The 109,913-nt window shown below is 67.1% G+C and carries 111 protein-coding genes (2 of these 111 cut by a window edge); 59 read left to right on the forward strand and 52 right to left on the reverse strand.

Translation table 11 applies throughout. The features are described from left to right. A protein-coding gene (map, locus tag KY389_RS00265; RefSeq protein WP_219828711.1) for a type I methionyl aminopeptidase crosses the window boundary here: on the reverse strand, positions 1–176 show its start. 622 nt of this gene lie to the left of the window's left edge; 176 of the gene's 798 nt are visible here — the first part of the coding sequence; it begins with the start codon at positions 174–176; its stop codon lies beyond the left edge, outside the window. A 102-nt stretch (positions 177–278) separates the two neighbouring features. On the opposite strand from map, the gene KY389_RS00270 reads away from it, so the two are divergent. After that, positions 279–1,019, forward strand: coding sequence for a competence/damage-inducible protein A (locus KY389_RS00270; protein ID WP_219828712.1), 741 nt, complete (start codon positions 279–281; stop codon positions 1,017–1,019). Further along, positions 1,016–1,738 (forward strand): GNAT family N-acetyltransferase, encoded by a 723-nt coding sequence (locus KY389_RS00275; RefSeq protein WP_343222863.1) that lies wholly within the window; start codon positions 1,016–1,018, stop codon positions 1,736–1,738. The genes KY389_RS00270 and KY389_RS00275 overlap by 4 nt, the downstream gene beginning before the upstream one ends. On the opposite strand, the gene yghU is transcribed toward KY389_RS00275, so the two are convergent. After that, on the reverse strand, positions 1,723–2,598 hold the full coding sequence (yghU, locus tag KY389_RS00280) for a glutathione-dependent disulfide-bond oxidoreductase (RefSeq protein WP_219828713.1): 876 nt from the start codon (positions 2,596–2,598) through the stop codon (positions 1,723–1,725). The two genes, KY389_RS00275 and yghU, sit on opposite strands and share 16 nt — an antisense overlap. Before the next feature lie 85 nt (positions 2,599–2,683). On the opposite strand from yghU, the gene KY389_RS00285 reads away from it, so the two are divergent. Beyond that, a complete protein-coding gene (locus tag KY389_RS00285) occupies positions 2,684–3,781 on the forward strand; it encodes a PA0069 family radical SAM protein (RefSeq protein WP_219828714.1) in 1,098 nt (365 codons plus the stop codon). Here KY389_RS00285 and bmt read toward each other — a convergent pair. From bmt to rpsF, 4 genes are all read right to left on the reverse strand, one after another. Continuing rightward, positions 3,778–4,767 carry a betaine--homocysteine S-methyltransferase gene (bmt, locus tag KY389_RS00290; protein WP_219828858.1) on the reverse strand — a complete coding sequence of 330 codons (990 nt, stop codon included), beginning with the start codon at positions 4,765–4,767 and terminating at the stop codon, positions 3,778–3,780. The genes KY389_RS00285 and bmt overlap by 4 nt on opposite strands. Positions 4,768–4,933: 166 nt before the next feature. After that, positions 4,934–5,521 (reverse strand): 50S ribosomal protein L9, encoded by a 588-nt coding sequence (rplI, locus tag KY389_RS00295; protein WP_219828715.1) that lies wholly within the window; start codon positions 5,519–5,521, stop codon positions 4,934–4,936. Positions 5,522–5,534: 13 nt separating this feature from the next. Further along, positions 5,535–5,762, reverse strand: a complete 228-nt coding sequence (gene rpsR, locus KY389_RS00300) for a 30S ribosomal protein S18 (RefSeq protein ID WP_219828716.1) — start codon at positions 5,760–5,762, stop codon at positions 5,535–5,537. A 13-nt stretch (positions 5,763–5,775) separates the two neighbouring features. Next, positions 5,776–6,171 carry a 30S ribosomal protein S6 gene (gene rpsF / locus KY389_RS00305; RefSeq protein WP_219828717.1) on the reverse strand — a complete coding sequence of 132 codons (396 nt, stop codon included), beginning with the start codon at positions 6,169–6,171 and terminating at the stop codon, positions 5,776–5,778. 322 nt (positions 6,172–6,493) lie between these two features. Between rpsF and KY389_RS00310 the strand changes: the two genes are divergently transcribed. The 5 genes from KY389_RS00310 to KY389_RS00330 all read left to right on the forward strand — a co-directional run bounded on the left by KY389_RS00310 (position 6,494) and on the right by KY389_RS00330 (position 11,417). Then, positions 6,494–7,405, forward strand: coding sequence for an MBL fold metallo-hydrolase (locus KY389_RS00310; protein WP_219828718.1), 912 nt, complete (start codon positions 6,494–6,496; stop codon positions 7,403–7,405). Between the two features lie 62 nt (positions 7,406–7,467). Beyond that, complete coding sequence (gene speB, locus KY389_RS00315) at positions 7,468–8,427, forward strand: agmatinase (protein ID WP_219828719.1); 960 nt, start codon at positions 7,468–7,470, stop codon at positions 8,425–8,427. Between the two features lie 119 nt (positions 8,428–8,546). Then, entirely contained in the window at positions 8,547–9,599 is a 1,053-nt protein-coding gene (prfA, locus tag KY389_RS00320) for a peptide chain release factor 1 (protein ID WP_219828720.1), read from the forward strand. Then, complete coding sequence (prmC, locus tag KY389_RS00325; protein ID WP_219828721.1) at positions 9,596–10,420, forward strand: peptide chain release factor N(5)-glutamine methyltransferase; 825 nt, start codon at positions 9,596–9,598, stop codon at positions 10,418–10,420. The genes prfA and prmC overlap by 4 nt, the downstream gene beginning before the upstream one ends. Positions 10,421–10,685: 265 nt before the next feature. After that, positions 10,686–11,417 (forward strand): DUF4167 domain-containing protein, encoded by a 732-nt coding sequence (locus KY389_RS00330; RefSeq protein ID WP_219828722.1) that lies wholly within the window; start codon positions 10,686–10,688, stop codon positions 11,415–11,417. A gap of 76 nt (positions 11,418–11,493) precedes the next feature. On the opposite strand, the gene rsmA is transcribed toward KY389_RS00330, so the two are convergent. Genes rsmA through lptF form a run of 6 tightly spaced genes read right to left on the reverse strand, consistent with a single transcriptional unit; the run spans position 11,494 to position 19,188 of the window. After that, complete coding sequence (gene rsmA, locus KY389_RS00335; protein WP_219828723.1) at positions 11,494–12,348, reverse strand: 16S rRNA (adenine(1518)-N(6)/adenine(1519)-N(6))-dimethyltransferase RsmA; 855 nt, start codon at positions 12,346–12,348, stop codon at positions 11,494–11,496. Next, a complete protein-coding gene (gene pdxA / locus KY389_RS00340; protein WP_219828724.1) occupies positions 12,345–13,310 on the reverse strand; it encodes a 4-hydroxythreonine-4-phosphate dehydrogenase PdxA in 966 nt (321 codons plus the stop codon). The genes rsmA and pdxA overlap by 4 nt, the downstream gene beginning before the upstream one ends. Further along, a complete protein-coding gene (locus tag KY389_RS00345) occupies positions 13,310–14,584 on the reverse strand; it encodes a peptidylprolyl isomerase (protein ID WP_219828725.1) in 1,275 nt (424 codons plus the stop codon). The genes pdxA and KY389_RS00345 overlap by 1 nt, the downstream gene beginning before the upstream one ends. A 34-nt stretch (positions 14,585–14,618) precedes the next feature. Further along, complete coding sequence (locus KY389_RS00350) at positions 14,619–16,979, reverse strand: LPS-assembly protein LptD (RefSeq protein WP_246587861.1); 2,361 nt, start codon at positions 16,977–16,979, stop codon at positions 14,619–14,621. Then, positions 16,976–18,076: an LPS export ABC transporter permease LptG gene (gene lptG, locus KY389_RS00355; protein WP_219828726.1), complete on the reverse strand. Its 1,101-nt coding sequence runs from the start codon at positions 18,074–18,076 to the stop codon at positions 16,976–16,978. Before lptG ends, KY389_RS00350 begins: the two co-directional genes overlap by 4 nt. Beyond that, on the reverse strand, positions 18,073–19,188 hold the full coding sequence (lptF, locus tag KY389_RS00360; RefSeq protein WP_219828860.1) for an LPS export ABC transporter permease LptF: 1,116 nt from the start codon (positions 19,186–19,188) through the stop codon (positions 18,073–18,075). Before lptF ends, lptG begins: the two co-directional genes overlap by 4 nt. Positions 19,189–19,309: 121 nt before the next feature. Here lptF and KY389_RS00365 point away from each other — a divergent pair, with 121 nt between their 5' ends. Continuing rightward, positions 19,310–20,788: a leucyl aminopeptidase gene (locus KY389_RS00365; RefSeq protein ID WP_219828727.1), complete on the forward strand. Its 1,479-nt coding sequence runs from the start codon at positions 19,310–19,312 to the stop codon at positions 20,786–20,788. 229 nt (positions 20,789–21,017) lie between these two features. Further along, positions 21,018–21,467, forward strand: a complete 450-nt coding sequence (locus KY389_RS00370; RefSeq protein ID WP_219828728.1) for a DNA polymerase III subunit chi — start codon at positions 21,018–21,020, stop codon at positions 21,465–21,467. Between the two features lie 104 nt (positions 21,468–21,571). On the opposite strand, the gene urtE is transcribed toward KY389_RS00370, so the two are convergent. The 15 genes from urtE to KY389_RS00445 form a co-directional block, all read right to left on the reverse strand. Beyond that, positions 21,572–22,279, reverse strand: coding sequence for an urea ABC transporter ATP-binding subunit UrtE (gene urtE, locus KY389_RS00375; RefSeq protein WP_219828729.1), 708 nt, complete (start codon positions 22,277–22,279; stop codon positions 21,572–21,574). A gap of 1 nt (position 22,280) precedes the next feature. Further along, a complete protein-coding gene (gene urtD / locus KY389_RS00380) occupies positions 22,281–23,021 on the reverse strand; it encodes an urea ABC transporter ATP-binding protein UrtD (protein WP_219828730.1) in 741 nt (246 codons plus the stop codon). After that, positions 23,018–24,253: an urea ABC transporter permease subunit UrtC gene (urtC, locus tag KY389_RS00385; protein ID WP_219828731.1), complete on the reverse strand. Its 1,236-nt coding sequence runs from the start codon at positions 24,251–24,253 to the stop codon at positions 23,018–23,020. The genes urtD and urtC overlap by 4 nt, the downstream gene beginning before the upstream one ends. A 3-nt stretch (positions 24,254–24,256) precedes the next feature. Further along, positions 24,257–26,137, reverse strand: coding sequence for an urea ABC transporter permease subunit UrtB (gene urtB, locus KY389_RS00390; RefSeq protein ID WP_219828861.1), 1,881 nt, complete (start codon positions 26,135–26,137; stop codon positions 24,257–24,259). Between the two features lie 102 nt (positions 26,138–26,239). Beyond that, positions 26,240–27,523 carry an urea ABC transporter substrate-binding protein gene (gene urtA, locus KY389_RS00395; protein ID WP_219828732.1) on the reverse strand — a complete coding sequence of 428 codons (1,284 nt, stop codon included), beginning with the start codon at positions 27,521–27,523 and terminating at the stop codon, positions 26,240–26,242. A gap of 184 nt (positions 27,524–27,707) precedes the next feature. Next, positions 27,708–28,331 (reverse strand): urease accessory protein UreG, encoded by a 624-nt coding sequence (ureG, locus tag KY389_RS00400; protein ID WP_219828733.1) that lies wholly within the window; start codon positions 28,329–28,331, stop codon positions 27,708–27,710. Beyond that, a complete protein-coding gene (locus tag KY389_RS00405; RefSeq protein WP_246587862.1) occupies positions 28,328–29,071 on the reverse strand; it encodes an urease accessory protein UreF in 744 nt (247 codons plus the stop codon). The genes ureG and KY389_RS00405 overlap by 4 nt, the downstream gene beginning before the upstream one ends. After that, positions 28,956–29,480, reverse strand: a complete 525-nt coding sequence (locus tag KY389_RS00410) for an urease accessory protein UreE (protein ID WP_219828734.1) — start codon at positions 29,478–29,480, stop codon at positions 28,956–28,958. The genes KY389_RS00405 and KY389_RS00410 overlap by 116 nt, the downstream gene beginning before the upstream one ends. A gap of 14 nt (positions 29,481–29,494) precedes the next feature. Then, positions 29,495–31,180, reverse strand: coding sequence for an urease subunit alpha (gene ureC, locus KY389_RS00415; RefSeq protein WP_219828735.1), 1,686 nt, complete (start codon positions 31,178–31,180; stop codon positions 29,495–29,497). Further along, a complete protein-coding gene (locus tag KY389_RS00420; RefSeq protein ID WP_219828736.1) occupies positions 31,177–31,482 on the reverse strand; it encodes an urease subunit beta in 306 nt (101 codons plus the stop codon). The genes ureC and KY389_RS00420 overlap by 4 nt, the downstream gene beginning before the upstream one ends. Position 31,483: 1 nt before the next feature. Continuing rightward, positions 31,484–32,053, reverse strand: coding sequence for a HupE/UreJ family protein (locus KY389_RS00425; RefSeq protein WP_219828737.1), 570 nt, complete (start codon positions 32,051–32,053; stop codon positions 31,484–31,486). After that, the gene (locus KY389_RS00430) at positions 32,050–32,364 is read right to left on the reverse strand and encodes an urease subunit gamma (RefSeq protein WP_219828738.1); all 315 of its coding nucleotides are present in this window, start codon (positions 32,362–32,364) and stop codon (positions 32,050–32,052) included. Before KY389_RS00430 ends, KY389_RS00425 begins: the two co-directional genes overlap by 4 nt. A 3-nt stretch (positions 32,365–32,367) precedes the next feature. After that, on the reverse strand, positions 32,368–33,183 hold the full coding sequence (locus KY389_RS00435) for an urease accessory protein UreD (protein WP_219828739.1): 816 nt from the start codon (positions 33,181–33,183) through the stop codon (positions 32,368–32,370). Positions 33,184–33,346: 163 nt separating this feature from the next. Continuing rightward, a complete protein-coding gene (locus tag KY389_RS00440) occupies positions 33,347–34,111 on the reverse strand; it encodes a GNAT family N-acetyltransferase (RefSeq protein WP_219828740.1) in 765 nt (254 codons plus the stop codon). 99 nt (positions 34,112–34,210) lie between these two features. Continuing rightward, on the reverse strand, positions 34,211–35,308 hold the full coding sequence (locus tag KY389_RS00445; RefSeq protein WP_219828741.1) for an AI-2E family transporter: 1,098 nt from the start codon (positions 35,306–35,308) through the stop codon (positions 34,211–34,213). Between the two features lie 181 nt (positions 35,309–35,489). Between KY389_RS00445 and ndk the strand changes: the two genes are divergently transcribed. The 5 genes from ndk to dps all read left to right on the forward strand — a co-directional run bounded on the left by ndk (position 35,490) and on the right by dps (position 38,791). Then, a complete protein-coding gene (gene ndk, locus KY389_RS00450; RefSeq protein ID WP_219828742.1) occupies positions 35,490–35,912 on the forward strand; it encodes a nucleoside-diphosphate kinase in 423 nt (140 codons plus the stop codon). Between the two features lie 138 nt (positions 35,913–36,050). Then, the gene (gene fabD, locus KY389_RS00455) at positions 36,051–36,977 is read left to right on the forward strand and encodes an ACP S-malonyltransferase (protein WP_219828743.1); all 927 of its coding nucleotides are present in this window, start codon (positions 36,051–36,053) and stop codon (positions 36,975–36,977) included. Between the two features lie 61 nt (positions 36,978–37,038). Next, positions 37,039–37,776, forward strand: coding sequence for a 3-oxoacyl-ACP reductase FabG (fabG, locus tag KY389_RS00460; protein ID WP_219828744.1), 738 nt, complete (start codon positions 37,039–37,041; stop codon positions 37,774–37,776). A 171-nt stretch (positions 37,777–37,947) separates the two neighbouring features. After that, a complete protein-coding gene (locus KY389_RS00465) occupies positions 37,948–38,181 on the forward strand; it encodes an acyl carrier protein (protein ID WP_111299847.1) in 234 nt (77 codons plus the stop codon). A gap of 133 nt (positions 38,182–38,314) precedes the next feature. Then, positions 38,315–38,791, forward strand: a complete 477-nt coding sequence (dps, locus tag KY389_RS00470; protein ID WP_219828745.1) for a DNA starvation/stationary phase protection protein Dps — start codon at positions 38,315–38,317, stop codon at positions 38,789–38,791. 15 nt (positions 38,792–38,806) lie between these two features. Here the strand turns inward: dps and KY389_RS00475 are convergent, their stop codons facing one another. Beyond that, complete coding sequence (locus KY389_RS00475) at positions 38,807–39,625, reverse strand: sulfotransferase family protein (RefSeq protein ID WP_219828746.1); 819 nt, start codon at positions 39,623–39,625, stop codon at positions 38,807–38,809. Positions 39,626–39,785: 160 nt separating this feature from the next. Here KY389_RS00475 and KY389_RS00480 point away from each other — a divergent pair, with 160 nt between their 5' ends. Further along, positions 39,786–41,363 carry a DUF5928 domain-containing protein gene (locus tag KY389_RS00480; RefSeq protein WP_219828747.1) on the forward strand — a complete coding sequence of 526 codons (1,578 nt, stop codon included), beginning with the start codon at positions 39,786–39,788 and terminating at the stop codon, positions 41,361–41,363. A 17-nt stretch (positions 41,364–41,380) separates the two neighbouring features. After that, positions 41,381–41,761, forward strand: coding sequence for an HIT domain-containing protein (locus tag KY389_RS00485; RefSeq protein WP_219828748.1), 381 nt, complete (start codon positions 41,381–41,383; stop codon positions 41,759–41,761). Positions 41,762–41,781: 20 nt separating this feature from the next. Here the strand turns inward: KY389_RS00485 and KY389_RS00490 are convergent, their stop codons facing one another. Beyond that, the gene (locus KY389_RS00490; RefSeq protein ID WP_219828863.1) at positions 41,782–42,705 is read right to left on the reverse strand and encodes an ABC transporter ATP-binding protein; all 924 of its coding nucleotides are present in this window, start codon (positions 42,703–42,705) and stop codon (positions 41,782–41,784) included. A 148-nt stretch (positions 42,706–42,853) separates the two neighbouring features. Here KY389_RS00490 and KY389_RS00495 point away from each other — a divergent pair, with 148 nt between their 5' ends. Next, entirely contained in the window at positions 42,854–43,042 is a 189-nt protein-coding gene (locus KY389_RS00495) for a zinc-finger domain-containing protein (RefSeq protein WP_219828864.1), read from the forward strand. 61 nt (positions 43,043–43,103) lie between these two features. On the opposite strand, the gene KY389_RS00500 is transcribed toward KY389_RS00495, so the two are convergent. Continuing rightward, complete coding sequence (locus KY389_RS00500; RefSeq protein ID WP_219828749.1) at positions 43,104–43,292, reverse strand: DUF2256 domain-containing protein; 189 nt, start codon at positions 43,290–43,292, stop codon at positions 43,104–43,106. A gap of 75 nt (positions 43,293–43,367) precedes the next feature. On the opposite strand from KY389_RS00500, the gene polA reads away from it, so the two are divergent. Then, entirely contained in the window at positions 43,368–46,181 is a 2,814-nt protein-coding gene (polA, locus tag KY389_RS00505) for a DNA polymerase I (RefSeq protein ID WP_219828750.1), read from the forward strand. A 7-nt stretch (positions 46,182–46,188) separates the two neighbouring features. Here polA and hemN read toward each other — a convergent pair whose 3' ends face one another. Next, positions 46,189–47,544, reverse strand: a complete 1,356-nt coding sequence (hemN, locus tag KY389_RS00510; RefSeq protein WP_219828751.1) for an oxygen-independent coproporphyrinogen III oxidase — start codon at positions 47,542–47,544, stop codon at positions 46,189–46,191. Positions 47,545–47,599: 55 nt separating this feature from the next. Between hemN and fnrL the strand changes: the two genes are divergently transcribed. The 4 genes from fnrL to queE all read left to right on the forward strand — a co-directional run bounded on the left by fnrL (position 47,600) and on the right by queE (position 50,291). Continuing rightward, positions 47,600–48,340, forward strand: a complete 741-nt coding sequence (gene fnrL, locus KY389_RS00515) for a transcriptional regulator FnrL (RefSeq protein ID WP_219828865.1) — start codon at positions 47,600–47,602, stop codon at positions 48,338–48,340. 186 nt (positions 48,341–48,526) lie between these two features. Then, entirely contained in the window at positions 48,527–49,231 is a 705-nt protein-coding gene (gene queC, locus KY389_RS00520; protein ID WP_219828752.1) for a 7-cyano-7-deazaguanine synthase QueC, read from the forward strand. After that, positions 49,231–49,584: a 6-carboxytetrahydropterin synthase QueD gene (queD, locus tag KY389_RS00525; protein WP_219828753.1), complete on the forward strand. Its 354-nt coding sequence runs from the start codon at positions 49,231–49,233 to the stop codon at positions 49,582–49,584. Before queC ends, queD begins: the two co-directional genes overlap by 1 nt. Beyond that, positions 49,581–50,291 (forward strand): 7-carboxy-7-deazaguanine synthase QueE, encoded by a 711-nt coding sequence (gene queE, locus KY389_RS00530; protein ID WP_219828754.1) that lies wholly within the window; start codon positions 49,581–49,583, stop codon positions 50,289–50,291. The genes queD and queE overlap by 4 nt, the downstream gene beginning before the upstream one ends. A gap of 125 nt (positions 50,292–50,416) precedes the next feature. On the opposite strand, the gene KY389_RS00535 is transcribed toward queE, so the two are convergent. Next, complete coding sequence (locus tag KY389_RS00535) at positions 50,417–51,253, reverse strand: universal stress protein (protein WP_219828755.1); 837 nt, start codon at positions 51,251–51,253, stop codon at positions 50,417–50,419. Between the two features lie 202 nt (positions 51,254–51,455). On the opposite strand from KY389_RS00535, the gene ccoN reads away from it, so the two are divergent. The 4 genes from ccoN to ccoP are packed head-to-tail and all read left to right on the forward strand — an operon-like array spanning position 51,456 to position 55,033. After that, on the forward strand, positions 51,456–53,057 hold the full coding sequence (ccoN, locus tag KY389_RS00540) for a cytochrome-c oxidase, cbb3-type subunit I (protein WP_219828756.1): 1,602 nt from the start codon (positions 51,456–51,458) through the stop codon (positions 53,055–53,057). A gap of 11 nt (positions 53,058–53,068) precedes the next feature. Further along, positions 53,069–53,794 carry a cytochrome-c oxidase, cbb3-type subunit II gene (ccoO, locus tag KY389_RS00545; RefSeq protein WP_219828757.1) on the forward strand — a complete coding sequence of 242 codons (726 nt, stop codon included), beginning with the start codon at positions 53,069–53,071 and terminating at the stop codon, positions 53,792–53,794. Between the two features lie 7 nt (positions 53,795–53,801). Then, positions 53,802–53,996: a cbb3-type cytochrome c oxidase subunit 3 gene (locus KY389_RS00550; RefSeq protein WP_219828758.1), complete on the forward strand. Its 195-nt coding sequence runs from the start codon at positions 53,802–53,804 to the stop codon at positions 53,994–53,996. Continuing rightward, a complete protein-coding gene (gene ccoP / locus KY389_RS00555) occupies positions 53,996–55,033 on the forward strand; it encodes a cytochrome-c oxidase, cbb3-type subunit III (protein WP_219828759.1) in 1,038 nt (345 codons plus the stop codon). The genes KY389_RS00550 and ccoP overlap by 1 nt, the downstream gene beginning before the upstream one ends. Before the next feature lie 213 nt (positions 55,034–55,246). Here ccoP and miaB read toward each other — a convergent pair whose 3' ends face one another. Then, positions 55,247–56,578, reverse strand: coding sequence for a tRNA (N6-isopentenyl adenosine(37)-C2)-methylthiotransferase MiaB (gene miaB, locus KY389_RS00560; protein WP_219828760.1), 1,332 nt, complete (start codon positions 56,576–56,578; stop codon positions 55,247–55,249). A gap of 63 nt (positions 56,579–56,641) precedes the next feature. Here miaB and KY389_RS00565 point away from each other — a divergent pair, with 63 nt between their 5' ends. Further along, positions 56,642–56,968, forward strand: a complete 327-nt coding sequence (locus tag KY389_RS00565; RefSeq protein ID WP_219828761.1) for a TfoX/Sxy family protein — start codon at positions 56,642–56,644, stop codon at positions 56,966–56,968. Here the strand turns inward: KY389_RS00565 and KY389_RS00570 are convergent, their stop codons facing one another. Further along, positions 56,969–58,258: an alpha/beta hydrolase family protein gene (locus KY389_RS00570; RefSeq protein ID WP_343222866.1), complete on the reverse strand. Its 1,290-nt coding sequence runs from the start codon at positions 58,256–58,258 to the stop codon at positions 56,969–56,971. Positions 58,259–58,393: 135 nt separating this feature from the next. Between KY389_RS00570 and KY389_RS00575 the strand changes: the two genes are divergently transcribed. Both KY389_RS00575 and KY389_RS00580 read left to right on the forward strand, forming a co-directional pair. Next, positions 58,394–59,755, forward strand: a complete 1,362-nt coding sequence (locus tag KY389_RS00575) for an aminotransferase (RefSeq protein ID WP_219828762.1) — start codon at positions 58,394–58,396, stop codon at positions 59,753–59,755. Positions 59,756–59,819: 64 nt separating this feature from the next. Beyond that, entirely contained in the window at positions 59,820–60,071 is a 252-nt protein-coding gene (locus KY389_RS00580) for a DUF2798 domain-containing protein (RefSeq protein ID WP_219828763.1), read from the forward strand. Here the strand turns inward: KY389_RS00580 and KY389_RS00585 are convergent. Then, positions 60,047–62,179 (reverse strand): ComEC/Rec2 family competence protein, encoded by a 2,133-nt coding sequence (locus tag KY389_RS00585; protein WP_219828764.1) that lies wholly within the window; start codon positions 62,177–62,179, stop codon positions 60,047–60,049. The genes KY389_RS00580 and KY389_RS00585 overlap by 25 nt on opposite strands. Positions 62,180–62,284: 105 nt before the next feature. On the opposite strand from KY389_RS00585, the gene gltX reads away from it, so the two are divergent. From gltX to KY389_RS00600, 3 genes are all read left to right on the forward strand, one after another. Further along, the gene (gltX, locus tag KY389_RS00590) at positions 62,285–63,682 is read left to right on the forward strand and encodes a glutamate--tRNA ligase (RefSeq protein ID WP_219828765.1); all 1,398 of its coding nucleotides are present in this window, start codon (positions 62,285–62,287) and stop codon (positions 63,680–63,682) included. A 77-nt stretch (positions 63,683–63,759) separates the two neighbouring features. Next, the gene (locus tag KY389_RS00595) at positions 63,760–65,049 is read left to right on the forward strand and encodes a citrate synthase (RefSeq protein ID WP_219828766.1); all 1,290 of its coding nucleotides are present in this window, start codon (positions 63,760–63,762) and stop codon (positions 65,047–65,049) included. A 111-nt stretch (positions 65,050–65,160) separates the two neighbouring features. Further along, complete coding sequence (locus tag KY389_RS00600; protein ID WP_219828767.1) at positions 65,161–65,832, forward strand: SDR family NAD(P)-dependent oxidoreductase; 672 nt, start codon at positions 65,161–65,163, stop codon at positions 65,830–65,832. A gap of 87 nt (positions 65,833–65,919) precedes the next feature. Here the strand turns inward: KY389_RS00600 and zapE are convergent, their stop codons facing one another. After that, a complete protein-coding gene (gene zapE / locus KY389_RS00605; protein ID WP_219828768.1) occupies positions 65,920–67,032 on the reverse strand; it encodes a cell division protein ZapE in 1,113 nt (370 codons plus the stop codon). Positions 67,033–67,168: 136 nt separating this feature from the next. Here zapE and KY389_RS00610 point away from each other — a divergent pair, with 136 nt between their 5' ends. Together KY389_RS00610 and KY389_RS00615 are read left to right on the forward strand one after the other, a co-directional pair. Then, positions 67,169–67,801: a 5'-methylthioadenosine/S-adenosylhomocysteine nucleosidase gene (locus tag KY389_RS00610; RefSeq protein WP_219828769.1), complete on the forward strand. Its 633-nt coding sequence runs from the start codon at positions 67,169–67,171 to the stop codon at positions 67,799–67,801. 73 nt (positions 67,802–67,874) lie between these two features. Then, positions 67,875–69,674, forward strand: a complete 1,800-nt coding sequence (locus tag KY389_RS00615) for an ABC transporter transmembrane domain-containing protein (RefSeq protein ID WP_219828770.1) — start codon at positions 67,875–67,877, stop codon at positions 69,672–69,674. 88 nt (positions 69,675–69,762) lie between these two features. On the opposite strand, the gene KY389_RS00620 is transcribed toward KY389_RS00615, so the two are convergent. Together KY389_RS00620 and KY389_RS00625 are read right to left on the reverse strand one after the other, a co-directional pair. Then, positions 69,763–70,245 (reverse strand): CAP domain-containing protein, encoded by a 483-nt coding sequence (locus tag KY389_RS00620; RefSeq protein ID WP_219828771.1) that lies wholly within the window; start codon positions 70,243–70,245, stop codon positions 69,763–69,765. Positions 70,246–70,306: 61 nt separating this feature from the next. After that, positions 70,307–70,858, reverse strand: a complete 552-nt coding sequence (locus KY389_RS00625; protein ID WP_219828772.1) for a CAP domain-containing protein — start codon at positions 70,856–70,858, stop codon at positions 70,307–70,309. A gap of 237 nt (positions 70,859–71,095) precedes the next feature. On the opposite strand from KY389_RS00625, the gene KY389_RS00630 reads away from it, so the two are divergent. Further along, entirely contained in the window at positions 71,096–72,979 is a 1,884-nt protein-coding gene (locus KY389_RS00630) for an acyl-CoA synthetase (protein WP_219828773.1), read from the forward strand. Between the two features lie 40 nt (positions 72,980–73,019). On the opposite strand, the gene KY389_RS00635 is transcribed toward KY389_RS00630, so the two are convergent. Genes KY389_RS00635 through accD form a run of 3 tightly spaced genes read right to left on the reverse strand, consistent with a single transcriptional unit; the run spans position 73,020 to position 75,668 of the window. Next, entirely contained in the window at positions 73,020–73,385 is a 366-nt protein-coding gene (locus KY389_RS00635; RefSeq protein WP_219828774.1) for a DUF983 domain-containing protein, read from the reverse strand. 51 nt (positions 73,386–73,436) lie between these two features. After that, positions 73,437–74,705, reverse strand: a complete 1,269-nt coding sequence (locus KY389_RS00640; RefSeq protein WP_219828775.1) for a bifunctional folylpolyglutamate synthase/dihydrofolate synthase — start codon at positions 74,703–74,705, stop codon at positions 73,437–73,439. Positions 74,706–74,765: 60 nt separating this feature from the next. Further along, positions 74,766–75,668, reverse strand: a complete 903-nt coding sequence (gene accD / locus KY389_RS00645) for an acetyl-CoA carboxylase, carboxyltransferase subunit beta (RefSeq protein WP_219828776.1) — start codon at positions 75,666–75,668, stop codon at positions 74,766–74,768. 87 nt (positions 75,669–75,755) lie between these two features. Between accD and cls the strand changes: the two genes are divergently transcribed. From cls to KY389_RS00680, 7 genes are all read left to right on the forward strand, one after another. Beyond that, on the forward strand, positions 75,756–77,183 hold the full coding sequence (gene cls / locus KY389_RS00650; protein ID WP_219828777.1) for a cardiolipin synthase: 1,428 nt from the start codon (positions 75,756–75,758) through the stop codon (positions 77,181–77,183). A gap of 67 nt (positions 77,184–77,250) precedes the next feature. Continuing rightward, positions 77,251–77,559, forward strand: coding sequence for a 4a-hydroxytetrahydrobiopterin dehydratase (locus KY389_RS00655; RefSeq protein WP_219828778.1), 309 nt, complete (start codon positions 77,251–77,253; stop codon positions 77,557–77,559). Between the two features lie 135 nt (positions 77,560–77,694). Further along, positions 77,695–78,480: a DUF6478 family protein gene (locus KY389_RS00660; RefSeq protein WP_219828779.1), complete on the forward strand. Its 786-nt coding sequence runs from the start codon at positions 77,695–77,697 to the stop codon at positions 78,478–78,480. A 10-nt stretch (positions 78,481–78,490) separates the two neighbouring features. After that, positions 78,491–78,856, forward strand: coding sequence for a hypothetical protein (locus KY389_RS00665; RefSeq protein WP_219828780.1), 366 nt, complete (start codon positions 78,491–78,493; stop codon positions 78,854–78,856). A 172-nt stretch (positions 78,857–79,028) separates the two neighbouring features. Further along, positions 79,029–80,129: a carboxynorspermidine decarboxylase gene (locus tag KY389_RS00670; protein ID WP_219828867.1), complete on the forward strand. Its 1,101-nt coding sequence runs from the start codon at positions 79,029–79,031 to the stop codon at positions 80,127–80,129. A 36-nt stretch (positions 80,130–80,165) separates the two neighbouring features. Beyond that, the gene (locus KY389_RS00675; protein ID WP_219828781.1) at positions 80,166–81,392 is read left to right on the forward strand and encodes a saccharopine dehydrogenase family protein; all 1,227 of its coding nucleotides are present in this window, start codon (positions 80,166–80,168) and stop codon (positions 81,390–81,392) included. 117 nt (positions 81,393–81,509) lie between these two features. Next, a complete protein-coding gene (locus KY389_RS00680; RefSeq protein ID WP_219828782.1) occupies positions 81,510–82,727 on the forward strand; it encodes an AI-2E family transporter in 1,218 nt (405 codons plus the stop codon). 91 nt (positions 82,728–82,818) lie between these two features. Here the strand turns inward: KY389_RS00680 and KY389_RS00685 are convergent, their stop codons facing one another. Further along, a complete protein-coding gene (locus KY389_RS00685; protein ID WP_219828783.1) occupies positions 82,819–83,217 on the reverse strand; it encodes a pore-forming ESAT-6 family protein in 399 nt (132 codons plus the stop codon). A 316-nt stretch (positions 83,218–83,533) separates the two neighbouring features. Here KY389_RS00685 and KY389_RS00690 point away from each other — a divergent pair, with 316 nt between their 5' ends. After that, on the forward strand, positions 83,534–84,229 hold the full coding sequence (locus tag KY389_RS00690) for a hypothetical protein (RefSeq protein WP_219828784.1): 696 nt from the start codon (positions 83,534–83,536) through the stop codon (positions 84,227–84,229). 155 nt (positions 84,230–84,384) lie between these two features. Here the strand turns inward: KY389_RS00690 and msrA are convergent, their stop codons facing one another. From msrA to KY389_RS00705, 3 genes are all read right to left on the reverse strand, one after another. Beyond that, positions 84,385–84,897: a peptide-methionine (S)-S-oxide reductase MsrA gene (gene msrA / locus KY389_RS00695; RefSeq protein ID WP_219828785.1), complete on the reverse strand. Its 513-nt coding sequence runs from the start codon at positions 84,895–84,897 to the stop codon at positions 84,385–84,387. Continuing rightward, on the reverse strand, positions 84,890–85,339 hold the full coding sequence (msrB, locus tag KY389_RS00700; protein ID WP_219828786.1) for a peptide-methionine (R)-S-oxide reductase MsrB: 450 nt from the start codon (positions 85,337–85,339) through the stop codon (positions 84,890–84,892). Before msrB ends, msrA begins: the two co-directional genes overlap by 8 nt. A 94-nt stretch (positions 85,340–85,433) precedes the next feature. Then, positions 85,434–86,402 (reverse strand): NAD(P)H-dependent flavin oxidoreductase, encoded by a 969-nt coding sequence (locus KY389_RS00705; protein WP_219828787.1) that lies wholly within the window; start codon positions 86,400–86,402, stop codon positions 85,434–85,436. 145 nt (positions 86,403–86,547) lie between these two features. On the opposite strand from KY389_RS00705, the gene KY389_RS00710 reads away from it, so the two are divergent. After that, the gene (locus KY389_RS00710; protein WP_219828788.1) at positions 86,548–87,465 is read left to right on the forward strand and encodes an omptin family outer membrane protease; all 918 of its coding nucleotides are present in this window, start codon (positions 86,548–86,550) and stop codon (positions 87,463–87,465) included. On the opposite strand, the gene KY389_RS00715 is transcribed toward KY389_RS00710, so the two are convergent. Then, a complete protein-coding gene (locus KY389_RS00715; protein ID WP_219828789.1) occupies positions 87,443–88,378 on the reverse strand; it encodes a glycosyltransferase in 936 nt (311 codons plus the stop codon). The two genes, KY389_RS00710 and KY389_RS00715, sit on opposite strands and share 23 nt — an antisense overlap. A gap of 135 nt (positions 88,379–88,513) precedes the next feature. Between KY389_RS00715 and KY389_RS00720 the strand changes: the two genes are divergently transcribed. The 5 genes from KY389_RS00720 (at position 88,514) to truA (ending at position 92,883) form a co-directional block, all read left to right on the forward strand. Further along, entirely contained in the window at positions 88,514–88,759 is a 246-nt protein-coding gene (locus KY389_RS00720) for a DUF4170 domain-containing protein (RefSeq protein WP_219828790.1), read from the forward strand. After that, complete coding sequence (locus KY389_RS00725; protein ID WP_219828791.1) at positions 88,759–89,967, forward strand: 3-deoxy-D-manno-octulosonic acid transferase; 1,209 nt, start codon at positions 88,759–88,761, stop codon at positions 89,965–89,967. The genes KY389_RS00720 and KY389_RS00725 overlap by 1 nt, the downstream gene beginning before the upstream one ends. 10 nt (positions 89,968–89,977) lie before the next feature. Continuing rightward, entirely contained in the window at positions 89,978–90,979 is a 1,002-nt protein-coding gene (gene lpxK / locus KY389_RS00730) for a tetraacyldisaccharide 4'-kinase (RefSeq protein ID WP_219828792.1), read from the forward strand. A gap of 147 nt (positions 90,980–91,126) precedes the next feature. Further along, complete coding sequence (locus tag KY389_RS00735) at positions 91,127–92,098, forward strand: 5-bromo-4-chloroindolyl phosphate hydrolysis family protein (protein ID WP_219828793.1); 972 nt, start codon at positions 91,127–91,129, stop codon at positions 92,096–92,098. Beyond that, entirely contained in the window at positions 92,098–92,883 is a 786-nt protein-coding gene (gene truA / locus KY389_RS00740; protein ID WP_219828794.1) for a tRNA pseudouridine(38-40) synthase TruA, read from the forward strand. Before KY389_RS00735 ends, truA begins: the two co-directional genes overlap by 1 nt. Here truA and KY389_RS00745 read toward each other — a convergent pair. Continuing rightward, complete coding sequence (locus tag KY389_RS00745) at positions 92,880–93,521, reverse strand: sugar transferase (protein ID WP_219828868.1); 642 nt, start codon at positions 93,519–93,521, stop codon at positions 92,880–92,882. The two genes, truA and KY389_RS00745, sit on opposite strands and share 4 nt — an antisense overlap. 268 nt (positions 93,522–93,789) lie before the next feature. On the opposite strand from KY389_RS00745, the gene KY389_RS00750 reads away from it, so the two are divergent. The 9 genes from KY389_RS00750 to KY389_RS00790 all read left to right on the forward strand — a co-directional run bounded on the left by KY389_RS00750 (position 93,790) and on the right by KY389_RS00790 (position 101,532). Beyond that, entirely contained in the window at positions 93,790–94,245 is a 456-nt protein-coding gene (locus tag KY389_RS00750) for a universal stress protein (protein WP_219828795.1), read from the forward strand. Positions 94,246–94,310: 65 nt separating this feature from the next. Beyond that, positions 94,311–94,871: a NifU family protein gene (locus KY389_RS00755; RefSeq protein ID WP_219828796.1), complete on the forward strand. Its 561-nt coding sequence runs from the start codon at positions 94,311–94,313 to the stop codon at positions 94,869–94,871. Continuing rightward, positions 94,864–95,484, forward strand: a complete 621-nt coding sequence (gene tsaB, locus KY389_RS00760; protein ID WP_219828797.1) for a tRNA (adenosine(37)-N6)-threonylcarbamoyltransferase complex dimerization subunit type 1 TsaB — start codon at positions 94,864–94,866, stop codon at positions 95,482–95,484. The genes KY389_RS00755 and tsaB overlap by 8 nt, the downstream gene beginning before the upstream one ends. Next, entirely contained in the window at positions 95,481–95,903 is a 423-nt protein-coding gene (locus KY389_RS00765) for a GNAT family N-acetyltransferase (RefSeq protein WP_219828798.1), read from the forward strand. Before tsaB ends, KY389_RS00765 begins: the two co-directional genes overlap by 4 nt. 81 nt (positions 95,904–95,984) lie before the next feature. Beyond that, complete coding sequence (locus KY389_RS00770) at positions 95,985–96,974, forward strand: BMP family lipoprotein (protein ID WP_219828799.1); 990 nt, start codon at positions 95,985–95,987, stop codon at positions 96,972–96,974. Beyond that, positions 96,974–98,620 carry an ABC transporter ATP-binding protein gene (locus KY389_RS00775; RefSeq protein WP_246587863.1) on the forward strand — a complete coding sequence of 549 codons (1,647 nt, stop codon included), beginning with the start codon at positions 96,974–96,976 and terminating at the stop codon, positions 98,618–98,620. Before KY389_RS00770 ends, KY389_RS00775 begins: the two co-directional genes overlap by 1 nt. Further along, positions 98,620–99,723: an ABC transporter permease gene (locus KY389_RS00780; RefSeq protein ID WP_219828800.1), complete on the forward strand. Its 1,104-nt coding sequence runs from the start codon at positions 98,620–98,622 to the stop codon at positions 99,721–99,723. The genes KY389_RS00775 and KY389_RS00780 overlap by 1 nt, the downstream gene beginning before the upstream one ends. Before the next feature lie 77 nt (positions 99,724–99,800). Beyond that, entirely contained in the window at positions 99,801–100,748 is a 948-nt protein-coding gene (locus tag KY389_RS00785; RefSeq protein WP_219828870.1) for an ABC transporter permease, read from the forward strand. Continuing rightward, on the forward strand, positions 100,732–101,532 hold the full coding sequence (locus tag KY389_RS00790) for a purine-nucleoside phosphorylase (protein ID WP_219828801.1): 801 nt from the start codon (positions 100,732–100,734) through the stop codon (positions 101,530–101,532). Before KY389_RS00785 ends, KY389_RS00790 begins: the two co-directional genes overlap by 17 nt. A 121-nt stretch (positions 101,533–101,653) precedes the next feature. Here the strand turns inward: KY389_RS00790 and gltB are convergent, their stop codons facing one another. The 5 genes from gltB to KY389_RS00815 all read right to left on the reverse strand — a co-directional run. After that, a complete protein-coding gene (gltB, locus tag KY389_RS00795) occupies positions 101,654–106,192 on the reverse strand; it encodes a glutamate synthase large subunit (RefSeq protein ID WP_219828802.1) in 4,539 nt (1,512 codons plus the stop codon). After that, the gene (locus KY389_RS00800; RefSeq protein WP_219828803.1) at positions 106,189–106,893 is read right to left on the reverse strand and encodes a hypothetical protein; all 705 of its coding nucleotides are present in this window, start codon (positions 106,891–106,893) and stop codon (positions 106,189–106,191) included. The genes gltB and KY389_RS00800 overlap by 4 nt, the downstream gene beginning before the upstream one ends. A gap of 108 nt (positions 106,894–107,001) precedes the next feature. Beyond that, positions 107,002–108,486, reverse strand: a complete 1,485-nt coding sequence (locus tag KY389_RS00805) for an NAD(P)-dependent oxidoreductase (RefSeq protein ID WP_219828804.1) — start codon at positions 108,484–108,486, stop codon at positions 107,002–107,004. A gap of 151 nt (positions 108,487–108,637) precedes the next feature. Continuing rightward, a complete protein-coding gene (locus KY389_RS00810; RefSeq protein WP_219828805.1) occupies positions 108,638–109,441 on the reverse strand; it encodes an undecaprenyl-diphosphate phosphatase in 804 nt (267 codons plus the stop codon). Between the two features lie 3 nt (positions 109,442–109,444). Next, a protein-coding gene (locus KY389_RS00815; RefSeq protein ID WP_219828806.1) for a complex I NDUFA9 subunit family protein crosses the window boundary here: on the reverse strand, positions 109,445–109,913 show its end. The gene runs 521 nt beyond the window's last position; the window shows 469 of its 990 coding nt (coding positions 522–990); its start codon lies beyond the right edge, outside the window; its stop codon occupies positions 109,445–109,447.

The following is a 109,913-nucleotide window of genomic DNA, read 5'->3' on the forward strand; positions in this document are numbered from 1 at the left end:
TCCTGTATCCTGGTGCGGATGAAATCGTCCAGCGCGCCGGTCGTCACGCCCGGTTGGACCAGCGGCCCGACCTCGTCCAGGATCCGCGCCGCGACCCGGCCTGCCTTGCGCATCCCCTCGAAATCTTCGGGCAGGTGGATGCGGATACCCTCGCGGGTGATGCGGCCTTCGTCCATGGCGGTTCCTTTCGTCATCCCGCCTAGATAGACGTGATGCCGCACTTGTTCCAGCCCCGCACGGGCGCTTAGAAGAGGGAGCATCAGCGAAAAGGGCAGGTAATGCAGTCCGACAATCCCACCGCCGCGATCCTTGTCATCGGGGACGAAATCCTCTCGGGGCGCACCCGCGAAGGCAATGCGCATCATCTGGCGCAGCTTCTGTCGGCGACCGGGTTCGATCTGCGCGAGATCCGGGTGGTGCCCGACGACCATGACCGCATCGTCGCGGCGATCCGCGCGCTGGATAAAAGCCTGGGTGGCGCCTACGATCTGCTGTTCACCTCGGGCGGGATCGGGCCGACGCATGACGACATCACCGCCGATGCCGTCGCCGCCGCCCATGGCACCGGAATCGAGATCAACGACGAGGCCCGCGCCCTGCTTCAGGCCCGCTGCGACCGGATGGGCACCGTTCTGACCGAGAACCGCCTGCGGATGGCGCGCATCCCGGTCGGCGCGACGCTGATCGACAATGCTGTGTCGGCGGCGCCGGGCTTTTCCATCGGCAACACCCATGTGATGGCCGGCGTGCCCGAAGTGTTTCGCGCGATGGTGGACTGGCTTCTGCCGCGTCTGTCTGCCGGGCGGCCGGTCTGTTCGGCCACGGTCGAGGTGCGGCGCGGCGAAAGCGACGTGGCCGAAGAGCTGAAGGCCGTCGCCGCCGAATATGCCGACCTGTCGCTTGGCAGCTATCCTTTCCATGACGCGACCGGCTGGGGGACGAACCTTGTCGTGCGCGGGCTGGATCAGGCGCGCGTCGATGCCGCCATGGCCGATCTGCGCGCCCGGATCGGACTGTGACGCGCCTGCCCGACCCCGCCCTGGCCCATGCCTTCGAGGCAAGCTGGCCGCCCGCTCGGACCGAACGGGCGGGCGGCTTTCTGGTGGGGCTGGGCGAGGGTGCCGGAGGCCGCGTCAGTTCCGCCCGCGCCTTGCCGGATTGGCGGCCGGACGACATTCCCTTGGCCGAGGCGCAGCACCGCGAATGGGGCCAGCGCCCGGTGTTTCGCGCCTGGAATGCCGATCAGGCGCTGATCGCGGCACTGACCGACCGGGGCTATGGTCTGGAAAACCCGACACTGGTGCTGGAAGCGCCCGTGGCCGCGCTGACCGACCGGCCCCTGCCGCCGGTCACGGGCTTTGCGCTCTGGCCGCCGTTGGCCATTCAGCGCCGCATCTGGGAGGCGGGCAATATCAACCCCGCCCGTCAAGCCGTGATGGATCGCGTCGCCCTGCCCAAGGCCGCGCTGCTGGGGCGCCTGCATGACCGTGCGGCGGCGGCGGGCTTCGTCGCGGCTGCGGGCGATGTGGCGATGCTGCACGGGCTGGAGGTGCTGCCCGATTTCCGCCGGCAGGGCCTGGCCGGCTGGATGGTGCGGCAGGCCGCGTTCTGGGCCGCCGAACAGGGCGCCGCCCGGCTGGCCCTGGCCGTGTCCGAGGGCAATGCCGGCGCGCGCGCGCTCTATCGCGGCCTCGGCTTCACCGAGGCCGCGGGATACGGCTATTACGCCCCGGTCTGAGCGGCGCGCTTGTCTTGGGTCATGGTCTCGAAATCCGAGGCTGAATGCCGCTCGTGCAATTGCTCCGAGGGCTGACCCGAGATCTTGTTGACCATCACGCCGCGCTGCACGGCGGGACGGGCCGCGATTTCGTCCTGCCACCGCCGGACATGACCATAGCGGGCCGCATCGAGGAAAGTCGCCGCATCGCCATACAGCTTGCCGGCCACCAACTGGCCATACCATGGCCAGATCGCCATGTCGGCGATGGAATATTCGTCGCCCGCCATGAAACGGTTCGTCGCCAGGTGCTGGTCCAGGACATCAAGCTGGCGCTTCGTTTCCATCGTGTAGCGGTCAATGGCATATTCGATCCTGGTCGGGGCATAGGCATAGAAATGCCCGAACCCCCCGCCCAGGAACGGGGCCGATCCCATCTGCCAGAACAGCCAGTTCAGCGCCTCGGTCCGCGCTGCCGGGTCTTTCGGCAGAAAGGCCCCGAAGGTCTCGGCCAGATAAAGAAGGATCGCGCCCGATTCGAACACGCGCCGCGTCGGGTCGGTGCCGTGATCCATCAGCGCCGGAATCTTGCTGTTGGGATTGACGGCCACGAAGCCGCTGCCGAACTGGTCGCCATCGCCGATCCGGATCAGCCAGGCGTCGTATTCGGCGTCATGGCCCGCCTCCAGCAATTCCTCGAACAGGATCGTGACCTTCTGCCCGTTGGGCGTGGCCAGCGAATACAGCTGGAACCGGTGATCTCCGCGCGGCAGGTCGCGGTCGAAGCGCGCCCCTGCCGTGGGTCGGTTGATGCTGGCGAACTGGCCGCCGTTTTCCTTGTCCCAGGTCCAGACCTTGGGCGGGGTGTCATCGGTGCTCATCGCGTTCCCTCATTGCCTGATCTGCAAGATGTGAATGCGGCCGTCCAAGATCAACCCGCGTGGCGGGCTTGCAGATGTTCCGATAATGTTCTATCATGCGCCGATGCTGCCGCCTCGTGATCCCCATCTGCGCCTCAAGGCGCGCGGCGCCGCCTCGGCCCCGGCCGGGCGGTTCGACACTCAGACACGGCTGCGCGAATCCGACGGCTGGGACATCCCCGAGGACGAGACGCTGCTGCGGACCGAACTGGCCTTTGAACAGCCGCGCAGCATCATCACGCGCAACAATTCGCCCGACATTTCCTTTGACCGCTCGATCAACCCCTATCGGGGCTGCGAACATGGCTGCATCTATTGCTATGCGCGGCCCAGCCACGGCTATCTGGGCCTGTCGCCGGGCTTGGACTTCGAGACGAAGATCACCGCCAAGCCCGATGCCGCCCGCCTGCTGGAACGCGAACTGGCCCGGCCCGGCTACAAGCCCGCGCCGATCGCGCTTGGCACGAACACCGACCCCTATCAGCCGGTGGAATCGAAACTGGCGATCATGCCCGGCATCCTGCGGGTGCTGCGCGACTGGAACCATCCGGTGACGCTGGTGACGCGCGGGCGGACGGTCCTGCGCGATCTGGACCTCTGGGCGGAACTGGCCGCGCGCGATCTGGCGGCGGTGGGGATCAGCGTCACCACGCTGGATGCGGGGCTTGCCCGCGCGCTGGAACCCCGCGCGCCTGCGCCCGCCACGCGGCTGCAGATGATCCGCGCGCTGGCCCGCGCAGGCGTGCCCGTCCGGGTGATGGTCGCCCCGGTCATCCCCGTCCTGACCGAGCCCGAGATCGAGGCGATCCTGACCGCCGCGCGCGAGGCGGGCGCGACCACGGCCAGCATGATCCCCCTGCGCCTGCCGCACGAGGTCGCGCCCCTGTTCCGCGACTGGCTGGACCGCCACCGGCCCGGCATGGCCGCGCATGTGATGAATCGTGTGCAGGCGATGCGGGGCGGGCGCGACAATGATCCGCGCTTTGGCCACCGCTTTCGGGGAGAGGGGGCCGAGGCCGATCTGGCCCGCCAGAGATTCCGGCTGGCGCGGCGCAGGCTGGGCTATGCCGAGGGTTCGCCCGCGCTGGACTGCTCGCGCTTCGGGGCGCCGCCCCGTGCCGGGGACCAGCTGTCGCTGTTCTAGTTCCGGCGGCCGATGGTCAGACGCTCATCCTCGGACCCGGCGCTGAAGGCGCCCAGCCTTGCCGTGATCTGGTCCAGCGTCGGGCGTGGGCCCGCCGGGCGCGTCTCGAGCGCCTCGCGCATGGCGCGCAGATGAGCGGCCGTCGTGCCGCAGCACCCGCCGATCACCCGCACGCCCAGGTCGCGCGCCAGACAGGCATAATCGGCCATCAATTCGGGCGTGCCGTCGTAATGCAGATGCCCGCCCTCAAGCCGCGCGACGCCGGCATTGCCCTTGGCGATCAGCGGGCGTTCGTTGCCCGAGGCGACCAGCGCGGCCACCGTCCGCAACAGGTCTGATGCCCCCACGCCGCAATTCGCGCCATAGGCGACGGGCGGGTTCGGCAGACGCTCGACCGCGGCGGCCAGTTGTGCGGGGGTGGTGCCCATCATCGTGCGCCCCGCCGTGTCGAAGCTGAGCGCCCCGCACCACGGCATGTCCGCACGCTGCGCGGCCTCGGCGGCGGCGCGCAATTCCTCCAGCGAGGCCAGCGTCTCGACCCACAGGATGTCGGCCCCGCCCTCGCGCAGCGCCTCGGCCTGTTCGTGAAAGATCTCGACAGCGGCGGCATGGGTCAGGCTGCCCATCGGGGCCATGAAATCGCCGATCGGCCCCATGCTGCCTGCCACCACGACCGGGCGCCTGGCGCGGTCCGCGGCCTCGCGGCCCAGTTCGGCGGCCAGACGGTTCAGTTCGCCCACGCGCTCCGACAGGCCGTGCAGGCGCAGGCGCCCCCTGTTCGCGCCAAAGCTGTTGGTCAGGAACAGGTCGGAGCCCGCAGCCAGCGCATCTTCGTGCAGCGTCAGGATCGCCTCGGGTCGGGTCGCGTTCCACAATTCGGCAGGGCTGCCCGCGTCCAGACCCATGTTGAACAGCGCCGTGCCGGTCGCTCCGTCGGCCATCACCCAGTCGCGTTCCGCCAGAAGGCGGCTCAAGGCATCCGTCATCGCCAGGTTCCTTGCCGGGGCAGTCATGGCCTCGGCCTGTCCGATCATCATGTCCATGATAGGTCGCGCCGTCTTGTTTCACAATCTCAGGTGGTGACGGGCGTTCAACAAACGAAAGCCGCGCCGGTTTCCCGGCGCGGCGATTTGTCTGACCTTTTCAAAAGGATCAGTTGCGGTCTTTGCCGTCTTCGTCCGACGACGCGCCGCCGATATCGTCGAAAAGTTCGGCGATCTCGAATTCAGCCTCGGCATCGGCCTCGGCGGCCAGATCCTGGATCGACTTGCCCTGGGCCTGCAACTCGGCCTCTTCGGCGGAACGCGCGACGTTGAGGGTGATCGTCGCCTCGACCTCGGGGTGCAGCACGATGCTGACCTCATGCAGACCCAGTTCCTTGATGGGCGCACGCAGGACGACCTGCTTGCGATCCACCGTGAAGCCGGCTGCGGTCGCGGCATCGGCCACGTCGCGGGTGGTGACCGAACCGTAAAGCGCGCCCGAATCCGAGGCCGAGCGGATGACCACGAAAGTCTGCCCGTCCAGTTTCTCGGCCACGGCCTGCGCTTCGGCCTTGGTCTCGGCGTTGCGAGCCTCCAATTGCGCCTTCTGGCTCTCGAACGCCTTGATATTGGCGTCCGAGGCGCGCAGCGCCTTGCCCTGCGGCAAGAGGAAATTGCGCGCATAGCCTTGCTTGACGTTCACCACGTCGCCCATCTGGCCCAGCTTGGCCACACGTTCCAGCAGGATGACTTGCATCTCTCAGGCCTCCTTACTTCACGACATAGGGCAGCAGGGCAAGGAAGCGGGCGCGCTTGATCGCACGGGCCAGCTCGCGCTGCTTCTTGGCCGAGACGGCGGTGATGCGCGAGGGCACGATCTTGCCGCGTTCGGAAATGTAGCGCTGCAACAGGCGCGTGTCCTTGTAGTCGATCACGGGCGCGTTCTCACCCGAGAAGGGGCAGACCTTGCGGCGGCGGAAAAAGGGTTTGTTCGCCATGGTTCAGATCCTTTCAGTTCCGCTCGCGGCGCTCGCCGCGGTCAGCACGATCGCCACGGTCGCCGCGCGGACGGTCGCCACGCTCTTCGCGCTTCTGCATCTGGACCGACGGGCCTTCCTGATGCTCGTCCACGCGGACGGTCATCACGCGCATCACGTCGTCATGCAGGCGGGCCAGACGCTCCATCTCCTGCACGGCGGCCGAGGGGGCGTCCGAACGCAGGAAGGCGTAATGGCCCTTGCGGTTCTTGTTGATCTTGTAGGCCAGGGTGCGCACGCCCCAGTATTCGTGGTCCACGACCTTGCCGCCATTATCGGCGAGAATGGTCGAGAAATGTTCGATCAGCCCTTCGGCCTGCGTGTTCGACAGGTCCTGGCGGGCGATCAGCACATGCTCGTAGAGAGGCATGGCGATCCTTTCTGTATCCGGGCGCATTTCATCGACGGGCCAGACCTTCCGCATCCCGTCACGAGAGCCTGCGCCAGTTGGGTGAAACGCGGCGGAAGGATGCGGCTTTATAGAGGGACAAGCGGCAAATGCAAGGCGATTCGGGGGGCGCGGCCGGGATGCGGGTCGGGGGCGGGATGCGGACGCTGCCCCGGCCGCGCTGTCGCGGAAAGTCTGACGGAAGATGTCTGCGCCCAAGGCACGCGGTTCGGAATGCGCAGGGTGGGGGGGTTGAAGATCGCGCGCGCCAAAATATATTCCCATTTACGAATGTGAAGGAGGCATGGCCATGACGGTTCGGGAAAGTCTGTCGCGGGGGGCGGGGTCGCCCTCGGTCCTGGGGTTTCACGACAAGGCGACGGGAAGTTGCCAGTATCTTGTCTGGGACGAGGAGAGCCGCGATGCGGCCGTGATCGACCTGGTGCAGGAGTTCGATCCGCGCGGCGGCGCGGTCCGGCACCGGCATGGCGAATTCGTGCTGGACGAGATCGCCCGGCGCGGGTTGCGGCTGGCCTGGATCCTCGACACGCACCCCCATGCCGATCACCTGATGGACGGCGCCTGGCTGAAGGCGCGGACCGGCGCGCCCCATGCCATCGGCGAAAAGGTCGTCGAGATCGCCCGCCTCTGGGAAGACATCTACGGCACGCCCGGCGCCTTTGATCCGGCGCGCGATTTCGACCGGCTGTGGCGCGATGGCGAGACGTTTGCGCTTGGCGGTCTGACGGTGCGGGTGATGCTGCATTCGGGCCATACGCTCGGTTCGGTCAGCTATGTGGTCGGGGATGCGGCCTTCGTGCACGACACCTTCATGCAGCCCGATATCGGCACCAGCCGCGCCGATTTTCCGGGCGGCGATTCGGGGGCGCTTTACGACAGTCTCATGTCGATCCTGTCCCTGCCCGACGAGACGCGGATCTTCGTGGGCCATGATTACGGCGGGCCTGACCGCGAGGCGCCTGAATGGGAATCGACCGTGGCCGAGCAACGCGCGGCCAACAAACATGTCGGCGGCGGGGTGAGCCGCGAGGATTTCATCGCGCTGCGCGATGCGCGCGACGCGACGCTGCCGCTGCCCCATCGCATCCTGCAATCGCTGCAGGTGAACCTGCGCGGCGGGCGCCTGCCCGAGCCGGATGCCTCGGGCGTCAGGGCCTTTCGCTACCCGGTCGGGCGGTTCCCGTTCTTCGAGTGAGGCCCTTGCGGGCGGCGGGCAGAGGTCGCACTCTGACGCCGGACCGCTGAAGGGAGGGCGCGATGGCGCTGCAAGACGCGAAGACACAGGTGGATCAGGCCTTCACCCGGACCGACCGGCGCGGCCTGTCCTTCGAGAACGCCTTTGGCGGGGCTGTCAGCTTTCTGCGCCGCCGCTACAGCAAGGATCTGGCCGGGGCGGATGTCGCGGTGACGGGCATTCCCTTCGATCAGGCGGTCACGCACCGGCCCGGATCGCGCTTCGGGCCGAGGGCGATCCGCGAGGCCTCGACCCTGCAGGCCTTCGACGCGCCCTATGGCTGGGGCTATGATCCGTTCAGCCTGCTGGAGATCGTCGATTACGGCGACATGGCGTTCGATTATGCCGCCGTGGCAGAGGTGCCGGGGCGGATCGAGGCGCATCTGGGCGCGATCCTCGATGCGGGGGCGGCGCCGGTGACGCTTGGCGGGGATCACTTCATCACCCTGCCGATCCTGCGCGCGGTGGTGGCACGGCACGGGCCGGTGGCGCTGATCCAGTTCGACGCCCATTCCGATACCTGGGTGGATGACGACCCCGCGCGGATCGACCACGGGACGTTTCTCTACAAGGCGATCCGCGAGGGGCTGGTCGATCCCGCGGCCTCGGTCTCGGTCGGCATCCGCACGGACAATCCCGACACACTTGGGGTGACGATCCTCGATGCGGCCTCGGTTCACCGGGACGGGGTCGAGGCGACGCTGGCGCGCATCCGCGCGGTGGTGGGCGAGCGGCCCTGCTATCTGACCTTCGACATCGACGCGCTGGACCCGGCCTTCGCGCCCGGCACGGGCACACCGGTCTGGGGCGGGCTGGCCAGCTGGCAGGCGGCGGCCTTGCTGCGCGGGCTGGCGGGCATCCGGCTGATCGGCGGCGACGTGGTCGAGGTCTCGCCGCCCTATGACACGACGGGCGCCACCGCGATCGCGGGCGCCCATGTCGCGGTCGAACTGATCGCGCTTCTGGGCTGGCACCGGCGCTGATCTGCGTGCTGCGGCACGATATGGGGCAGGCCGGGGGGCTGGGGCGCCCCCCGGACCCCCCCCGCCGCATCATCTCGGCGCGGCTTGTCCTGCGGCAGGCCTGGTTGTAATCCGGTCCGATGTTGCCCGAAGACCGCCTGACCCAGATCGTCCAGCGTTTCGAGTTTCTCGAGGCGCAATTGAATGCCGGGGCCGCCGCCGACCAGATCGCGCGGATCAGCCGCGAATATTCCGAACTGAAGCCCGTGGTCGAGCAGATCGCCCTGTGGCGCGCCGGTCAGGCCAACCGTGCCGAGGCCGAGGCGATGCTGGCCGATCCCGAGATGCGGGATCTGGCCGCCGACGAGTTGCGCCGGCTGGAGGCCGAACTGCCGGCGCTTGAACAGGCGCTCCGCATCGCGCTGCTGCCCCGCGACGCGGCCGATGCGCGCCCCGCCATCCTCGAGATCCGCCCCGGCACCGGTGGGGACGAGGCGGCGCTGTTCGCGGGCGACCTGCTCGAGATGTATCGCCGCCATGCCGAGGCGCAGGGATGGGACTTTCAGATCCTGGAACTGACGCGGACGGAACTGGGCGGTGTGCGCGAGGCCGTGGTGCGGATCGCGGGCGAGGGGGTCTTTGCCCGGCTGAAATACGAATCCGGCGTGCACCGCGTCCAGCGCGTCCCGGAAACCGAATCAGGCGGGCGCATCCATACCTCGGCCGCGACCGTGGCGGTGCTGCCCGAGGCGGAAGAGGTGGATATCGACATCCCGGCCACCGATATCCGCATCGACACGATGCGCGCCTCGGGGGCGGGCGGCCAGCACGTCAACACGACCGATTCGGCGGTTCGGATCACGCATCTTCCCACTGGCATCGTCGTGACCAGCTCAGAGAAATCGCAGCACCAGAACCGCGCCAATGCCATGGCAGTCCTGCGCGCAAGGCTCTACGATGCCGAACGGATGCGCGCCGATGCCGAACGCGCCGCCGACCGCAAGAGCCAGGTCGGCAGCGGCGACCGCAGCGAACGCATCCGCACCTACAATTTTCCGCAGGGCCGCATGACCGATCACCGCATCAACCTGACGCTTTATGCACTGGACCGGATCATGGCGGGCGACCTGTCCGAGATCATCGACGCACTGGTTGCACATGATCAGGCGGCCCGTCTGGCCATGGCGCAATGAGGTTGTCGGACGCCCAGGCCGAGGGCGCGGCCCTTCTGCGCGCCGCAGGGATCGAGGGCGCCGCGCGCGACGCCGACCGCATCCTGGCCGCCGTCCTGGACATCGAACCGGGCGCCCTGCGGATGACCGAGGATCGCGCCCTGACCGCCGATCAGGCCGCCGCCTTCCGTCGCGGCATCGCCGCCCGCGCGCTGCGCCAGCCCGTCGCCCAGATCGTGGGCTACCGTGATTTCTGGGCGCATCGCTTCAAGGTCACGCGGGACACGCTTGACCCCCGCCCCGAAACCGAGGCCCTGGTCGAGGCCGCGCTGACCCTGCCCTGGCGCACGGTGCTGGATCTGGGCACCGGCACGGGCGCGATCCTCATTTCGCTTCTGGCCGCGCGGCCGGGGACGCGCGGCACCGGCACCGACCTTTCCGAGGCTGCGCTGGATGTCGCCCGCCACAATGCCCGCCGGATCGGTGTCGATGCCCGCTTCCGCCGCGCCGACTGGTTTCAGGGCATCGAGGGTGTCTTCGACCTGATCGTCTCGAACCCGCCCTATATCGCGGCCTCCGAGATGGCGGGCCTTGCCCCCGATATCCGCGACTGGGAACCCCATTCCGCCCTGACCGATGGCGGCGACGGGCTGTCGGCCTATCGCGCCATCGCCTCGGGCTGCCGGGCGCATCTTGCACCGGGCGGGCATGTCCTGGTCGAGATCGGCGCCAGCCAGGGCGCCGATGTGGCGGCGATCTTTGCGGCGGCTGGGGCACGGGTCTCGATCCGGCCCGATCTGGACGGGCGCGACCGGGTGGTTGTGGCCGAATTCCCCGCCTGACCCGCCAATTGCCGCCCATCTGCGCCATTTAGCCAAGTTTTCGCTTGTCTCGGGGCGACAGGCGTGATTAGTCGGCTGCGTGACGAGGGGGAAACCCCTCGCATCGGTCAGCCTGACAAAGCCGATACCGCAAGGGGCGCCCTGCGCGCCCATCGAGGGGCGAGGCAGGGCTGAGCGCATCGGCAAAGACGCCGATGCTGCCGTCATCCAACGCCGTGCGTCGAAGCCTCTGCCAAGACGACCCGACAACCTGACAGACAGACTGATGAGATCATCCAAATCACGTTCGCGCAGCAAGTCGAACCGCCAGCGTTCCCTTGGGAACATCGTCAACCGCGTGTTCGAAAGCTCGGGCCCCGAGGGCAAGGTGCGCGGCACGCCCCAGCAGATCATCGAGAAATACCTGACGCTGGCGCGCGACGCCCAGCTGTCCCATGACCGCGTGGCCGAGCAGAGCTTTCTGCAGCACGCCGAGCATTACACCCGCATGTTGGGCGAGGCTCAGCGCGAGATGGCCGAACGCCAGACCCAGCTGAACGGCAACGGGCAGCATGGCCATCAGGGCCATCAGGGCGGCCAGAACGGCGGTCATCAGGGCGGCCACGCCCAGCAGGGCCGCACCCAGGACGACGACCATCCGCGCGAGCATCATCCGCGCGAGCATCAGCCCCGCGACCAGGCACCCCGCGCGCCCGAGCCGCCCGCAGAACAGCGCCCCGAGCCCCTTCCCGAACCGGCCCCGGCCGAGGATGCGCCGGCCCTGCCCGATCCAGTGGGTGACGAGGTCGAGACCGGCCCGGTCGAGACACCCGAGGCCGCCGAGGCTCCGCACACCGCCGAAGCCAAGCCCCGGTCGCGCCGCAGCAGCCGCCCGCGCAGCGCCGGCGGCGAGGAAACGGCGCCGCGCAGCGCCCCGGCCCGCAGCCGGCGCAAGCCTGCCGCCGCCGCGGGCGCGCCCGTCGAAGCGCCGGCCTCCCCCGAAGGGTCCGGGGACTAAGCTCCGCCGGATGGCACGAATGGAAAGGCCGCAGCCCCGCGCTGCGGCCTTTTTCGTCGTGGCAAGGGAAAAGCCGTCAGGCCGGGCGGCGCGCTTCGGCCAGCGCGCGCGCCAGCGCGCAGAACCGGTCCAGCCCGATCTCTTCAGCGCGGGCGGTGGGCGGGATTCCGGCGGATTCCAGCAGGGCCTCGATCTGCGGATGCAACCCTTTCAGCGCCGCGCGCAGCATCTTGCGCCGCTGGTTGAAGGCCGCGCCCGTCACCTGCGACAGCACTGCCGGATCGGCGGGATGGCGCGGTTCGGGCAGGGCGGTCAGGTGCACCACGGCGGAATGGACCTTGGGGGCGGGCACGAAGGCCTCGGGGGGCAGGGACATGACGATCCGCGCCTCGGCCCGCCATTGCGCCAGCAGCGCCAGCCGCCCATAGGCCTTGTCGCCGGGCCGCGCGACGATGCGTTCGGCGACCTCCTTCTGGAACATCAGCGTCAGCGATTCCCAGAAGGGCGGCCATTGCGGCGGCGTCAGCCAGCGGATCAGCAATTCCGTCCCGACATTATAGGGCAGGTTCGCCGCGACCCGGATCGGCGGGGTCAGATGCGCCAGCGGGTCGATCTGCAGCGCATCACCATGGATCACGGTCAGGCGGCCCGGATAGCGCGCGGCGATCTCGGCCAAGGCGGGCAAGGCGCGTTCGTCCTTTTCGATGGCCAGCACATGGCGCGCGCCCTCGGCCAGCAGGCCTCGGGTCAGCCCGCCGGGGCCTGGGCCGATCTCCAGCACGTCGCAGCCCGTCAGATCGCCCGCCTGCCGCGCGATCTTGGCCGTCAGGTTCAGGTCCAGCAGAAAGTTCTGTCCCAGCTGCTTCCTGGCGCGCAGGTCATGCGTGGCGATCACCTGACGCAGCGGCGGAAGGTCGTCGATCGTGCTCATGCGCGGGCCTTTGCCATCGCCTCGGCCATCTTCAGCGCCGCGATCGTGGATGAGGGATCGGCCAGCCCCTGGCCCGCGATGCCGAAGGCCGTTCCGTGATCGGGCGAGGTGCGGATGAAGGGCAGACCAAGCGTCACGTTCACGCCGCCCGCGAAATCCAGCGTCTTGATCGGGATCAGCGCCTGGTCGTGATAGGCGCAGACGGCCGCGTCGTAATGCGCGCGTGCGGGGGCGTGAAACATCGTGTCGGCGGGCAGGGGGCCGGTCACATGCAGGCCCTCGGCCCGCAGCCGCGCGATCAGGGGCGCGATCATCTGCTGTTCTTGCCGGCCCATCCGTCCGCCTTCGCCCGCATGGGGGTTCAGCCCGGCCACCGCGATCCGGGGCGCGCGGATGCCGAAATCGCGGATCAGCCCGGCATGGGTCAGCCGGATCGCCTGTTCCAGCGCCGCTTCCGTCAGCGCGTCGGGCACATCGGCCAGAGGGATATGGATCGTCGCGGGCACAACCCGGCAAGGTGGCGTGACCGTGGTCGAGACCAGCATCATCGCCACCGGCACATCGCCCGCCAGATGGGCCAGAAATTCGGTATGTCCAGGAAAGGCAAAGCCCGCCCCTGTCTGCAGCGCTTCCTTGCTGATCGGCGCGGTGACAATCGCCGCGACCTGGCCCGCCAGCGCCAGCCGGGCCGCGCGCTCGATCACCGCGACCGTCGCCGCCGCATTGGCCGGGTCGGGCTGGCCGGGACGCGCCGGGGCGGGAAAGTCGTGGCGCAGCACCGGCAGATGGCCAGGCGGCACCGGGTCCGAGGGTTCGGTGATCTCGGCCACCGGCGCGCCCTTCGGCAGGTGTCGCGGATCGCCCAGCCAGAGCAGATCGACGCCCGAGGCCAGCGCCAGCGGCGCCAGTTCCGGGCCGATCCCCGCCGGATCGCCCGAGGTCAGCAGGATGCGACCACCCATCAGGGACGCCGGATCAGCGCATCGGCGCGCAGGTCGGCCAGAAGATTGTCCGCCGCCGCCGTGATCTTGCGGTTGAAAATCTGGTTGCGGATGTCCTCGCGCGCGGGGACGCCATCGGGGGTCGTGCCGATCCCGTCGGGCTGCTCGGCCGTCACCGGCACGTTCGGGGGCGGCAGCGGCGCCAGCGCCGGCTGGCGCGAGCACAGCATCACCAACTCTGCCGTTCCGTCGCCCAGGGGCAGTGCGGTCGCCTCGTCCGGGTCCATCGAGGCCAGCCGCGTGGCGATCAGCGCCGGGATCGCCTCGGGCGCCTGGGTCTGGCGGCGGATCTGCGGGGCGGCGGCGCCCGCCTGGGTGTAAAGGTCGTCGCAATTGCGGGTGATCTGGGCCAGCCGCGCGGCCTCGGCCTCGCTCGCCAGACGCAGGGTCATGTAGTCCAGCAACTGAGCGCGCGCGCCCGGGCGCACCGTGCCAAGCGCGTCGCGCAGGAAGAACAGCACCACCGCCCCCTCGACCGTCAGCGGCTGCGTGACCTGACCCGGTTGCAGCGCCGTGATGATCGGCAGCAGCGAGGGCGGCAATTCGTTCAGCCGCACCACGTCCAGCCGCCCGCCCTGCCGGGCCGAGGGCACGGCCGAGAATTCGCGCGCGAAGGCTGCGAATTGCGCCTCGGTCGGGTTCGAGGCGACGATGCGCTGCGCGATGGCCATGGCTTGCGCCTCTTGCCCCGGAGGCGCGGGGATGATCAGTTCCGACAGGGCCACGCGGTCGATGACCGGGGTTTCCAGGATGCGGCGCAATTCCTGTTCGACCTCGGCTTCGGAGACGCTGATCTGCGGCAACAGACGCGCGCGCACGACTTCGCGCCAGACGGTGCCCGCTTCGATGAAGTCGCGAAAGACCTGCGGCTCGATCCCGCCCTGCGCCAGTCGCTGGATCAGCTCGTCGGCGGTCAGGCCCGCGCGGCCGGCGAATTCCTCCTGTCCGGCGGCAAGTCCCTCGGGGGTGATCTCGATGCCAAGCCGGCGGGCCGCCTGAAGGCGCAGCCGGTCATCGACCAGGGCCTGCTGGGCATCGGCAGCGGTCGTGTCCGTCGCGCCCAGAAAGCGCATGAACCGTTGGCGCTGCTCGACCTCGTAGCGAGTCACGGCGCTGTCATTGACGTAGATGACCGGTTGGAACAGCCCCTGGGCCGCAGCCGGGCTTGCCACGGGCAGCGCAAGCGGAAGGCCAAGCGCCGCCGCCAGGATCATGCCGGATAGGAAATGCCGCATTCGCCGCCCTCTTTCATTCGTCTTGCCGCGCAATCTAGCGCATGCAGTTGCGCCGCGCCACCGTGCCGGGACCGCCGGGCGATTGCCCGAACCCCGCCAGCCGCACGGACAGGTCCAGACTGGTCTCGGGCCGCACCAGATCCGACGAGGTGAAGCGCCGCGTCACCCCCGTCTCGACCGCCAGACACTCGTTGCGATAGGTCACCCGCAGCGAGGCCCGCTGCGCGCGGTCGGCGGCAAAGTCATAGCGCGTTTCGGCCGTGCCCCACCAGCCATCGGCGATCTGCCAGCCGACCGTCGCGGCCAGTTCGCTGGTGTCGCTGGCGCGGCCTTCCTGGGCATCGCTGGCGATCCACAGATGTCCCGCCGACAATTGCAGGTCGGGCCGCAGCCAGCCAAGCCGCAATTCGTTGCGCGACACGGTCAGCGAATCGTCGAACAGCGCCCGGTTGGCGATGGCCAGCCCCGTGCCGCTGTCGAAATGGGCCGCCAGCAGCCAGTCGGATTGCCGCCCCGCCAGCGGTCCCGCCCGCGAGAACGTTTCCTGAGAGCGCGCCCGGAAGACGCGCCCCCCCGTCAGCCCGATCGACCAGCCCGCCGGGTCCAGCCGCGTCCAGGTTGTGCCGATATTGGCGCGCAGGCCGGTCTCGCGCGCATCCCAGCCCGGAAAGCGGTTGGCGGAAAACAGGTTGCCCTCGTCGAACTCGATCAGGCGGCTGTCCTCGTTGGGGATGTCGTCGTCGCTGCCCTGCGGCGAATAGAGAAGCTGGATTACTGGCTCGACCAGATGAGTGGCCGCGCCCGTGCCGCCCGCCAGCGGCCAGCGCAGTTCGGCGCCGATCAGCGGGTCCAGCCGCCCCACGACCGGCTCGAATCCGTCATCCTGCGCGATCCGGTAAAGATCGGCCTTCAGCGCAGTCAGCGCGGCGGCTACCACGCCGCCCGGCAGGATCGCATGGCGCCGCCAATCCACCCCGACCGAGCCGCGCGCCACGTCGCGGCCCAGGATGTTCTCGTCCGAGGGGCGGCGATGGGCGTGGACCGACCATTCCAGCAGCGCCTCGCCGCCGATCAGGTCGGGGCTCATCCGGCGCACCCAGATCGCGGTGGCGACCTGGGCGGGAGATGTCGCGTTGTCCTCGTCCTCGCGCAGCGAATGGTAATTGCCGACCCGGCCCCAGAACAGCCGGTCGCGGCGCACCCTTTCGACCGAGACGCCCGACCACAGCCGGTCGGCATTCGTCACGCCGTAATCCAGCAGATAGGCGCGGTCGGTCGCGGCCTGCAATTGTGCCGCCAGCCGGTAGCCGCGCGCCAGATCGAACAGGGCCGCGCCAAAGACATAGCCGCGCGTCTCGCCGGGGCGCAGGTCGTCGCGGCTGATCGCGCCGTTCCATTCGGTCGCGCCATTGGCGAAGGCATGGCGATAGCGCGCCTCCAGCGTGCGGGTGCGGCCAAAGGACAGATAGGGCGTCAGCGTCACATCCGCCTGATCGCCAAGCGTTTGAAAATAAGGCAATTTCAACCCGAAGCCCAGCCCCGAGGTCGTGCGGATCTGCGGGCGCAGGAAACCGCTTTGCCGCGCAACGGTCGGATCGGGCGCAGTGATCGTGAAGGGCAGCTGCGCCAGCGGGAGGCCGAAGGCGCGGAATTGCGGATGCTCGAAGGACAAACGCCGTGCTTCGGCGTCATGGGTGATGCTGCGGGCGCGGATTTCCCAGAGGGGGGCGGGATCGCCCGCGCAGATCCGGCAGGACGAGGCCGCGACCCGGCGCAGCGTGGTGATGCGCCCGCCTTGGCTGCGTTCGGCCTGGGACGCGGCCAGCTGCAATTCGCGGGCGATGACCATGCGCGCGCCGCGCAGGATGCCGTCCTGCAATTCGCCGTCGATCTGGCCCGCGTCGGCGATCAGCACGGCCTCGGCATCGGGGTCCGTGGCGCCGGGGCGCGACAGGTGGATCGGCCCTTCCAGCGTCAGATCGCCCGAGGCGCCGTCCACGATGATGCGCGAGGCGACCAGACGCGCGCCCTGATACCAGACCACCACCCCGCCCGAGGCGATCAGCGTCCGGTCCCCCCGCAGCGCGACGTGATCGGCCAGGACCGTGGCCGCGCCGCCCTGCCGCGCGCCCGCCGAGCCGGGCAGGGTGACACGCTGGTCGGGATCGACGGCTTCGGGGTTGGCGGGCGTGGGTGTGCGGTCGCCCACCGGGGCGCTGCCCAGTTCCTGCGCGGCGGGGGCAAGGGCAGCCCCTCCGCTGCGATCGGCCAGCGGCGTGCCCGTCATCACCGACATGTCGATGAAAGGCGCCTCGGGACCGGGTTGCGCCCCGGCTGAGGCCGCCCCGATCATCAGGGCCAGCGCCGAGGTCAGGATCAGGCTCTTGCGGGTCATCCGTCCTCTCGCTTCAGGATCAGGGCGACGGCCAGGGCCGCGCCCACGGCGGGCGGGGTCCAGGCGGCCATTTCCGGCGTGATCTGGCCGTTGTCGCCCAGAACCTGCGCCAGATTGCGCAGGAAGAACAGCGCAATCCCTCCGCCAAAGGCCATCAGCACCGCCGCGCCCGTATTGCGGCCGCGCACATGCTGCATCGTGAAGGCCGCCGCAATCAGGATCATCGCGGCCATCATCGCGGGCCGAGCCAGTTCCATCTGGAACCAGACCTTGTGGCGGGCGGCGGAAAAGCCCGCGCGTTCCAGCCCGTCGATGAAGGCGGGCAATTGCCAGACCGGCACAGAGTCGGGCCGCCCGAACCCCTCGCGGATGCGCTGCGCGGTCAGATCCGAGGGCAGGCGCAATTCATCCCGCACCACCATTGCGGCCTGCGGATTGGGCGCGTCCAGCGGAAAGTCGCGCGCGTCCGTCAGCACCCATTCGCCAGGCTCCAGCCGCGCCTCGCGTGCCTCGATCCGGCGGACGGGGCCGCGGCTTTCGTCAAAGATCAGGAAGCTGGCCTGATACAGCACTGCCGCATCGGGGCTGGTCCGCGCGGCGCGGATCACGACCTGCCCGCCGCCCTGCGGGAAGCCCTGACGAAGCCAGACCTCGCTTTCGCCCAGACTGACCGTCTGTTGCCCGTTCCGGTCGATCGCGGCCACCGCATCGTCGTAAAGTCCGCCCGTCACCGCGACCAGCGGGTTCACCAGCGCGACCGCCAACACCCCCACCGCCGCCGCCGTCAGCGCGGGCACGGCCACGCATCGCAGGGCGGACCGCCCGGAGGCGCGGATCGCCACCATCTCGGACGACCGGGCCAGCCCGATGAACAACGCAATTCCCGACAGGACCGTGATCAGCGGCAGGATGGAATAGAAGCTGCCCGTCACGTTCAGCGCGGCAATGCCCGCGGCCTCGGACAGGCCGATGCCCCGGCCCGAAAAGCGGCGGACCGTCTCGATCATGTCGATCAGGAACAGGATCAGCCCGAACACTGCCGCGATCAGCGTCAGAACCCGCAGATAGCGCCGCGCCAGATACCGCGCCAGGATCACGACGCGCCCCCTTTCGGCCCGCGCGCCCGCCCGGCCAGCCACAGCAGCGCGACCGACAGGAACCCGCCGACCAGCGCCGGGACGTAAAGCAGCGGCCACAGGCCTGGATTGCGGCCGACCTGCCCGGCGGCCAGATTCGACAGGAACTGCACCAGGATCAGGCCCAGGATCGCCCAGCCCACCTGCCGCCAGACCCCGAACCGCGAGAACCCGCCGATCAGCAGCGTCGCAAAGCCCAGCATCGCGGCAACCGGAGACAGCAGGGGTTGGGCGATCCGCTCATGCGCCTCGGCCCGCGCGGCGCCGGCGCTGGCGCCCGTGGCCTCCAGCAGCGCCTGATCGGGCGCCAGCAGGCGCAGCGTGCCGTAATCGCGCAGATCGCGCCCCCGTTCGGACCGGCCCCCGGTCAGCGCGCCGATATCATAGCTGAACTCGGCAAAACGCGTCACGGCCAGCCCGGGACCGTCCTCGCGCAGTGTCTGGATCATGCCGTTCAGCAGGACCAGGACCGGCCCGGTCTGGGTCCGCACGACCAGAGCCTCTTCCGAGGAATAGGTCACGGCGGCGCGCGGATTGCGCCGGTCCTCGATGAACAGGTCCAGCAGCCGCCCGTCGGCGGCCACGTCGCGGACAAACAGCGTGATCCCCCGCGCCGGATACTGGAACGCGCCGGGGCGCAGGAATTGCGCGGCCACGTTTTCGGCGATCTCGGCCTGCCGGTCGGCCAGCCGCGCCCGCGCCATGGGCACCAGCTCGTGGACCAGCACCGCCACCATCAGCGCGACCATCACGCCGAAGACCGCAACCGGCCGCGCCAGCCGCCAGGGCGACAGCCCTGCCGCCTGCATGGCGACCAGCTCGGATTCGTTCGACAGCCGGTTCGTGCCATAGGCCGTCGCCGCGAAGGCCGCGACCGGCAGGACGGTGGCGATCACGATGGGCAGGGTCAGCGCGGTGAATTCCAGCACGACCAGCGCGGTCTGCCCGTCATTCAGCAAATCGTCGAACAGCCGCACCGCCCGGTTGATCCAGTAAACCGAGACCAGGACCAGCGCGAAGAACCCGAAAAGGGTCGTCAGCAGGCCAAGCATGTATCGGTCGATCTGGCGCATCCCCGCCCTTTGCCCCCGCCCTATGCCGCGTGACATTCCGCCCTGCTTAGCCGCAAGGGCGGCTCTGGAAAAGGGCCGGGCGCGGGTCTAGGGTCATGCGCAACCAGACGTGAGGACAACGATGACACAGCCCGTCCAGATCAGCTTCACCGAAACCGCCGCCGACCGGCTTGCCACGCATGAAGGCCGCGCCGCCCTGATCCTGGGCGCCGACGGCAAGCTGCCCGGCCGCCTGCCGCGCGCGCTGCGCGAGGCGGTGACGCGGGCGCTGGGCTCCAAGGCGGGCAAGGCGCTGAAACCCGGTCAGGCGCTGGAACTGGCCTTCCCCGCGGGCCTGCGGGTCGAGACGCTGCTGCTGGTCAACCTGCCTGCCGGCGCCTCGGTCTTGGATGCGCGCCGGGCGGGCGCGGCCATCGGCGCGCGGCTGGGCGGCCAGCACATGCTGGTCATGGCGGGCGCGCATAAGCGCGCGGGCGACATCGCGCTGGGCCTTGCGCTGCGCGGATACGACTTTGACGCCTACCGCAGCAAGCGCGACGATGACGAGAACGGCGCGCCCTTGCAGCCCCGCGTGACCTTCATGGTCAAGGATCCGGAATCGCTGGCGAAATCCGCAGCCGACGCGGCGGCTCTGGCCGAGGGCGTGTTCTTCACCCGCGATCTGGTCAACGAACCGGCCAATGTCCTGACCACGACCGATTTCGCCGACCGCCTGCTGGCCATGCGCGAACTGGGCCTTGAAGTCGAGGTGATCGAGGAAAAGAAGCTGGCCAAGCTGGGTATGCGCGCGCTTCTTGCGGTGGGGCAGGGCAGCGAATCGCCCTCCAGGGTCGTGGTGATGCGCTGGAACGGCGCGGGCGATCAGGCCCCGCTGGCGCTGGTCGGCAAGGGCGTCGTCTTCGATTCGGGCGGCATCTCGATCAAGCCCGCTGCCGGGATGGAAGAAATGACGATGGATATGGGCGGCGCGGGCGTCGTGGCGGGCGTCATGCGCACGCTGGCGCTGCGCCGCGCCAAGGCCAATGTCGTGGGCCTTGTCGGCCTGGTCGAGAACATGCCCGACGGTCGCGCCCAACGCCCCGGCGACATCGTGAAATCCATGAAGGGCGACACGATCGAGGTCATCAATACCGATGCCGAAGGCCGCCTCGTCCTGGCCGACGTGCTCTGGTATGCCCAGCAGGAATACAAGCCCGCCGCCGTGATCGACCTGGCGACCCTGACCGGCGCGGTCATCATCGCATTGGGCCATGAGAATGCGGGCGTCTTCGCCAATGACGACGCGCTGGCCGACAGCATCCTGGCAGCCGCAAGGGCCGAGGGCGAGGGCGCATGGCGCCTGCCGCTGGGTCCGTCCTATGACAGCCTGATCAAGTCGCGTCTGGCGGACATGAAGAATACCGGCGGCCGCGCGGCAGGATCGATCACGGCGGCGCAGTTCCTGCAGCGCTTCATCGCCGAGGGTCAGCCCTGGGCGCATATCGACATCGCGGGCGTGACCCTGCCGCCTTCGGCCACGGATCTGGCGCCCAAGGGCGCGACGGGCTGGGGCGTGATGACGCTCGACCGCCTCATCCGCGACCGGTTCGAAAGCAAGTGACCCCGGCCCCGCATCCCCTTGCACCGACAGGCCGCGCCCCCGGGCGCGGCCCCTGCGCCTGCGGAACGACCCCAGGCAGAGGACAGGCGACCCACGCGGAATGCACGCCCGGCGCGGGCCCCATCAGTGCCGCAAGCAAGCAATTCCTGGGACATATTCCCCTTGCGGCCGTCACCGCCCTGGATCTCTCGCGCGCCCTCGTTGCGGGTCAGGAGATCGCGGCCTGACAATGGGCAAGGCACTTTTCTATCATCTCACCCGCTCCCCGGCCGAGGATCTTCTGCCGCAACTTCTCAGCCGGGCCCTTGCCGCAGGCTGGCGCGTGGAATTGCGCGCCATGTCCCCCGCCCGACTGGAACGGCTTGATCTGCATCTGTGGCAGGGCGACGGCTTTTTGCCCCACGGCCTTGCGGGTGGCCCTCATAACGACCGACAGCCGGTCCTTCTGACCCTGCCGCACCAGCAAGCGACGAACGCTCCTTCCTGTCTGATGACGCTGGACGGCCCGCCCCTCGATCCTGCGCAAATCGCCCGGCTGAACCGAACATGTATCCTCTTCGACGGCAGCGATACGACCGCCGTGAACACGGCCCGCGATCAGTGGCGCCAGCTCTCCGCCGCGGGGATCGCAGCAGAATACTGGTCCGAAGAATCAGGCCGTTGGGAAAGAAAGCGCTAGGCCAGCCAGACCTTTGCCTTGGTCCAGACATCCACGGGGGGTGAATTGGCCGCAGGCCAAGAGGGGGGCAGTCAGCCCCCTTTCCCCGCCCGCGGCAACGTTCCTCAGGCTGCCTGATGGCCCGCCAGAAGCCCGTGCAGATCGTCGCGGGACAGACGCTCCTTCGGCCCCTGCACGACCGCGCGGCCGCGCTCCATCACCAGGAAGGTGTCGCCCAGATCCCAGGCGAAATCGAAGAACTGCTCGACCAGAACGATCGCCATGTCGCCCCGGTCGCGCAGGGCGGCGATGACGCGGCCGATCTGGGCGATGATGTTGGGCTGGATCCCCTCGGTCGGCTCGTCCAGCAGCAGCACGCGCGGCCGCGTGATCAGCGCCCGGGCGATGGCAAGCTGCTGCTGCTGTCCGCCCGACAGATCGCCACCCCGCCGATGCGCCATCTCGGCCAGCACGGGGAAGCTGTCAAAGATCTCATCGGGAATGGCGCGCTCGGCGCGGGGCAGGCAGGCGAAGCCTGTCTCCAGATTCTCGCGCACGGTCAGCATCGGAAAGATCGCGCGGCCCTGTGGGACATAGCCCACGCCCATCCGCGCCATGGCCTGCGCGCTGATCCGGCCCAGGGGCTTGCCGTCCAGCGACAGATTCCCCCCGGACCGCGGATGTCGTCCCGCCAGCAGATTCATCAGCGAGGTCTTGCCGACCCCGTTGCTGCCCATCACGCAGGTCACTGCGCCGGGCCGGGCGGTGATGTCGATGCCGTGCAGGATCTGGCTGCCGCCGTAATGCAGGGTCAGGTTCGTGGCTTCCAGCATCTTATCGCCCCAGATAGACTTCGATCACATCGGGATTGCGCGTCACATGGTCCAGCGAGCCCTCGGCCAGGACCGATCCCTGATGCAGCACCGTCACGCGGCAATTCAGGCGGCGCACGAAATCCATGTCGTGTTCCACCACCACCACGGCCCGCGTCTCGGCCAGACGGCAGAGCAGCGTCGTCGTCTGCTCGCGCTCGGCCAGGGTCATGCCGGCCGCCGGCTCGTCCACCAGCAGCAGGCGCGGGTCCGAGGCCAAGAGCATCCCGATCTCCAGCCATTGCTTCTGGCCGTGGCTCAGCTCGCCCGCCTTGCGCTCTATGTGATCGGACAGTCCGACCTCGGCGGCCAGCTCCGCCACCCGCGCCTCGCTGTCGGGCGAGGGCCGCCAGCGCAGCACCGCAAGGGGGCCGCGCTCGGCCTTCAGCGCCATGGTCAGGTTCTCGGCCACGGTCTGGTCCTCGAAGACGGTCGGGCGCTGGAACTTGCGGCCGATCCCCTCGCGGGCGATCTGGGCCTCGTTCATCCGCAGCAGCGATTTCGACCCCTCGGCCCACAGGACTTCGCCCTCGTCGGGGCGGGTCTTGCCGGTCACGATATCCATGAAGGTCGTCTTGCCCGCCCCGTTCGGCCCGATCACCGCGCGCAGTTCCGCCGCGCCGATGGAAAAGGACAGGTTGTTGATCGCCTTGAACCCGTCAAAGGTCTTGCTGATCCCGCGGACTTCCAGAAGCGCGCTCATGCCGTGGCCTCTTTCTCCTGAAGGGCGCCCTGATCCGGGCCCAGATCGCGGCCATGGCGGCGCGGCGGCAGGATGCCCGATAGCCGGTCGAACAGGCCCGCGATGCCCTTGGGCGCAAACAGCGTGACCAGCACGAAGGTCAGGCCAAGCGCCACCTGCCACCAATCGACCCAGTTCACCACATAGCCCGGCAGATGGATCGAGGGCGCCCGCCCGCCGGTGAACCAGCTGGACAGCAGCGACACGATCACCGCCCCGATCACCGCGCCGTAAAGCCGCCCGCGCCCGCCGATTGCCACCCAGACCGCCAGATAGATCGAGGCGATGGGCATCAGCTCTGCCGGGTTGATGATCCCCGCCTGCGGGTAATAGAGCGCCCCCGCCACGGCCGTCATCATCGCGGCGATGGTGAAGACGGCCAGCTTGAACCCCTCGACCGGGTAGCCCAGGAACCGCACGCGCGTCTCGTCGTCGCGGATCGCGCGCACGACGCTGCCGAACTTGCCGCTGACCAGCCAGGCGGCCAGCGCATAGCCCAGGGCCAGCGCCAGCGCCGAGGCCCAGAGGAACCAGACCGACAGCGTGGCCTGCCCGACATGGTCTAGGCCCGGAATGTTCTGCAGGCCCGACAGCCCGTTATTGCCCCGAAACCCGCTGTCGTTCTGGAAGAGCCACAGCGCCAGCGCCAGCGTCATCGCCTGCGTCAGGATGGACAGATAGACGCCGTTCACGCGGCTTCGGAAGGCCAGCCATCCAAAGACCAGCGCCAGAAGACCCGGCACGGCCAGAACAAGGATCAGTTGCGCCGTCAACGAATGGGCGAAGCTCCAGACCAGCGGCAATTCGGACGATCCGACCACGCCGAAGATCTGATTGGTCACCGCATCCTGCAATTCCTGCGCGGTGGCGGGAATGGGCTGCTGGGCCAGTTGGGCCGCGACAATGGTCTCGGTCCGGGCATACATCAGCCATTGCCCGATCATGTAGCCACCCAGCCCGAAGAACGCCATCTGGCCAAGCGACAGGATGCCCAGATAGCCCCAGACCAGATCCATCGCCACGGCGGCCAGCGCAAGGCACAGCGTCTTGCCCAACAGCTTGATCATCGAGACCGGTATCGCGCCCGATCCATAGGCCGCGCTGCCCGCCGTGACTGCGGCGGTAAAGACCGCCAGCACCGTCAGCACGACCAGCACCGAGGGGTGACGCAGCACGAAGGGGGTGCGTGTCATGGCTCAGACCTCTGCCGCGCGGCCCTTTTGCGGGATGATCCCGCGGGGCCGGAACTGGATGAAGATGATGATGAACAGGATCATGAAGGTCTGCGCCGCCAGCGTGTTGCTGGGGTTCAGCGATTCGATGACCTTGGACAGCCCGCCGATCAGCGTGGCGCCCGCCAGCGTGCCCCAGATATTGCCGACGCCGCCGACGACAACGGTCATGAAGCTTTGGACGATGTATTGCTGGCCCAGCTCGGACGTGACCTGCGCGAAAAGCCCGATGGCCACCCCCGCGATCCCCGCGATGCCCGACCCAAGGCCGAAGGTCATCATGGCGATCCGGTCGGGATTGATGCCCATGCTGGCCGCCATGCCGGGGTTCTGGGTGACGGCGCGGACCTCCAGCCCCAAGCGCGTGCGCTTCATGATGAACAGGAACAGCGCCAGGAACATCAGCGCCAGCACGAAGATCGCCACCCGGATCGAGCTGATCCCGATCACGTCGTTGATGACGATGGACCCTTCCAGCCATGTGGGCGCCGTCAGGGGCCGGGCCTGGGTGCCGAAGATGTTCTTGGCCAGCTGTTGCAGCGCGATGGAGACCCCGAACGTTGCCAGCAGCGTTTCCAGCGGGCGATGCGCCAGATGGCGGATCACCAGCCGGTAAAGCACCACCCCCGCCCCGAAGGTCACGACAAAGGCCAAAGGCAGCGCCACGATCAGCGACAGCGTGCGGTCCGCGATCAGCGTCTGGACGGTAAAGCCCGTATAGGCGCCCATCATGATGAATTCGCCATGCGCCATGTTGATCACGCGCATCACGCCGAAGGTGATCGCCAGACCGATCGCGGCAAGGAAATAGATCGAGGCCAGCGACAGCGCGTCCAGCGCCAGGTCGATGCCCTGCATCGCGGCCAGACGCACCTGCGCGCGGATCTGCGCGGCCTTGGCGGCATCGGTCACGGCGGGGTCGGGCTCGGCATAGAGGTCAAAGAAGCGGTGCGTCTCCAGCGCCGCGTCGATTTCGGCGGCGGTCGCGGCGGGGGGGACGGCGCCTGCGGCCTCCAGCGCCTCGTAGGCGCGGTCGCGGGCGGTCGGGTCGGAAAGCTGCGCGACGGGGATGCCGCCCACGCTGCCATTCGTGATGTTGGCGACCAGCCGGGCGCGTTGTTCGGCGGGCGTCAGGGCCGGGTCCAGCGCGCCTTCCTGGATCAGCAGCGCAATCGCCGCCTCGCGCGGCAGATCCTTGCTGCCGGGGCTCAGTTCATCGGCGATATTGCCCTGCGGCTCGGTGGTCGAGACGACGCGGCGGGTCGCGAGCAGCGGGTTCAGCGCGGCGCGGAAGTCAAGCCCCACATCGCCGGCCATGTCCTCGATGGCAGCGACGCGGGCGGCACTGTCGGGGTCGTGCCGAATGGTCAGCAGCCGTTCCAGCCGCGCCTTGCGGGCGGCGAGCGCCGGGTCGGGATCGTCCAGTGCGGCCCGCAGCGCGGCCAGCCCCTCGGCATCGGCGCTGCGCGACAGGCTGTCCAGCGCGGCGGCGCGGCGGGCGGGGTCGGGATCGGTCAGCGCACCGGCGGCCAGCGCGGCCTCGATCACGCTGCGCACGCCGGAATTGGGGCGCAGCATCTTCGGATCGCCCGTGACCGGGGCGCCGGTCGCGGCGTCGGTCAGCGCATCGCCATCGGCGATCACCGCGCGTCCGTCCAGCAGGCCCAGCCTGCGGTCGGCCCAGGCCTGCAACAGCGCCAGCCCTTCGGGGCCGGTGGCGGCGATGCTGGCCACCAGAGGCTCGACCGTCCGGCGCGAGGGCTGGTCGATCTGGTCGATATTCTCGGAGATCAGCGTCTCGAGCGCGGGGTTTGCGGCGGCGGGGGCGGCAAGGCCCGCCAGCATCAGCACCGCCAGCAGCGGGGCGATCAGGAAAAACCGGGGCACGCGCGTATCCTTTGGGTCATTCGGCAATCGGGGCGGCGCGATACCGCCCCGCGCAAGCAATCAGTAATTCGACTGGATCTGCACGCAGCTTTCGGTTTCGGTGTTCCACATGCCGCAGCCCTTGCCCGGCCAGTCGGCTTCCAGAACCGCCGATTCCGGCAGGAAGTCGGTCCAGGCATCGCCCGGCACCGGTTCGGTCTGACTGACGATGTCGAACTGCCCGTCGGCGCGGATCTCGCCGATCAGGACGGGCTTGGTCAGGTGGTGGTTGGGCAGGACGGTGGCGGTGCCGCCGGTCAGGTTCGGAACCTCGATGCCCACGATGGCGTCGCGCACGGCGTCCACATCGGTCGTGCCGGCGGCCTCGACGGCGGCGACCCATGCGCTGAAGCCGATCATGGTGGCTTCCATCGGGTCATTGGTCACGCGGCTCGGATCGCCGGTAAAGGCGTGCCAGCCCTGGATGAAGGCGGCGTTCTCGGGCGTGTCCGCCGACTGGAAGTAGTTCCAGGCGGCCAGGTGGCCGACCAGGTTGGTCGTGTCCAGACCGGACAGTTCTTCCTCGCCGACCGAGAAGGCCATGACCGGGATGTCGTCCGAGGAAATCCCCGCCGCTGCCAGTTCCTTGTAGAAGCCCACATTCGCATCGCCGTTGATGGTCGAGACGACGCCGACCTTCTTGCCGCCTGCGCCAAGCGCCACGACATCGGCCACGATCCGCGACCAGTCGGAATGACCGAACGGCGTGTAGTTCACGAAGATGTCCTCGGCGGCAACGCCCTTCGATTTCAGATAGGCGTCAAGGATGTTGTTCGTGGTGCGCGGATAAACGTAGTCGGTTCCCAGAAGCGCCCAGCTTTCGACGCCCAGTTCCTCCATCATGTAATCGACGGCCGGGATCGCCTGCTGGTTCGGCGCGGCGCCGGTATAGATCACGTTGCGCGAGGATTCCTCGCCCTCGTATTGCACCGGATAGAACAGCAGGCCGTTCAGTTCCTCGATCACGGGCAGCACGGCCTTGCGGCTGACGCTGGTCCAGCAGCCGAAGATCACATCAACATTGCTGACGGTCAGCAATTCGCGCGCCTTTTCCGCAAAGAGCGGCCAGTCCGAGGCCGGGTCCACGACCACGGCCTCCAACGGGCGGCCCAGCACGCCGCCCTTGGCGTTCTGCTGTTCCACCATCATCAGGACGGTGTCCTTCAGCGTCGTTTCCGAAATCGCCATCGTGCCGGACAGCGAATGCAGCACGCCGATCCTGATCGGCTCGCCTTCCTGCGCATGGGCCATGCCAGCCAGCGCAAGGGCGCTGGTCGTCATCAGCAATCGCGTTGTCTTGATCATCGTCAAACTCCCCCGGTCTGGCCGGATGTCCCTGTTGTCCCTGTGGAAGGCAGCGCCTTCGCAGATGCAGAAAAATCGCAAATCGGGCAGATGAATAGGATTCGGGCAGGGCGGGGGCGGGTCGCGCAGGCTTTGGCGCGGCGGCAGGCATCGCCAGAGGCAGATGCCTGCCGCAGGGGCAGTTTCAGGCCGCGCGGGGCGTCAGACCGCCCTGTTCGATCAGGAAATCGACGATCTGCTGCACGCCATGGCCGTGGCGCAGCTGCGCCATCACGACCGGACGCGGACCGCGTGCATCCCGTGCGTCCTTTTCAAGCTGCACGGGATCGACGCCCACATGCGGTGCCAGATCGGTCTTGTTCACCACCAGAAGGTCGGATCGCGCAAGGCCCGGGCCACGTTTGCGTGGAATGTCCTGCCCCGCCGCCGTGTCGATCACATAGATCGTCAGATCCGCCAGTTCCGGGCTGAAGGTCGCGGCCAGGTTGTCGCCCCCCGATTCGATCAGGACCAGGTCCAGATCGGGAAAGGTCTCGGTCAGATCGGCGATGGCCGCCAGGTTGATGCTGGCATCCTCGCGGATGGCGGTATGGGGGCAGCCGCCGGTCTCGACTCCGCGGATGCGGTCTGCGGGCAGCACCTGGGCGCGCATCAGCGCCTCGGCATCCTCGCGGGTATAGATGTCGTTGGTGACGACGGCCATGGAGAGGCGTGGCGCCAGGGCGCGGGCAATCTGTTCGGTCAGCGTCGTCTTGCCGGCGCCGACGGGGCCGCCGATGCCGACACGCAGGGGTCCGTTAAGGCTCATGAGCGAAAAATCCTTGTGGTCATGGTTTCGTGGCGCATGGCGGCGATATCTGCACCCCAGGTCGCGCTGGCAAGCGCGTCCTGATCGGCCGTCGCGGCCCATTCGGCGCGCGCCAGGATGCCGGGCCGCATCGCGGCCAGCAGGCGCTGCCCCTGCAATGGCCCAAGCGGCATGAAGCGCACCGCCGCGCTGATCAGACCCGTCGCCTGCGTCAGCAGCCAGGCTGCGACGATTTCGGGGCGAGGCAAGGGCAGGGCGGCGCAGGCCCGCCCAAAGGCCACCGGCAGCGTCAGGGGCGGCAGGTCCGCCCCGGTCAGTGCGGCCAGGCTGGCGGTCAGGGCGGCGCCCTGTTCCTGCGTCTCGGTCAGGCGCTGGCAGGTCAGGCAGGCGGCGCGGGCCAGATCGTCCAGGCCCTCGTGATCCGCCCCGGGCCGCAGCGCCAGTGCCACCAGCAGCGCGTCGGCGCGCCCGGTCCCGTGATCCAGCCAATCGGCCAGCCAGACGGGCAGCGTCGTCCGCGTCACCGCGCCCTGATCCATCGCCCATTCCAGCCCTTGCGACCAGGCAAAACCACCCACCGGAAAGGCGGGCGACAGGATCTGTTGCAGGAACAACCGCGCCGCCTCAGGCGTGGCTATGGGCGCGGTCGTCATGGTGGTGATGGCGATGACCATTGGCATGGTGATGGCCATCGCCACGGCCTCGGTCAGGCCCGTGATCATGGCCGAAGGTGCGGCCATGGCCATAGGCGCCGCCTTCGGGACGGAAGGGCAATTCCTTGCGGCAGATCTCGGCGCCCAGTTTCGTCAACATCGCTTCCAGCACGTGATCCTGTCGGATGATCAGGCGATCGGCCTCGATCCGGCAGGGGGTGTGCCGGTTGCCGATATGCCAAGCCAGCCGGGCCAGATGGCCGCGGATGACCAGGACCGGCTCGGGCGCGGCACGCACGGCGATCATGCGGCCGTCCGACAGCTCGAAGGCGTCGCCATCTTCGACGCTGGTGACTTCGGGCAGATCCACCAGAAAGTCGCCACCCTCGCAGGGCAGACGCTTGCGGCGCAGCAGGCGGCTTTCATAGTCCAGCGAGACCGTTGCGTCAAAGGGGCCGGGGGCGTTGCGGATAATGGCATGTGCGGTTGCAATCATGGAAAAGTCCTCCCTCAGAAGAGGAAATAGCGCTGAGCCAGCGGCAGTTCCGTCGCAGGCTCGCAGGTTAACAATTGTCCATCCGCGCGGACCTCGTAGGTCTCGGGATCGACTTCGATAACGGGCATCGCGTCGTTCAGTTGCATGTCGGCCTTGCCGATGTCGCGGGTGTTTTCCACCGCGATCAGCGTCTTGGAAAGGCCGCCCGCCGCCCCGGCCTCCAGCCCCGCCTTCGACAGGAACAACGCCGAGGCGCGCCCCGTATGCCCCCACATCGGGCGCGAAAAGATCGGCTGCACCGGGATCGAGCCGTTGGGATCGCCCATCTGCGCCACGCTGATCTGCCCGCCGACCAGCACCATGTCCGGCTTGGCGGCAAAGAAGGCGGGCGACCACAGCACCAGATCGGCGCGCTTGCCCGGCGTGATCGAGCCGATATGGGCACTGACCCCATGCGCGATGGCCGGGTTGATCGTGTATTTAGCGATATAGCGGCGGGCGCGCAGGTTGTCGTTCTGGCCCTGTTCGCCCTCCAACCGACCGCGCTGCTGGCGCATCTTGGACGCGGTCTGCCACGTCCGGGTGATGACCTCGCCGATGCGCCCCATCGCCTGGCTGTCCGAGGAAATCACGCTGAATGCGCCCAGATCGTGCAGGATATCCTCGGCGGCGATGGTCTCCTTGCGGATGCGGGATTCCGCGAAGGCCACGTCCTCGGGCACACGGCGGTCGAGGTGGTGGCAGACCATCAGCATGTCGAGATGCTCTTCAACCGTGTTCGCCGTATAGGGGCGCGTGGGGTTGGTGGAGGATGGCAGCACATTCGCCATGCCCACCATGCGGATGATGTCGGGGGCGTGGCCGCCGCCCGCGCCTTCGGTGTGATAGGCGTGGATGGTGCGCCCGCCGATGGCGGCCATCGTGTCCTCGACAAAGCCCGATTCGTTCAGCGTGTCGGTGTGGATCATCACCTGCACGTCCATCGCATCGGCAACCGTCAGGCAGGTGTCGATGGCCTTGGGCGTGGTGCCCCAATCCTCGTGCAGCTTCAGCGCGCAGGCGCCGGCGCGGATCTGTTCCTCGAGCGGCGCGGCAAGGCTGGCATTTCCCTTGCCCGCGATGCCGATATTGACCGGCAACTCGGCGCAGGCCTCCAGCATCCGGGCGATGTGCCATGGCCCCGGCGTGCAGGTCGTGGCCAGCGTGCCATGCGCGGGGCCGGTGCCGCCGCCCAGAAGGGTCGTGACGCCCGAATGCAGCGCGTGGTCCACCTGCTGCGGGCAGATGTAGTGGATGTGACAGTCGAAGCCGCCCGGCGTCAGGATGCGGCCCTCGCCCGCGATGATCTCGGTGCCGGGGCCGATGATGAGGGTGACGCCGGGCTGCGTGTCGGGGTTGCCGGCCTTGCCGATGCCCGCGATGCGCCCGTCGCGGATGCCGACATCGGCCTTGACGATGCCCTGATGGTCGAAGACGATGACGCCGGTGATGACCGTGTCCATCGCGCCGCCCGCGCGCGTGACCTGGGACTGGCCCATGCCGTCGCGGACGACCTTGCCGCCGCCGAACTTGACCTCTTCGCCCGGGATGGTCAGGTCGCGTTCGACCTCGATGATGATTTCGGTATCGGCCAGGCGGATGCGGTCGCCCGTGGTCGGACCGTAGAGCGCCGCGTAATCGGCGCGGGTCAGCGTCGTCACAGCGCACCCCCGATCCGGCCGCGAAAGCCGTGCACGATCCGGTCGCCCGCATAGGCCACCAGCGTCACCTCGCGCGACTGGCCGGGCTCGAACCGGATGGCGGTGCCTGCGGGGATGGCCAGGCGCATACCGCGCGCGGCCTCGCGGTCGAAGGCCAGCGCGGCGTTGGTCTCGGCGAAATGATAATGGCTGCCGACCTGGATGGGCCGGTCGCCGGTATTGGCCACCATCAGCGTGACCGTCGCGCGGCCTGCGTTCAGGGCGATGGTGCCAGGGGCGGGAAAGACCTCTCCGGGGATCATGTCACGCCACCGCCAGCGCGAAGCCCGCCAGCGCGGTGCCGCCGCCCAGAACGCGCAGCTCCAGCCCCCGCGACAGCAGGCGACCGAAACCGATGCCCGCCAGATGCAGCGCCAGGGTCGCCAGCGCAAAGCCTGCCGCATAGAGGGGCAGACCCGTCGCCGGACCCTCGGCCCCATGCGCCCAGCCATGGGCCGCGCCAAAGACCGCGACCATCGGCAGCAGCGCCGCCATCGGCAGGCGCGCGGCCATCGCCACCAGCACGCCCAGGATCACGACCGAGGCGAGGATCATCGGCTCGACCGCCGGAAACCCCATGCCGCCCGCGCCCATCGCGCCGCCCGCCAGCATCGCGCCGATAAAGGTCAAGGGCAGCGCCCAGACCGCGCGCCCGCCCATCTGCGCGGCCAGAAGGCCAAGCGCGACCATCGCCAGCAGGTGATCGGCCCCGCCGATCGGGTGCATCAGGCCGTGCAGGAACTGGCCCTGATCGTGGACATGGCCGGGATGGGCCAGCGCGGCCGAGGGCAGAAGCCACGCGGCAAGGACAAGCGGTGTGATCTGGCGTTTCATTCTGCGGCCTCGCGGATGGGGTGGTGGACGGTGACCAGCTTGGTGCCGTCGGGAAAGGTCGCCTCGACCTGGACGGATTCGATCATGGCGGGGATGCCGGGCATACATTGATCGGCGCGGATCACATGCGCGCCCGCCTGCATCAGGTCAGCGACGCTGCGCCCGTCGCGCGCGCCCTCGACCACGAAATCGGTAATCAGCGCGATGGCCTCGGGGTGGTTCAACTTGACGCCGCGCGCCAAGCGGCTGCGCGCTACCATGGCGGCGACCGAGACCAGCAGCTTTTCGCGTTCACGGGGGGTAAGGTTCATGGCTCAGACCTGCCAGATGCGGGGAAGGGGATCGGGGCGCAGGGCGCGCAGCAATCTGTTGATCTGCCGCCGCAGGGGCCAGCCGTCGGCCGCCAGCAGGCGGATGACCAAACGACCGGGGGGCGCGCTGGCGGCGGCGGTGACGCCGGGCTCGGCCAGCGCGGCGCGGGCGGCGGCCAACAGGTCCGGCGCATGGGGCGCGATCATGGCCAGCGTCGCCATGGCGGGTGCGCCGCCGGTCATCGCCGCGCTGGTCATACGGGCCAGCGCGTCATCATCCAGCGCCAGCGCGTCGTGATGGATGACACGGCCCCCGCGGCGGACCACGCGGCGGTCGCGCAGATGCAGGTGCCTGGGGCTTTCGCCCATGGCCAGACGGCCCAGCACGATCATCTCCAGAAGCAGGCAGCCCGCATCCGGGGCCAGATCGACGGTCGTGTCGCGCTCCAGCCGGGTGCCGTCATAGAGGATCGTCTCTTGCGGCAGCCAGTCCAGCCAGGCGCCCGTGCCGAGATTCAGCGCGATCTCGGCACGGGCGGGGGCGGCTTCGGCACGATAGGCGCGTTCGGCCGTCTGGGTGGTGGCCAGCGCGCGGGTCCCCGCCCGCAGATCCACCGCGAAACGCAGCCGGTCGCCCGAGGCCAGCCCCCCGGATGTGTTCAGAAAGACGATCTCGGGCAGGCCCGCAGTCATGCGCGGCAGCATCGCCTTGGCCGAGCCGCGCTGCGAAAGGTCGATCAGCCCGCGCGCGCCCATGACCACATGCGCGGCACCGTGGCTGCGCTGCATGAGGGGTGCGGGATCGGTCCTGTCGAACATGAGGGCAAGGGGCGCCCGGCAGAACGCGAGGTCAACAGTCGGGGCCGCGCCATGTGCCTGCGCGACGGGCAGGGCGGACCGCTCTGCCCGATTTCGCGGCGACATGCCTGCGCCGCAGGCGGTGCGATAACGGAAACTGGTGCGATCCGAGGCAGTAGCGGCCTCAGGCCGGACGCTCGGCCAAGGCGTGCAGCAGGCGGCGGCGCGCCGGCGGGATCGTGCGAATCTCAAGCCCTGTAAAGACGTGCATCGTCCGCAGCGCCGGATCGACGACCGCGTGATCGCTGACCCAACCCCCCATCGCCAGATAGCTGCGCAGCAAAGGCGGCATCGCGGCCATGGCGCGCCGCGCATCGGGCTTGCGCAGGCGGAAGGCGCGGGCAAAGCGGAAAACACGCGGCGCCTTGACGCGCGGCCACCAGCGGCGCGGGGCCAGATGGCGTTCCTTGAGCATCACGAAGGCCTCGGCATGGGTCTCGGGCTCGCAGCCGATGAAGCTGGAACAGCCGAACAGCATCTCGATTCCGCTTTCCTCGACGAAGCGGGTCATGGCCGCCCATGCGATGCGCACGATGTCGGGGTCGTGGTGGTCGGGGTGGGTGCAGAAGCGCCCTATCTCGACCATGGGGCCGTCGAATCCCTCCAGCGCGCGCAGGTCGTAGAATTGCGCCGAATAGCTGCGCGCGATCTGCGAGCCGTCGGCCAGCGGCAGGAAGCGGAAGCAGCAGACCAGTGCGCCGGTGGCCACATCCTCGACCAGCATGTGGCGGCATTCCGCGTCCATCCCGTCGCTGTCCAGGGCCTGCCCGTCATCGGGAACGCCGTTGCGCCCGTGAAAGCACAGCCAGCGCAGGCGTTGTGCGCTCCGCAGGTCGTTGTCATCCTGCGCCAGTCGCGCCCGGTAACGGCCTCTGAGGATCGGCTGCATCCCTGTCACCCTTGGTGAGTCCGACGCCAGGTTAGCCTATCCATGTGTCACAATCACGAAACCGTCAACCTTCGGCACGCCGCCCTGTCCGCTGCGGCATCAATCCAGGTCGTCGCCCAGCACATCCTCGACATAGGCGCGCTGGATCAGCACGATCAGCACGACCAGAAGGGGCGTGGCCAGCAGCACACCGGCCAGACCGAAGAGGCTGCCGAAGGCCATGATCCCGACGACCGTCAGCGCCGGCGGCAGGCTGACCGCGAATCGCTGGATCAGCGGCAGGATGATCTCGCCGTCGATCAGCTGGATCACGATGAACAGGATCGCCACCTGCAGCGCAAGGTCGAATCCCTGGGTAAAGGCGAACAGCACCGCGATAGCGCCCGAGATGAACGGCCCGATGATCGGGATGATGTTCGTCACCGCCGCGATCAGCGCCAGGATGAAGGCCAGCGGCACATCCAGAAGCCACAGCCCGACCCCCGCCATGATGCCCACGGCCAGCATGTCCAGCGCCTGCCCCCCCAGCCACAGGCCCAGTTTGCCGCCCATCTCGTCCAGGATCGACAAGGCGCGGGCGCGGTGGCGGATCGGCAGCAGGCGAACGGCGCCTGCGCGGTAACGCTCGGCCTCCAACGCAAGATAAAGCGCCACGATCAGCATCAGAAAGACCGACATGATCCCGCCCACCGTTGAATTCACCGCCCCCGAAACGGTGCCGATCAGGTCAGGCAGGCGCTGCGCCATCTCGACGGCGCTGTCGCCCAGATCCGCGCCCTCCTCCATCCGGGCCTGGACGGCCTCGCCCATCGTGGTGCCGGAAAGCCAGCGGTTCAGGGCCTCCCACGAATCGGGAAGCGTGCCGATAAGCTGATCGAACTGTTCGCGGATTGCCGGCCCGGCCAGAGCCGCCACGCCCACGATGGCGCCGATGACCAGCAGCACCACAGCCAGCACGCCGATCTTGATGTTCAGCCCCACCAGCCGGTGCAGGCCACGCGCCCCTGCCCGCAAGGCGACAGCCAGCAGGATCGCGCCGAAGGTCAGCAGCAGCACGTCGGACCAGAACCAGGCCGCCACCGCCAGGAGTGCCAGAAGCAGCGCGGCGATGATCGAGGCCGGTGCGATCGCGCGCTCGGGCGCAGGCTGAGCAGACGGCGCGGGGGCGGGCAGCGCGCGGTCGGGCGTATCGGACATGGGACACCGGGCTTGGGATCTGTTGCCCAGACAAGCCGCCAAGGGGCGCAGGGTTCCCGACAGGCCACGCCTTGCCGGGCGGCACCAAGCCTGTTAACCGGGCGCGGATCGGCGCGGGCGTGACAGCCCGTCCCCCGCAACGTTGCTGAATATGTGACCCCTACAGGACAAGGTGAACATCATGGCCATCGAACGCACGCTTTCCATCATCAAGCCTGACGCGACCCGCCGCAACCTGACCGGCAAGATCAATGCCAAGTTCGAGGAAGCGGGCCTGCGCATCATCGCGCAGAAGCGCATCAAGCTGTCGGCCGAGCAGGCGGGCAAGTTCTACGAGGTCCACAAGGACCGCCCCTTCTATGGCGAACTGGTCGAATTCATGGCCTCGGGGCCGGTCGTGGTGCAGGTTCTGGAAGGCGAAAATGCAATCGCCCGGAACCGCGAAGTGATGGGCGCCACCAACCCGGCCCAGGCAGACGAAGGCACGATCCGCAAGGAATTCGCCCTGTCGGTCGGCGAAAACTCGGTCCATGGCTCGGATGCGCCGGAAACTGCCGCGCAGGAAATCGCCTTTTTCTTCTCGGGGCTGGAACTGGTCGGCTGAGCGCCTGCCGTATCCCGATGACCAAGGGGGCCTTTCGGCCCCCTTTTGTTTGCTTGCGTGCGCAGCGCAGGCGGTCGGTTGCGGCAGGGGCTGCCAGCGGCTATGCCCGTCGGGACGGTTTGATATCAGGGGGGTGCCATGCGGGCATTCGTGTTTCCGGGCCAAGGCGCCCAGTCCATCGGCATGGGCCACGAACTGGCCCAGACCTATCCCGCCGCAAAGGCGGTCTTTGACGAGGTTGACGAGGCGCTTGGCGAAAAGCTGTCCGCGCTGATCTGGGAGGGTGACGCCGAGACGCTGACCCTGACCCGGAATGCCCAGCCCGCATTGATGGCGACCTCGATCGCGGCCATGCGCGCGCTTGAAGCCGAGGGCTTCGGCATCGGTGACGCCGATTTCGTGGCCGGGCATTCGCTTGGCGAATATTCGGCGCTCTGTGCGGCCGGGGCGCTGAGCCTTGCAGACACGGCGCGCCTGCTGCGCCTGCGCGGTCAGGCCATGCAGGAGGCGGTGCCGGTCGGCCTGGGCGCAATGGCCGCGATCCTCGGGCTGGATTTCGAAACGGTGGACCGCATCGCCCGCGACATAAGCGGCGACGAGGTCGTGCAGGCGGCCAATGACAACGATCCGGCGCAGGTGGTCATCTCGGGCCACAAGGGCGCGGTCGAGACCGCTGTCGAGGCGATGAAGGCCGCAGGCGCCAGGCGGGCGCTGATGCTGCCCGTTTCGGCACCGTTCCATTCGGTGCTGATGCAGCCCGCCGCCGCCGTGATGGCCGACGCGCTGGCTGCTGTGGAGATCCAGGCGCCTGCGGTGCCGGTCTTTGCCAATGTCCGCGCCGAGCCCGTGAGCGATCCGGGCGCAATCCGCCGCCTTCTGGTCGAGCAGGTCACTGGCACTGTCCGTTGGCGCGAGAGCGTCGCCAACATGGCGGCCAGCGGCGTCACCGAATTCTGGGAGATCGGGGCCGGAAAGGCGCTGTCGGGCATGATCAGGCGTATCGCCAGGAACGCGGTCGTGTGCAATGTTGGCGCTCCGGCGGATATTGCGGCGCTGAAGCGTTGAGGGCGGACCGGGGCTCTGCCCCGGACCCCGGGGTATTTGGACAACGAAGAAGGGCATCAGGATGTTCGATCTGACGGGAAAGACCGCGCTGGTGACCGGCGCTTCGGGCGGGATCGGCGGCGCGGTCGCCGAGGCGCTGCATCGGGCCGGCGCCACCGTGACGCTGTCGGGCACGCGCGAGGCGCCGCTGCGCGAACTGGCCGAGAGGCTGGGCGAGCGGGCGCATGTGGTGACGGCGAATCTGGGCGATGCGGAATCGGTTCTGGCGCTGCCCAAGGCGGCCGCCGAGGCAATGGGATCGGTCGATATCCTGGTGAACAATGCCGGGATCACACGGGACAACCTGTTCATGCGCATGTCCGACGAAGAATGGGCGCAGGTTCTGGATGTGAACCTGACCAGTGTCTTCAAGCTGTCGCGCGCCGTGCTGCGGGGCATGATGAAGGCGCGTTGGGGGCGGATCGTCAACATCACCTCGGTCGTGGGGGCGACGGGCAATCCGGGGCAGGGCAATTACGCTGCCGCCAAGGCGGGTCTGGTCGGCATGTCGAAATCGCTGGCCCATGAAGTTGCGAGCCGCGGGATCACCGTGAACTGCGTGGCGCCCGGCTTCATCGCGACCGCCATGACCGACAAGCTGAATGACGAGCAGAAGGGTAAGATCCTGACCCAGATCCCCGCCGGGCAGATGGGTAGCCCTGAGGATATCGCCGCTGCCGTCCTGTACCTGGCCAGCCGCGAGGCTGGTTATGTGACTGGCGCCACGCTGCATGTGAATGGCGGCATGGCGATGATCTGAGCCGGGCCAGGCACTCGGCCGTCGCCATGTCCGGTTGCAAAAGCGGTTGCATGAACGTCGCCCGGTGCTATATCCCGGCCCTTGGCAGCAGGGGAGCCGCCCTGTGCTTGAACGTTCCTTTCGGGGGGCGTGCAGAACTTGGGCGGATGCCCGCGACAATGAGGATATGACATGAGCGATATCGCTGATCGCGTGAAGAAGATCGTGGTCGAGCATCTGGGTGTCGATGAGGACAAGGTGGTCGAATCCGCTTCGTTCATCGACGATCTGGGCGCCGACAGCCTCGACACCGTCGAGCTGGTCATGGCTTTCGAGGAGGAGTTCGGGATCGAGATCCCCGATGACGCCGCCGAGACAATCCAGACGGTCGGTGATGCGGTGAACTTCATCAAGGGCGCGGTCTGAAGCCGCGCTGGTCGCGGCTCTGGCCGTGATGACCTGAACGGCGCCCGCCCCGCGAGGCGCCGTTTCTCATGCCGGAACCTGTTCGCGGCCCGCCGTGTTGATGAAGCGGTTCCATCGTAACAGGAGGCGCATCATGCCGGTCAATCTGGAAGGTCTTACCGACAATGCCCGCAAGACGGCCATCGACGAACTGAACGCCCGTCTGGCCGATGGCCTGGCGCTGGCTTTGGCGATCAAGCAGGCGCATTGGAACGTGAAGGGCCGCAACTTCATCGCCATTCATGAACTGTTCGACACGGTGCGAGCCAATCTGGACGCGCATCTGGACGAATTCGCAGAGCGCGTGCAGCAGCTTGACGGCACAGCGCGCGGGACCGCCGAGATCGTGGCCGAGACATCGGCTCTGGAGCCCTATCCGGCCAATCTGACCGCCACCGAAGATCATTTGCGCGAGATCTGTTCCCGGATGCGGGCGCACGGTGCCAATCTGCGCAAGGGTATCGACACTGTAGGCGATGCCGGCGACGAAGCCACCGCAGATATCCTGACCGCGGCCTCGCGCACCGCCGACAAGGATCTGTGGTTCATGGAAAGCCATCTGGAGGCCTGAGCTGGCCACCAGGGCTTACCGGCCCAGTTTGGCGTGAACCTCGTCCAGATCGACCTCTCCCAGCGGCATCTTGTTGTCGGGATCGTCGAAATCGTAGCGGAAAAGCTGGAAATCGTCCTTGTAGATTTCCCAGATCAGGTGACGCGAGAGGTCATCGAAGTAATCGCTGACCTTGTGCGCGCGTCTGGGGCCATGGCCTTCGGATTCGTTGAAACGTGGAACCTCGGTCAGGTCCAGCTTGACCGGGGTTTCAGCCGCGTCCAGAACCTTGGCCATGCCGTCGTTGAATGCTTCGGTGAAGAAGATCTGGTCGTAGCGGCCGCCATTCACGATGAAGGTCGAGATATGGCCAGACATGGAGGACCAGTGGATGTCCGGCTCCATCGGTTTGCGAAAGCGGATCGTGTCGCGCGCGAACAGGAGAAAGCGCCGGAAGCTGGCGATCTGGTCGAAGTCGAAGCCGTTTTCGGGACTGCCCACGTCAATACCGTAGCGCTGGATCAATTGCGGCACGAGGTTGCCGCGGTAGCGCCGGCCATTGCGCTGGATGCCCGCGATCTTGTCGAAGAACGAGGACAGGATGCGCGCGTAAGGGTTGCGCACGCAGGTGAATGTCACCGCCTCGCCGGCATGGACCGCGCGTTCGATCGGCGCCTGGCTGTGATCCTGAGCCCATTTGTGCAGGCCTTCGGTGCTGTCGTGGATGTCGCCGTCAAAAAACCGTCCGTGATCCGAATAGAACATGATCTGTCCGATGGTCGAGCAGGCGCATTTCGGCACCACCCGATAGATCATGCTTTCGCTTTCCGTCATCCAGACGCCGGGAAAACCCATGCTGCCCCCATTCCGCACCCGGGCCTTGGGCGAACCGCCACCGGCTGCTGCCTTGCTTGCCCCACTGGCAAAAACGTTTACACAGACAAAGCAAAACCGGACGCGTTTTTCAACGCTTTACGTCGATCTGTCGCGAAACAACCAGAGCCCGGTCTGCCTCATGGTCCGCATCGCCTTCATTCTTCTGACCCACAAGGATCCGCAGGGCGTGGTCGAGCAGGCAAGGCGCCTGACCTCGACCGGAGATTTCGTGGCGATCCATTTCGACAAGCGCGCGCCGCGGGCGATGTATCAGCAGTTGCGCGATGCGCTTGAGGATCACCCCAATGTTGTCTTTGCGCCACGCCGGCTGAAATGCGGTTGGGGCGAATGGTCGCTGGTCGCCGCCAGTCTCGAGGCGCTGAGGGCGGCCGAGGCCGCCTTTCCCCAGGCCACGCATTTCTACATGCTGTCGGGCGATTGCATGCCCATCAAATCGGCGGAATTTGCCCGCAATTTTCTGGATGGCGAGGATTGCGACTATATCGAAAGTTTCGATTTCTTCAAAAGCGACTGGATCAAGACAGGCTTCAAGGAGGAACGCCTGATCTATCGGCACTGGTTCAACGAACGCACCCAGAAATGGCTGTTCTATACCAGCTTTGCCATCCAGAAGCGACTTGGCCTGACCCGCAGGATCCCCGAGGATCTGCAGGTCAGGATCGGGTCGCAATGGTGGTGCCTGCGCCGCCGAACGGTCGAGACGATCCTGGAACTGGTGCGTCAGCGCCCCGAGATCACGCGCTTCTTCGCAACGACCTGGATCCCCGACGAGACGTTTTTCCAGACCTTGGTCGCCCATGTCGTGCCGCGCACGCAGATCAGGACGCGCACACTGACCTTTCTGATCTTTACCGATTACGGGATGCCGGTGACGTTCTACAACGACCATTATGACCTGCTTTTGCGCCAGAACTACCTGTTTGCCCGCAAGATCAGCCCCGAGGCGCTGGACCTTCGTGCCAGGCTGGGCGCGCTGTGGCAAGCCGAGGGTCAGGATTTCGCCATCACCGCAGAGGGGCGCAAGCTGTTCGATTTTCTCGTCGGGCGCGGGCGCATCGGGCGGCGGTTCGCGCCTCGGTTCTGGGAAACCGATGGCTCGCTTGGCGCGGGGCGAAAGCTGACGATCGTCGTGGCGAAGAAATGGCATGTCGCCAAGCGTCTGACCGAAAGGTTGCGCGCGCTGACCGACATTCCGGCGGTCGATTATCTGTTCAATGAACAAGAGGCGAACCTGCCCGATACCGGCGGTATTGCGAATACCCTGGCCAAGCGCGAACGCCATCGCAAGGCGCTGATCAAGCTGCTCTTCGATCAGTTCGAAAGCGACCGGCTGGTGCTCTGCGCGGACCCTTCGGCGCTGAGCCTCATCACGGATCTGGTGAATGACCGCGCCCGGGTCGGGGTGCTGTTTCTGGATTGCGACTTTGATGAAGCCTATCTGCGCGGCCATATGGCGCGGGTCGGCCTGGTCAGCGAGACCGCGCCGGAAGCGCTCATCGCCCGCCTTCTGCCTATCGTGAAACGCGATCTGGAATACGAGGCCGAGCGGCTGCGAGACAGTGATTTTCCGCTTTTCGCGTCGGTCTCGGCGGGGGCATCGGCCGATGAGAACGCTGCCGCCATCGCGCGCATCCTGGACCTGCCCGAGCCCTTGGCCCGTGAACTGGCCGAGACGCCTTATCTCTTTGCCGATTGAAGAAAGGAACGACACCCATGCCCGCTTATGACGACAGCAATATCTTTGCCCGCATCCTGCGCGGAGAGATTCCTGCAACCCGGGTGGCCGAGAATGATCACGCTCTGGCCTTCCGCGACATCGCACCCCGTGCGCCGACCCATGTGCTGGTGATCCCCAAGCGCGCCTATGTCGATTTCGCCGATTTTGCCGCGAATGCGGGCGCAGACGAGATCACGGGCTTCATGCGGCTCTGCGCCGAGGTCTGCGCGGCCGAGGGGGTCGATCCGGCCTCGGGCGGGAAAGGATTCCGCGCGATCACCAATGCCGGGCCGGACGGTGTTCAGGAAGTGCCGCATTTCCACCTGCACATCATCGGCGGACGCATGACCGGCCCGATGCTGAGCCTGCGCGACTGATCCGGGCGGCGCGGCCGGCACTAGCGGCTGGTCAGTTCGACGAAGACCTGTTCCAGGTCGGGCTGCTCGGTCGCCACGTCGATGATCGGGATGCCCGCGCCGCGCAGCAGGTCGATGATCCGGTCGGCCCTGAGCCGCGAGGGCGGATAGAAGACCGCCAGCCGCCCGTCGCTGCGCCACTCGGCCCGGACGCCTTCGGGCAGGTCGGGCAAATCGACGGGGCCGCCCGTGTCCATCACCAGCGTCTTGCCGTCGGTCCGAGCGAGAAGGTCGCGCGTGGGCTGGCGGATGACCAGTTCGCCATGGTTGATGATGGCAATTTCGTCGCACATCTGTTCGGCTTCCTCGAGGTAATGCGTGGTCAGGATGATCGTCATGCCCTGCCGGTTGAGTTCGCGCACATTCGCCCAGAGCATCTGGCGCAGGGTGATGTCCACCCCTGCCGTCGGTTCGTCCAGGACCAGGATCTGGGGGCGGTGGACCAGTGCCTTGGCCAGCAGAAGCCGTCTTTTCATGCCCCCCGAAAGGTTGCGCGCATAGGCGCCCGCCTGATCGGTCAGCCCCACCATTGCCAGAAGTTCATCCGTCCAACGTTCGGATTTGGGAACGCCATAAAGGCCGGCCTGCACTTCGAGGCTGGCGCGGGGTGTGAAGAACGGGTCCATGTTCAGTTCCTGCGGCATCACCCCGATGGCGGCGCGGGACTGGCGCGGGTTCACGTCCTGGTCGAAGCCCCAGATGCTGACGCGCCCGGCGGTTTTGGTGACAAGGCCAGCCAGAATGTTGATCAGCGTGGACTTGCCCGCGCCATTGGGGCCAAGCAGGCCGAAGATGCTGCCCGCGGGGATCGTCAGGTCGATGCCCTTCAGCGCTTCCTTGGCGGGGGCGCCCCCCTGGGCGGCATAGGTCTTGCGCAGACCCTCGATCTGGATGGCGTGGCTCATGGTCTCGGACTTGCAATGCTTGCGGTGGCAGGCCGGGCTGCGATAGTGAAGGTTAGACCAGATGATGCAAGCCGCCACAAGAAGGCCAGCCATGACCCTGCACATGACGCCCGAAAACTCGCTTTCGACCGAGACGGGCCCCGAGGCCCTGAAGATCCCCGCCCCCGTCACCCAGGTCGTGACGCGCTGGCGGGTGTGCTGCGATGGCGACGATGCGGCCGGTCTGGGCCATCCCCGCGTCTGGCTGGCGATCAGCCCCGAGACGGGTTTTGTCGATTGCGGCTATTGCGACAAGCGTTTCGTGATCGACCGCGACCACGCCCAGGGCGACCACTGACTGTCGGGGCGCGACATTCCGTCCCGTCCCGGCACGGATCTCGGGCCCCGTCGAGGGGCCCTCAATCCGGGGCGGCCGTGCCGCCCGGCGCGGCCCTCGTGTCCTTGCGCTTAGATTTGGACCGGCACCTGTCCGAGCAATAACGCACCCGATCCCAATCGCGCTTCCATTTCTTGCGCCAGGTGAACGGCAGCCCGCAGGTGGCGCAGGTCTTTTGCGGAAGGTCTGACTTGCGGCGCATCCTTGCCATGTTCTGTCCCGGGTGGCTGGCGAAATCCGGCGGCCCGTGGCACAAGACGGGCCGGACCAGCAAGATGAGGTGAGCATGGGCGACGCATTCGGCAAGGGCTGCCATCTGCATCTGATCGACGGGTCGGCCTTCATCTTCCGGGCCTATCACGCGCTGCCCCCGTTGACGCGCAAATCCGACGGTCTGCCGGTCGGCGCCGTTGCGGGTTTCTGCAACATGTTGTGGAAATACGTCCAGGACGGCAATGGCAGCGACGCGCCGACCCATGCGGCGGTGATCTTCGACCATTCCTCGAAGACCTTTCGCAACGAGATCTATCCCGCCTACAAGGCGAACCGCCCCGAGCCGCCCGAGGATCTGCGCCCGCAATTCCCGCTGACCCGCGACGCGACCCGCGCCCTCAACATCGCCTGCATCGAGACCGAGGGTTACGAGGCCGACGACATCATCGCCGCCTATGTCCGCCATGCCCGCGAGGCCGGGGGCCGCGTCACCATCGTCAGCAGCGACAAGGATCTGATGCAGCTGGTGGGCAACGGGGTCGAGATGCTGGACCCGATCAAGGGCAAGACGATCGGCCCCGACGAGGTGTTCGAGAAATTCGGCGTCGGCCCCGACCGCGTGGTCGATGTGCAGGCGCTGGCCGGCGATTCGGTGGACAACGTCCCCGGCGCCCCCGGTATCGGGATCAAGACCGCGGCCCTGCTGATCCAGGAATTCGGCGATCTGGACACGCTGCTGGATCGTGCCTCCGAGATCAAGCAGCCCAAGCGCCGTCAGACCCTGATCGACCATGCCGAACAGATTCGCATTTCGCGCCGCCTGGTGCAGCTGGACGGGGATACCCCGTTGGACCGTCCGCTGGAGGAACTGGGCGTCCGTCCGCCCGAGGCCGAACGCCTGCTGGCCTTCCTGTCCCAGATGGAGTTCCGCACCCTGACCGCTCGCGTGGCCGAGAAGCTGGGCGTCGAGGCTCCGGCGGTTCAGGCCGCGCCGCGCAGCCAGGCGCCTGTCGCGCCGGATCTGCCCCCTATCGACGCATCCGCCTATGAGACCGTCACCGACATGGCCACGCTGGAGGCCTGGATTGCCGACATTCGCGAAGCCGGAGCCGTTGCCATCGACACCGAGACGACCAGCCTCGACGAGATGCAAGCCGATCTGGTCGGGATCGCGCTTGCGGTGGCGCCGGGTCGGGCCTGTTATGTGCCGCTGAACCATGTGGCGGGGGGCGATGACCTCTTTGGCCAGTCGGCCCGCGTGCCGGGCCAGCTTGACCCGCAAGCAGTTCTGGCCGCGCTGAAGCCGATGCTTGAGGATCCCGCCACGCTGAAGATCGGCCAGAACCTGAAATACGACTGGAAGATCCTGGCCCGTCAGCTTCCGGAATTGGGGGGCATCCGCATGGCGCCGGTCGCGGATACGATGCTGATGTCCTATGCCCTGAACGCAGGCACTCACAATCACGGCATGGACGAGTTGGCCGAGCGTTACCTTGGCCACAAATGCATCCCGATCAAGGATCTGATCGGGTCGGGCAAAAGCCAGATCAGCTTTGCCCAGGTCGCCATAGACAAGGCCGCGCCCTATGCCGCCGAGGATGCGGACGTGACGCTGCGGCTCTATCGCCATTTCGCGCCGATGCTGCCGGTCGAGCGTGTGACGACCGCCTATCAGACGCTGGAAGCGCCGATGATCCCCGTCCTGGCCGAGATGGAAATGACGGGCATCCGCATCGACACCGAAGTCCTGGGGCGCATGTCGGACGCCTTTGCGCAGAAGATGGCAGAGCTGGAGACCGAGATTCACGAATTGGCTGGAAGTCCCTTCAACATCGCCAGCCCCAGACAGCTGGGCGAGATCCTGTTCGACCGCCTAGGTCTGGCGGGCGGCAAGCAGGGCAAGACCGGCGCCTTCTCCACCAGCGCCGACGTGCTGGAAGATCTGGCCGCCGAGGGGCATGACCTGCCCGCCCGCGTTCTGGACTGGCGCCAGATTGCCAAGCTGAAATCCACCTATACGGATGCGCTGCCGACCTATGTGAACCCGGAAACCGGCCGCGTTCATACCAGCTATTCCATCGCGGGCGCGCAGACCGGGCGGCTGGCCTCGACCGATCCGAACCTGCAGAACATCCCGGTCCGCAGCGAGGAGGGGCGGCGCATCCGTCAGGCCTTTGTTGCGGCGTCAGGGCACCGCCTGGTCGCGCTGGATTACAGCCAGATCGAATTGCGCATCCTGGCCCATGTCGCAGACATTCCGGCGCTGAAACAGGCCTTCCGCGAGGGGATCGACATCCACGCCATGACCGCCAGCCAGATGTTCGGCGTCCCGGTCGAGGGGATGGATCCGATGATCCGCCGTCAGGCCAAGGCGATCAATTTCGGGGTGATCTACGGAATCTCGAGCTTTGGCCTGTCGCGCAATCTGCGCATCCCGCGCAACGAGGCGCAGAACTTCATCGACACCTATTTCCAGCGCTTCCCTGAAATCCGCGCCTATATGGATCGCACGGTGGCGGATGCGAAGGCGGAGGGCTCGGTCCGCACCCTGTTCGGGCGGCGCATCAATACGCCGGGCATCAATCAGTCGGGTCCGGCGGCAGGCGGTGCGCGGCGCGCGGCAATCAACGCGCCCATTCAGGGCGCGGCCGCCGACATCATCCGCCGCGCGATGATCCGGATGCCCGCCGCCATTGCGGACCTGCCCGCGCGGATGCTGCTGCAGGTCCATGACGAACTGGTCTTCGAGGTGGCCGAGGATGCGGTTGATCGCCTCATCGCCCGCGCGCGCGAGGTGATGGAGGCCGCCGCCGAACCCGCGGTCAAGCTGTCCGTGCCGCTGGTCGTGGATGCCGGTCACGGCCTGAACTGGGCCGAGGCGCACTGAGCCGCCTTCAGATTGCCGGGGAATGGCCGCCCTTGGCCGCGGCATAGGCATCCAGCCCCTGCGCCACGACCCGTGTCAGGGGCCGACCCTCTGGCGCGATGCTCAGCGCGCCCGCTTCCAGTTTCAGCACGGCCCCGAACTGCTCCAGCAGCGGCGCGAACAATGCGCGTTGGCGGTTCTCGGTGACGCCGAAACGATCGGCGATTTCTGCCATGTCGATGCGGAAATCGCACATCAGCATCTCGATCATGCGGCCGCGCCACAGATCCTCGGCGCTGAAGGCATGGCCCCGCGCGACGGGCAGCAGGCCCGCACGGATCGCGGCGGTATAAACCCCGGTCGCTGGTGCATTCTGGGCATAACCTTGCGGAAAGCGCGAGATCGAGGACGCCCCCAGCCCCAGCAGGATCGGGGCCGAGTCGTCGGTGTAACCCTGGAAATTGCGCCGCAGCCGGCCCTCGGCCGAGGCGCGGGCCAGACCATCGGTGGGGCTGGCGAAATGGTCGATCCCGATCTGGGTCATTCCGTCGGCCAAGAACAGCGCGCGAGCGGTGTCGAACAGGTCCAGCCGTGCCTCGCCATCGGGTAGGGCATGGTCGGGGATCATCACCTGCCGCCTGGACATCCACGGCACATGGGCATAGCCATATAGCGCCACCCGGTCGGGTTGCAGGGCCAGCACCTTCTGCACTGTGTCGGACATACGCGCGCGGTTCTGATGAGGCAGGCCGTAAAGCAGATCGACATTCAGGCTGTCGATGCCATGGCCACGGATGAGTTCCGCGGCTTCGGCGGTCAGCGCGAATCCCTGCGGCCTGCCGATCGTCTCCTGGATCAGCGGGTCGAAATCCTGCACCCCGATCGAGGCGCGGTTCATCCCCGCCGCGGCCAACGCCGCCATCCGCGGCGCGTCGATCTCGGACGGGTCGATCTCGACCGAGAATTCGCCGCCTGCGATCATCGGAAAGGCGGCATGGATTGCACCGGCCAGCGCGGCGATCATGTCCGGCGCCAGAAGCGTGGGCGTCCCGCCGCCCCAATGCAGCCGCGACAGCCGCACGCCCGGCGCCATCCGCGCCCGCAGAGCCGCGATCTCGGCCAGAAGCGTGTCCAGATAGGCGCGCACGGGGTCCATGCTCTGCGTGCCCTGCGTGCGGCAGGCGCAGAACCAGCACAACCTGCGGCAGAACGGCACATGGACATAAAGCGAAATCGTCGCGCCTGCGGGGATGGCGCCGATCCAGCCCGCCACCATGGACGCATCGACCGCCGGCCCGAATTGCGTCGCGGGCGGATAGCTCGTGTAGCGCGGGGCACGGGCCTCGAACAAACCGAGTCGTCTGAGTTGCGAAATCGTGGTCATGTCGCTATCTCTACGAGGAATGAGCCAACAGACCTTGACCCAGATCAACAGCTGCATGACCTCTGCCCCTCATGGTGATGCCAGCTGTTCCGAATGTCCGATCCGCTACCGGGCCGTCTGCGCGCATTGCGAAGGCGACGAATTGCAGCGTCTCGAGGACATCAAGTTCTACCGCAGCTACGAGGCCGGCCAGCCCATCGTCTGGGAAGGCGACCGGATGGATTTCGTGGGCTCGATCGTTTCGGGGGTCGCGACGCTGACCCAGACGCTTGAGGATGGGCGCACCCAGATGGTCGGGCTGCTGCTGCCAAGCGACTTTCTGGGCCGTCCGGGCCGCGACCGCGCGGCCTATAACGCGACGGCCACGACGCGGGTCACGCTGTGCTGCTTCCGCCGCCGCCCCTTCGACGATCTGATGCGCAAGACGCCCCATATCGCGCATCGGCTGCTGGAAATGACGCTTGATGAACTGGACGCGGCGCGCGAATGGATGCTGCTTCTGGGCCGCAAGACCGCGCGCGAGAAGATCGCATCCTTCATCGCCATCATCGCCCGGCGCGAGGCGTCCCTGCACAAGCGCCAGCCCGGCGGCCGGATGGAACTGGAACTGCCCCTGACGCGTGAGGCGATGGCCGATTATCTTGGCCTGACGCTGGAAACGGTCAGCCGTCAGGTCAGCGCGCTGAAACGCGACGGAGTGATCCAGCTTCAGGGCAAGCGCGGGGTGATCCTGCCCGATTTCGCGCGTCTGGTAGAGGAATCCGGCGACGACTCCGACGGCGGCTGGCTTGGCTGACCCTCTCCTGCCGCTTTGCCTTGGCTCGAATATCCCAAGATGAATCGCGCCCCGCGGATGGGGGGCAGCGCCTCCCCTGAAACCCGTCGGTCGCCGCGCCGCCCGGCCCTTTTCGTCGCCGCCCGTTCCTGCTAAGGGCACTCTCCCGGTCGCAGCCTACCCGGGTTACAAAAACAAGGGTCACATATGAAAACTGCTCTCGTCTGCTCGGGCGGGCTGGACTCTGTCTCGCTTGCCCATGTCCTTGCCGCGCAGGGGCGGCTTTCGCGCATTGTCAGCTTCGATTACGCTCAGCGCCATCGCAAGGAACTGAACCATGCCCGCGCCTGCGCCGAGAGGCTTGCTGTGCCTTTTCATCTTGTCGATCTCTCCGGCCTTGGCGCGGCGCTGACCGGGTCGGCGCTGACCGACGATGTCGCGGTGCCAGACGGCCATTACGCCGAGGAAACCATGCGCGTCACCCTTGTGCCGAACCGTAATGCGATCATGCTGACCATTGCCTTCGGCATCGCGGCCGCGAATGGCGATCAGGCGGTCGCGGCGGCAGTCCATGGCGGCGATCACTTCATCTATCCGGATTGCCGTCCGGGCTTCACCGAGGCCTTCGCCGCCATGCAGAAGGCTGCGCTGGACGGCTACGCCGAAATTGCCCTGCACGTTCCCTTTGTCCGCGCCACCAAGGCCGACATAGTCGCAGCGGGCGCGCAAGCCGGCACGCCCTTTGCGCAGACCTGGTCCTGCTACAAGGGCGGGGCGCGCCATTGCGGGCGCTGCGGCACCTGCGTCGAGCGGCGCGAGGCCTTCGATCTGGCGGGCATCCCCGATCCGACCGAGTATGACGATCCCGATTTCTGGCGCGCGGCGGTCGCGTCGCGGCAGGGGGCGGCGTGATGTTCCGGATCAGCAAGGAATTCCACTTCAGCGCCTCGCACCGGCTGGACCATCTGTCGCCCGATCACCAATGCGCCCGCCTGCACGGCCACAACTACATCGTTGTCGTCGAACTGGCCGCGCCCGATCTGAACCCCGACGGCTTCGTGCGCGATTATCACGAGCTGAAGCCGCTGAAGGACTATATCGACGGCCATTTCGACCACCGGCATCTGAACGACCTGCTGGCGGTCCCCTCGACGGCCGAGAACCTGGCCCGGCACTTCTTCGACTGGTGCCGCGCCCGCTGGCCCGAGACCAGCGCCGTCAAGGTCAGCGAGACGCCCAGGACCTGGGCCGAGTATCGGCCATGAGCGCCCTGCGAATCGCCGAGATCTTCGGCCCGACCATCCAGGGTGAGGGCGTCCTGATCGGCGAACCCACGATCTTTGTCCGCGCGGGGGGCTGTGATTACCGCTGTTCCTGGTGCGATTCGATCCATGCGGTGGACAGCGCCTATCGCGACCAATGGGCGGCCATGTCGCCCGAGGCCGTCTGGGCCGAGGTTACGCGCCTGTCGGGCGGGCGGCCTCTGACGGTCTCGATTTCGGGGGGCAATCCGGCGATTCAGGATTTCCGGCCGTTGATCGCGCTTGGCCGGGACGCAGGCTACCGGTTTGCGCTGGAAACACAGGGTTCCATCGCGCGGGACTGGTTCGGGGCGCTGGACGTGCTGGTCCTCAGCCCCAAGCCCCCTTCCAGCGGCGAGACGCCCGACCGTGCGGCCCTGGCGGCCTGTATCGCGGCGGGGCAGGGGGCGGGGCAGGTGGTGCTGAAGATCGTGGTGTTCGACCGGCACGATTACGATTGGGCGCGGGCGCTGGCCGAGGATTGGCCGGACCTGCCGCTTTACCTGCAACCGGGCAATCCTGATGTGCACCCCGAAAGCCCGGTTGCGGCGCAGGATGTGGCCGACCGGCTGCGCTGGCTGGTCGAGAGGGTGACCGAGGACCGATGGTTCCGGCCCCGTGTGCTGCCGCAGCTTCACGTGCTGCTCTGGGGCAACCTGCGCGGCGTCTGAGGCGCCGCCCCGCCTGCGTTCAGCAAGGCATCGGCGCGCGCGGCGAATTGCGTCCCGCGACGGGCCGGGGGGACTGACCGTCCCCCCGGACCCCCCTGCGCCCGGCCCCGCGGGCCGCGCGCGGTTCAGCGGGCCATCAGCACCGGCACGGCGGACTTTTCCAGCATGTTGCGCGTCGCCCCGCCCAGGATCGCCTGCCGGAAACGCGAATGGCCATAGGCCCCCATCACGATGAGATCGGCGCCGATCTCGACCGCGCGGCGGTTCAGCTCGTCGCTGATCGTGGGTGCCGTGCGCGCCAGAACCGCGATTTCCGCGCGCACCCCGTGGCGGACCAGCATCTGCGCCAACAATCCGCCCGGATCCGAATTCTCTGGGCTGTTGCGGCGCGGGTCGATGCAGGTCACCTCGACCCGATCGGCGGCGCGTAGCAGAGGCAGCGCGCGGCGAATCGCGGCCAGAGCCTCGGACGACTGGTTCCAGGCGACCAGGATCTGGCGCAGATGGGCCGGGATCCGGGCATCGGGCAGGACGAGGACGGGGCAGCCGCCCTCGAACAGGGCAGCCTCGGCGATGATCTCGGCCTCGGGGGGCTGGCCCTTGGCGTAGGGGCTGACCAGCACGGTGAGATCCGCGAAACGCGCCCGCAGACCGACCAGGGCCGGGATGCCGCCGCTTTGCGCAACCGCGCTGTCCACCGACCAGCGCAGGTCGCTGGCAGGTGCCAGACGTGCGCGAACGGCTTCTTCCAGCCGTTCGGCATCGGCTAGGGCGGTGTCGATGGCGTCCTGGAGCATGTAGGCGGTGCCGCCGGGGAAGAAATATCCCGGCTGGCTGAGGTCGATACCGAGGCACAGCACTTCGAGATGGGCGTCCTCGCGCACGGCAAGCTTGGCTGCCGCGTCAAGCTGGGGCATCTGTGCCGAATCGGTCAGGATGGTGAGGATCGTCTTGTAGGCCATGGGGGGCTCCTTTCGGTCACGATGGCATCCTGGGCGCTGATGCGACCTTTTGCCTTGATCCGCGTCAATCCCCGGATTTGACCCAGATCAAGGATTCAAGAGCCGCCGATCCCTATCCCCCGACCATCGACAGCCCTGCGCCGAAGCGATTCGGCGCGGGCGCAGATGGGAACGCGACGCCGATGCGAACGGGGGCAGCAAGATGAATTACGTGAAACTGATCCTGCTGGGCGGGATAGCCTTGTTTGCAGCGATCGCGGCCAACATGGCCCGCGATCTGGCCTATCAGGTCAATGCACTGACCGTCATGCTGGCTGCGGGCGGTCTGTTCCTGTGGACCCTGCGCCGCATCGACGAACCTCTGCCCGTTCACAATCCGCGCGAATACATGGACGGCGTCGTGCGCGCCGGCGTGATCGCCACGATGTTCTGGGGCGTGGTCGGCTTTCTGGTCGGCGTGGTCATCGCCTTTCAGCTGGCCTTTCCGGTGCTGAACTTCAGCGACCTGACACAGGGCTACCTGAATTTCGGCAAGTTGCGCCCGCTGCATACCAGCGCCGTGATCTTCGCCTTCGGCGGCAATGCCCTGATCGCGACCTCGTTCTATGTGGTCCAGCGGACCTCGGCGGCGCGGCTCTGGGGCGGGAATGCGGCCTGGTTCGTGTTCTGGGGCTATAACTTCTTCATCGTGCTGGCGGCGACGGGCTACATCCTGGGCGCGACCCAATCCAAGGAATATGCCGAGCCGGAATGGTATGCGGACTGGTGGCTGACCATCGTCTGGGTCACCTATCTGGCGGTCTTTCTGGGCACGATCATCAAGCGCAAGGAGCCCCATATCTACGTCGCCAACTGGTTCTATCTGGCCTTCATCGTGACCATCGCGATGCTGCATGTGGTAAACAACCTGTCGCTGCCGGTCAGCATCTGGGGCAGCAAGTCCGTGCAATTGTTCAGCGGCGTGCAGGATGCGATGGTCCAGTGGTGGTATGGCCACAACGCGGTGGGCTTCTTCCTGACGGCGGGCTTTCTGGGGATGATGTATTACTTCATCCCGAAACAGGCCGAGCGGCCGGTCTATAGCTACAAGCTGTCCATCATCCACTTCTGGGCGCTGATTTTCCTCTATATCTGGGCCGGCCCGCACCACCTGCACTATACGGCGCTGCCGGAATGGGCCGCGACCCTGGGGATGGTGTTTTCGGTCATGCTGTGGATGCCCTCGTGGGGCGGCATGATCAACGGCCTGATGACGCTGTCGGGGGCTTGGGACAAGCTGCGGACCGATCCGATCATCCGCATGATGGTCGTCGCTGTTGGTTTCTACGGCATGGCGACCTTCGAGGGCCCGATGATGTCGATCAAGTCGGTGAACTCGCTGTCGCACTATACCGACTGGACCATCGGCCACGTCCATTCCGGCGCGCTTGGCTGGAACGGCATGATCACCTTCGGCGCGCTCTATTACCTGGTGCCGCGTCTGTGGGGGCGCGAGCGGCTGTATAGCCTGTCGCTGGTCAGCTGGCATTTCTGGCTCGCCACCATCGGGATCGTCCTCTACGCGGCCTCGATGTGGGTCACGGGCATCATGGAGGGCCTGATGTGGCGCGAGGTCGATCAGCACGGCTACCTGGTCAACGCCTTCGCCGACACGGTCAGCGCCAAGTTCCCGATGTATGTCGTGCGCGGTCTGGGCGGCGTCCTTTACCTGACAGGCGCGATCATCATGGCCTGGAACCTGTGGGCGACGGTTGCCCGGCAGCCCAAGGCCCAATCCACCGCCATTGCGGTTCCGGCAGAATAAGGGGGCTTTCGATGCGCATTCTCGAAAAGCACAAGATCCTTGAAAAGAACGCCACGCTGCTGCTGGTCTTTTCGTTCCTGGTCGTCACCATCGGCGGCATCGTCCAGATCACGCCCCTGTTCTATCTTGAGAACACGATCGAGAAAGTCGAGGGCGTCCGCCCCTACACGCCGCTGGAACTGACAGGCCGCGACATCTACATCCGCGAGGGCTGCTATGTCTGCCACAGCCAGATGATACGCCCCATGCGCGACGAGGTCGAGCGTTACGGCCATTACAGCCTGGCCGCCGAATCGATGTATGACCACCCGTTCCAGTGGGGATCGAAACGCACCGGGCCGGATCTGGCGCGGGTCGGCGGGCGCTATTCGGACGAATGGCACATCGACCACCTGCGCGACCCGCAATCGGTGGTGCCGGAATCGATCATGCCGAAATACGGCTTCCTGCTGGACCGGGTGATCCACCCCAATCACATCCGGCAGCGTCTGCTGGCCGACCGCCGCGTGGGCGTGCCCTATACCGACGAGATGATCCAGAACGCCGTGGCCGATTTCCGCACCCAGGCCGATGAGTTCGGCGATGTGGCTGCGCTGCAATCGCGCTATCCCGGCGCGCAGGTCCGAAACTTCGACCGTCAGCCGCAGCTGACCGAGATGGACGCCCTGATCGCCTATCTCCAGGTGCTTGGCACGATGGTCGATTTCTCGACCTTCGAGCCCGATCCGAACCGCTGAGGACGCCATGGAAACCTATACCTTCCTGCGTGCCATGGCCGATAGCTGGGCGCTTCTGGTCCTGGTCCTGATCTTCCTGGGCGTGATTGCCTTCGTGTTCCGCCCCGGATCGCGCCGCGTCCAGAAGGATGCCGCCGAAAGCATCTTTCGCAACGAATCCCGTCCTGCCGCCGAGGACGACGAGAACAAGGAGGGCCGTTGATGTCCGACGACACCAGGAAGCCGGCGGATGACGTGGCATCGCCCGCCAATCCCGACAATCAGATCAACCTGCGCCGCCAGGCCGCCGATGCCGATCATGCCGGCAAGATCGGGGGCGCCATCCCGCCCCGGCCCGCCCCGGACAAGCCCGTCGCGCCCAGCCATCGCCGCAAGGGCCGCCATGGCGTCGGTCTGAAGGAAACGCCCTCGACCGGGCATGAATGGGACGGGATCACCGAATACGACAACCCGATGCCGCGCTGGTGGCTGTGGACCTTCTACGCCACCATCGTCTGGGCCATCGGCTACATGATCGCCTATCCCGCCATTCCGCTGGTGACGCAGGCGACCCAGGGCCTGCTGCGCACCAATGCCCGCGCCGAGGTCGCCGCCGAGATCGAGCGCTTTGCTGCCGCCAATGCGCCGATCCGGGCGGCGCTGGTGCAGACCGATCTGTCCGCCATCCCCGAAGATCCCGACCTGATGAGCTATGCCACCAATGCCGGCGCGGCGCTTTACCGGACCTGGTGCGCGCAATGTCACGGCGCGGGCGCGGCCGGGGCGCGGGGCTATCCGAACCTGCTGGACGACGACTGGCTTTGGGGCGGCAGCATGGAGGATATCCACCTGACGCTGATGCACGGCATCCGCGACCCGCAGGATCCCGACACCCGCTATTCGCAGATGCCGCGCTATGGTGTGGATGGCCTCTTGACCCGGCGAGAGATCGACCGCGTCGTTCATTACGTCCTGTCACTGTCCGATCAGCCCCATGACGCTGAGCTGGCCGCACGCGGTGCTTCGATCTATGCCGAGAATTGCACCGCCTGCCACGGCGATGCGGGCCAGGGCGATCGCAGCCAGGGCGCGCCTGCGCTGAACGATCAGGTCTGGCTTTACGGCAGCGAGCCCGAGACCCTGCACCGGATCATCTCGGAAGGCCCCTATGGCGTCATGCCCGCCTGGTCGAACCGCCTGACCGAGGCCGAGATCCGGGCGCTGACCGTCTATGTCCACGGGCTTGGTGGCGGCGAATAGCCGCCCCGCCCCACCGGTTCCGCGCGCTCCACCCGCGCGGCAGTCCCGGCCCCCCGTCCTGTTCGCGCGTTCCTCGGGGGGCCGGCGATCCATCTGCAAGGCTCATGGCCCTGCACCACCGCTTCCGCGCAGGCCTGTCCGCGTGGAAGGCCGGCCCCCGACACTCGTCGCGCGTTCCACCGGGGGCCGGCTCTTTCTTCCGCAAGGGATGCCTCAGCCGACCAGTTCGCCTCGCAGCGAATTCGGCGCGCTTTCCACGATGCGGACCTGGACCAGATCGCCGATCCGCGCCTGCGGTGCCTCGACAAAGACCGAATGCAGGTAATCCGACTTGCCGACCATCTGCCCCGGTTCGCGGCCCGGTTTCTCGAACAGGACGCCGACGGTCCGGCCCAACATGGATTGCTGCGCGGCCTGTTGCTGACGATTCAGCAGCGCCTGCAACTCCTGTAGCCGGGCATCGGCCACGGCGCCGTCCACCTCGGGGCGGTCATAGGCGGGGGTGCCGGGGCGAGGCGAATACTTGAAGCTGAAGGCCGTGCCGAAGCCGACCTGTTCGATCAGGCGCAGCGTGTCGGCATGGTCCTGGTCGGTCTCGCCCGGGAAACCCACGATGAAGTCGCTGGTCAGCAGGATGTCGGGCCGCGCCGCGCGGATGCGGTCGATCAGGCGCAGATACTGCTCGGCCGTGTGCTTGCGGTTCATCGCCTTCAGGATGCGGTCGCTGCCCGACTGCACCGGCAGATGCAGATAAGGCATCAGCTGCGGGATGTCGCGATGCGCCTCGATCAGGTCGTCGGCCATGTCGTTGGGATGGCTGGTCGTATAGCGGATGCGGTCCAGGCCGTCGATTTCGGCCAGCGCGCGGATCAGGCGGCCAAAGCCCCATTCGCCGCCCGCGCCCGCGCCGTGCCAGCCATTGACGTTCTGACCCAAGAGCGTGATCTCGCGCACGCCGCGGGCGACCAGGTCGCGGGCCTCGGCCAGGATGCGGTCCACGGGGCGGCTGACCTCGGCCCCGCGGGTATAGGGGACGACGCAGAAGGCGCAGAACTTGTCGCAGCCTTCCTGCACGGTCAGGAAGGCCGCGGGCGCGCGGCGGGTGGCGCGGCGTTCGGGCAGGTGGTCGAACTTGTCCTCGGGCGGGAACTCGGTCAGGATCGCGGGTGCCTCGCCGCGCAGCATCGCGGGCAGGCGGTGATAGGTCTGCGGGCCGACGACCAGATCGACCAGCGGCATCCGGCGGACGATCTCTTCGCCCTCGGCCTGGGCGACGCAGCCGGCAACCCCGATCTTCAGGTCGGGGCGCGCGGCCTTCAGCGGCTTCAGCCGGCCCAGATCGGAATAGAGCTTCTCGGCCGCCTTTTCCCGGATATGGCAGGTGTTCAGCAGGACCATGTCGGCCTGCGACTGGTCCTCGGTCAGTTCATAGCCCTCGGCGCCCATCGCCTCGGCCATGCGCTGGCTGTCATAGACGTTCATCTGGCAGCCATAGGTCTTGATGAAAAGCTTCTTCGCGGCCGTGGCGCGGGCGTCCTGGGTCATGTCATGCTGTCCTTGAGATCGGCCCCGCGATACAGCAAAGTCAGACTTTTGGAAAGGCACGGGATGGAGAGCGACCTGACCGCGATCCCCAATATCGGCCCGGCCACCGCCCGGTCCTTGATCGCGGCGGGCATCCCGGACGCGGCGCGGCTGCGCGCCCTGGGCGCGCACGAGGCCTATCGCGCGCTGCTGGTCTCGGGCGAGCGGCCGCATTTCATCGGCTATTACGTCCTGCACATGGCGCTGCAGGGGAGGCCCTGGAACGATTGCAAGGGCGCCGAAAAGGACGCCCTGCGCGCCCGCTTCGACGCGCTGGTCGCGGAAGTCCGCGCCGCGCCCCTGTCGGGGATCGAGGCCGAGCTGGACGCGCTTGGCCTCAGGCGGCCCTGATCAGCGGCCCGCCTCGCGGGTCTCGAAGGCCAGGCCCACGGCACTGCGTTGGGCAAAACCCGCCCAGTAGCTATGCGCCTCGTCAGGGTTGCCATCCGCATCGACCGACCACAGGCCCGCATCCGCGTCGCGGATCAGGTCCAGATATTCGCCCCGCGCAGCCTCGTCCTTGAGATGCAGGTCCAGAAAGGCCGTCGCGAAATGCTGGAGGATGTTGTTCATCCGCACGCTGTCCCAGACCGGATCGGCATAATGGTCAAACGGCGCGCGGCCCAGGCTTTCGGAATGCGCCCAGGCCTCGGCCGGAGCGGGGATGGGCGCGGCCGCATTGTGATTGGCGTTCTCGAAGGTCAGCAGGTGGCGCGTCGTGCCGGTCGTCTCGTCCAGGATCTGCCGGATCGAATCATAGGGTGACACATCATCCACACTGCCCGCGACCAGCATCAGGGGCACGGTCACGCCGGCCAGCCCGTCCGCATCCCAGAAGTCGAATTGCCGCCCCCAAGGCGCGATGGCGATGACGGCCCGGATGCGCGGATCGACCAGCGCGGCGTGATCCTCGGACCCGGCACCCAGCCGGGCCAGCGTGTCCGAGGGTGGCACAAAGGCGGCGGGCTCGGTCCGTTCCAGCGCGGTGCGCGACAGGCCCGCACCACCAAAGATCAGCGCGCCGTAGCCGCCCATCGAATAGCCGACGACCGCGGTCCGGTCGGCATCGGTGATCGCGCCGATTCCGTCCTCGAGCCCGGCCATGCTGTCCAGCAGGAAGCGCTGATCCAGCGCGCGGTTCACCAGCGTCGAGGCAAAGGCCTGCTGGTCGTCATAGGTGCTTTCAGGATGGTCGGCCGCCACCACGACATAGCCTTTCGAGGCGAGATTCTCGGCCAGATGGCTCATCAGGTAGCGATTGCCCGGATAGCCATGCGACAGGATCACCAGCGGAAACGAACCGTCGGCGGGGTCCGCGTCGCGGGCCGCGCTGCCCGCCAGCGTGGTCGCTGTCACCCCGTCGCGCAGAATGGTGTCATAGGTGGTGCCGGGCTCGGTCCCCTCGGCGGCGGGATACCAGATCTCGGCCAGCAGCGACCGATCGCGGACGGGGGCACCGCCCGCCTGCGCGGCGATCACGTCGATCCGCTCGGGATCCGTGAAGCGCGCCTCGCGCACGCCGACGGGATGGGGGCCGGGATGGGCCAGTTCGGGCGCGTCCGGGCGGATCAGGTCGATGCGGTTCTCGGCGATTGCAGGCATCGCGGTCAGGGCCATGGCGGCGATCAGCAGGTGTCTCACGGGCGCTCCTTTGGCAATCTCGCGATGATCTTGCGAATTTTGCACGACCTGCACAAGAACCCTGGCAATCCGCCCCATTGAATGCGCCATTTCGCCCGGCTAGCCTTGCTGCAAAGGTATTGAGGAGCCGACAGCATGAACAAGCCGCAAACCTGGCAAGCACGGGCCGACGAATTTTCGCTTTATGGCTTCACCGACCTGCCAAGCGTGCGCCAGCGCGGTGCGGTCGTACTGACCCATGGCGAGGGGCCTTACGTCGTTGACGTGAACGGCAATCGCTATCTTGATGCCAATTCCGGCCTGTGGAACATGGTCGCGGGCTTCGACCACAAGGGCCTGACCGAAGCCGCCAAGGCGCAATACGATCGCTTTCCCGGCTATCACGCGTTCTTCGGGCGGATGTCGGACCAGACGGTGATGCTGTCGGAAAAGCTGGTCGAGGTCTCGCCCTTTGCGCGCGGGAAGGTATTCTACACCAACTCGGGCTCTGAAGCGAACGACACCATGGTCAAGATGCTGTGGTTCCTGCACGCCAGCGAGGGCAATCCGCAAAAGCGCAAGATCCTGACGCGCTGGAACGCCTATCACGGGGTCACGGCGGTCTCGGCCAGCATGACCGGCAAGCCTTATAACGAGGTCTTTGGCCTGCCGCTGCCGGGCTTCATCCACCTGACCTGCCCGCATTACTGGCGCTATGGCAAGGACGGCGAGACCGAGGAACAGTTCACGCAGCGCCTCGCGCGCGAGCTGGAGGAGGTAATCCAGCGCGAGGGCGCCGATACCATCGCGGGCTTTTTCGCCGAACCCGTGCAGGGCGCGGGCGGGGTGATTCCGCCCTCCGAAGGGTATTTCCAGGCGATCCTGCCAGTGCTGAAAAAGCACGGCATCCCGATGATCGCGGACGAGGTCATCTGCGGCTTCGGGCGGACGGGCAACACCTGGGGCTCGATCACCTATGATTTCGTGCCCGACGCGATCATCAGTTCCAAGAACCTGACGGCGGGGCTGTTTCCGATGGGCGCCGTGATCCTGGGCCCCGAACTGACCGACCGTCTGCAAGCCGCCATCGACAGGATCGAGGAATTTCCGCATGGCTTCACCGCCTCGGGTCATCCGGTCGGCTGCGCCATCGCGCTGAAGGCCATCGACGTGGTGATGAACGAAGGGCTGGCGCAGAACGTCATCGACCTGGCGCCGCGCTTCGAGGATGGGCTGCGCGAATTGGCCAAGAACCCCAATATCGGCGAATATCGCGGCGTCGGCTTCATGTGGGCGCTGGAGGCTGTGCGTGACAAGGCGACCAAGACACCCTTCGAGGGGCATCTGTCGGTCAGCGAGCGCATCGCCAATACCTGCACCGACATGGGCCTGATCTGCCGGCCGCTTGGCCAGTCGATCGTGCTCTGCCCGCCCTTCATCCTGACCACCGACCAGATGGACGAGATGTTCGACAAGCTGGACAAGGCGCTGACCAAGGTCTTTGCCGAACTGGCCTGACAGAGCTTGCGAAGAGGGGTGGGACGCGTTACGCCCGTGATGCATTCTAGGAAGGGAATGTGACGTGATTCCAGCCCGATTTGCCCCGATCCTGTTCGGCTTTTTCCTGTCCGGCCTGATGTCTGCGCTTGTTTCGGGTGTCTCGACGCTGCGGGCGGTGGGCCTGACAGATGGGGTGGTGGCCTTGTGGCTGGGCAACTGGCTGTCCAGTTGGGCTGTCGCCTTTCCCGCCGTGCTGATCGTGGCGCCTCTGGCCCGACGGCTGGTCGCATGGCTGACGACGCCGCGCGCTCAGCGCGGACGCAGCGCGGGCTGAGTCTCGGCCACGCTGCGCCAGACGGGGCCGTCGGGCGTCATCTCTCCTGCCAGCGCGCCCGTGCGGCGCAGGCGCGGCGGATCCCAGATCTCGCAAACGCCGCGCGTCTCGACCCGCTCGGTCGCAACGATGATCGTGCGCGGCTGGCACAGAGGCGCCGCGCGCGCGCCAGCACCCTTGCCCGTCAAGTGCAGGATGCGCCAGCCATGCGGCAGATCGGCCTGGCGGTCCCTTTGGTCGCCCGTCCAGCCGGACCGCGCGGCCGAGACCGCTTGAGTTGCTGTGTCGCCATCCTCGATCAACCAGGTCGAAACCACAAAGGCTCCGCCTGCCGGTTTCGACACCGCCCGCCCGGCCGGGGTCATCAGCCCCACGGCCTCGCCCTCGGGGGCGATGAGAATCAGCGGGCGTTTTGCGGTCAGCCACAATGCAAAGCCGCCGACCACCAGCGCTGCCGACAGCGCCGTGCCGATCATCGGTGCGCCGCCCGACCCCGAACGGCGCCAGCACAGGATCAGCCCGACCGAGCCGAAGCCCAGCAATGGCAGCACCGGCCCCGGCGCCATCGGGATCGCTGCCACGGCGCCCTCAAGCCCGGCGACAAAGCCCGCCACCGCCAGGATCCATGCCGTGCCGAGGCCCATGACCCACAGGCCCACGCCCTCCAGCCCCAGGGGTGCCAGAAGCAGCGCGATCACCCCCGAGGGCATGACCAGCGTTCCCATCACCGGCACAGCCAGAATGTTGGCCAGCAGCCCGTATTGCGACATGCGGTTGAAATGCGCAGCCCCGATCGGCGCGGTCGCCAGCCCCGCGACCAGGGATGAGATCAGCAGCATGACCACAGGCCGCAGCACGCGGGGCAGCCGAGCGGCATGGCGGTTCCAGGGATCGAAGGTCAGGATCAGCGCGATCGTCGCAGCAAAGCTCATCTGGAAACCGGGCGAGGTCAGCGCCTCGGGGCTGAGAATCAGGATTGCCGTTGCGGCCAAGGCAACCGTTCTGAGCGAGATTGCCCGGCGGTCGGCCAGAATCGCCAGCAGCATCACCGCAACCGTTACAAAGGCCCGCTGGGTTGCTACGCTGGCGCCCGACAGCCACAGATAGGTTCCCGCCGCGACCAGCGCCCCAAGCGCGGCCATCTTGTGCGCGGGCAGGGGCAGTTGTGCGCCAAGACCCTGCGCCAGCACCAGCGCCAGCCGCAGCGCGCCATAGACAAAGCCGGTCAGCAGCCCCATGTGCAGGCCTGAAATCGCGATCACATGCGCGAGGTTCGAGGCGCGCATCACTTCGGTCGTGGCTTCGTCGATGCCCGATCGGTCCCCCGTCATCAGCGCGGCGGCCACCGCGCCGGGCTGGCCGGGGATGCGTTCGCGGATCTCTTTCGCCAGCGCCATGCGGGTCCGGTGCAGATGCCACGCCCCGCCTTCGGGCGCGGCGACGGCCATGACGGGGCTGCGGCTGTAGCCGACTGCGCCCAGTCCCTGAAACCATGCGTTCAGGCGGAAGTCGAAGCTGCCGGGCGAGGCCGGGCCGGGCGGCGGCCCCAGATGGCCGGTCAGCATCACGCGCTGGCCGATCGGTGGCACATCCTGCCCCACCGAAAGCGACAGGCGGACACGGCGCGGCACGCCCTCGGGCGGGATGTCGCGCAGCCGCACCTCGTCCAGCGTCAGGCGCAGCAGGTCGCGGCTGGATCGGTCCAGATGCACGACGCGCCCCTCGACCGGGCCGTAATAGCGCCAGTCCAGCACCGGCCCCGCCACCCACGCCGCCCGCGCACCCGCCAGCGCCACCCCGCAGGCCATCAGCACCAGCGCCAGCCCCGCCAGTCGCAGAAGGTCGGCCCAAGCCCAGTCGATCCGTCCGCGCAGTGCAAGGCGGGGCGCGCTCAGCGCAGCAACGCCCGCGATGAAGGCCAAGGCCCCAAGCCCGGCCCATTGCGGCGCCGTCAGCAGGGCAGGTCGCAGGAACCACAGCCCGATTCCCGCCGCCAGACAGACCGGCACCCAGGCAAACAGCCCCGCACGCGGCGCAGCGGCGGGCCGCTGCGCGACATGGCTGCGCCTGTGGGGCGGCGCCGGCAGGGCGACCGGCTGGAGCAACATCCTTGTCCTTTCGCGGTTCGGACTCTATCACTTGCCGCAGAATGGCAGGCCCTGCTTACCAAAGCGTTAACGCCGCCCCACAAGCCCCATCTTCCGAAGGCCCAGATGACCCAGACCGCCCCCGTCGTGACCCGTTTTGCCCCCTCGCCGACCGGCTATCTGCATATCGGCGGCGCCCGGACGGCACTGTTCAACTGGCTTTACGCGCGCGGGCGCGGCGGCAGGTTCCTGCTGCGGATCGAGGATACGGACCGTGCGCGTTCGACGCCCGAGGCGACCGAGGCGATCCTCAAGGGGCTGGAATGGCTGGGTCTCGACTGGGACGGAGAGCCCGTCAGCCAGTTCGCCCGCAAGGACCGCCATGCCGAGGTCGCGCGCCAGATGCTGGCGGATGGCACGGCCTACAAGTGCTTTTCCACCACCGACGAGATCGCGGCCTGGCGCGAGGCCAATCCCCGCCAGCCCTTCGCCAGCCCGTGGCGCGACGCGACCGACCTGCCCGACGCGCCCTATGCCATCCGCCTGAAGGCCCCGCGGCAGGGCGAGACGGTCATCCACGATCAGGTGCAGGGCGATGTGCGCGTGGCGAATGATCAGCTTGACGACATGATCCTGTTGCGCAGCGACGGCACGCCCACCTACATGCTGGCCGTCGTCGTCGATGATCACGACATGGGCGTGACGCATGTGATCCGGGGCGACGACCACCTGACCAACACCGCCCGCCAGATCCAGATTTACGATGCGATGGGCTGGGACCGCCCGGTCTTTGCCCATATCCCGCTGATCCATGGCGAGGACGGCAAGAAGCTGTCCAAGCGTCACGGCGCGGTGGGGCTGCACGAATTCGCGGCGCTTGGCTACCCGGCGGCCGCAATGCGGAATTATCTGGCGCGCCTGGGCTGGAGCCATGGCGACGACGAATTGTTCGACGATGCGCAGGCGCGCGAGTGGTTCGACCTTTCCGGGATCGGCCGTGCCCCCGCGCGTCTGGATTTCAGGAAGCTCGAACATGTGAGCGGCCACCACCTGCGGCACATGACGCCCGAAGCGCTGTTCCCTGCGCTGGAGGGCTACCTGGCCGAGACCGGCGCCCAGCCCCTGACGCCGCAGCAGCGGGACCGGATGGCTGCCGCCCTGCCGGCCCTGACCGAAAAGGCAAGAACGTTTCCCCAACTGATTGAACAGGCTCGATTTGCTCTGATCGAAAGACCCATCCAGCCAGACGACAAGGCCGCCAGGCACCTGGATACGGTATCCCGTGGTATGCTGAGATCGTTGACTGCCGCATTGCAGCATGTTAGCTGGACGCGAGACGATCTGGAGGAGGCGGCCAGGCGGATCGCCGAGGAACATGGCGTCGGTTTGGGCAAGATTGCGGGGCCCTTGCGCGCCGCCTTGTCCGGGACCAGCGTCACCCCCTCTGTGTTCGACATGATGACGGCGCTCGGCCGCGAGGAATCGCTGGCCCGGCTGCGTGACCAGACAGATCCGGCAGGCTGACCGCCTGCCCCCACATGCCAGGGCAACCCCCCAGCATCATGCGGGCGGGGCCCGGCCAAGCCGGAAAGGACGCATAGATGGCCGACAAGATTGCCAAGCTGCGCATCGACGATTCGGAATATGACCTGCCGGTCATGAGCCCGACCCAAGGGCCGGACGTGCTGGATATCCGCAAGCTCTATGCCCAGGCGGATGTCTTCACCTTCGATCCGGGCTTCACCTCGACGGCCAGCTGCGAATCGAAGATCACCTATATCGACGGTGACAAGGGCGAATTGTGGTATCGCGGCTATCCGATCGAGCAACTGGCCGCCAAGTCGCATTACCTCGAAGTCTGCTATCTGCTGCTTTACGGCGAACTGCCCACCCAGCAGCAGATGGAGGATTTCGAGACCCGTGTGACCCGTCACACGATGGTTCACGAGCAGATGCACAACTTCTTCCGCGGATTCCGCCGCGATGCGCATCCGATGGCCACGCTGGTCGGTGTGATCGGCGCGATGTCGGCCTTCTACCACGATTCGACCGATGTGAACGATCCCTGGCAGCGTGAGGTCGCGGCGATCCGCCTGATTGCCAAAGTGCCGACGATCGCGGCCATGGCCTACAAGTATTCGATCGGCCAGCCCTTCGTCTATCCGCGCAACGATCTGGATTACGCCAGCAATTTCCTGCACATGTGTTTTTCGGTCCCGGCCGAGAAATACGAGGTGGACCCGGCCTTGGCCCGTGCCATGGACCGCATCTTCACGCTTCATGCCGATCACGAACAGAACGCCTCGACCTCGACCGTGCGGCTGGCGGGCTCGTCGGGGGCAAACCCCTTTGCCTGCATTGCGGCGGGGATCGCCTGCCTGTGGGGGCCGGCCCATGGCGGCGCGAACCAGGCCTGTCTGGAGATGCTGCGCGAGATCGGGACCGTTGACCGCATCCCCGAATATATCGCCCGCGCCAAGGACAAGAGCGATCCGTTCAAGCTGATGGGCTTCGGGCACCGGGTTTACAAGAACTTCGACCCGCGCGCCAAGGTGATGAAGGAATCCGCCGACGAGGTGCTGGACCTGCTGGGGATCAAGGACAACCCGACGCTGCAGGTCGCCAAGGAGCTGGAAAAGATCGCTCTGGAGGACCCGTATTTCATCGAGAAGAAGCTCTATCCCAACGTGGATTTCTATTCGGGCATCATTCTCGAGGCGATGGGCTTCCCCACCTCGATGTTCACCCCGATCTTCGCGCTGTCGCGCACGGTGGGCTGGGTCGCGCAGTGGAAGGAGATGATCGGCGATCCGCAAAACAAGATCGGCCGCCCGCGTCAGCTTTATGTCGGCAACGTCAAGCGCGACTACAAGGATGTCGCGGACCGCTGAGCGGTTTTGCGAAGCGCAGCGAAGGCCCCCGGATGGGGGCCTTTTTCATGGCCGTCCGCCCCGTGCCACGAGGGCTTGCGCGGCGGGCAGGCCGGTGGCAATGGAGCGGGCATGAGCAATCCGAACGATCCGGTGGCGCCCCGTCTGGCGCTGGTGACAGGGGCCTCGCGCGGTCTGGGCGCGGCCCTGGCCGAGGAACTGGCCCTGCGCGGCTATCACGTCCTGGCGGTGGCACGCACCGTCGGCGGGCTGGAGGAGCTGGACGACCGAATCCGGCAGGCGGGCGGTCAGGCGACGTTGGCGCCGATGGATGTGGCCGAGCCTGCGGCGATGCAGCAACTGGTCGAGGCGGTGGCCGGCCGTTGGGGCGGCGTCGATCTGTGGGCGCATTGCGCCATCCATGCCGCGCCCATGGCGCCCGCGCCTCATGTCAACGGCAAGGATTGGTCGAAATCGCTCTTGATCAACGCGGATGTCACGCGGGGCCTGATTGCGCTGATCGAACCCTTGCTGCGCCAGAAGAATGGCACGGCCTTGTTCTTCGACGACCCGCAGGCGGGGCGCAAGTTCATGGGCGCCTATGGCGCGACCAAGGCGGCGCAGATTGCCTTGGCGCGCAGTTGGCAGGCCGAGACGGCCCGGATCGGCCCGCGCATCGTGATCGAGACTCCCGCGCCCATGCCGACTGCCGTGCGCGCGCGCTTCTATCCGGGCGAGGATCGCAGCGCGCTGACGCCCTGCCGCGACGAGGCGCGCCGCATTCTGGACGCGCTGCCGGCCTGATCCGCGCGCTTTTTGCGTCCCGCGACGCGGCGGGGGGCTGGCTGCCCCCCGCACCCCCCGCCATCGCGCGACCCGCCGGGGCGCGTGCTAGTCGGGCCGCCCGCCCCAGGCGGCATCCTGCATCTCGCGCAGGCGGCTGGAGGTGCGTTCGAATTCGAAACTGCCCTCGCCTTCATTATAAAGCTGCTCGGGCTGGTCTGCGGCGCTGGCGATCAGGCGGACGCGGGCCTCATAGAGGGCGTCGATCAGCGTCACGAAGCGTTTGGCCTCGTTATAGTTCGACGCCGACAGGCGCGGGATGGCGTCGATGAACAGCGTGTCCACCGCCTCAGAGATGGCCAGATAATCGGCAGGGCCAAGCGGCTTGCCGCAGAGATCCCAGAAGCCCGCCCGCGCCACCCGGCCCGAGGCGGCTGGCAGGTCCACGACCCGGCCCTTGACCTCGATCCTCAGGGGCGCGGTCGCCTTGCCCCCGGTCAGGTCCGACCACAGCGCATCCATCGCGGCCCTGGCCTCGGCATCGGCAGGAGCGAACCAGACCTGACCACCGGTCCGGCGGTTCTGGCGATAATCGGTGCGGCTGTCGAGGCATGTGACCTGCATCCGCGCGCGGATCAGCGCGATGAAGGGCAGGAAAAGCTGCCGGTTCAGCCCGTGCTTGTAGAGATCCTCGGGCGCTCGATTCGAGGTCGTCACCACCGTCACGCCGTGATCGAACAGGATCTGGAACAGCCGCCCCACGATCATCGCATCCGCGATGTCGGTGATCTGCATTTCGTCGAAGCACAGAAGCCGGACCTGACGCGCCACCTGTTGCGCGACGGGGCGGACGGTGTCCTGTTCGGCGCGCTTGCGCGCGGCCTCCAGCCCGGCCTGAATCTCCTGCATGAATTCATGGAAATGGACCCGCCGACAGGGGATGCCCGCCTCTTGCGCAGTCTCGGCCATCAGGTCCATCAGCATCGACTTGCCGCGCCCGACGCCGCCCCACAGATAGAGGCCGCGCGCAGGCGCGGCCGCCGCATCGCCGCCGCCCACGCCCAGAAGCGCCCGCCAGCCGGACCGGGGACGGGGCGCGGGGGCGGCCAGCATCTCGGTCAGGACACGGTCGAGATCGGGCAGCACCGCCTCTTGCGCGGGGTCGGGGCGCAGCGCGCCCGAGGCCACCCGGTCGCGGTATCGCGTGCTGATCCTGCCCATTGCTGCAATCCCTTCCTGCCCGTTCCGCACGAACCCCTGCCACAGCGGCCCGCGCCGCTGCAAGGGGCATTGACCGGCCTGCATCGCGCATGTCACCCCTCGGGCAAACCCGCCGAAAATCCGGACAGGAGCCATGATGACCCAAGCCCGCCCCGACCTGATCGCCGGCCTGCCGGTCCTGTTCGTGATGGCGGCGCGCGCCGAATACGGGCCCGCTCTGGCCGCCCGGATCAACCCGCTGATCACCGGGATCGGCCCGATCGAGGCCGCGGTGCAACTGACCGCCGCGCTGGCCGCAATGGCCGAACGCCCGCGCCTGATTGTCTCGCTTGGCTCGGCGGGGTCGGCGCGGCTGGTGCAGGGGCAGGTCTATCAGGTCAGCCGCGTCGCCTGGCGCGATATCGACGCCTCGGCCCTTGGCTTTCCGCGCGGCACGGTGCCGTTTCTGGACCTGCCCGAAGAGGTCGCGCTGCCCCTGCGCATTGCGGGCATCCCCGAAGCAAGCCTGTCCACCGGGGGTAATATCGTCAGCGGGGCAGCCTATGACGCCATCGCGCAAGACATGGTCGATATGGAGACCTTTGCCCATCTGCGCGCGGCCCAATGGGCGGGCGTGCCGCTGATCGGGCTGCGCGGGATCTCGGACGGGGCCGAGGAATTGCGCGAACTGGCGGACTGGACGCAATATCTGGACGTGATCGACAACAGGCTGGCGGAGGCCGTCGATGCGCTGGCCCAAGGCATCGCCTCGGGCGCCATCGCGCCCTGAGCGCGGCAGGGTGCCGCGCTTGTTTCCGCGCCCGCCGCCGCCTAAACGGGGGGCACAAGCAAGGAAGGCGACCATGGCACGCGGCACCAGCAACCTCGAGGAACGGCCCGGCAGCCGCAAGCTGGGGGCGCTGGCCGCCTTGTGGCCCTTTGTGCGGCCCTATCGTGGGCAGGTCGGCCTGGGCCTCGGCGCGCTGGTCGTGACCTCGGTCATCAGCCTCATCCTGCCCCTGGCCGTGCGCCGGGTGGTGGATAATTTCGACGACGGCGCGGGGCTGCTGGACCAGTATTTCGGCGCGGCGCTGCTGGTCGTGGCGGGCCTGGCGCTGGGCACGGCCGCGCGCTATTTTTTCGTGACGCGGCTGGGGGAACGGGTCGTGGCCGATATTCGCAAGGCGGTCTTTGCCCGCGTCATCACCCTGTCGCCCGCCTTTTTCGAGCGCGTGATGACCGGCGAGATCCTGTCGCGCATCACCACTGACACGACGTTGATCCAGTCGGTTGTGGGATCAAGCCTGTCGATCGCGCTGCGCAACCTGCTGCTGCTGACGGGCGGGCTGGCGATGTTGGCCGTCACCTCGATCAAGCTGACGGGGCTGGTCCTGCTGATCGTGCCGGCGATCCTGATCCCGATCATCGTGCTGGGGCGCCGCCTCAGGCGGTTGTCACGCGCCAATCAGGACTGGATCGCGGCCTCCTCGGGCGCGGCGTCCGAGGCGCTTCTGTCGGCGCAGACGGTGCAGGCCTATACCCATGAGCGGCGCAGCATCGACGGCTTCGACCGGGTGACCGAACGCTCTTACCGGTCGGCCATGCAGCGCGTAAGAACGCGGGCGGTGCTGACCGCCATCGTGATCTTTCTGGTCTTTGCGGGGGTGATCGGGGTCTTGTGGATCGGGGCGCGTGACGTTCGCGAAGGGGTGATGAGCGCGGGCGAGCTGGTGCAGTTCGTCATTTACGCCATCCTGGTCGCCGGTGCCGCGGGCGCCTTGTCCGAGGTCTGGAGCGAATTGCAACGCGCAGCCGGCGCGACCGAGCGTCTGTCCGAATTGCTGTCGGCCGAAGATACGCTGGCCGATCCCGTCGCGCCCCTGCCGCTGCCGCACCCCTTGCGCGGCGAGATCGCGCTTGAGGGTGTGTCCTTCCGCTTCCCCTCGCGCCCGGATGCGCCAGCCCTGAAGGGTCTGGACCTGCGGATCAGGCCGGGCGAGACGGTTGCCCTGGTGGGGCCGTCAGGGGCGGGCAAGACGACCGTGATCCAGCTCATCCAGCGTTTCTGGGATCCGCAGGAGGGGCGTGTGACGCTGGACGGGATCGACCTGCGCGACATGGCGCGGGCCGATTTCCGCGCGCAGATGGCGTTGGTCCCGCAGGATCCGGTGATCTTCGCCGCCACTGCGCGCGATAATATCAGGCTGGGCCGCCCCGAGGCCAGCGATGCCGAAATCGAGGCGGCCGCGCGCGCGGCCCATGCCCATGATTTCATCGCCGCCCTGCCGCAGGGCTATGACACCGCCCTTGGCGAACGCGGTGTGATGCTGTCGGGCGGGCAGCGCCAGCGCGTGGCGATCGCGCGGGCGATCCTGCGCGACGCGCCGATCCTGCTTTTGGACGAGGCGACCAGCGCGCTGGATGCGGAATCGGAATCGCTGGTGCAGGCCGCTGTGGCGCGGCTGGCGCAGGGGCGGACAACCGTCGTTGTGGCGCATCGTCTGGCGACGGTGAAGCAGGCCGACCGGATTGTGGTCATGGATCAGGGTCGCATCGTCGCCGAAGGCACGCATGACCGGCTGGTGGCCGAGGGCGGGCTTTACGCGCGTCTTGCGCGGATGCAGTTCACCGATGGGCCGCGCGGCGCGGGCGAGGCCGCCTGACCGGGACGCCGCGTCGCCGGCCATCGAGGCCGGCGACGCGGCGGCGGGCGTCCCGGCCAGCCGGGCCGACCGCGAAGCCTGCGCAGCGTCAGCGCGGCGCCGCCAGGATCAGCGCCCAGTAGGTCTGGCCGTTCGCGGCGATGGCCCAGGCCAAGCCCGCATCGCGCAGGCGGCCATTGACCAGGTTGGCGCGGTGCGGCGGCGACTGCATCCAGGTCGCGACCATCGTGTTCTCGTCTCTCGGGCCGACGCCGATATTCTCGGCCGCGATGCTGGTGCGATAGCCCATGCTGCGCAGGCGCTGGCTGGGTGGCGAACCGTGATCCAGCCGCCCCTGCCAGGCCATTCGACATGCCTGCTGCGACGCTGCCTGAACGAGGACCGGGTGCAGGGAGAGGGGACTTGCGCCCTGGGCGCTGCGACTGCGGTTGATGATCTGCAATGCGGCCGACAACCGCTCTGGCGGGAGGGGCGTGCATTGCGCCGTCGATGCCTCTTGCGGCAGCCCCGATTGAGGCGGCAGCGCGAGCCAAGCCGCAATCAGCAAGGTCTGGATATGGCCTCGGCCCATGATCGCGTTCCTTCGATAGCAAGCGCGAGGCGCCCTGACCCGCGTGATGCGCGCGTCAATGTCATCTGCGCCGGTTCTGGCTGGGCGCCGAGTAGATCGCCGCCCAATAGCGCGTCCGGCCATCCGCGGCCAGCGCCTGGCCGATTCCCACATCGCGGATCTGCGGCAGCATCATGTTCGCACGATGCCCGGCCGAGATCGTCCATTCATGCAGCACTTGCTCCAGAGAAAAGCGGCCCGCGGCGATGTTCTCGGCCGAGATGGCGGGGCGGTAGCCCAGCGCCCTCAGCCGGTCGCCCGGTCCCGAGCTCGTGCTGCCGACATGGGTCATGCGCCCGCGCCTCGCCATGTCGCAGGCATGGCGCGCCGCGGCATCGGCCAAGAGGCTGTTGGCCTGAAGCGGCGGCAGCCCGGCCTGTCTGCGTGCCGCATTGGTCCGGGCCGCAATGCGCTGATTCTCTGCAGTGCTGGTCGCGATGCAGGTCGCGTCGCCCGGCTGGCCGACCTGGACCGCATGGGGGTCATGCACCTTTTGCGGTGACGTGGCGGGCGCGCCGCAGGCGGCCAGGGCGAGGCAGAACGGCAGGCAGAAGGCGGTTGGCTTTGTCGTCATGTCACGGGTTCTGGATATTGCAGTCGGGTGCGACGATAGGCAAGTTTTCTGAACGCTTGATTAATGCGTCATCGCAGGCTCTCTGCCAGCCGCGCGCCGCCCCCTTGGTTGGCTTTGACGCGGCGTTCCGTCGCGATCGGTGCCCGCGAGGGGTTGCCCCGTTTTCACGCTTGGGCACATTGTCGGCCAACGAGACGCGAAGGCCAAGCCGCGAGGGGGCGGTCAAGGGAGGAGAGAATGGCAAAGTTCAGCACCTATGCAGATCGCGACCGGATCGAGCAGGAATGCCCCTATGAGGCGCGCAACCTGCCGGTGACCATCCACGAATTCCTTTCGGCCACGGCGGCGCGATTTCCGGACCGTCCGGCCATCTCGTTTCAGCTTCTGTCGGGGCCGAACGATCCCGCCACCACGCTGACCTGGTCCGAATTGCTGGCCCGTGTGACCGAGACGGCGAACCTGTTTCGCAGCCTGGGTGTTGGCCCGACCGATACCGTCGCCTATCTGCTGCCCAACAGCATCGAAACGCCCGTGGTCCTGTTGGCGGGCGCAACGGCGGGCATTGTGAACCCGATCAATCCGCTTCTGGACGCGACCCAGATCGCGGGCATCCTGCGCGAGACGCGCGCCAAGGTTCTGGTCACACTGAAGGCCTTCCCCAAGACCGACGTGGCCCAGAAGGCCGCCGAGGCCGTGGCTCAGGCGCCCGGCGTGACCCACGTGGTCGAGATCGACCTGAACCGCCATCTGCGCGGCCTCAAGCGGCTGATCGTGCCGCTGATCCGGCCCAAGGTGAAGGTGACGCACAAGGCCAAGGTGCTGGATTTCGAGGCCGCCGCCAGCGCGCGCAACCACAACCGGCTGGAATTCGACGATCCGAAACAGGACCGCGTCGCGGCCTATTTCCACACCGGCGGCACGACGGGCACCCCCAAGGTCGCGCAGCACAAATACAGCGGCATGATCTATAACGGCTGGCTTGGCGGCACGCTTCTGTTCGACGAAACCGATGTGCTGATGTGCCCCTTGCCGATGTTCCATGTCTTTGCGGCCTATCCGGTGCTGATGTCCTGCATCGCGTCCGGCGCGCATGTGGTCATGCCTACGCCCGCAGGCTATCGCGGCGAGGGGGTCTTCGACAATTTCTGGAAGCTGATCGAACGTTGGCAGGCGACGTTCCTGATCACCGTGCCGACCGCCATCGCCGCGCTGATGCAGCGCCCGGTCGATGCCGACGTCAGCACGCTCAAGACCGCCATTTCGGGCTCGGCCCCGCTGCCGATCGAGCTTTACAACCGCTTCAAGGCGGCCACCGGCGTCGAAATCGCCGAAGGCTACGGCCTGACCGAAGCGACCTGTCTGGTCAGCTGCAACCCGGTGGACGGGCTGAAGAAGGTGGGCTCGGTCGGGGTGCCTCTGCCCTACACGCATGTCCGCATCCTGAAGCATGACGATGCGGGCCGGGTGCAGGAATGCGCGACCGATGAAGTGGGCGAGATCTGCGTGGCCAATCCGGGCGTCTTTCCCGGCTCGACCTATACCGAGACCGACAAGAACCATAAGCTGTTTGCCGAGGACATCTATCTGCGCACGGGTGATCTGGGGCGGATCGACGCGGACGGCTATCTGTGGATCACCGGCCGGGCGAAGGATCTGATCATCCGCGGCGGGCATAATATCGACCCCGCCGAGATCGAAGAGGGGCTGCTCTCGCATCCCGCGGTCGCCTTTGTCGGCGCGATCGGCCAGCCCGATGCCTTTGCGGGCGAGCTGCCCTGCGCCTATGTCGAACTGGTGGCCGGCGCCTCGGTCACGGTCGAGGAACTGGCCGCCCATGCGCGCGAGCATATCCATGAACGTGCCGCCATCCCCAAGCATATCGAGATCCTGCCCGAACTGCCCAAGACGGCGGTGGGCAAGATCTTCAAGCCTGATCTGCGCAAGCTGGCGATCACCCGCATCTATGACGATGTGCTGGCCGGAACCGGCGCGCGGGTCGAGACCGTGCGCGAGGACAAGAAGCGTGGTCTGGTCGCCTATCTGAACCGAGACGGCGCTGTGGACGAGGCCGAGATCCGCAAGCGGCTGGGGCAGTTCACGACGCCTTGGGATTGGGCATAATGCCGCGACGGGGCCGGGCGGATCGCCCGGCCTTTTGCGGTCAGGCGCCGCGATCCTGTTCGTCCTTGGCCCAGAGATAGCCGATGAAGGCGCCCTTGATCAGACGCAGCATGACCAGCGTGGCAATGGTCATGATGACGCTGACCACGATCAGCAGCGTCACCGGGTCCAGCCTCCAGATGGCCCAGATGAAGCCGATGACCGGGATCAGCAGCAAAAGCGCCGCCGTCATGGCGAAAAAGGCCGGACCATCCGCCGCCGGATAGCGGCCAAGCGGCGCGCGGCAATGAGGACATTCTTCGTTCACGGTCAGAAATCCACGCAGCAACCGGCCTTCGCCGCAATTCGGACAGCGGTTGACAAGGCCGCGCATCACGGACTGACGACTGTCACGGATCTCGGTCATCCTGCACCTCCTGGGGGCACAACGAACGGCAGGCCGAGGGGTTGCGCGGCTTCAGCCATTCTCGCGCAGGACGCGACCGGCCAGATAGAGCGAGCCGCAGATCAGGATACGCGCCTGCGGCTCGGCTGCGGCCAGCGCACGGATCGCGGTGGCGGCGTCGGGCGCGGTCGTCGCGGCAATGCCGCTGTCGGTCGCGTGGCGCGCAGTCTCGGAGGCGGGCAGGGTGTTCGGCTCGCCGGGAATGTCGATGGCGGTCAGGCTGGCGGCATGGGCGGCCAAGGGACGCAGATAGCCCGAGACATCCTTGGTATTCAGCATCCCGCAGACCAGATGCGTGGGGCGCGGCGGCAGGGCGGCCAGGGTCGCGGCCAGAGCCTCGCCGCCTGCCGGGTTGTGGCCGCCATCCAGCCACAACTCGGCCTGGCCCGCCAGATCGACCAGCGGGCCGCGCGTCAGGCGCTGCATCCGGGCGGGCCATTCCGCGCGCGTCACGGCGGCGCGGGCCTGCGCCTCGGTCGCGCCAAGCGCGCGCAGGGCGGCCAGCGCGGTGCCGGCATTCTGGATCTGGTGCGGCCCGATCAGGTTGGGCAAGGGAAGATCCCAAAGGCCGTGTTCGTCCTGGAACACCATCCCGTCGCGGTCGGGCTGGATCGCCCAGTGCTGGCCATATGCGATGATCGGCGCGGTCAGGCCCATCGCGCGAGCCTCGATCACGCGCAGCCCTTCGTCGGATTGCGGGGCGACGATGACGGGCACGCGGGGCTTGATGATGCCCGCCTTTTCCGCAGCGATCAGGGCGACGGTCTCGCCCAGATATTGCTGATGATCCAGCGAGACGGGTGTGATCACGGTCAGGCGCGGGTCCGTGATCACATTCGTCGCATCAAGACGCCCGCCCAGCCCCACTTCAAGCAGCGTGTAATCGGCGGGAACGCGGGAAAAGGCCAGAAAGGCGGCGGCGGTCGTGATCTCGAAGAAGGTGATCGGCTGGCCGTCATTGGCGGCCTCGCATTCCTCCAGAGTGGCGGCCAGCATCTCCTCGGGGATCAGCTCGCCCGCAAGACGGATGCGTTCGTGAAAAAAGGCCAGATGCGGCGAGGTATAGGCATGGACCCGCGCGCCCCCGGCCTCCAGCCCCGCGCGGATCATCGCCAGCGTGCTGCCCTTGCCGTTCGTGCCCGCGATGTGGATGACAGGCGGGATCTTGCGTTCGGGATGGCCAAGCGCGGCCAGAATGCGGTGCATCCGGTCCAGCGAAAGGTCGATGATTTTGGGGTGCAGCGCCATCAGGCGCGACAGGATCTGGTCGGATCGGCTCATGCACGCGACCTTCTGCGGACGGGGGCGGGCGGTCCGCCCCGGACCCCGTATGATGTCGAATCAGGCCTCGGTCGTGGCCGGTTCCGGGGCGGGCAGGTCGGCGCGAGTGGGCGCGGGCTGTCCGGTAAGCATCCGCAAAATCGAGATCAGCTCGTCGCGCAGCGCCTTGCGGTGGGTTACGCGGTCAAGCATCCCGTGCTCCAGCAGGTATTCGGCGCGCTGGAAACCCTCGGGCAGTTTCTCGCGGATGGTCTGTTCGATCACGCGCGGGCCGGCAAAGCAGATCAGCGCGTTGGGCTCGGCGATCTGGATGTCGCCCAGCATGGCGTAGCTGGCCGTCACGCCGCCCGTGGTCGGATGGGTCAGCACGACGATATAGGGGATGCCCGCCTCCTTGAGCATCTTGACCGCGACGGTGGTGCGCGGCATCTGCATCAGCGACAGGATACCCTCCTGCATCCGGGCGCCGCCTGCGGCGGAAAAGAGGACCAGGGGCTTGCCGGTCTGCACTGCGCGTTCGGCGGCCGCGATGATCGCGTTGCCGACATACATGCCCATCGAGCCGCCCATGAAACTGAAATCCTGACCCACCGCGATGACCGGCGTGCGGCCCATCTCGCCCTCGGCGACCAGCATGGCCTCTTTCTCGCCGGTGGATTTCTGCGCCGCCTTCATCCGGTCGGGATATTTCTTCTGGTCGCGGAAATGCAGCGGATCGGCGATGGGTTCGGGAACCTTCACCTCGACGAAGGCGCCGCCGTCGAACAGCGCCGCAAAGCGCGCCCGCGGCGTGATCGCCAGATGGTGGTCGCAATTCGTGCAGACATTGAGGTTGTCGCTGAGTTCGCGATGGAACAGCATCGTCCCGCATTCGGGGCATTTCGTCCACAGGTTCTCGGGCACTTCGCGCCGCGAGAACAGCGAGTTGATGCGCGGGCGGACGTAGTTCGTGATCCAGTTCATCGCGAATGGCCTTGGCTGCTTCAGCGCCTCAGATAGGCCCGAAGGCAGGGAATTGCAATTACCGGGGTCCGCGCGGATGATGCGCGCATGTGGGCCAGCCTGTTCTTCGTGATGCATACCACCTTGTCGCTGGCCATCGTGGCCCGCGTGCTGCTGCGCCCCAGGGTCGAGCCGTCGATCCGGCTGGCCTGGATCATGGTGATCGAGGCGGTGCCGCTGATCGGCATCGTCGCCTATCTGCTGTTCGGCGAGGTCCGGATGCGCCAGGCCGATGTGCAGCGCATGGCCGATGCCCGCGACCGCCTGACCGGCCTGAGCAGCCAGAGTGACCTGATCGCCGTCGAGCCGCCCGATGCCGTGCGCCCCGTCGTGGCCGCCAATACCGCCGTGGGGGGGATGCCCGTCCTGTCGGGCAACCGGCTTCGCCTGCTGGAGGAATCGGACGCGGCCATCGACCGGCTGGTCGAGGCGATCGACGCGGCGACCGATCATGTTCATATCCTGTTTTACATCTGGCTGCCCGATGCCAGCGGCACCAAGATCGCCGAAGCCGTGATCCGCGCCGAAGCGCGTGGCGTCGAGTGCCGTGTGATCGTGGACGCACTCGGCTCGCGCGGGCTGGTGCGGTCGGACCTGTGGGAGCGGATGAGCCGGGCCGGCGCGGAATGCGTCACGGCCTTTCCCATCGGGCTGCCCTTCATCAGCATCCTGTTCCAGCGGCTGGATCTGCGCAATCACCGCAAGATCGTCGTGATCGACAACCGGCTGGCCTTTACCGGCAGTCGCAATTGCGCCGACATGGCCTTTGCCATCAAGCCGCGCTACGCGCCCTGGGTCGATATTCTCGTCTCGGTCGAGGGGCCGGTCGTGCGACAGTTGCAGACGGTCTTTCTGGCCGACTGGATGAGCTATACGGGCCGCGACCTGGGCCAGATGCTGCAAGCGGTGGACCCCGTTGCCACGCCGGGCGCGCTGACCCAGGTGGTGGCGACGGGGCCGGACCTGCGCGCGGGTAGCGTATCGGATTGCCTCTCGGGAATGCTGCACCAGGCGCGCGAGCGGGTGGTCATCACCACGCCCTATTACGTGCCGGACGCGGCCCTGGATGCCGCAATCCGGGCCGCCGCGCTGCGGGGCGTGCAGGTCACCATGATCCTGCCCGCGCGCAATGACAGCCTGGTCGTGGGCGCGACCAGCCAGGGCTTTTATGACGGGCTTCTGGCCGCTGGCGTTCAGTTGATGCTGTTCGAGCGCGGCCTGCTGCATTCCAAGATCATGACCGTGGACGGGCGCATGGCGATGATCGGCAGCGCCAATCTGGACCGCCGCAGTTTCGAGCTGAACTACGAAGTGAACATCGGCGTTTTCGATCGCGACTTCATCGCGGCTCTGGACCGGCGGCAGGCCAGCTACGCGGCGCGATCGCGGAGGCTGACGCTGGAGGAAGTCCGCGGCTGGAGCGCGGCGCGGCGGCTGCGCAACAATCTGCTGGCCATCGCCTCGCCGCTTCTGTAACCGCCGCGGGCTTGCTCTGGCGCGCGGGACGGGGCCAGATGGGGGCAACCGGAATCAGGGGGAAACAATGTCGGGCAGCGATGCAGGGAACCACCGGCTGACGGATCGTCAGATCGCCGACAGGTTGGCTACGCTTGAAGGCTGGGTCCGGTCGCCGGACGGGGTGCGGATCAGCCGCCGGTTCACCTTCAAGGGGTTCGCGCCTGCCGTCGAGATGGCCAATCTGGCCGCCTGGCTGGGCAACCGGCGCGACCATCATCCCGACATCGCCTTTGGCTGGGGCTATTGCGAGGTGAGCTATACCACCCACGATGCCGGCGGTCTGACCCAGAAAGATCTGGACGCAGCGGCAGCCTTGAATGCGCTGGTCGCCTGACGCGGCCTTGCCGAGGGGCGCCCCGCGCCTTATCCCCATCTGGCGTGGCGACCGGGCATGGCCAGCAGCGGGGCTGATCGGCCTGCAAAGCCGGTCGCGGCATGTGCCTGTCAGCGATTTGAGGGTTTGCGGTTCATGAGACATCTGGAACGGAACTGGCTGTCACGGCGTATCCGCCGCCGCGCCACGCTGCATTGGGAGGCGATCCTGTCATCGTTCAAGGATGACGCAGGACCGCTGCGTGCCAGCACCCGCGCCGAGGCGCTCAGGCTGCATGGGATCCTGGGGCGGCTGCTGCACCGGTCCGATGCCGCGCTGAGCGCGACGCGCGGATCGCTGGCGCGAATGGCGCTGCCCGCCGGCACCGACTGGCGCTGGCGGCCGCAGATCCTGCAGGCGCGCATCGATCAGCGTTCGCTGGTCGCGCCAGCAAGTGGGGCATGGCTGTCGCCGGAGGTCTCGCTGCATCACGATTGCCCCGACCGCGCGGTGATCCTGCGCCAGCGCCGCAATCGCCGCCAGACCGACCTGACCGATTACGCGCTGGTGCTGGAGGTTCTGGGCTTTCGCGGCAACTACCTGTCCTGTTCGCTCGCCTTGCCGGCCGAAGCCGTGCGCGATCTGGCAGGCTATCATATCATCCGCCTGGACGCGCTGCTGGACGCCGAACGGCCGATCACCCTCTATGCGCGACTGAACGTCCAGCAGGGCCCGAACACCGAGACGATGCTGCGAAAGATGGACGACGATCTTCAGGGCAGGGACGCCGGGCGCGTGATCGAATTCGACCTTGGCCATGCCGAGCTTTCGGCGCGCAAGGTGGACAAGGCCTGGATCGACCTGATCCTGGAAGCGCCCGTCATGAACGCCGTGACGCTGCGCGACATTGTCCTGTCGCGTCATCCGCGCGCCCAGATGTGAGGAACAGATGATGCTGCACTTCGAAAGCCATGGTGTCAGGGGCGGAACATGGCACGGCCTGCTGTCGGGCGGCGCGGCGCCTGACCGCGTGGTTCTGTCCCATCAGGGCGAGATCCTGGCTGAGGCGAGGCTGACCCCGGAGAGCGAGGGTTGGCGGGTCGAGGTCGATCTGCCCGGCGCGGTCGTCTCGGACGGGGTGCAGACGCTGATGCTGCTGGCCGAGTCGGGCAGCGAGCCGGCCCTGACCCTGGCGCGGCTGGCGCTGTTGGCGGGGCGCCCGCTCGAGGATGATCTGCTGGCCGAGATCGCGGCCCTGCGCGCCGAGCTGGAACTGGTCAAGCGAGAACTTCGCAAGATGGCGCAGCCGCAGGGCTGAGGCCCGCCTTGCCGACGCGGGGACGGGGTGCGCCGCGTCATCGGCCTGTCACGCTTTCTTGCGAAAAGCGGGGCCGGTCTTTATATCGCGGGTTCCGTTGTCTCGTGATGACCGCCCGCCCGACAACCCGACCGCCGACCAGAAGGCCCGACAAGAAGGTTCGCCCATGACCCTGCCGCAGACGCCCCATTACCTGATCGACCTTGCCCGGCTGCGCGAGAACATGGACAAGATCGCCCATCTGCGCGAGGCGTCGGGCGCCAGGGCGCTGCTGGCGCTGAAGTGCTTTGCCACCTGGTCGGTTTTTGACCACATGCGCGATTTCATGGACGGCACGACCTCGTCGTCGCTCTACGAATTGCGGTTGGGGCGCGAGACCTTCGGCAAGGAGACCCACGCCTATTCCGTTGCCTGGGCCGATCACGAGATCGACGAGGCGATCGGCTATGCCGACAAGATCATCTTCAACAGCCTTGGCCAGCTTGACCGCTTTTCCGACCGTGCAGAGGCAGCGGGGATCGCGGCCGGGCTGCGGCTGAACCCGCGCTTTTCCACCTCGGGCTTCGATCTGGCGGACCCGGCGCGGCCCTTCTCGCGGCTTGGGGAATGGGACATGGCGCGGCTGGAACAGGCGCTGGACCGCATCAGCGGCGTGATGATCCACTACAATTGCGAGAACGCGGATTTCGATCTGTTCGACCGGCAACTGACCCGGATCGAGGACGAATTCGGCGCCCTGCTGCACCGGCTGGACTGGGTTTCGCTTGGCGGGGGCATCCACTTCACCGGCCAGGGCTACCCGCTGGACCGTCTGGCCGCGCGGCTGCGCGCCTTCCAGGACCGGTTCGGCGTGCAGGCCTATCTGGAACCGGGCGAGGCCAGCATCACCGAGACGACCACGCTCGAGGTCAGCGTGCTGGACATCATCGACAACGGCAAGCAAATCGCCATCGTGGACAGTTCGACCGAGGCGCATATGCTGGACCTGCTGATCTATCGTCAGGACGCCAAGCTGCCCGACGAAGGGCCGCATGAATACCAGATCGCAGGCAAGACCTGTCTGGCGGGCGACATTTTCGGCACCGCGCGCCTGGCTCGCCCGCTGGAAGTCGGGGACCGCATCAGCATCCGCGACGCGGCGGGCTATACGATGGTCAAGAAGAACTGGTTCAACGGCGTGGCCATGCCCGCCATCGCCCACCGCCACGAGGACGGAACGATCCGCACCGTCCGCAGCTTCGACTATGACGATTACAAGGCCAGCCTTTCCTGACGGCCTCCCATCCTCTGCCACCTGAAGGAGACAGAATTGGCGAAGAAGAACGTGCTCATCATCGGTGCGGGCGGCGTGGCGCAGGTCACGGCCCACAAGGTCGCGCAATGGGCGGCCGAGTTCGGCGACCTGCATATCGCCAGCCGCACGCAGGCCAAGGCCGATGCGATCATCGACAGCCTGCGCGACAAGGGCCACCAGATGCCCTTTGCCAGCCACAGGCTGGACGCGATGGACGCGGATGCGGTCGAGGCGCTGATCCGTCAGCTTGACGCAAAGATCGTCATCAATGTCGGCACCGCCTTCATCAACATGACCGTGCTGGAAGGCTGCATCCGCGCAGGCGCCGCCTATATCGACACGGCGATCCACGAGGATCCGGCCAAGATCTGCGAAACGCCGCCCTGGTATGCCAATTACGAATGGAAGCGGCGCGAGGACGTGGCCAAGGCGGGCATCACCGCCGTTCTGGGCGCGGGCTTCGATCCGGGCGTGGTCAATGCCTATGCCCGTCTGGCCGAGGACGAGTATTTCGACAAGATCGACAGCATCGACATCGTGGACATCAACGCGGGTTCGCATGGCCGCTGGTTCGCCACGAATTTCGACCCCGAGATCAATTTCCGTGAGTTCACCGGCACGGTCTATTCCTGGCAGGGCGGCGAATGGAAAACGAACAAGATGTTCGAGGTCGGCCGTGAATGGGATCTGCCCGTCGTCGGCAAGCGCACCGCCTATCTTTCGGGCCATGACGAGGTTCACAGCCTGGCCGCGCGCTATCCCGATGCGGATGTCCGCTTCTGGATGGGCTTCGGCGAACATTACATCAACGTATTCACGGTTCTCAAGAACCTTGGCCTTCTGTCCGAACAGCCCGTGACCACCGCCGAGGGGCTGGAGGTCGTGCCGCTGAAGGTTGTCAAGGCCGTTCTGCCCGATCCGGCCAGCCTTGCCCCCGATTACGAAGGCAAGACCTGCATCGGCGATCTGGTCAAGGGCACCCGCGACGGTCAGCCCGGCGAGGTCTTCATCTACAACGTCGCCGATCACAAGGAAGCCTATCTTGAGGTGGGCAGCCAGGGGATCAGCTACACGGCGGGCGTGCCGCCGGTCGCCGCCGCCATCCTGATCGCCCGCGGGCCCTGGGACGTGAAGAAGATGGTCAATGTCGAGGAACTGCCCGCGCGGCCCTTCCTTGAACTTCTCGGCGACATGGGCCTGCCCACCCGCGTCATCGACGCCCAGGGCGACCGCCCGATCTGATCCGGGGCACAAGCGCCGACCACCGCATCCGCAGGCGGGCCGGAACAACCGGCCCGTTTGTTGCGTTCGTGGCGCGTATCTCGGGTGCAATCCAGCCGCCCGTGTCGGGGGAACAGCATGGCCGGTCCGGGGGGACATCACTTTCCGCGCATGGCGCAGGGCTCGGCGCGCCGGGCGAACTGGGCGATCATCGGCATCTTTCTGGTGCTGGCCTTCGCGGCCATCGCGGCGGCGCGAGAATTTCTCATGCCCGTCACGATGGCGGTTCTGCTGTTCTTCGTCTTCACACCCCTGCGGCGCCTGGCGCAGCGACGCGGCATTCCCGACGGGATCACGGCGCTTGGCGTCACGCTGTCGATCCTGCTTGTCGTCAGCGTCATCGCCTATGCGGCCAGCGGTCCCATCTCGCGCGCAATGAACAACATGCCGCTGATCAGCTCGCAGCTGGAACAGAAGTTCGAAAGCCTCCGCGACAGCGTCAGCGATCTGCGCGACGCCGCCCGACGCATCGAGAATGTCGGAACCGAAACCGAACTGCCCGCAACGATCCGGATCGAGCAGGGCGGCGAAACCACGCTTGGCATGGTGGTGAAGTCGGCGCCGCTGCTTCTGGCCCAGATCATGTTCACGCTGGTCCTGCTGTTCTTCATGATGGCCTCGGGCGACCTGCTCTATCTCAAGATCGTTCAGAGCTTCGACCGGATGCGCGACAAGCGCGCCGCCTATCTGGCCCTGCGCGAGATCGAGGAATCGCTTGGCAATTACCTGGGCGCGATCACGCTGATCAACGCGGGGCTGGGTCTGGCGGTGGGTCTGGCCATGTGGGCCTGGGGAATGCCCGCGCCGCTTCTGTTCGGGATCGGCGCCTTCGTGCTGAACTTCATCCCCTATCTCGGCTCGATCGCGGGGGTGATCATCTCGACGCTGGTCGCGCTGATCGTGATGCCCGATCTTTTCTGGCCGCTGATGGTCGGGCTGACCTATCTGGGCCTGACCACGCTCGAAGGGCAGATCGTCACGCCCTATTTCGTCTCGCGCAGGCTTCAGATGAACACGGTGGTCGTGTTCCTGGCGGTTGCGCTTTGGGCATGGCTCTGGTCGGTGATCGGCATGGTGATCGCGGTGCCGGTTCTGGTGGTGTTGCGGGTTCTGGCCGAACATATTCCCGGATGGGAGAAATTCGGGAACTTCCTCGCCGGAGAGGCCCCGCCTGCCCTTGAGGACGAGACCGAGGAAGAGGCTCGCGACCTCATCGAGGCCGGCGCCGCGGCCGAGGATCACGACACCGCCCGCGCCGCAACCGCTCCCCTTGTCGGCGAGGATCCCCAAGCCTGAGCGGCAAAGGCTCAACGTCAGACGGGCCGCTTCCTGCCAAGCGGCCCGTCACTCCTGCCTGGTGTCCAAGTGACGCCCAAGGCGCGCCGCGTCAGCCGGCAGGCAGCGAGGCGCCGACCTCGTTCACGGCGGTTTCGATCTCCTTGCATGTGCCTTCGACCGTGCCGCCCTGTCCCGCGACCGCTTCGGCCAACGTGATCTGCGTGTCGCCGATGGCAATGACGCCTTCGGTCCCGCGCGCTTCGGCGGCATCGCCCGCGGCGGTGTCTCCGGCGGGGATCATGCCGACCAGCCGGGTCTGCACGGCCACGGCCTCGTCTCCGGTAAAGCCTTGCGCCTGACAGTATTTCAGGATGCCCAGCTGGTTGCGCGCAGCCTCATAGGTGGCGGCGGCATCGACCGCCGCGCCCTCGGGGGCCGCGGCTTCCTGCGCGATGGCAGCAGGCGCCGTCAGGCTGACACCCAGAACCAGTGCGATATGGCGGATCATGCGATTTCTCCTTTTCCGTCATCCGGGGCGCCGACGGGGTGCCCCGCCCTCAAGCTAAGCGCCATGATCTCCGATGACCCGGCCTGGTCGCAGATTTTCCCAAAACCGGCGAAACCCTGCCGGCTTGGCTTGCGACAGACGCGCCATATCGGCAGGTTCCCACCAAAGATGGCTGCTCGACATCCGAAACCCGTCACACTTGCGCAAGAACAGGTGATCGCCGCCCAGCTCCGCGAGCCAGTCGCGCCGTCCCGGATGAACCCGAGGCCGCCCAGCGTGTTGTAAGGGCCAATGCCAACGCAACAGGAGAAATCCCATGCTGAACGCCAAGATGAAATCCGCCATGCTCGCGGGCAAGGCGGCCCTGATTGCCACCCTGCTCGGCAGCGCCGCCTATGCCCAGGTCAGCGTGGATACGCCCGCCGGCAACAACGTCGTCGTCCCTGAAACCGCGCTGGAAGGCCAGGCGCCGGTCGCCACGACCAGCGAGACGGGCTACGAGACCCTTGCCCAGAACGCCAATGACGAAGCGATCCGAAACGCGCTGGAATCTCAGGGCTTCACCAATATCCTCATCACACGCGACGGCACCACGCTGACTGTGACCGCCAATCGTGGCGACGAGATGGTCGAACTGGTTTACAGCACCGCGACAGGCCGCCTGATTGCGGTGGACGGTGTGCCGGTCGGTCCCGATGAAGCCGACTTCGTGGTGATCGACGATCCCGCAGCCATGCCGACCCAAACGGACCAGCCGATGGACACGGTCGGCCGTGGCGGCACGACCCAACCCGGCCTTCCCGGTGAAACCGATGGTGGGGAACCGGTGACGATGCCTGGCGAAGACGCAACGCCGGCCCTTCCCGATGCGGTGCAGCCCGGCATCCCCGGTGAGACCGAGGGTGGCGAGCCCGATGCCACCATCGGCACCGATGCCAGCGATCCCGGCGCTGCCGGTGGCGAGGATGCGGCCGATGTCGAGGGTATCGCGGATACCGACGGTCAAGGCTGACCCCCGCGTATCATGACGCAAAAAGGCCGGGCAGAAGCCCGGCCTTTCTCATCCGTGGATCCCGGCCTTGCCTTGGTCCGACTATCCCAGGTTCCGGGCCTAGGTTCCGGGGCAAAGCCCCGGCGGCCGCAGGACGCGCGCAGGACGCGCAGCAGTTACCGCCCCTCGGCGGACTCGCGGCGGGGCAAGACCCAGTGGGGACGCGGGAAATGGCAGGTATAGCCGTTGGGGAATCGCTCCAGGTAATCCTGATGCTCTGGCTCGGCTTCCCAGAAATCGCCCACCGGCTCGACCTCGGTGACGACCTTTCCCGGCCACAGCCCCGAGGCGTCAATCTCTGCGATGACATCGGTGGCTACCTGGCGCTGCGTGTCGTTCACGAAATAGATCGCCGAACGATAGCTGGGGCCGACGTCGTTTCCCTGCCGGTTCGGCGTTGTCGGATCATGGATCTGAAAGAAGAACTCCAGCAGCCGGCGATAGCTCAGCAGGTCCGGGTCGAAGATGACCTCGATGCCCTCGGCATGGGTGCCATGGTTGCGATAGGTCGCGTTCGGGACATCGCCTCCGGTATAGCCCACCCGGGTCGCGATGACACCCGGCAGGCGCCGGATCAGATCCTGCATCCCCCAGAAACACCCCCCCGCCAGGACCGCGCGCTCAGCCATGAGAGGCCTCCTCGACCTGAGAAAGGTATTCTCCGTAACCCTCGGCCTCCATCCGGTCCTTCGGCACGAACCGAAGCGCGGCCGAATTGATGCAATAGCGCAGCCCGCCCGACTCGCGCGGGCCGTCGGGGAAGACATGGCCCAGATGGCTGTCGCCATGTTTCGACCGCACTTCGATGCGCACCATGCCATGACTTGTGTCGCGATGTTCGGTCACATTGTCGGTGACGGGCCTGGTAAAGGCCGGCCAGCCACAGCCCGAATCGTATTTTGCGCTGCTGGCGAATAGCGGCTCGCCCGAGACGATGTCCACATAGAGCCCGGGCTCGAAATGATCGTCGTATTCCCCGGTAAAGGCGCGTTCGGTGCCGTTTTCCTGGGTGACGCGATATTGTTCCGGGGTCAGCCGGTCGATCGCTTCCTGCGTCCTGCGATAGTTCAACGGATCCTCCACGGGTAATCTGGCTTGCGGCCCCTATATGGGGACCGCGCCGCGCCCGCGAAAGGATGATGCCGCAATCATCGACAGCCAGAGACTAAAGCGCCCCGATTCCGGCGCGTGCGGCACGGTATTCGGCCTCCAGCCTCTCGACCAGCGCCGCGGCGGGCTCGATCGCCTTGACCGCGCCGATGCCCTGACCCGCGCCCCAGATCGTGGACCAGGCCTTGGGCTTGCCCGCGCCGCCGCCGAAATCCATCGTGCTGGCATCGGCCTGGCCCAGTTTGTCGGGGTCCAGCCCCGCATTGCGGATCGAGGGCGCGAGGTAATTTCCCGAAACCCCCGTGAACAGCGACGAGGTCACGATGTCCATGGCGCCGCAATCCACGATCATCTTCTTGTATTCGGGCTGGGCATTCGCCTCGGTCGTGGCGATGAAGGGGCTGCCGATATAGGCCAGATCCGCGCCCATGACCTGAGCCGCCAGCACCGCGCGGCCGGTGGCGATGGAGCCTGACAGCAGCAGCGGCCCGTCGAACCATTCGCGGATCTCCTGGATCAGGGCAAAGGGCGATTGCGGCCCGGCATGACCGCCCGCGCCGGCGGCGACCGCGATCAGCCCGTCGGCGCCTTTCTCGATGGCTTTTTTCGCAAAGACATTGTTGATCACGTCGTGCAAGGCAATGCCGCCGCAATCATGGGCGGCCTGATTCACCTCGACCCGCGCGCCAAGCGAGGTGATCCAGATGGGCACCTTGTGGCGGTGGCAGATCTCGATATCGCGTTCCAGCCGGCCATTGCTGCGATGGACGATCTGGTTCACGGCAAAGGGCGCGGCAGGCCGGTCAGGATTCGCCTGATTATGGCGGTCCAGTTCCTCGGTGATGCGGGTCAGCCAGGCCTCCAGCAGGGGCGGCTCGCCGTCTTTCTCGCGGGCGTTCAGGGCTGGAAAGCTGCCGACGATGCCCGCCTTGCACTGGGCGATGACCAGTTCCGGCCCCGACACGATGAACATGGGCGAGGCCACGACGGGAATGCGAAGCCGTTTCAGGATATCGGGCAGCATCTCGTTTTCTCCCTTGCTTTGCCGGGAGGATGCCAACCGCGCTTCCGCGCCACAAGGCGTAACGCAGCGACACGCCGAAGGCGCAAGGGCATAGCCTTGCCCGCACGGCAGCGCTAGACAACAAAGCGATTGCCAGGAGATGGTCATGATTAAGAAATTGATATTTCTTGCCGCATTGTCGCTTGGTCCCTCGGCGGCTGCGGGTGAGACTACAACGCTGGATTTCGGGCTGGGCTATAGTCGTGTTCTGGCCGACGAGCTGGTCTATGATGGCCCGGACCGGATCAGCCGGCTGACCTGGGACAGCCGCGTCCCGGTGCTGAAACTGGGTGTGACGCATGACCTGCCGCAGGGCTGGCATCTGGGCGCTCAGGCCGTGGTCGCGATGGGCGGGGGCGGGTTCATGGCCGATTACGACTGGCTTGAACCTTTTGCGCGGGGCCGCAGGCTGGAGGACTGGACGCATCGTTCGCTGCACCCGCGGACGGATCTTCGCAGCCATGTCGATCTGGACGTGACCCTTGGGCGCGATATCGCAGAGATCGCGGGCGCGCGGGTCAGCCTGCATGGCGGGTTCAAATACAGCCAGGCCTCGTGGCGGTCCTGGGGCGGATCGTTCGTCTATTCCTTCGACGATTTCCGCGATGCCGAATTCGACCTGCCCGACGATCTGCGCGCCATTGATTACCTGCAACGCCACAAGGCGGTTTTTGCCGGGGTCGAGGCGCGCCGCGACATGGGCAGCTGGCGGATGACGGGCCTGCTGCGCGCCGGTGTCAGCGTGCAGCCGCGCGAGGTCGATATCCACTGGCTGCGCGACCTGCGCTTTGATCACTCGATCGACGCGCAGCCCTATCTGGGCCTTGGCCTCGGCGCCGAGCGGCCGATTTCCGCAAACACGACCCTGACCGTCGAGGCCGGCTGGCAGCGGTTCTTCGAGCAGCGCGGCGATGCGCGGATCGCCGACATGACCGATGGCAGCCTTTTGCAGATCGACCAAGGCGGTATCGCAGGAGAGTTGACGCTGTCGCGCCTTGCCGTCAGCCTTCAGCGCCGGTTCTGAGCCGCCCCGCCGCCGCCGACATCACCAAAGCCGCCGTCCCCGCCCGCGTCTGCCGGTAAAGCCCTGCCCCAAGCAGCGCCCGCGCCGCACGCGCGCCGGGCAGGGACTGTATCGCGCGACAGCGGGCCAGCGTCTCGCGTGCCTGGGGAGGCAGGCAGGGCTCCAACGGGGCCAGGGCGCGCAGATTGGCCGCCATCCACTGCCCGAACTCGCCGCGCATCAATCGCGCCAGCCGGTTGCGCAGGGCGGGCAGCGTGTCGTTGCGCCCGACCGTGCTGCGCGGATGCTGGCGATAAAGCAAGGCGGGGCGCGGATCATGGATCAGCCGAGCGCCCTGCGCCGCCATCACCTGATAGGCCCACCAGTCATGCGAGACGACCCCCTCGGCCAGCGCATGGGGCGCCGCTGCGCGCAGGATCCGCGCGGCCTCGGCGCTAAACACCGAGGTATTGCCCGCCATCACCGCCTGGACCACCGCATTTCTCAGGCCAAGCGGGCGCGGAAACCGGCGCGACCCGCAGATCGGCCGCAGCGTCTCGTCCGCGATGATCGTGCGGGCGGCGTAATGGACAGGCCCGGTATCGCCCGCCATCGCCTCGGCCGCGCGGGCCAGCTTGTCGGGAAACCACAGATCGTCCTGATCGCAAAAGGCGATGGCGGCGCCATCGGGGGCATGGGCCAAGGCGGTCAGGAAATTTGCCGTCGGTCCCTGCCGCGGGCCTTGGATCACGCGCACCCGGCCCGGCGGCTGGCCGGCGGCGAAATCGGCTACCACCGCCAGCGTGTCGTCGTGCGATCCGTCATCCGAAACGATCAACGACCAGTCGCGCCAGCCCTGCGCCGCGATGGACTGCAATTGCTGCCCGATATGGGCGCCGCCCTGATAGCTGGCCAGAAGGATGGCGATATGCATGATTGGCTCCGTTCTGCGGCCCTTTTCGCTGCTTGGGCCGCGCCGGACAAGGCTTGTCGGCAAGCGGGAAAGCGCTTCATCTTGCTGCGCCGCCGCGTTAGGTTGCGCCCGTTCGCGCCAATCCAGTGAGGTTTCATGAGCCAGCGTCTGCACCTAGTCTTTGGCGGAGAGTTGATCGACCCGCAAAGCACCCGGTTCCGCGATACCGACAACATTCACATTGTCGGCATCTTCCCCAATTACGAAACCGCCTATGCCGCCTGGAAGGCAGAGGCGCAACGGACCGTGGACAGCGCCCATACCCGTTATTTCATTGCGCATCTGCACCGACTGCGCGATGAGGAACGCGAGGTCAGCCCGACCGAGGAGCTGGGCGGCTGATGTCCGCCGCGGGGCTGGAAAGCGGCCTCGGGCAACTTGGCATTTGGCTGCATCTGCGCGGCCGCGGGACGGGCGGGTCGGGGCTGCCTCCGGTCCCTCCGGGCGCGGGGCCCGCCATCGTCGTCCATGTCGCCCCCCAGGCCGAACAAGCCGAAAGACAGGTTCTGCGCCGCCTGGTGACGCTGCGCCCCGATCTCAGGATCATCCGCCTGCCAACGCCTGCGGCGGGGCTGGTCGATCCGGGCGAGGATCCGGCCCTGATGCGGCAATTGCTGGACACGGCACGCCCGCAGGCCCTGCTGCTGCTGGGTGCAGCCCTGCCTGTCGCCCTGATCGCCGCTGCCGCCGAACGCGCCATCCCCGTGGTCCTGGCCGAAGCCCGTCTGGATCCGCAGCGCAGTGCCTCGGGCTGGAACCTCAAACAGGCACTGCGCCGTCAGTTGCTGCGCGGCATGGCGCACATCCTTGTCACCGACCCTGCCAGCGAGGCCGCCGCTCTCAGGATCGGCGTGCCGCGCGAGCGGGTCGAAATGACCGGTCCTGTCACCGAGATCCGCGAGCCTCTCCATTGCAGCGAGGCCGAGCACCAGGCCTTGGCCGACCTGTTGGATGGCCGCCATGCCTGGTTTGCCGCCGGCCTGCCCCCCTCCGAGGAACAGGCCGTGCTGGCCGCGCACGAAGCCGTTCTGCGCCATTCGCACCGCGCGCTGCTGATCCTTGCGCCCGGCGATCCCGGCCGCGCCCCAGCCCTGGCCGATCAGGCCGAGACCATGGGCATGGCCGTCGCCCAACGCGCGCTGGACGAAGAGCCCGAACCCGAAATCCAGGTTCTTGTGACCGACGGCATGACCGAGATGGGCCTGTGGTATCGGCTGGCGCCGGTCAGCTTCATGGGCGGCACCCTGTCGGGCGACCTGGCCGCTACGCGCCACCCCTTCGAGGCCGCGGCTCTGGGCTCGGCCGTCGTCCACGGGCCGCGGACCGAGCGTTATCCGACCGAATGGCAGCAGCTGGACCGCGCCGGAGCCGCCCGCGCCGTCTCGGGGGCCGAGGGGCTGGCGCAGGCCATGGTCGATCTGACCTCGGCGGAACTGGCCGCCACGCTGGCGCATAATGCCTGGGCGGTCAGCACCGGCGGCGCCGATGTCGCCATCCGCATCGCCGACCGCCTGTTCGAGGCCCTGTCGCGGGAAGGCATCCATCCATGAACCCATCCCCATGAGACGCGCCCCCGCCTTCTGGTTCATGCGCCCGCCCGTCCTGCGCGCGCGCCTGCTGGCGCCGCTTGGCGCGCTTTATGCCCGTGCGACGGCGCGGCGGCTGGCCGGGGGCCCGCGGGCGCGGGTCGGCGTGCCGGTGATCTGCGTGGGCAACCTGAATGCGGGCGGCACCGGCAAGACGCCGACGGTGATCCATCTGCAAATGGCGCTGGCGGCACGCGGGGTGGCGGCGCATGTCGTCTCGCGCGGGTATGGCGGCACGGCGACCGGGCCGATGCAGGTCGATGAACGTCGCCACGACGCCGCCCTGACCGGGGACGAGCCGCTGCTGATGGCCGCCTTCGGCCCGGTCTGGGTCTCGCGCGACCGGTTGGCGGGGGCGCGCGCGGCGGTTCAGGCCGGGGCGCAGGCAATCCTTCTGGATGATGGCTTCCAGGATCCGGCGCTGGCCCATGACCTGTCGCTGGTCGTGGTCGATGCGGCCAAGGGCTTCGGCAACGGCCTCTGCCTGCCGGCCGGTCCCTTGCGCGAACCCGTCGCCACGGGGCTGGCGCGCGCCGATCTGCTGGTCTCGATCGGGCCGGATGGCGCGCAGGCGGGCTTTGCCACGCCGCCCGCCGCGCCTCCTCATATCCGGGCCGAGCTGCGCCCCCTTCGGATGGGGTTTGATTGGCGCGGCCATCGGGTGCTGGCCTTTGCCGGGATCGGCCACCCCGAGAAGTTCTTCACCACCCTGCGCGCGCTTGGCGCTGATCTGGTCCGGGCCGAGGCGCTGGAGGATCACCAGCCCTTTACCCCGGCCTTGCTGACCCGGCTGGAGACCGAGTCCCGCCTGACCCGTGCCCAGCTTGTCACCACCGAAAAGGACGCCGCCCGCCTGCCACGCGCCTTTCGCCCCAAGGTCATGGCATTGCCGGTGCGGCTGCATCTGCACGATCCCGCGCCGCTGGATCAGGCGCTGGCGCGGCTCTTTCCCGCCGCCGCACCGGGCGGCGTTTGAAATCCGCGCCGCGATGCCCGATATAAGGCGGGCGCCGATCCGCCCATCAAGGAGCAACCCATGTCCCGCACTGCCCGCCAGAGACTCAGTTTCTATCTTCTGGTGCTGCTGACGCTTTACGCCGGCTTTGCGGGCTGAGGGGGGATCATGGCGCAACGCTTCTCTGGCCGTTTTTCGCCCGATGCCGCGCCGCGCGGCGCGCCCGGCGCGCTGCCCCCGGCGCCGCGCCACCCGCATGAAGGGCGTCCGAAATGGGTGACGATCGCGGCCTTTCCGATGGTGCTGGGCGCGTTCTTTCAGAACGCCGCCGGCATGGTGACAGACCTCGCAGCTTTTGGCCTGGTCGCCACCGGCATGTGGATGACGCGCGAGGGGCTGGCCGCGCAGGCCGCCTATGAGGCCCGCCGCGTCGCCCGCGCGCCCGCCCTGCCGCGCAAGCTGATCGGCGGGCTGATGGCGGGGTCCGGTCTGGGCCTGGCCGTGCTGGCCCCCGGCCTGACGGTGGACGCGGCCCTTGTCGGCGCGGCCGGGGTCGCGATGCATCTGCTGGCCTTCGGTCCAGACCCGATGCGCGACAAGCGGGCCGAGGGGGCGGACAGCTTCCAGCAGGACCGCGCCGCCCGCATGATCGCCGAGGCCGAGGGATACCTGTCGGAGATGCGTGCCGCCATCGAAAGGCTGGGGGATCGCCGCCTGACCGCCCGCGTCGGCATGTTCGAGGCTGCGGTCCATCACCTGTTCGACCGGCTGCGGGAAAATCCCGGCGGGCTGTCCTCGGCCCGGCGCTATCTGGGCGTCTATCTGATGGGGGCGCGCGATGCCTCGGTTCGTTTCGCCGATTTGCAGTCGGTCCGGCAGGATCCGTCCGTTCGCGCCAGCTACGAGGCGTTTCTGGACGAATTGCAGCGCGACTTCCTGGCCCGCGCCGACAAGCTGATGGATGGAGACCGCGAGGCGCTGGACATCGAGATGTCGGTTCTGCGCGAACGCCTGGCGCGCGAGGGGTTGACTGGCGCCGCGACCGCTTTGGCCCCCGAGGATCGCCCCGCCCTGCAAAGCCAGGAGGCGCAGACACTTGACCAGCTTCTGTCGCGCGGCGAAAGGGCGCCGCGCGCCTGATGCCCCGCTATGCATTCAAGGTCGAATATGACGGCGGTCCCTTTGCCGGCTGGCAGGCGCAGGCCGACCGCCCATCCGTTCAGGGCGCCATCGAGGCCGCGCTGGCGCGTCTGGACCCCGGTTTTGCTGCCGGCGCGCGGATCGCGGCGGCGGGGCGCACCGATGCGGGCGTCCATGCCACGGGGCAGGTCGCCCATGCCGATCTGGTCCGTGAATGGGATTCCTTTCGCCTGGCCGAGGCGCTGAACTGGCATCTCAAGCCGCAACCCATCGCCATTCTGGCCGTCGCGCGGGTCGATAACGATTTCCACGCCCGCTTTTCCGCGACCGAGCGGCGCTATCTGTTCCGCCTGCTGGTGCGTCGGGCGCCCGCGACCCATGATCGGGGGCTGGTCTGGCAGGTGCAGAACCCGCTGGATCTGGACGCGATGCGGCAGGGCGCGGCGCATCTGGTCGGTGCGCATGATTTCACGACCTTCCGATCCTCGATCTGTCAGGCGAAAAGCCCGCTGAAGACGCTGGACGAGATCACGATTGACGAGATCGCCGTGCCGCAGGGGCGCGAATACCGCTTTTCGCTGCGCGCGCGGTCCTTCCTGCACAATCAGGTGCGATCCATCGTCGGCACGCTGGAACGGGTCGGCGCGGGTTCCTGGCGGCCCGAGCGCGTGGCCGAGGCGCTGGCGGCGCGCGACCGCGCGGCCTGCGGGCCGGTCTGCCCGCCGCAGGGGCTGTATCTGACTGGCGTGGGCTATCCGACGGACCCGTTCGGGAAAGACGCCTAGCGGCGACCGCGCCGGCGCGGTCGCTCATCGCGGCGCGAGACGACAATCTTGATCGTATTCCACAGAATCCAGAGGTCCAGACCCATGCTGCGGTGGCGCTGATAGATCAGGTCGATCTTCAGCTTGGCGGGCAGACAACGCCGGTAATAGGCCGCCTCGGTCGCCTCGGCCGATTTGCAGCCCGCCAGGATACGGTCCTCGTGGCGGTGATAGATCAGCGTGGCCAGACCCGTCACGCCGGGACGCGAATGCAGCACCTGGGCATAGACGGCCGGGAAACGTTCGACATATTCGCGCAAGGGGGGGCGGGGGCCGACAAAGCTCATGTCACCGCGCAGGATATTGAAAAGCTGCGGTAATTCGTCGATCCGCGTCCGGCGCAGGACGCGCCCGATCCGCGTGATGCGCCAGTGTTTGTGCGCGCCGGTGGCGCCGCCGTCCTCATCGGAGGCGATCATGGTGCGGAACTTCAGCTGCGTGAAGGGCTGATTCGGGCTGCGCATCCGATGCGCGGTGTAAAGGACTGGACGCCCCTGCGCGACCAGCAGCAGAAGCGCCACGACCAGCATCACGATGGACAGCGGCACCAGCAGGATCAGGGCAAAGGCGATGTCGAAGATCCGTTTCGATCGCGGCATGGGATTGACGCCGGGCGCCGTCGCCTCGCCGATGAACCACGCCATACGGGGCGCCGTCAGGGACGCGAGTTCAGCGGTGTCGGTCTTGTCCCAGTCATGGTGGATCGTCACGAAACCGCCCGCTGTCTGCCATGCTCTTGTCGGCGCTAGCATATTTGCAGGGGAATGAAAACCGCCGGATGCCGGGTTGCGCAATCACTTGCGCGTGCATGGCACTTCCGCCACTCTGTCGGGCAGTCGAGGACGAAGGGACGGGGCCCAAGCCGCCATGCGCAAGTTTCTCGTGCTGTTGGACGACAGCCGCGAATGTCTGAACGCGATGCGTTTCGCGGCCATGCGTGCGGCCAATAGCGGCGGCGGGGTCGTCATTCTGTCGGTCATCCCCCCCGAGGAGATCCAGCACGGCTTCGGCGTGGCCGAGGTGATGCGCGCCGAGGCCCGAGAGCGGATCGAGGCGCATTTCGAGGTCTTTGCCAAATGGATGCGCTCGCGCCACAAGGTCGAGCCTCAGCTGGTCATTCGCGAAGGCGACGTGGCCGAACAGCTTCTGTCGCTGATCGATGAGGATGGCGAGATCGGCATCGTCGTGATGGGTCTCAGCACCGATGGCAGCGCCCAGAACCCGGTCCTGAACCGGCTGATGCGCGACGCGGCTTCGTTGCCCTGTCCGATCACCGTAGTCCCCTCGGGCCTGTCCAAGGAGCGGCTGGAAAGTATCACCTGACCGCCGCTTGGGCGGCTTGACCCGAAGGCGCCGGATCGCCATATCGGCACCAAAGGAGCGCTGCCATGTTCATCCAGACCGAGACCACGCCCAACCCCGCCACCCTGAAATTCCTGCCCGGCGAAACCGTGCTGGGCAGCGGCACCGCCGATTTCCCATCGGCCGAAGCGGCCTCGGCATCGCCATTGGCGCGCCGTATCTTTGCAGTGGATGGCGTTGTGGGGGTGTTCCTGGGCCGCGATTTCGTTACCGTGACCAAGGCGGACTCGGTCCAGTGGGACCACCTGAAACCTTCGGTTCTGGGTGCGATCATGGAGCATTTCCAGTCGGGCGCCCCGGCTCTGGACCAGGGCGGGGCCGAGGCGGGCGGTCACGCGGCCCATGATGGCCCGGATGCCGACATCGTGGTTCAGATCAAGGAATTGCTGGACACTCGCGTCCGCCCGGCAGTGGCGCAGGATGGCGGCGACATCACGTTCCATGGCTTCGACCGGGGGATTGTCTATCTGCACATGCAGGGCGCCTGCGCGGGCTGTCCGTCCTCGACGCTGACGCTGAAGATGGGGATCGAGAACCTGTTGCGTCACTATATCCCCGAAGTGGTAGAGGTGCGTCCGGTTGCCTGACCGCGTTACCCTGGGCTTCGACACGTCGGCCGCGCATTGCGCGGCCGCTTTGCTGCGCGGCGACCGGGTTCTGGCCTCGCGCCATGAACCGATGGCCAGGGGGCAGGCCGAACGGCTGATGCCCATGCTGGAGGCGCTTCTGGCCGAGGCGGGTCTTGGCTGGCGCGATCTGGACGTGATCGGAGTGGGCATCGGACCGGGCAATTTCACCGGGATCCGGGTGGCGGTGGCGGCGGCCCGTGGGTTGGCCCTGGCGCTTGGCGTGCCCGCAGTGGGTGTGACGGCGACCGAAGCCGCAGCCTTTGGCCTGGCGCGGCCTTGCCGGGTGGTGCTGGAAGGGCGCGGCGGCGCGGTGATCTGGCAGGATTTCGGCACCGAAGCGCAGGCCGGGACGCATGGAGGGGACGGGGGCAGCCGGCCGCGGCAAGCCGCGACCGGCGCGCTGCCGCCCGGCCCCGCGCCGGCTTCGCCGGTGGTCCCTCTGGCCGAGGCCGTCGCGCATCTGGCGGCACGCGCGGCTGACCACCCTGACCTGCCCCGGCCCGCGCCGTTCTACCTGCGCCCGGCCGATGCCGCCCCGGCCCGCGACCCGGCGCCGGTCATCCTGCCGTGACCGACCCCGCCGCTCTGGCGGCGCTTCATGCGCGCTGCTTCACGGTGCCGCGTCCCTGGACAGCCGCCGAATTCGCCGATCTGCTGGCAGGGCAGGGCGCCTTTCTGCTGACCCGATCCGGGGGCTTCCTGCTGGGCCGGGCGCTGGCGGGCGAGGCCGAATTGCTGACCCTGGCGGTCGATCCCGGCCGGCGCCGCCTGGGCACCGGGCGCGCACTTGTGGATGAATTCGCGGCATTCGCGCGTGGGATGGGCGTCCGGTCGGCCTTTCTCGAAGTCGCGGCGGGGAACGTCGCGGCACGCGCGCTTTATGCTGCGGGGGGGTGGCTGGAGGCCGGTCGCAGGCGACGCTATTATGGACCTGCCGAGGATGCAATCGTGATGCGGCTGGACCTGACTGTGCCCCAAGAAGGCAGTTGACCACCCCCGGACGATGCGCCCTAATCGCAACCGTCAACCGGGCCCGGTCAACGCGCCCGCAGCAACAGGATGAGGTCTTTCATGTCCCTGAAAACATCGCTTCTGGCGGGCGTTGCCCTGACGGCGTTCGGCGCGGGCGCGGCTCTGGCCGATCCGGCGCTGATCTACGACCTTGGCGGCAAGTTCGACAAATCCTTCAACGAGGCGGCCTATATGGGCGCGCAGCGTTGGGTGGAAGAGACCGGCGGCACCTATCGCGAGCTGGAGATGCAGTCCGAGGCACAGCGCGAGCAGGCCTTGCGGCGCCTGGCCGAATCGGGCTCGAACCCGATTGTCATGGCGGGCTTCGCCTTTGGCGACGTTCTGGGCCAGGTCGCGCCGGATTACCCGGACACGAAATTCGCCATCATCGACATGGTGGTCGATCAGCCCAATGTGCAATCGATCGTCTTTACCGAGGAACAGGGCAGCTATCTGGCCGGCGTGATGGCGGGCATGGCCTCGGAATCGGGGACCGTGGGCTTTATCGGCGGCATGGATATCCCGCTGATCCACAAGTTCCATTGCGGCTTTGCACAGGGCTTCAAGTCGATCCAGCCGGAAGGCAACGTTCTGATGAACTTCACCGGGACCACCCCGGCCGCCTGGAACGACCCGGTGCGCGGCGGCGAACTGGCGCGCGCGCAGATCTCGCAGGGCGCGGACGTGATCTATGCCGCGGCGGGCGGCACCGGGATCGGCGTGCTGCAGGCGGCCGCGGACGAGGGCATCCTGTCGATCGGCGTGGACAGCAACCAGAACGCGCTGCATCCGGGCCAGGTGCTGACCTCGATGGTCAAGCGCGTGGACAATGCCGTGTTCGAGGCCTTCACGGCGGGCACCGACCTTGAGCCGGGCATCCGCGTGATGGATCTGGCCGCGGGCGGCGTGGATGTTGCCATCGACGAGAACAACGCCGAACTGGTCACCGACGAGATGCAGGCCGCCGTTGAAGAGGCCCGCGCGGCCATCGCCTCGGGCGAGGTTACCGTGCATGACTACATGACCGACAACACCTGCCCGGCCTCGTGATGGCTGCGCCAGGCGACATGACGGGGGGGCGGCCGGACGCGGCCGCCCCCGCTGCCATCGAGCTGCGGGGCATCTCGAAGGCATTCGGGCCGGTCCAGGCGAACCGCGACATCAGCCTGATCGTGCCGAAGGGCACGATCCACGGCATCATCGGCGAGAACGGCGCGGGGAAGTCCACGCTGATGTCGATTCTCTATGGTTTCTACAAGCCCGACGAGGGCGAGATTCTTGTCAACGGCCAGCCCATCACGATTACCGACAGCCAGACCGCGATCCGCGCGGGCATCGGCATGGTGTTCCAGCATTTCAAGCTGGTCCAGAACTTCACCGTGCTGGAAAACATCATCCTGGGCGTCGAGGACGGCGCGCTGCTGCGCCCGTCGCTGTCCAAGGCGCGCGGCGTGCTGAAGCGCCTGGCCGCCGAATATCAGTTGAACGTGGACCCGGACGAGGTGATCGAGAACCTGTCCGTCGGCCACCAGCAGCGGGTCGAGATCCTCAAGGCGCTTTATCGCCAGGCCGACATCCTGATCCTGGACGAGCCGACCGGCGTGCTGACCCCGGCCGAGGCCGACCACCTGTTCCGCATCCTGGAAGGGCTGCGCGACGAGGGAAAGACGATCATCCTGATCACCCACAAGCTGCGCGAGATCATGGAGATCACCGACAACGTGTCGGTCATGCGGCGTGGCGAGATGGTCGCCTCGGTCAGGACCGCCGAGACCAGCCCCGAGGAACTGGCCGAACTGATGGTCGGGCGCAAGGTGCTGCTGAACGTCTCCAAGGCGCCCGCCCGTCCCGCCGCCCCGGTGCTGGAAGTGCGCGACCTGACCATGGTGGATGCCGACGGGGTCGAGCGTCTGCGTCGGGTCAGCTTCGACATCCGCGCGGGCGAGATCCTGGGCATTGCCGGGGTCTCGGGGAATGGTCAGACGCAACTTCTTGAAATCCTTGGCGGCTATCCCGAGAAGGGCGCGCGCGTCTCGGGCGAGGTGCGGATGAACGGCGCCGCTATGCCACTGTCGGGGCGCGGCTGCGACGCGCGTCAGCGCCGCCGCGAGGGCATCGGCCACATCCCCGAGGACCGGCAGGTCGAGGGGCTGATCATGGATTTCGCAGCATGGGAAAACGTGGCCTTCGGCTGGCATGACGCGCCGGAATTCAGCAAGGGCGCGCTGATGGACAACGACGCCATCCGCCGCGATGCGCAGGCCAAGATGGAACGCTTCGACGTGCGCCCCCGCGATTGCCATCTGGCGGCGCGCAACTTCTCGGGCGGGAACCAGCAGAAGATCGTGGTCGCGCGCGAGATTGAGCGTAACCCCGACCTGCTGCTGATCGGCCAGCCCACGCGCGGCGTCGATATCGGCGCGATCGAGTTCATCCACAAGCGCATCGTGGAACTGCGCGATGCGGGCAAGGCGATCCTTCTGGTCTCGGTCGAGCTGGACGAGATCCTGTCCCTGTCCGACCGCGTGGCGGTGATGTTCGACGGCCGCATCATGGGCGAACGCCTCCCCGGCCAGACGACGACGGGCGAACTGGGCCTGTTGATGGCCGGGATTACCGATACCGAAAACACCCCTGACAGCGCCGGCATCCCCCCGGGCGTGACGCAGGACGCTTTGCCGGAAGGGTCCGCCTGATGGACAAGATGCCGAAATGGGCGGATGTCATCCTGACGCCGCTGATCTCACTGATCCTTGCGATGGGAATTTCCGCGCTGGTCATCCTGGCCATCGGGGAAAGCCCCTGGACGGCGCTGACCACGATGGTCGATGGGGCGCTCGGCTCCAGCTATGGCTGGGGCTTCACGCTCTATTATGCGACGAACTTCATCTTTACCGGGCTGGCGGTGATGGTCGCCTACCACGCGGCCCTGTTCAATATCGGCGGCGAGGGGCAGGCCGCGATGGGCGGGCTTGGTGTCGCGCTGGTGCTTCTGTATCTGCCGCTGCCGCATTGGGCGCTGGCCCTGCCCGTGGCGATGCTGGGGGCGGCGGCCTTCGGCGCGGCCTGGGCCTTCATTCCGGCCTGGCTTCAGGCCAAGCGCGGCAGCCATATCGTGATCACCACGATCATGTTCAACTTCATCGCCGCCGCCGTGCTGAGCTATGTGCTGGTCAACCTGCTGCGCCCCGTGGGCAGCATGGACCCGGCCTCGGCCCGCTTTCCGGCCGAAACCGCCCTGCCGCGGCTTAGCGAACTGGCGGCCTGGGTCGGGATCGCCTGGGGGCGCAACACGCCGGTCAACATCACCTTTCTGGTCGCGGTTCTGGCCTGTGTGCTGGTCTGGGTGCTGATCTGGCGTACCCGGCTTGGCTACGAAATCCGCGCGCTTGGCAAATCCGAACGCGGCGCGGTCTATGCCGGGATCAACCCGGTCCGCATCACCATCGTTGCCATGCTGATTTCGGGCGGTCTGGCGGGGATGATGGCGATCAACAACGTGATGGGCGAATCCGGCCGTCTGGTCCTGAACGCGGTCGAGGGCGCAGGTTTCATCGGCATCGCCGTGGCGCTGATGGGGCGCAATCATCCATTCGGCATCTTCCTCGCCGCGCTTCTCTTCGGGTTCCTCTATCAGGGCGGAGGCGAACTGGCGCTGTGGACCTCTATCCCGCGCGAGTTGATCGTCGTCATCCAGGCGCTGGTGATCCTGTTCACCGGAGCGCTGGACAACATGGTGCGGATGCCGCTGGAACGCCTGTTCCTGGCCCTGCGCCGCAGCGGAGGGCAGGCAAGATGAAGCTGACCGACAGCCTGACCGCCATCCTGATCCTGGCCATCTGCCTGATCTGGCTGATCGCCGACCAGGGTGCCGCGATGCAGGGCATCAACAGCGCCATCCGCCTGATGACGCCCCTGCTGCTGGCCTGCCTGGCGGGGCTTTATTCGGAGCGCGCGGGCGTCTTTGACATCGGACTTGAAGGCAAGATGCTGATGGCGGCCTTCACGGCGGCTTCGGTCGCCTTCGTCACCGGCAGCGCCTGGCTGGGGCTGGTCGCGGGGATCGGGGGCGCGATGGCCATGTCGCTGGTCCACGGCGTCGCCTCGATCACCTTCCGGGGCAATCAGCTGATCTCGGGCGTGGCGCTGAACTTCCTGGCGGCGGGGCTGACCGTGCTGATCGGGCAGAACGCCTTTGCGCTTGGCGGGCGGACGCCGCCCTTGGCGGGCGATGCGCGGTTCCAGCCGATCACGCTGCCCTTCGCGCCCGAACTGCGCGATGTGCCGGTGCTGGGCCAGCTTTATTCGCAGCTTCTGTCGGGGCACACGATCCTTGTCTATGTCGCGCTTCTGGCCGTGCCGCTGACCTGGTGGGTGCTGTTTCGCACGCGCTTCGGGCTGCGGCTTCGGGCGGTGGGCGAGAATCCGGCCTCGGTCGATACGGCGGGCATCTCGGTCACGCGGCTGCGCTTTACCGCCGTGATGATCTGCGGCCTGCTGACCGGGATCGCGGGGGCCTATCTGGCCACTGGCCTGTCGGCAGGCTTCGTCAAGGACATGACCGCCGGGCGCGGCTTCATCGCGCTGGCCGCGCTGATCTTCGCCAAATGGCGTCCCTGGCAGGCCCTGTTCGCCACCTTCCTGTTCGGCCTGCTCGAGGCGATCGCGAATCTCTATCCCAATCTCGACCTCGGCCTGTTCACCGTGCCGTCGCAATTCATGAACGCGCTGCCCTATATCCTGACCGTCATCATCCTGGCGGGCTTCGTGGGCCGCGCTATCCCGCCGCGCGCGGGTGGAGAACCCTATGTCAAAGAGCGCTGAGCTTGCCGCCCTCATCCGCGACCGCGCGGGCGAGGCGGCCCCCGAATACGGCCTGATCCTGGGGTCCGGCCTCGGCCATCTGGCCGCCAGGGTCGAGGGTGTGGCCATCCCCTATTCCGACCTGCCGGGCTTTCCCCATGCGGGCGTCTCGGGCCATGTGCCGCAACTGGTCATCGGCCAGCTGGAAGGCCGCCGCGTCGCCGTTTTCGGCGGGCGGGCGCATTACTATGAGAGGGGGCAGGCCGATGTCATGCGCCTGCCGCTCGAGGTGCTGGCCGCGCTTGGCTGCCAGCGGCTGATCCTGACCAATGCGGCAGGATCGCTGCGTCCCGACATCCCGCCGGGCGGGCTGATGCTGCTCAGCGACCATATCGCCTTCGCCGGGACCAACCCGCTGATCGGCGAGCCGACCGATGCGCGCTTTGTTCCCCTGACCGACGCGCATGACGCCGAGATGCGCGCCGCCCTGACCGAGGCCGCCCGCGCCGAGGGTGTCGAGCTGCCCGAAGGCGTCTATTGCTGGTTCTCGGGCCCCAGCTTCGAGACCCCGGCCGAGATCCGCGCCGCCCGGATCCTCGGCGCCGATGCGGTGGGCATGTCCACCGTGCCGGAAATCATCCTGTCGCGCTTTCTGCGGCTGCGCTGCGCGGCGATCTCGGTCGTCACCAACATGGGCGCGGGCCTGTCGGACGAATCGATCAGCCATGACCACACCAAGGCGATGGCTCCCTTGGGCGCGGCCAAGCTGGAACGTGTCCTGCGCCGCTTCCTGCGCGACGCCTGAGACCCGCCGCAAAGGCGAAAGAGGCGCGGCCCCCCAGGGGACCGCGCCTTTCTTCATGCCCGCGGGCTGCGCCCGCCGCTCAAAATGGGCTGCGCCCGCCGCTCATGGCGGGCGCGCCGTCTTATTCGGCGGGAACGGCGCTCGGCTCGTCCATCTCGGCGATGGGATGGCTCAGATGGGGCAGCATCTCGCGCGGGCAGACCTGCAGGAAATTGGCCTTTTCGCTGTCCCAGTTCGCCAGGATTTCCTCGGCCCGGCGCGATCCGGTCTCGGCGAAATGGCGCTCGATCAGGCCCTTCAGCTGCGCCTCCCAGTGATCCTGCGTGACCGGGCACAGGACCAGCGTTTCGGCGTTGATGTAGTCGCGCGCCACGCCCTCGGGGTCGTAGAGGTAAGCCATCCCCCCGGTCATCCCGGCGCCGAAATTGGCGCCGATCCGCCCAAGGATCACCGCGACCCCGCCGGTCATATATTCGCAGCCGTTCGAGCCGCAGCCCTCGATCACCACATGCGCGCCCGAGTTGCGCACCGCGAACCGCTCGCCCGCGCGGCCCGCCGCGAACAGATAACCGGCGGTCGCACCGTAAAGAACGGTATTGCCGATGATCGTGTTCTCATGAGCGACCAGCGGGCTGGCCATGGGCGGGCGCACGACGATGGTGCCGCCCGACAGGCCCTTGCCGACATAGTCGTTGGCATCGCCCGAGACTTCCAGCTTCAGCCCCGGCGCGGCAAAGGCACCAAGCGATTGCCCCGCCGAGCCGGTCAGCCGCACCGTCAGGTGGTCGGGTTGCAGATTGTTGCGCATCCCGAACTTCTGCACGATCATCGACGAGGTCCGCGTGCCGATGGTGCGCAGCGTGTTGCGCACCGCATAGGACAGCTGCATCTTCTCGCCATCGCTGAAGAAGCGTTCCGCGTCGCGGATGATCTCGGCGTCCAGCGTGTCCATCACCGCGTTGCGTGGCTTCGAGCGGTCATAAACGATCTTCTCTGCGCCATCGACGGTGATGAGCAGCGGGTTGAGGTCCAGATCGTCCAGATGCGCCGCGCCGCGGCTGACCTGCGTCAGCAGATCCGCGCGCCCGATGATCTCGTCGATGGACCGCGCGCCGATGGATGCCAGGATCTCGCGCACCTCTTGCGCGTAGAAGGTGATGAGGTTCACCACCTTGTCCGCGCTGCCGGTGAACATGGCGCGCAGCTTTTCGTCCTGCGTGCAGACGCCCACCGGGCAGGTGTTCGACTGGCATTGGCGGACCATGATGCAGCCCATCGCGATCAGGGCGGCGGTGCCGATGCCGTATTCCTCGGCCCCCATCATCGCCGCCATGACGATGTCGCGGCCCGTGCGCAGACCGCCATCGGTGCGCAGCGTCACCCGTTCCCGCAGGCGGTTCATGGCCAGAACCTGATGCGCCTCGGTCAGGCCCATCTCCCAGGGCAGGCCCGCGAACTTGATGCTTGTCGCGGGCGAGGCGCCCGTGCCGCCATTGTGCCCCGAAATCAGGATCACGTCGGCCTTGGCCTTGGCGACCCCCGCCGCAATCGTGCCGACGCCGCTGCTGGCCACCAGCTTCACGGTGATCTTGGCGCGGGGGTTGATCTGCTTGAGGTCATAGATCAGCTGCGCCAGATCCTCGATGGAATAGATATCGTGATGCGGCGGCGGCGAGATCAGCGTGACCCCCGGCGTCGAGTGACGCAGCCGTGCGATCAGTTTCGTGACCTTCATGCCGGGCAGCTGACCGCCCTCGCCGGGTTTCGCGCCTTGAGCGACCTTGATCTCCAGCTCCTCGCAGGCGTTGAGGTATTCCGCCGTCACCCCGAACCGCCCCGAAGCGACCTGCTTGATCTTGGCGCAGGGATTGTCGCCATTGGGCAGCGGGTGGGAATGCGCCGGATCCTCGCCGCCCTCGCCGCTGTCGGATTTCGCGCCGATCCGGTTCATGGCGATGTTCAGCGTCATATGCGCCTCGGGCGACAGCGCGCCCAAGGACATGCCGGGCGTCACGAAGCGCTTGCGGATCGAGGTGATGGATTCCACCTCCTCGATGGGCACCGGCTTGCCAAGCGGCTTGATGTCCAGCAGGTCGCGGATATGGATGGGCGGATTGGCCCGCATGGTCGCGCTGAACTGCTTCCAGACATCATAGGACGCCTTTTCGCAGGCGACCTGCAGCAGCTTCATCGTGTTGGCTTCCCAGGCATGTTTCTCGCCCGAGCGGCGCAGCTTGTAGAAGCCGCCGACCGGCAGCAATTCCGCCGCATTGCCGTGATAGGCCGCGTGGTGCAGATCCTCCAGCTTGGCTTGCAGCCCGTGCAGGCCGATCCCCGAGATGCGCGAATGCATCCCCGGGAAATATTCGGCCACCATGGCGCGCGACAGGCCCACGGCTTCAAAATTCAGACCGCCCCGATACGAGGACAGGACCGAAATCCCCATCTTGGCCATGATCTTCAGCAGGCCCGCATCCACCGCGTCGCGGTAGCGGCGCATGTTGTCGATCAGGCTGCCCGACAGCAGGCCGCGCTCGATCCGGTCGGCGATGCTGTCCTGCGCCAGATAGGGGTTCACCGTCGTCGCGCCGCAGCCGATCAGCACCGCGAAATAATGCGGGTCGATGCATTCGGCGGCGCGCACGTTCAGCGAACAGAAGGTCCGCAGCCCCTTGCGCGTCAGCCAGGAATGAACCGCGCTGGTCGCCAGGATCATCGGCATCGGGACGCGGTCAGGCCCCTGCGCTTCGTCGGTCAGGACCAGATGGCCCGCGCCCGAGCGCACGGCATCCTCGGCCTCGGCGCGGATGCGCGCCAGGCCCTCGCCCAGGGCATCCGGGCCGGCATCGTCGGGGAAGGTGCAGTCGATGACCGTCACCGTCTCGCCGAACATCTTCATCATCTCGGCGAATTCGCCATTGGCGACGAAGGGGCTTTCCAGCACCAGGATTTCCGTCTGGGCGCTGGATTCATCCAGCACGTTCTTGAGGTTGCCGAACCGGGTCTTGAGGCTCATCACCCGCGTTTCGCGCAAGGAATCGATGGGCGGGTTCGTCACCTGGCTGAAGTTCTGGCGGAAGAAATGGCTCATCGGGCGATATTGCCTGGACAGGACCGCCGGCGGCGTGTCATCGCCCATCGAGGCGATGGCTTCCTTGCCATCCTCGGCCATCGGCGCCAGCACATGTTCCAGCTCTTCCAGCGTGAAACCCGCGGCGGCCTGACGGCGGCGAAGTTCGTCGCCCGTGAAGCGCACCGGTTCGGGCAGGTCGCGCATCATGTCGTTCAGTTCGACGACCTTTTCGATCCACTCGCCGAAGGGCTGGCTGCTGGCCAGCCGGTCCTTGATCTCGGTGTCGTGGTAGAGCTTGCCCTCCCACATATCGACCGCGATCATCTGACCCGGCCCAAGCGCACCCTTTTCGCGGACATTGGCCTCAGCGACCGGCACCATGCCGACCTCGGACCCGGCGATCAGCAGGTTGTCGCCCGTTACCACATAGCGCATGGGGCGCAGCCCGTTGCGGTCAAGCCCGCCGCAGACCCAACGCCCATCGGTCATGGCCAGGGCCGCGGGGCCGTCCCAAGGTTCCATCACGGCATTGCAATAGGCATACATGTCGGCCCAGGCCTTGGGCATGTCGGTGGTGGCCTTGGACCAGCTTTCCGGCACCAGCATTGTCTTGGTCATCGGCGCGGACCGCCCTGACCGCACCAGAACCTCGAACACCGCATCCAGCGCCGCCGAGTCGGACGACCCCGCAGGCACGATCGGCTTGATATCCTCGGCCATGTCGCCAAAGGCGGACGACGCCATGCGGATCTCGTGGCTTTTCAACCAGTTCAGGTTGCCCTTCAGCGTGTTGATTTCGCCGTTATGGGCCAGCATCCGGAAGGGTTGGGCCAGCCACCATTGCGGGAAGGTGTTGGTGGAATAGCGCTGGTGATAGATGGCAAAGGCGCTCTCGAACCGCTCGTCCTTCAGGTCGGGATAGAATTCCGCGACCTGCTCGGCCAGCATCATGCCCTTGTAGATGATCGACCGGCAGGACAGCGAACAGAAGTAAAGCCCCGCGACCTGGGCTGCGACGGCAGCCTTTTCGATCCGGCGGCGGATGATGTAAAGTTCGCGCTCGAACTGGATGTGGTCGATGTCCTTTTCGCAGCGGATCAGGATCTGCTCGATCTCGGGGCGGGTGGCGTTGGCCTTTTCGCCCAGGACACTTACGTTCACGGGCACATGGCGCCAGCCATAGATGTAATGGCCCATGCGCAGAACCTCGGATTCCACGATGGTCCGGCAGGCTTCCTGAGCGGCAAAGTTCGTTCGGGGCAAAAAGACCTGACCCACGGCGATCAGTTTCGACTGATCCGGCTCGTGCCCGGTGCGGCGGATCTGGTCATAGAAGAACGGCACCGGGATCTGCACATGGATGCCCGCGCCGTCGCCGGTCTTGCCATCCGCATCCACCGCGCCGCGATGCCAGATCGCCTTGAGCGCGTCGATGCCGTTCTGCACGACCTGGCGCGAGGGCTTGCCGCCCAGATCGACCACGAAGCCCACACCGCAGGACGAATGTTCGTGCTCTTCGCGATACAGGCTGTTCTTGTCCATCCATGCGCGGCGGGCTTCTTCCTGTGCTTGCCAATCCGTGGTCATGATGCGGCCCTTTCCTGCGGGATATGCGTCATCAGCTGATCGCAGTCATAATGTGGGGTGGTGGCGCCAAAGCCGGGATTGCCGGGGCGCGAAAAGGTAACGGGGCTGTCATTGGTCTCGTGCCGCGCGCCGGTCCAGTCGGTCGTCGTCTCGACCCCGCCATAGAAGCGGCCGAATTCGCGGCTGATGAATTGCTGCCCGCTGCGTCTCATCAGCACTTCGCCCGAGGCGCTGAGCGTGACGACCTCGAATCGCGTGCGCTCCAGCGTGACACCGTCGATCTCGACCGTCTCGCCGGTCAGCACGTCATGGCCCTGAAAGCGCAGACGCTCGCCCGTGTTCGATTCGGTCAAGAAGTCGAAATCGTCGCGCCCCGTTTCCAGCAGGCGCGAAAAGCTGGCATGGCGCTCGGCCTGTTCGACCAGCCGGTCCATGATGCCCAAGCGCGGGCTCTGGCTTTCGATCCAGCGCGTCTCGGCGTCGATGGTGGACAGGTGGCGCAGACCTTCGCGGTCGAAGATGGCACTGCGCTGCCAGCCTTCGGGATCGGCATCGCAGCGGTAATACTGGCTGACCGAACAGCCGCGATTCTGCACCGTGACCTCCAGCCGGCACCCGGCCGGAGGCGTGAAGCTGGCGCCCAGACCCGGCAGCGCGCTCAGCGCCCAGGCTCCGGCCGCGGCGGCCATAAGCGTCAGCATCCCTGATGCAAGCCGAACAGGCACGTCCGGCCTTGTAACGGCCAGAATGCCATGCCGCTGTCCGGGCTGTGCATGATCCGTGACCCTGTTCTGCATGGTCCCTGCGGCCTATTCCGCGGCCATGCGGGCCTCGCCCGTCAGAAAGCTTTCGATCGAATCTGCCGCCTCGCGGCCGTCGCGGATCGCCCAGACGACCAGGCTCGCGCCGCGCACGATGTCGCCCACCGCAAAGACGCCGGGGATCGAGGTGTGGTGGGTCTGGAAATTCGCCTTGATCGTCCCCCAACGGGTCAGTTCCAGCCCATCGACGCCCCACAATTTGGGCAGGTTCTCGGGCTCGAAGCCAAGCGCCTTGATGATCATGTCGGCGGGCTCGTCGTAATCGGCGCCCTCGATCGGTTCAGGGCTCTGGCGGCCCGTCACGTCGGCCTGACCCAGGCGCATCTTCTGGATGCGCACCGAGGCGATCTGAGGCAGACCGTCCACATCGCGTTCCTGTGCGGTCGCGGCCTCGCCGGTGACATGGCCGGTAAAGGCGCCGGGCGCAGAGAGCCAGACGAACTCGACGCCTTCTTCCTCGGCATTTTGCACCTCGCGCTGGCTGCCCGGCATGTTGGCGCGGTCGCGGCGATAGAGGCACTTGACCGATTGCGCGCCCTGCCGGATGGCCGTGCGCACGCAATCCATCGCCGTGTCGCCGCCGCCGATGACGATGACGCGTTTGCCCTTGGCGTTCAGCTCGCCATTCTCGAAATCGGGCACGTCGTCGCCCAGGTCGATCCTGTTCGAGGCCGTCAGGTAATCTATGGCGCGCACCACGCCGCCGGCATTGGCGTTGTCGATGTCCAGATCGCGGGTCTTGTAAACACCCGTGGCGATCAGCACGGCATCGTGCTTGCCCCGGATCGCGTCGAAGCTGATATCCTCGCCGACATTGCAGTTCAGCACGAATTCAACGCCGCTGTCCTCAAGCAACTTGTTGCGGCGCATGACGACGTGCTTTTCCAGCTTGAAGCCGGGGATTCCATAGATCAGCAGCCCGCCTGCGCGGTCGTAGCGGTCGTAGATCGTCACCTGAAACCCCTTGCGCCGCAGGGCTTCGGCAGCGGCCAGGCCGCCCGGTCCGGCACCGATAATGCCCACCGATTCCGCGCGCTCCTGCACCGGGACCGAAGGCTGGACCCAGCCTTTTTCCCATGCTGTGTCGGTGATGTATTTCTCGATGGCGCCGATGGTGACAGTGCCGTGGCCCGATTGCTCGATGACGCAATTGCCTTCGCACAAGCGGTCCTGCGGGCAGATGCGACCGCAGATCTCGGGGAAGGTGTTGGTGGACTGGCTGACCGCGTAGGCCTCGTGCAGGCGACCCTCGGCGGTCAGGCGCAGCCAGTCGGGGATATTGTTGTGCAGCGGGCAATGTGACTGGCAATAGGGCACGCCGCATTGACTGCACCGGCTCGCCTGTTCGGCGGCCTTCTGGGCGGCGAATTCCCGATAGATCTCGCGAAAGTCCTCGCTACGTTCTGCGGCCGAGCGTTTTTCGGGCATCTCGCGCGGGGTCGAGACGAACTTGAGCATCTTTTGCGTGGCCATGGCTGCGCAACCTTCCGTGAAAGATCCTGTGCAGACCCGATAAACCATGCCGTCGCGAATTAAAAGTCAGCAATACTGACTTAAAAGCGACTTTTTCTGAGCGACTCGCCCGCGCAAGGGCGCCGCGCCGCGATTTAAACGTCAGTCTAGTTTACCCAATTGCTGTAAGTGCTATTAAGGAAACGCTTCCTACTGCGATGCGCCACCATGCAAACAGAGCGTATCCGTGATGCGAGACATAACCCAGCAGCCAGCGCACCACGACCATCGCCGAAAGAAACGCAAAGACAAAGCCGATGACGATATTGCCGAGTGCCTCGCCGTGCAGAATGTCCTGGTTCTTGTAGAGATCATAGACAAAGGCGCCCAGCATCGTCGGCATCGCCAGAAAGAACGAGAACTCGGCCGCCGAGCGTTTGTCGGCCCCCAGCAGCAGCGCGCCGACGATCGTGGCCCCCGATCGCGAGACGCCGGGGATCATGGCAAGGCACTGGATGAAGCCGATCTTCAGCGCCATCGGCAGCGGAAAATCCTCGGCCCGGCTATAGGCTGGCGTCACGCTGCGCCGGTCCACCCATAGCAGGATGATCCCTCCCAGGATCAGCATGACCGCAATCAGCATCGGCGTCTCGAAGAGCACCGTCTTGATGAAACCATGCGCAAAGACGCCGATCACGGCAGCCGGCAGGAAAGCGACCAGCACGGCGGCGACGAAGCGGCGTGCGCCCGGCTCGGTCGGAGCGTCGCGCAGGATCTGCAGGATCCGCGAGGCATAGACCCCCAGAATCGCCATGATGGCACCAAGCTGAATGATCACCTCGAAGGCGCGCCCCGGGGATTGGAAACCCAGGAAATGGCCAGCCAGCAGGATATGGCCGGTGGAAGAAACCGGGATGAACTCGGTCAGGCCCTCAAGAATTCCGAGGACCGCGGCAGCGATGGTGTTCGATTCCATGGCTTAAGACTGGCCGCGCAGGTTCCTGGCCGACTGGTTGGCCGCGTGGAACTGGCCTCCCGGGCGGAAGGGCCACAGATAGCTGTCAATCACGGCCTCGGCCGAGACGGGCTGGATTCCCAGTTCGGCAAATCCCGGATAGCGGCCGCTGACCACGTTGTCGCGCGTCAGCAGCAGAAGCTGGTCGCGGCTGAGGATGTTGTTCGTGAACAGCCCTCCGCTCAGGAATTGCAGCATGTCCAGCATGGTCGCGCCGATGCGCGCGATCCCCTTCGGAACGGGCAGCAGCACCTTCTTGCGGTCCACCGATCTCAACACCTGTTCCGAGATCTGGCGCATCGTCAGCACGTCGGGGCCGCCCAGTTCATGGATGCCGGGCGCGGCCTCGCCCCTTGCGGCCTTGGCGGCGGCCAGAGCCACGTCCTCGACATAAACCGGCTGCATTTTGACCCGGCCTGCCAGCAGGGGCATG

It is taken from the genome of Paracoccus bogoriensis, from assembly GCF_019431455.1.
Classification (GTDB): Bacteria; Pseudomonadota; Alphaproteobacteria; order Rhodobacterales; family Rhodobacteraceae; genus Paracoccus; species Paracoccus bogoriensis.

What these genes read in the sequence shown, in the direction of transcription:
- KY389_RS00270 (WP_219828712.1), top strand. Translation starts at nt 279, where the DNA reads ATGCAGTCCGACAATCCCACCGCCGCGATCCTTGTCATCGGGGACGAA.
- yghU (WP_219828713.1), bottom strand. Translation starts at nt 2,598, where the DNA reads ATGAGCACCGATGACACCCCGCCCAAGGTCTGGACCTGGGACAAGGAA.
- KY389_RS00285 (WP_219828714.1), top strand. Translation starts at nt 2,684, where the DNA reads ATGTTCTATCATGCGCCGATGCTGCCGCCTCGTGATCCCCATCTGCGC.
- bmt (WP_219828858.1), bottom strand. Translation starts at nt 4,767, where the DNA reads ATGACGGATGCCTTGAGCCGCCTTCTGGCGGAACGCGACTGGGTGATG.
- rplI (WP_219828715.1), bottom strand. Translation starts at nt 5,521, where the DNA reads ATGCAAGTCATCCTGCTGGAACGTGTGGCCAAGCTGGGCCAGATGGGC.
- rpsR (WP_219828716.1), bottom strand. Translation starts at nt 5,762, where the DNA reads ATGGCGAACAAACCCTTTTTCCGCCGCCGCAAGGTCTGCCCCTTCTCG.
- rpsF (WP_219828717.1), bottom strand. Translation starts at nt 6,171, where the DNA reads ATGCCTCTCTACGAGCATGTGCTGATCGCCCGCCAGGACCTGTCGAAC.
- KY389_RS00310 (WP_219828718.1), top strand. Translation starts at nt 6,494, where the DNA reads ATGGCCATGACGGTTCGGGAAAGTCTGTCGCGGGGGGCGGGGTCGCCC.
- speB (WP_219828719.1), top strand. Translation starts at nt 7,468, where the DNA reads ATGGCGCTGCAAGACGCGAAGACACAGGTGGATCAGGCCTTCACCCGG.
- prfA (WP_219828720.1), top strand. Translation starts at nt 8,547, where the DNA reads ATGTTGCCCGAAGACCGCCTGACCCAGATCGTCCAGCGTTTCGAGTTT.
- prmC (WP_219828721.1), top strand. Translation starts at nt 9,596, where the DNA reads ATGAGGTTGTCGGACGCCCAGGCCGAGGGCGCGGCCCTTCTGCGCGCC.
- KY389_RS00330 (WP_219828722.1), top strand. Translation starts at nt 10,686, where the DNA reads ATGAGATCATCCAAATCACGTTCGCGCAGCAAGTCGAACCGCCAGCGT.
- rsmA (WP_219828723.1), bottom strand. Translation starts at nt 12,348, where the DNA reads ATGAGCACGATCGACGACCTTCCGCCGCTGCGTCAGGTGATCGCCACG.
- pdxA (WP_219828724.1), bottom strand. Translation starts at nt 13,310, where the DNA reads ATGGGTGGTCGCATCCTGCTGACCTCGGGCGATCCGGCGGGGATCGGC.
- KY389_RS00345 (WP_219828725.1), bottom strand. Translation starts at nt 14,584, where the DNA reads ATGCGGCATTTCCTATCCGGCATGATCCTGGCGGCGGCGCTTGGCCTT.
- KY389_RS00350 (WP_246587861.1), bottom strand. Translation starts at nt 16,979, where the DNA reads ATGACCCGCAAGAGCCTGATCCTGACCTCGGCGCTGGCCCTGATGATC.
- lptF (WP_219828860.1), bottom strand. Translation starts at nt 19,188, where the DNA reads ATGCGCCAGATCGACCGATACATGCTTGGCCTGCTGACGACCCTTTTC.
- KY389_RS00365 (WP_219828727.1), top strand. Translation starts at nt 19,310, where the DNA reads ATGACACAGCCCGTCCAGATCAGCTTCACCGAAACCGCCGCCGACCGG.
- KY389_RS00370 (WP_219828728.1), top strand. Translation starts at nt 21,018, where the DNA reads ATGGGCAAGGCACTTTTCTATCATCTCACCCGCTCCCCGGCCGAGGAT.
- urtE (WP_219828729.1), bottom strand. Translation starts at nt 22,279, where the DNA reads ATGCTGGAAGCCACGAACCTGACCCTGCATTACGGCGGCAGCCAGATC.
- urtD (WP_219828730.1), bottom strand. Translation starts at nt 23,021, where the DNA reads ATGAGCGCGCTTCTGGAAGTCCGCGGGATCAGCAAGACCTTTGACGGG.
- urtC (WP_219828731.1), bottom strand. Translation starts at nt 24,253, where the DNA reads ATGACACGCACCCCCTTCGTGCTGCGTCACCCCTCGGTGCTGGTCGTG.
- urtB (WP_219828861.1), bottom strand. Translation starts at nt 26,137, where the DNA reads ATGCTGGCGGGCCTTGCCGCCCCCGCCGCCGCAAACCCCGCGCTCGAG.
- urtA (WP_219828732.1), bottom strand. Translation starts at nt 27,523, where the DNA reads ATGATCAAGACAACGCGATTGCTGATGACGACCAGCGCCCTTGCGCTG.
- ureG (WP_219828733.1), bottom strand. Translation starts at nt 28,331, where the DNA reads ATGAGCCTTAACGGACCCCTGCGTGTCGGCATCGGCGGCCCCGTCGGC.
- KY389_RS00405 (WP_246587862.1), bottom strand. Translation starts at nt 29,071, where the DNA reads ATGGCCGCACCTTCGGCCATGATCACGGGCCTGACCGAGGCCGTGGCG.
- KY389_RS00410 (WP_219828734.1), bottom strand. Translation starts at nt 29,480, where the DNA reads ATGATTGCAACCGCACATGCCATTATCCGCAACGCCCCCGGCCCCTTT.
- KY389_RS00420 (WP_219828736.1), bottom strand. Translation starts at nt 31,482, where the DNA reads ATGATCCCCGGAGAGGTCTTTCCCGCCCCTGGCACCATCGCCCTGAAC.
- KY389_RS00425 (WP_219828737.1), bottom strand. Translation starts at nt 32,053, where the DNA reads ATGAAACGCCAGATCACACCGCTTGTCCTTGCCGCGTGGCTTCTGCCC.
- KY389_RS00430 (WP_219828738.1), bottom strand. Translation starts at nt 32,364, where the DNA reads ATGAACCTTACCCCCCGTGAACGCGAAAAGCTGCTGGTCTCGGTCGCC.
- KY389_RS00435 (WP_219828739.1), bottom strand. Translation starts at nt 33,183, where the DNA reads ATGTTCGACAGGACCGATCCCGCACCCCTCATGCAGCGCAGCCACGGT.
- KY389_RS00440 (WP_219828740.1), bottom strand. Translation starts at nt 34,111, where the DNA reads ATGCAGCCGATCCTCAGAGGCCGTTACCGGGCGCGACTGGCGCAGGAT.
- KY389_RS00445 (WP_219828741.1), bottom strand. Translation starts at nt 35,308, where the DNA reads ATGTCCGATACGCCCGACCGCGCGCTGCCCGCCCCCGCGCCGTCTGCT.
- ndk (WP_219828742.1), top strand. Translation starts at nt 35,490, where the DNA reads ATGGCCATCGAACGCACGCTTTCCATCATCAAGCCTGACGCGACCCGC.
- fabD (WP_219828743.1), top strand. Translation starts at nt 36,051, where the DNA reads ATGCGGGCATTCGTGTTTCCGGGCCAAGGCGCCCAGTCCATCGGCATG.
- fabG (WP_219828744.1), top strand. Translation starts at nt 37,039, where the DNA reads ATGTTCGATCTGACGGGAAAGACCGCGCTGGTGACCGGCGCTTCGGGC.
- KY389_RS00465 (WP_111299847.1), top strand. Translation starts at nt 37,948, where the DNA reads ATGAGCGATATCGCTGATCGCGTGAAGAAGATCGTGGTCGAGCATCTG.
- dps (WP_219828745.1), top strand. Translation starts at nt 38,315, where the DNA reads ATGCCGGTCAATCTGGAAGGTCTTACCGACAATGCCCGCAAGACGGCC.
- KY389_RS00475 (WP_219828746.1), bottom strand. Translation starts at nt 39,625, where the DNA reads ATGGGTTTTCCCGGCGTCTGGATGACGGAAAGCGAAAGCATGATCTAT.
- KY389_RS00480 (WP_219828747.1), top strand. Translation starts at nt 39,786, where the DNA reads ATGGTCCGCATCGCCTTCATTCTTCTGACCCACAAGGATCCGCAGGGC.
- KY389_RS00485 (WP_219828748.1), top strand. Translation starts at nt 41,381, where the DNA reads ATGCCCGCTTATGACGACAGCAATATCTTTGCCCGCATCCTGCGCGGA.
- KY389_RS00490 (WP_219828863.1), bottom strand. Translation starts at nt 42,705, where the DNA reads ATGAGCCACGCCATCCAGATCGAGGGTCTGCGCAAGACCTATGCCGCC.
- KY389_RS00500 (WP_219828749.1), bottom strand. Translation starts at nt 43,292, where the DNA reads ATGGCAAGGATGCGCCGCAAGTCAGACCTTCCGCAAAAGACCTGCGCC.
- polA (WP_219828750.1), top strand. Translation starts at nt 43,368, where the DNA reads ATGGGCGACGCATTCGGCAAGGGCTGCCATCTGCATCTGATCGACGGG.
- hemN (WP_219828751.1), bottom strand. Translation starts at nt 47,544, where the DNA reads ATGACCACGATTTCGCAACTCAGACGACTCGGTTTGTTCGAGGCCCGT.
- fnrL (WP_219828865.1), top strand. Translation starts at nt 47,600, where the DNA reads ATGACCTCTGCCCCTCATGGTGATGCCAGCTGTTCCGAATGTCCGATC.
- queC (WP_219828752.1), top strand. Translation starts at nt 48,527, where the DNA reads ATGAAAACTGCTCTCGTCTGCTCGGGCGGGCTGGACTCTGTCTCGCTT.
- queD (WP_219828753.1), top strand. Translation starts at nt 49,231, where the DNA reads ATGTTCCGGATCAGCAAGGAATTCCACTTCAGCGCCTCGCACCGGCTG.
- queE (WP_219828754.1), top strand. Translation starts at nt 49,581, where the DNA reads ATGAGCGCCCTGCGAATCGCCGAGATCTTCGGCCCGACCATCCAGGGT.
- KY389_RS00535 (WP_219828755.1), bottom strand. Translation starts at nt 51,253, where the DNA reads ATGGCCTACAAGACGATCCTCACCATCCTGACCGATTCGGCACAGATG.
- ccoN (WP_219828756.1), top strand. Translation starts at nt 51,456, where the DNA reads ATGAATTACGTGAAACTGATCCTGCTGGGCGGGATAGCCTTGTTTGCA.
- ccoO (WP_219828757.1), top strand. Translation starts at nt 53,069, where the DNA reads ATGCGCATTCTCGAAAAGCACAAGATCCTTGAAAAGAACGCCACGCTG.
- KY389_RS00550 (WP_219828758.1), top strand. Translation starts at nt 53,802, where the DNA reads ATGGAAACCTATACCTTCCTGCGTGCCATGGCCGATAGCTGGGCGCTT.
- ccoP (WP_219828759.1), top strand. Translation starts at nt 53,996, where the DNA reads ATGTCCGACGACACCAGGAAGCCGGCGGATGACGTGGCATCGCCCGCC.
- miaB (WP_219828760.1), bottom strand. Translation starts at nt 56,578, where the DNA reads ATGACCCAGGACGCCCGCGCCACGGCCGCGAAGAAGCTTTTCATCAAG.
- KY389_RS00565 (WP_219828761.1), top strand. Translation starts at nt 56,642, where the DNA reads ATGGAGAGCGACCTGACCGCGATCCCCAATATCGGCCCGGCCACCGCC.
- KY389_RS00575 (WP_219828762.1), top strand. Translation starts at nt 58,394, where the DNA reads ATGAACAAGCCGCAAACCTGGCAAGCACGGGCCGACGAATTTTCGCTT.
- KY389_RS00585 (WP_219828764.1), bottom strand. Translation starts at nt 62,179, where the DNA reads ATGTTGCTCCAGCCGGTCGCCCTGCCGGCGCCGCCCCACAGGCGCAGC.
- gltX (WP_219828765.1), top strand. Translation starts at nt 62,285, where the DNA reads ATGACCCAGACCGCCCCCGTCGTGACCCGTTTTGCCCCCTCGCCGACC.
- KY389_RS00595 (WP_219828766.1), top strand. Translation starts at nt 63,760, where the DNA reads ATGGCCGACAAGATTGCCAAGCTGCGCATCGACGATTCGGAATATGAC.
- KY389_RS00600 (WP_219828767.1), top strand. Translation starts at nt 65,161, where the DNA reads ATGAGCAATCCGAACGATCCGGTGGCGCCCCGTCTGGCGCTGGTGACA.
- zapE (WP_219828768.1), bottom strand. Translation starts at nt 67,032, where the DNA reads ATGGGCAGGATCAGCACGCGATACCGCGACCGGGTGGCCTCGGGCGCG.
- KY389_RS00610 (WP_219828769.1), top strand. Translation starts at nt 67,169, where the DNA reads ATGACCCAAGCCCGCCCCGACCTGATCGCCGGCCTGCCGGTCCTGTTC.
- KY389_RS00615 (WP_219828770.1), top strand. Translation starts at nt 67,875, where the DNA reads ATGGCACGCGGCACCAGCAACCTCGAGGAACGGCCCGGCAGCCGCAAG.
- KY389_RS00620 (WP_219828771.1), bottom strand. Translation starts at nt 70,245, where the DNA reads ATGGGCCGAGGCCATATCCAGACCTTGCTGATTGCGGCTTGGCTCGCG.
- KY389_RS00625 (WP_219828772.1), bottom strand. Translation starts at nt 70,858, where the DNA reads ATGACGACAAAGCCAACCGCCTTCTGCCTGCCGTTCTGCCTCGCCCTG.
- KY389_RS00630 (WP_219828773.1), top strand. Translation starts at nt 71,096, where the DNA reads ATGGCAAAGTTCAGCACCTATGCAGATCGCGACCGGATCGAGCAGGAA.
- KY389_RS00635 (WP_219828774.1), bottom strand. Translation starts at nt 73,385, where the DNA reads ATGACCGAGATCCGTGACAGTCGTCAGTCCGTGATGCGCGGCCTTGTC.
- KY389_RS00640 (WP_219828775.1), bottom strand. Translation starts at nt 74,705, where the DNA reads ATGAGCCGATCCGACCAGATCCTGTCGCGCCTGATGGCGCTGCACCCC.
- accD (WP_219828776.1), bottom strand. Translation starts at nt 75,668, where the DNA reads ATGAACTGGATCACGAACTACGTCCGCCCGCGCATCAACTCGCTGTTC.
- cls (WP_219828777.1), top strand. Translation starts at nt 75,756, where the DNA reads ATGTGGGCCAGCCTGTTCTTCGTGATGCATACCACCTTGTCGCTGGCC.
- KY389_RS00655 (WP_219828778.1), top strand. Translation starts at nt 77,251, where the DNA reads ATGTCGGGCAGCGATGCAGGGAACCACCGGCTGACGGATCGTCAGATC.
- KY389_RS00660 (WP_219828779.1), top strand. Translation starts at nt 77,695, where the DNA reads ATGAGACATCTGGAACGGAACTGGCTGTCACGGCGTATCCGCCGCCGC.
- KY389_RS00665 (WP_219828780.1), top strand. Translation starts at nt 78,491, where the DNA reads ATGCTGCACTTCGAAAGCCATGGTGTCAGGGGCGGAACATGGCACGGC.
- KY389_RS00680 (WP_219828782.1), top strand. Translation starts at nt 81,510, where the DNA reads ATGGCCGGTCCGGGGGGACATCACTTTCCGCGCATGGCGCAGGGCTCG.
- KY389_RS00685 (WP_219828783.1), bottom strand. Translation starts at nt 83,217, where the DNA reads ATGATCCGCCATATCGCACTGGTTCTGGGTGTCAGCCTGACGGCGCCT.
- KY389_RS00690 (WP_219828784.1), top strand. Translation starts at nt 83,534, where the DNA reads ATGCTGAACGCCAAGATGAAATCCGCCATGCTCGCGGGCAAGGCGGCC.
- msrA (WP_219828785.1), bottom strand. Translation starts at nt 84,897, where the DNA reads ATGGCTGAGCGCGCGGTCCTGGCGGGGGGGTGTTTCTGGGGGATGCAG.
- KY389_RS00705 (WP_219828787.1), bottom strand. Translation starts at nt 86,402, where the DNA reads ATGCTGCCCGATATCCTGAAACGGCTTCGCATTCCCGTCGTGGCCTCG.
- KY389_RS00710 (WP_219828788.1), top strand. Translation starts at nt 86,548, where the DNA reads ATGATTAAGAAATTGATATTTCTTGCCGCATTGTCGCTTGGTCCCTCG.
- KY389_RS00715 (WP_219828789.1), bottom strand. Translation starts at nt 88,378, where the DNA reads ATGCATATCGCCATCCTTCTGGCCAGCTATCAGGGCGGCGCCCATATC.
- KY389_RS00720 (WP_219828790.1), top strand. Translation starts at nt 88,514, where the DNA reads ATGAGCCAGCGTCTGCACCTAGTCTTTGGCGGAGAGTTGATCGACCCG.
- KY389_RS00725 (WP_219828791.1), top strand. Translation starts at nt 88,759, where the DNA reads ATGTCCGCCGCGGGGCTGGAAAGCGGCCTCGGGCAACTTGGCATTTGG.
- lpxK (WP_219828792.1), top strand. Translation starts at nt 89,978, where the DNA reads ATGAGACGCGCCCCCGCCTTCTGGTTCATGCGCCCGCCCGTCCTGCGC.
- KY389_RS00735 (WP_219828793.1), top strand. Translation starts at nt 91,127, where the DNA reads ATGGCGCAACGCTTCTCTGGCCGTTTTTCGCCCGATGCCGCGCCGCGC.
- truA (WP_219828794.1), top strand. Translation starts at nt 92,098, where the DNA reads ATGCCCCGCTATGCATTCAAGGTCGAATATGACGGCGGTCCCTTTGCC.
- KY389_RS00745 (WP_219828868.1), bottom strand. Translation starts at nt 93,521, where the DNA reads ATGCCGCGATCGAAACGGATCTTCGACATCGCCTTTGCCCTGATCCTG.
- KY389_RS00750 (WP_219828795.1), top strand. Translation starts at nt 93,790, where the DNA reads ATGCGCAAGTTTCTCGTGCTGTTGGACGACAGCCGCGAATGTCTGAAC.
- KY389_RS00755 (WP_219828796.1), top strand. Translation starts at nt 94,311, where the DNA reads ATGTTCATCCAGACCGAGACCACGCCCAACCCCGCCACCCTGAAATTC.
- KY389_RS00770 (WP_219828799.1), top strand. Translation starts at nt 95,985, where the DNA reads ATGTCCCTGAAAACATCGCTTCTGGCGGGCGTTGCCCTGACGGCGTTC.
- KY389_RS00775 (WP_246587863.1), top strand. Translation starts at nt 96,974, where the DNA reads ATGGCTGCGCCAGGCGACATGACGGGGGGGCGGCCGGACGCGGCCGCC.
- KY389_RS00780 (WP_219828800.1), top strand. Translation starts at nt 98,620, where the DNA reads ATGGACAAGATGCCGAAATGGGCGGATGTCATCCTGACGCCGCTGATC.
- KY389_RS00785 (WP_219828870.1), top strand. Translation starts at nt 99,801, where the DNA reads ATGCAGGGCATCAACAGCGCCATCCGCCTGATGACGCCCCTGCTGCTG.
- KY389_RS00790 (WP_219828801.1), top strand. Translation starts at nt 100,732, where the DNA reads ATGTCAAAGAGCGCTGAGCTTGCCGCCCTCATCCGCGACCGCGCGGGC.
- gltB (WP_219828802.1), bottom strand. Translation starts at nt 106,192, where the DNA reads ATGACCACGGATTGGCAAGCACAGGAAGAAGCCCGCCGCGCATGGATG.
- KY389_RS00800 (WP_219828803.1), bottom strand. Translation starts at nt 106,893, where the DNA reads ATGCTGACGCTTATGGCCGCCGCGGCCGGAGCCTGGGCGCTGAGCGCG.
- KY389_RS00805 (WP_219828804.1), bottom strand. Translation starts at nt 108,486, where the DNA reads ATGGCCACGCAAAAGATGCTCAAGTTCGTCTCGACCCCGCGCGAGATG.
- KY389_RS00810 (WP_219828805.1), bottom strand. Translation starts at nt 109,441, where the DNA reads ATGGAATCGAACACCATCGCTGCCGCGGTCCTCGGAATTCTTGAGGGC.